Below are 115,343 nucleotides of genomic sequence, written 5' to 3'. Positions count from 1 at the left end.
GACGCGCATTTGGTTCAATTCGCTGGTCGAATAGCCGTAAAATGCCTCGGCAGCCGGGTTGGCTTCGACAATTTCGCCGGAAGCGGGATCAATCATGAGCATGACCGTATGATTGTTGGCGAACAGGCTCCGGTAACGCGCCTCGCTTTGGCGAACCTCCTCTTCCAGCAAGCGCCGGTCCGTCACATCGGTTATGATACTGACAATGCATTCACGGTCACCGAGCCGTATCCCTTTGGCAGAGATGATTCCCTGGCGGTGCGAGCCATCTTTCATCCGGAAATCGATATCCAGGTCGTTGCATACTCCATCTGCAATGATCAGTTCCTTGAGTCTTTGCCGCTGGCTAAGATCCGGCCATAACCCGATGTCCAGGGTTGTCCGCCCTTCGATCTCCTCGGCGGAGTATCCGATCTTGCTATGAAACGCCTCATTGACCTCGATGAACGCCCCGGTATGCAGGTCCGTAATCGTCTTGATCAGCGGGCTGGAATAGAAGACCCGGGAAAATTTCTCCTGGGAGGCGCGCAGCTCCTCGGTCCGCTCGCTGACCCGCTGCTCCAGCTCTTCGTTCATCTGCAGCAGAAACCGGTCGGCCTCCTTTTTCCTGATAATGCGCCACATGGCATCCATGATCAGAGTAACGAGCGCGGCATCATCCTCACCATAGTCACCGATCTTGTTGCTTACCCCTGCCAGCAGCACAATCCGCTCACCGTCCAAAAGCGGCACACTCATAAAGCGCGCTATCGGGAGATGCCCTTCGGGCAACCCCTTGCTCCCCGGCAATGGGGCTTCAAAGTCATTTACAATGTAAGGCTGCCGCCGGCGTACCCCTTCCGCCCACAAACCGGCTTCCGCCACATTGTAGACAGCTTTTGACACATCGATAGAACAAGCCGGCATGACACCCTTTGACCAAGCGTGCAGAGTAAGCAGAGTCTCGTCGCTATTCAGGAAGAATATAAACCCGATGCTGCTGCCGCTCAGGCGAACCGCCTCTTCCAGGGCAAAATTCTTGATCTCGTTTTTAGGTTCGCCGATCATCTGGGACAATCGGTACAGTGACTCGAAGACATCCTGATTATGCCGCAGCAGTTCTTCGTCGCGGCTGCGCTGTTCCGCCATCCGGTCAAAGGCTGCGGCCAGTTCGCCGATTTCGTCATTGGGAGCCGGGCCGATCCGGTATGCGAGGTCCCCGCCGGTCATGATCTCTATGCCGGTTTTCAACTTCTGCACCGGCTCGGCAAATGCCTGGTAGACAAGCCAGGCAGTTGCCGGGACGCTTAACGAGATGGCCAGCAGAAAAAGCAGTCCCAAGACATCCTGGCGCTGCGACTTTTCCGCGGCCTTCGCGTAATTCAGATCATGCAGTTTTGTCAGCAGCGGTGATACCGTCTGCAGCTCCTGGAGCAGACGGCTGGTCAGGCGGTCGGCAAACCGTTTCCAATCGGTATCCCGCTCCCGCAGGGCCGTGTCCTTGTCATGGGGGCCGTACTGCTCAAACAGATAACCAATGGTCGTGTAATGATGAGCAACCTCCCGCATGATCCGCTGATCTTCGGAGGCTTTGAATGACGTTTTGGCGGCTGCCATCTTTTTGCCAATGGCGTTGTAGGTCGACTGCCACTGCTCATGGGCCCGCAGTTCGGAATAGATGTAATGTTCGTGGGTAAGTATGGTCAGATCAGAAAAGAGCTTCTGGATCTCGTCGGCCCGGATGGCCCGGTAATTCAGGGCGTCAACCTCGCGGGAAACCAGATACTGAGCCGCTGAAGAGCAAAGGAGTATGATTATCGGCACAATGGCGATAATTATCAGTTTTGAACGGATTTTCATAAAATGAGTCCGGCTATTTCAGTTTCACTGCTGTCGGATCGACGCTCCTGAGCACGCTCTGATCCATGAAATGGAGATAGTTCGGGAGCGGCGCTCCTTTCACCATTCCGGTTTCCCGCATCCACCTGGCTTCGTCTTCCAGAGCAAGCAGCAGAACCTGATCCAGCATTACCCCGTTGTGCTGCTCCGCCAGGATCTTTTCCAGGTCGCTCTTCTTTATATCCAGCTTGCCGGCAAGCATGCTGGTAAGCTCTTCCGGATGGAGGTTAAACTCCTTTTCAGCCTTCAGGAGCGCCTTCAGCACTTTTTGCGCAGTGCCGCGATTGGCGGCAAGCCAATCCCTCCGCACCACCAGGCAGGCCGCGTGGTTGGTAAGGCCGGGCTCGGTGAATACTATCCGCTGAGCGTTGCTGATTACCCGTTTCCCCTTCAGGTAGGCGAAATCAGAGCCGGCAAAGGCGTCGATATCGCCCCGCTTCAGGGCATCGGCAATTTCAGTGTGCGAGATATCGACAATCTGCAGGTTTTCCGTTGCAATCCGGTTTTTTTTACAGGAATTGATCCAGAAAAAAGTTAGAAATCGTGCCTTTTGACACCCCAATCCGCTTGCCGGCCAGCTCTTCGAGCTTGTTGATCCCCCGGTCACGGCGCGCCATCACCTTGACCACATTGTCCGACGTGGCCAGGGTGGCAATTATTGCCAGATCATTGCGGCTAAAGCTCTGCCTTACCAGAGGGAATTCGCCGGTCAGGCTCGCATCGCATTCCCCCTGGAGAAATTTGTTCATTGCCGCCTTGCCGTCTCCGACCAGCGATATTTCCGCGGCAATCCCCTCTTCCTTGAAGTATCCCTTTTCCTTGGCAATAATGGGGAGAGTTGCCAGGATTCCCCCCTGGCAAATTTTGAAGCTCTGCACCTTTTTCGGAGATTCGTTCCGGCTGCATCCGGCAAGGAGCGTCAGCAAAAGGGGAACAAGGAGAACCCGGGCGCTCATCTTTTTGATGCAATCAGGCAGCAAATATCGCCTCCAACTGATAACTGACTCTTTCCGGCGCAATAAGCCGATTCACTTTGATATTATCAACAGATTCAGAGGTTACAAGCCGGAGCAACGAGAAATGCACAGTTCGGGCGGGAAAGTGGGGGGCTCAAAACCGGCAGCCGGCGCTGGAGAATTACGGCAGCCGGCCCGGATGATCATTCAGGGCGAAGGTAACTGAGCGCCTCAGCACCGAGAATTCGCTCAACAGCAAGAGGGAGCAGCTCTTTCGGCTCCTTGCCGGTTGCCTGCATCATCTTCAGGGCGTAACGGGCGATATTGATGCCGTCCCGCACCGAGTACAGCTCGTCCACCGCATGCGCCCGCTGGAGGAAATCGACCACATACTTGAGAATCCTGGTGCCGGCAAACGGGAGATTCTCCCTGAGGATCTGCAGCTCCTCGTCGCTGTCCGGGAAATCGATGTAGATCTGCGGCTGCAGGCGGGAATGGATATACTCCGGTATATCAAAGGTCGAGGCATCCTCGTTCATGGTGACGACAAAGCGGAAATCTTTGTGGGCGTGAATGCGCAGCCCGGTGACAATCGACTCCACGTACCGCCGGTCGTCCAATAGCGGCGCCAGCGAGGCCCAGGCCTTCTCGCTCATCCTGTTCCCTTCGTCGAGGATCAGCACGCCGCCCTTCAGCATGGCCGAAACCAGCGACGACCCGGCATACTGGATCTTTGCATCCGGCCCGACGACCGGCGACACGATCAGGTCCTCCGGCCGGGTGTCCATGGTTGCCTGGAAGAGATAAACCGGCCGGTCGAGCTCCCGGGCCGCCGCATAGGCGAGCGTTGTCTTCCCCACCCCTGGTTTCCCGATCAGCCGCGGGCTGAACGGTATGTCCTTTTCGTCGATGACCATCCAGGCGGCCAGCAGCTGTTTCAGCAGTTCGGTCTGCCCGACCCACCTCAGCGGCAATTCGACCGGATTGGCCAGTGTCAGCGCGATACCGTCTATGGTCGTCCGTTCCATATAACAACTCCGATCCTATCGGTCAATTAGATACATCATAGCCAGTTTTGCCCGATTTTCCAGGCACTGACGGCAAAGTTGGCCACTATCCCGCCAGAACTCCTCCGACAGCCATTCCCCGGCCTCGGCAAAGAGCGAGGTCTGCAACGGCTCATCGTATTCGTTCCCACAGATGCTGCATTGTTTCATGTCAGAATTTCCATTTGTTTACATATTTGCTTCGGCACGGTTTTGGTCCTATAGTGTTCCAACGGAAGCCAAAAGGAGAAGCCGATGCTGACCATGCAGGATATCAAAAAACACTATTTTTTTACCGAAGAAGATGCCGCCCTGCTCAAGGAACTGCGCTCGCTGGCAGAGGACAACCAGGAGCGGATGGCCGATGATTTCTACGATTACCTGCTCGGCATCCCGGAGACTGCCGAACTCCTCAAAGATGACCTGAACCGGCAGCACCTCCGCCAGATCCATCAGCAATGGTTTCTCAGCCTCTTCTCAGGCAGCTACGACAACCTTTACTACCACAACCTGCAGCGAATCGGCCATACCCACGTACGGATCGGACTCAATGCCCACTTCGTCAATGCCGCCATGAACGTGGTGCGGCGCTTCATCATCGAACTGCTGCAGGAGAATTACCCCAACATCGACCTGCGCCGCAAGTACCGGAACGCCGCCGAAAAGATCATCGACATCAACCTGGACATCATGAGCGCCTCCTACCAGGAGGAAGAGCTGAAAAAGGTCTTCGTCTCCCACCGTCTTGAGTCCCAGCTGATCACCGCCGCCGAGCGTTTCACCTACGGCCTCAACCTGATCCTGGTGATCGCCCTGGCCGGGGTCTCTCTCTCCGTGGTGGCCCTCTTTGCCTGGGACATCATGCACATCTTCCGCGGAGACGTGGAAAAAGGGATCCTCTCTGCGCTCGGTTCGCTGCTCATTCTCTGGATGATGATCGAGCTGATGGACAACGAGATCAAGAACCTGAAGGGGGGCCACTTCAACATCCTGGTGTTCATCGGCGTCATCATCGTTGCCCTGATCCGCGAGATCCTGATCTCCACCCTGCGCCACGACGAGCTGACCACCCAGGCCTTCCTGGCCGGCACCCTGCTGATCCTCGGCGTGGTCTATTTCCTGGTGGCCAAGAGCCAGCAAATCCGCGCCTAGAGCTTTATCCCTTTCATCACCAGGTCCGCCAGGCAGTCGATAAAGAGCGGCGAGCTGTTCAGCGATTCGGTGCGCCGGAAATCCTCGATCCCCAGGTGGTGCGCCTCGCTGCCGTATTCGATGTCGATCTCGTGCAGGGTCTCGATATGGTCGGAGACAAAAGAAAGCGGCACCATCAGCATCTTCTTGCAGCCGTGGGAAGCCAGGTGCTTCAGCATCTCGTCAGTGGACGGTTCAAGCCATTTTACCGGCCCGGCCCGGGACTGGAAAGCGAGATGGTACGAGACCCCGCTGAACCGCTCCATGACCAGCCTGACCGTCTCCTCGATATGAGAGAGATACGGATCGCCGTCATCGATGAACGACTGGGGGAGGGAATGAGCGGAGAAAAGCAGTTCCACCTGGGAGCGGTCCCCGAAACCGGCCAGCCCGCTTTCGATCTTTTCCGCCAACGCCTGGATGTAGAGCGGGTGGTTGTAAAAGCTGTCGATATAACCAACCTCGAACTGAACCCCGGCATCCTGCAGCACCCGCTTGAGTTCGTTGACGCTGGAACCGGTGGTGGCCCGGGAATAGTGGGGATACAGAGACAGGGCAATCACCTTCGTTATCCCCTCTTTCCTGATCGCAGCCAGCGCCTCCAGGGTGGAGGGGTGCCAGTAGCGCATGGCGACAAAACAGCGGTAGTCCGGCCCGAGCCTCTCCTCAAGCGCCTTTGCCTGGGCCTCGGTATACTCCCGGAGCGGCGACTTGCCGCCGATCTGGCGGTAGTTCTCCATCACCCGCGGCGCCCTGCGCTTGACGATGAACCGGGCGATCAGCGGCTGAAGAAACGCCGGACCGATCTTGATGATGTCCCGGTCGGTGAACAGGTTGAGCAGAAACGGCTCGACGGCATCGAGGGAATCGGGCCCTCCCATCTGGAGGAGGAGAATTGCGGTTTTAGGGGACATTTGGACCTCAACACTCTAAATTAATGTTTTTGCACTATACCACACGTCTTTCAGAGAATCTTTTGCTGTTTCAGCCACTCCCCTACCGTCCGCCAGAAGACATCAAGGTCAGGCGGGCAGTCGTTGTGGCTGCAGTCGAATTCGATGAACTTGACATCCCGGCCGGCCCTGGACAGCTCCTGACCGTGGCTGAATGGGATGATATCGTCACGCCTGCCGTGCGCCACCAGCATCGGCCCGGTAAAGCGCCTGACTGCGGCGAGATTGTCGAAGAGATCCCGGACCAGAAACCCGGGCAACAGGAAGCGACGGGCAAAGGGGCGGGTCGAGGTGAATGCGGATTGGAGGATCAGGGCTGCCAGGGGGCGCTGCCGGCTCAGGGCGCAGGCAGGGCCGCCGCCTACTGACCGGCCGAAGGCGATGATCCGTGCCGGATCTACGTCAGGCCGACCGCCAAGGGCGTCAAATGCGGCAACGGCAGCGGCGGTGATGCTCGCCTCGCTCGGCGCGCCGGTCGATCTGCCGTAACCGGGGTATTCTACCAGCATGACGTGAAGCCCGAGCCGGCGCAGACCCTCGACCTGGCCGGGGAGAAAATCGATCACCTCACCGTTGCCGTGGAAGAAGATCAGGGCCGGGCTCCGCCCTCCCCTTGCCGCCCTTCTGGCCGGGAGAAACCAGGTCTCGACCTTCCCGGAACCGGTGTCCAGCCTGGAGACCGACAGCCCGGGCGAACCGGGTGGAGGGGCCGGTTCAACCCTTATCCCCCTCCCCGGGTACATGATTGCCCGCTGGCCGAGATAGAGGAGCAGGGCATAGCAGCCGTAGATAACGGCGGCAATCACCACTCCCCGCAGCAGAGACAGGTTCATCTGGCCTGCAGATGGCAGATTGCCTCGTCGCTGGCCCGCTGCGCCGCGGCCACGCAATCGTTTAGCCCGATCCCCCGGTAGGAGTTGCCGGTCAGGATCAGGCCGGGGTGGGCCTTTACCTGTTCTTCCAGTCCGGCCAGCCGCTTGGCGTGCCCGACCGTGTACTGCGGTATCGCCTTCTCGTGGCGGAAGATCCTGACGAAATCGGGCGGCTCGCTGATCCCCATGATCGTCTTCAGGTCCGCCTGTACCCGCTTCTGGACCTCTTCGTCAGGCAGGGTGACATACTGCGGGAAACAGGCGCCCCCCATCATGCTCCGCAACAGGACATGCCCTTCCGGCGCCCGGTTCTCGAAGATGCTGGAATCCCAGAGGGTGCCGAGGATGCTTTTCCCTTCCTGTTTCGGGATCAGGTAACCGAAACCGTCCAGATCGCGACTGATCCGCTCCCGTTGGTAGCCGAAGCAGACCACGGTCATGGTTGCATACGGTATTTCGTGCAACAGAGAAGTCAGGCCGGGATTCAACCCCTGCAGCATCCCCGCAGTGGCGTAAGCAGGTGTTGCCAGGATCACCAGGTCGGCGTCGAGCTCGCCCCGATCGCTGCAAACGCGAAACGGCGCGCTGCACCCTTTTTCGACTCTCTCCACCTGTTCGTCCAGGGTGATCGCACCCTTGCCGATCCTTTCGGACAGGATATCGGTCAGGTCCTGAATCCCGCCGCGGAAAGAGGTGAGCACACCGCCCGGTCCGGCAGCGCTTGCCACGACCTTGCCTTCGGCAATATCCTGCTTTTTCTTCTTTGCCAGCCGGATCATCGCCTTGATCAGGCCGCCGTATTCGGCCTCCAGCTCGGCAATGCGCGGAAAGCAGGACTTGAGCGACATGGTCTCGGGATCGCCGGCAAAGATGCCGGAAACCATCGGGGCAATCAGCTTTCTCAAAGCCTCGTCGCCCAGTCTGCGGCGCCCGAAGGCCGCCAGGGACTCGTCCTCGCCGCTCCGGTATTGCGGTATCAGCGGCTCCATGGCCAGACGCAGCTTGCCCGGCCAGGAGATCAGCTTACTACTTAGGAAGGAGGGTCCATTCTCCGGCAGCTTATGCAGCACCCCTTCGGAAAAGATAAATCTCTTGCGCGCGTTGTCGTTGCTCCGCAGCAGCTTGCTGTCGGCGCCGACCCGGCGGCACAGTTCCAGGGTCTGCGGCTTGTTGTCCAGAAAGCCGTTCGGCCCCCACTCGCAGAGAAAACCTTGTTCCTTGATACTCCAGATCTTGCCGCCGGTCCGCTTCTCCTTTTCCAGCAGTATTACCTCAAGATCGATCCCGGCCTCGCCTGCCTTCTCCTGCAGAAGACAGGCAGTTGCCAGTCCGGATATCCCGCCACCAACCACAATTGCCCGTTTCATCGTATCTGCTCCTGTCAAAGCGCATATTCCGCCATGGTTAAATATCTTTCAGAAGATAGTACGGTCCGCTTCCGTTGCTGTCAAGGTATACAGCTCATTGACAGCAGACCGGTAAAAGATTAGATTTCCTCTGGATGAGAATATTGGGAGGATCTTCTTATGGCGCAAACCGATTATTACCAGGCTCTCGGTCTTCAGAAAGGGGCCACGGCCGACGAAATCAAGAAGGCGTACCGCAAGCTGGCGATTAAATTCCACCCGGACAAGAATCCGGGCGACAAATCCGCGGAAGATCGTTTCAAGGAGATCAATGAGGCGTATGCGGTCCTGTCCGATCCGCAGAAAAAGGCGCAGTACGACCAGTTCGGCTCTTCCGGCTTCCACCAGAGATACAGCCAGGAAGATATCTTCAGGGGCTTCGATGTCAGCGACCTGTTCCGGGATATGGGGCTTGGTGGCTCTGATGACGTATTTTCCCGGATATTCGGCGGCGCCGACGGCTTCCAGCAGCATCGCGGCGGCCGTGGCTTCGGTACCCGCCGCCAGCGCGGCGAAGATTTTTCCATGGAACTCAAGGTCTCGTTTCGTGACGCGTACACGGGGAGCGAAAAAAAGGTCGCCTTCTCCAAGAACGGCAAGCGTGAAGAGCTGGTGGTCAAGGTTCCGGCCGGGGTGGAGAACGGTTCGCGGCTGCGGCTGCAGGGCAAGGGTGGTGAAGGGATCGGCGGAGGGGCTCAGGGTGATATCTACCTGACCATCGTGGTGGGGAGCGATGCCCAGTTCAGTCGCGAAGGGGACGACATAATCACCGAAAGGCAGATCCGGTTCAGCGAAGCGGCCCTGGGGTGTGCGCTGGAGGTCCCCACTCTGGAAGGGGCAAAACGGATCAAGGTGCCGGCAGGGATCCAGCCCGGCACCAAGATCCGTCTCAAGGGGCTTGGTTTCCCGCACATGGGGAGCACCGGCAAAGGAGACCTGTACGTGAAGATCGAAATACAGGTCCCGGAAAATCTTTCCGTCGACCAGAGAGCACTGCTGGAAAAGCTGGCGGAAAAGGGGCTGTAACCGCAGGCGCCGCAATATTGCGGCGCCCGACCGGTTTCAGGGCCTTATCTCTACTGCAGCGCCCTTTCTAAGCTCGCTGACCCACTGGTTAAACCGCTCCTCGGATTTTTTCCGGTAAAGGCTCTCCTCGATCTCACCTTTGACGTCATCGAACGGCTTGATATCGCCCAGAAACTTCTTTTCCAGTTTGATGATGTGGAATCCGGACTTGGAACGAACCGGCGCGCTGACCTCGCCGGGGTTGAGCTTCAAGACCACTGCCTCCATCTCCGGCAGCAGATCCCCTTTCTTGAAGGTTCCCAGTTCTCCGCCATCCGTAGACACGTTCGGATCATCGGAATATTTTTTTGCCAGTTCGGTGAAATCAGCGCCACCCTGTGCCTCGGTCAACACCTTGTCGGCCTTGGCCCTGATCTTTGCCAGATCGCTGTCAGTGGCATCCTTCGGTGTGACAAAGAGAATATGCCTGGCGCGATACAGCTCCTGCTCGCCGAATTTTGCCCGGTTGGCCTGGTAGTACTCCAGCACCTCCTTGAGGGTAACCTGGACCTTGGCTTTTACCTCCTGGCTCATCAGACGCAGCCGTTCGAGCTGCTCCTTGATCTGCGCCTTGTACTGATCGAATGAGAGCCCCTGTCCGGCGAGGGCCTCCACCAGCCGCTCTTGGGACATGTTGTTCTGCTTCTTTACCTCTTCAATCGACTGCCGGACCTCCTCTTCCGAAACCTTGATATCAAGTTCCCGAATCTTCTGGTCCACCAGCCTCCGGTCAACAAGACGGTTTATGGCCGCAACCCTGAGCTTCTGCAACTCTTCAGGCGTATAAGGCTCCTTGCGGCCGGCCTCCCGCGCCATGATCCGGGATTCACCATCCAGATCGCGGGTCGTTATTATCTCTTCATTGACAATTGCCACTATGCCGGAGATCACCTCGGCCCCGGCGGTCATTACCGGCGCGGCAGAAAGCAGCAAAGACAGCAAAAGGATTATGCGGATCATCTGTCGCCTCGTTTCAAAGAAAAAAGGCCGGGAACTGTTGCCCGGCCCTTCTGTTGTCGGATATTATTTCTTTTCTGGGGCCGGAGGAGCCGTCTTGGGTTCTTCCGGCTGTTTTCCCTTGTCGGCGCCATCGCTCCCGCCATCCATCTTCTTCAGAACATCTTCCTTGATGGTGTACTTCGAGCTCTTCTTCAACTCATCCTTCAGCTTGTCGAAGACTTCCTTCTGCTTGGACGGAAGCAACGCCGCCTTGATCTGGTCCTTGACCTCGGCAAAATCCCTCTGGCCAGCGGCCCGCTTGCCGGTCAGCTTGATGATGTGATAACCGAACTTGGTCTTGACGAGGCCGGAGATCTCTCCTTCCTTGAGACCGAAGGCAACCTTTTCAAACTCCGGAAGCATTGAGCCTTTGCTGAACCAGCCGAGATCGCCACCTTTGGCGCCGGCCGAATCCATGGAATTCTTCTTGGCCAGCTCCTCGAAAGAGCCGCCCGCCTTGATCTGGGCCAGGATATCCTTGGCCAGCTTTTCGTCTTTCACCAGGATATGGCTCGCCTTGATCTGGTCACCGCTCTTGAACTTGTCCTTGTTTTCGTCATAGAACTTCTTCAGGTCGGCATCGGAGATATTGGCCTGCTCCTCAACCTTCTTCTTCAGGTAAGCCTCGACCACCAGCCGTTTTTTCAGCTCTTCGAGCTTGTCCGCCACGAGCTGGCTCTTGTCGACACCGTCCTTTTTGGCCTGCTGCAGGATCAGCTCCCGGATGACCATGGTCTCCAGCATCTCTTTCTTGCCTTCAGCTGTTTCGGTCATCGGCTTCAGGTACGGCGGGAGGTTTTCCATCTCTTTCTTGAAATCTTCTGTGGTAATGGTGGCACCGTTCACCTCGGCGAGTACTTCGCCGCCGCCTTTGGCCGGTTTCGGGCCGTCCTCGGCTTTCTTGGCGCTGCAACCGGCAATCAATGCGACGCTGGCCGCAATTACCGCTAAACTCTTCAGGATTCTAGGCACTTTAAACTCCTTGGAACAAGGTATATTGACAACTTCGGCACGCTAGCACACCTAGCCAAGGCATTTCAAGAGATTTCTGGCCTCTACGAGGATAGCGTCGAACGACCGGTCCGACAGCTCCGCAATCAGCCGGAAGTCGGGGGTAAACTGGTACTGCTTCGGCCGGCTCCGGACCAGCCCGATGATCGTGTCCGGCGATACCGGCGTTTTCGGATGGAACGACAGCAACAGCCGGCTGCCGTCAAACTCGATCTCGCGGATCAGCCGCTGCTTCAGCATGATCCGGATCTTCATGACCTCGATCAGGAAGGTGACCGCCGGCGGCAGCGGCCCGAACCGGTCGGCAAACTCCTGCGCCACATCGGCGACATCTTCCTCGCTCTGCGCCTGGGTGAGCTTCTTGTACAGGATGAGCCGCAGGTTGGGCTGCGGCACGTAATCCTCGGGGATGAAGGCCGGCACCCGCAGCTTCAGCTCCGGTTCGATCCTGACCTCGCGCTCCTCCCCTTTCATCTGGTCGACCGCCTCTTCCAGCATCTCGGTATACAGCTCAAACCCGACCGCGGCGATCTGGCCGGACTGCTTACCCCCCAGCAGGTCGCCGGCGCCCCGGATCTCCAGGTCGTGCGTAGCGATCCGGAACCCAGCCCCGAGCTCGGTGATCTCCTGCATGATCCGGAGCCGCTCCCGGGCATCCTGGGAGATCGCCCCTTCGCCCGGGATCAGGAAGTAGGCGTAGGCCCGCTGCTTCGATCGGCCCACCCGGCCGCGCAGCTGGTACAGCTGAGCCAGGCCGAAGGAGTCGGCGCGGTTGATGATCAGGGTATTGGCAGTCGGGATATCGAGTCCGGACTCGATGATGGTTGTGCAGAGGAGCAGATTGGTCTCGCCGTGCATGAAGCCGAGCATCACCTTTTCCAGCTCCTTTTCGTCCATCTGGCCATGGCCGACGGCGATCTTCGCTTCCGGCACGATCCGCTGCAGGTGCTCCTGCATCAGGCCGATCGACTGCACCCGGTTATGGACGAAAAAGACCTGGCCGCCACGCCGCAGCTCGCGCAACACCGCCTCGCGCACCAGCTCTTCGGAAAATCTCGCCACAAAGGTCTTGATTGCCAGCCGGTCCACGGGCGGGGTATCGATGATCGACAGGTCGCGGATCCCCATCATCGACATGTACAGCGTCCGCGGGATGGGGGTGGCGGTCAGGGTCATGATGTCCACCGTGGCGCGGTACTTCTTGAGCTTCTCCTTATGCGCCACGCCGAAACGTTGCTCTTCGTCCACGATGAGCAGCCCCAGGTCCTTGAACTGGACATCGGCCTGCAGCAGCCGGTGGGTGCCGATAATGACATCGACCTCCCCTTTTGCCACCCGCACCAGGGTCTCCTTCTGCTCCTTCGGCGTCCGGAACCGGGAGAGCATCTCCACCGTTACCGGGTATTCGCTGAATCGCTTGAGAAAAGTCTCCTGATGCTGCTGCGCCAGGATGGTCGTCGGCACCAGGACTGCAACCTGCTTGCCGTCCATCACCGCCTTGAAGGCGCCGCGCATGGCCACTTCGGTCTTGCCGTAACCGACATCGCCGCAGACCAGGCGATCCATCGGCCGGGATGACTGCATGTCGGCCAGCACATCCTCGATGGCCGCCATCTGGTCAGGGGTCTCATCCCAGGCAAAAGCGGCCTCGAACTCCCTGAACATCTCGTCCGGCGGCGAAAAGGGATGCCCCTCCTTCACCTGCCGCTCGGCATAGATCTTCAGCAGCTCGCCGGCCATCTCTTCCACTGCGGCTCTGGCCTTGGCCTTGGCCTTTTCCCACCCCGCGCCGCCGAGCTTGTCGAGATGCGGCTCGACCCCCTCGGCGCCCACATAGCGCTGCACCAGGTTGAGCCGGTCCACCGGCAGGTAGAGCCGGTCGCTCCCGGCGTATTCGAGGAGGAGGAAATCCCCCTCGACATCGCCGAGGGTCAGATGCTGCAGCCCCCGGTAGAGCCCCACGCCGAAATCGAGATGCACCATATGGTCGCCCGGCTTCAGCTCGGCCAGGGAGGTGAGGATCTGCTTCTTGCGCGCCTCGGTAAGCCCGCGGCGACGCGAGCGGGGGCCGAAGATCTCCTCTTCCGCCACCACCACGAGCTTCTCGTCCGGTATCCGGAACCCTCTGGAGATGTCGCCGGTAAGGATCGAGACCCGCCGGTCCCTGCGCTCCAGCAGTATCGGGAACAGGGCGTCATCGAGCGCTACCGGCAGGCCGTGGGGAGAGAGCAGGTCGTAGAGCCGCTGCGATTGCGGCTTCTGACTGCAGATCACCATGACGCGCTGCTGGTCGCCAAGCCAGCCGGAAATCTTGTCGATCAGCGGCTTGAGCACCCCTTCGCTGTCGGGTGACAGGGAAATCCGCAGATCGGAATTGTCCTGGCTTTTGATTGCGGTGGTGACCGATCCCGGGTCGAGCAGTTCAAGCATCGGCAGTGAAACCGAAGGACCGGCTGAGATAAATCCTTTGACCTCGTCACCCGTCATGAACAGGGCATGCCGCTCGCAGACGATCTCTTCGCGTTCCTGGGCCTTGGCCTCGCTAAGTTCAAGCTCGCCGCCAAACCGCTCGATGGCGGCATCTATGGCATCCGGATCGGTCAGGACCCTGATGGCGGAGCTGCCGAGATACGTAAACAGCGTCTCGAGATCGGGGTGGAAGAGCGGCTGCAGATACTCGACACCCGGAGGGTAGATGGCGCTCTGCAACTGCTCCAGAAGCTCGCGCCGCCGGGGGAGCGGTATATCCAGGGAGTCGCACAGCTTTTTCAGGCGCGGCGGCAGCTGCTGCATCACCTCATGATTGAGGATAATCTCCCTTGATGGGAGCAGGACCAGCTCTTCGAGCGGTTGCAGCGAACGCTGGGTCAGCGGATCGAATGTCCTGATGGTCTCAACGAAATCGCCGAAGAACTCGATCCTGACCGGAGCGGCGAGGTTGGGGGGGAAGATGTCCAGAATCCCGCCCCGCGCGGCAAAAGAACCGCGATCCTCAACCAGCGGCACGTGCGAATACCCGAGCCGCACCAGTTTCTCCAGCAGCGCCTCGCGGTCGGCCTCTTCGCCGGCAAGCAGGTAATCGGAGACCTTCCCCAGGTCGGACCGGGAGAGGAGCCGCTGGCAGAGAGCGGTTACCGGCGCCACCACGACCTGGGCCGTGCCGTTGGTGATGGCGAACAGGGTGTTCAGCCTGCGACCGGTAATATCGGGATGGGGCGAGGCGTGCTCAAAGGGGGCGTTCTCCCAAGCGGGAAAGAGCATGACGCTTTCCTTGAAGCCGCTGTAATAGGAGAGCTCGCGATAAATCTCGTCGCTGGAATCGGAGTCCGGGGTGATAACGAGCAGCGGTGCCGTCGTTGCCGCCATCATCCGGGAAAGCAGCCAGGCCGGAGCCGAACCGCGCAGACCGGTTATGGAGAATCGCGCCGCCGGGGACTCAACCCTCGCCATTATTTCTTTGATTATCGCATCAATGGCCATGACTGGTGAGGATAGCAGAAAAAACTGTTCTGTTCCACCGCAAGAAAAATGCGACCTCCTTTCCGGCCCGGGGCTCGGCAACTCACAATACATTTTTGCCCAAAAACGGTCTTTTAATGAAAAAGCTTGCTTTATTTGAAAAGATGCTGGTATAAGAGATATTCACATTGCCCTGGCGGGCAGTTATGTCGTCCTCTTCACGCAGGTTGCAGCTCTTCACCGCACCCCACGCAGTCATCGCAGGCCGCCTTTCTCGATCCGCCATCGCTTAAAACTCAGCATAACAATATGCGTCCACCTGAAGGAATGCGCCGTTTTCGGTCTTGCCCGGCTATGTCTGCCTGCAACCGTCAGTGCCTCACCTTGAACGGCGGGCTCAAAAACAGCTGTCCGGAAAGCTCCGGACCATCCAGAAAGAAGGAACAGTTAATGACATTTACCGAACTCAACCTCTCACCATCCATCCTCAAGGCGCTCGGCGCCTGCGGCTACAAGGAGCCGACCGGCATCCAGGCCGAAGCGATCCCCAAGGCCATGGCCGCACAGGATATCATCGCCTCGGCCCAGACGGGGACTGGCAAAACCGCTGCCTTTGTCCTCCCTGCGCTGCAGAGGCTTTCCGCCCCTCCGGTCGCACCGGGTAAAGGACCGCGGATCCTGGTTCTTACCCCGACCAGGGAACTGGCAAACCAGGTCACCGACGCAGTAAGGACCTACGGCAAGTTCATGCGGGTCCGGAGCGGCGCCATTCTCGGCGGCATGCCTTACCGTGAACAGTTGCGGATGCTCTCGGCACCGGTTGATTTTATCGTTGCCACCCCGGGCAGGCTCATCGACCATCTTGAGAACGGCAGACTCAACCTCTCCCGGCTGGAGATGCTCATCCTTGACGAGGCCGACCGGATGCTGGACATGGGATTTGTCGAGGATGTGGAAAAGATCGCCGCGGCAACCCCTTCGGCAAGGCAGACCCTTATGTTCTCGGCGACCCTCGACCATCGCATCAAAAAACTGGCCGGCGGGCTCCTGAAGAACCCGGAACTGATCCAGATCGCGCCAAACCAGGTGACCCATGCCAACATCGAACAGCGCCTGCTGGTCGCCGACAGCCTGCCGCACAAGAACCGGCTCCTGGAGCACCTTCTGGCCGAGCAGGACGTAAAAAAGGCGATTGTATTCTCCGCCACCAAGCGCGACGCCGATTCGCTCGCCAAGGACCTTGCGGCATTAGGCCACAAGGCGGCAGCCCTCCACGGCGACATGACCCAGGGGGCGCGGAACCGTACCATAACCAACATGCACCGCGGCCAGGTCAAGGTGCTGGTAGCCACCGATGTTGCCGCCCGCGGACTGGACGTAACCGGCATCAGTCACGTCATCAACTTCGATCTCCCCAAGTTTGCCGAGGACTACGTGCACCGTATTGGCCGCACCGGTCGCGCCGGGGCCTCCGGAATCGCCATCTCCTTTGTCTCCCACAACGAGATCAGCTATCTCGACCGGATCGAGAAGTTTACCGGCTCCGCATTGCCCCTGCATGTCATTCCCGGCCTGGAGCCGATGCAGCCGCTGCGCAGGCTTGCCAAAGGGAAAGGCGCCGGCGCCTCCCGCGGCCGTGCCGCAGCTGCGCCGCAGCGGAGCGGAAAGAGCAATGCCTCGACATCCACCAGCGCTGCCAACAGCAAGAGCAGGCGCTGGGGCGCGCCCAGGCGTGACCAGGCTCCGGTAGTCGTCTACCGGAACAAAAGCCAGAAAGCAAGCTAACTCTCCTTGCCCATAAGGCAATTGAAGATTTCATAAACAAAATAACGCCTCCTGACCGTTTCCCGGCAGGAGGCGTTTCAATTTCCCCTTGCTACGCTCCGGCATATCATTGTAAGTTCCATGCCATGAAATGGCTCCTGATCACCTCAGCCGCACTTTATCTGTTCGGCTCCTATTCCCGGCCTCTGTTCGTTGCCGGGCTCGTCGCAGAGCTGATCCACATGGGGATGCGCGGGCAAGCCCTAGGCCGCCTCCCGCTGATTGGCCCGCACGATACCATGGCGTTCTTTTCCACTTCCATTGCGCTGATGGGACTGCCGTTCCTGTATAGCCGCGGCGCGAAAAAGGATTCGACCCTTTCCTGGAGTATCGGCGCGTTGGCTGCCCTTTTTGCGCTGCTGGCGCTGCCGTTCCGCTCCATGAACATGCCGCTGCCGCCGGTTCTCAACACCCTCTGGTTCGAACTCCATGTGGCCCTCGCCTTCTTTGCCTACGGCCTGTTCGGCATCGGTGCGATCCTCGGCGGCCTGTACCTTGCCTGCAACGAACGAACGCTGCTCGACCTCCAGTACAAGGCCAGCCTGATCGGCTACTCGTTCTTTTCCGCCTCAATGGTCTCCGGCGGGATCTGGGGTTACTATGCCTGGGGCACCTACTGGCTCTGGACCCCGAAAGAGCTCTGGACTTCCATTCTCTGGCTCTTTTACTCGCTGTACCTGCACCTGCGGCTGAAAGGTTCCAATGCCGACCGGATCGTCGCCTGGGCCGGGATCATCGGCTTCGGCGTAACACTATTCACCTATCTGGGCGTGAGCATGCTGATGAAAAGCTCACACAGTTTTTGATTCGGGGACCTATGCGCAAACTGTATGAATTCCTCACATCCCTTGACCTCGGTATCTGGCTGGTTACCGGAGTGATGCTGTTTATCGGCATCGGCTCGTTCGTTGCCAAGGAAGGTTCGGCGATCAACGATGTCCCGCTGTTCATCTGGTTGACTCAGGCCCCGCCTGCAGAAACCTGGTGGCTCTGGGTAACGGTCGCAATCCTGGCGCTGCTGGCGCTCAATACGGTGCTATGCAGCATCGAGTCGCTCCGGGCCAAATGGCAGCGGGGGAGCTTTCTGATCAGGATTGCACCGCAGGTGATGCATCTCGGTTTTTTGCTGATCGTGCTGGCGCATCTCTTCAGCGCCTATGGCGGGTTCAAGGATGGGGGGCCGCTTCCCGAGGGAGGGGCGTTCAATTTCCCCGACGGCTCCAGACTGGAACTGGTCAGGCTTGACGCGCGGATCGGGCCGATGGGGATGCCGCTGGACTTCAGCGGCTCACTGCGGCACTTGACCCCTGGCGGGGTCATCACTGGGACTTTCAGCCCTAATCACCCCTATTTTTATCAGGGATTCGGGGTCTATCTGAAAAATGTCGAGATCATGCCGGCCAAGACCGCCCTGGTCGAGATCCACCGGGAACCCGGGGCAGGGGTTGCCCTGGCCGGTGCGCTGCTCTTCACGGTCGCAAACCTGATGCTGATCTGGCTGAGAAGAGGCAGGCGGGCCGGAAGCGCCAATGAAAAAGCCCCCGAGGAGTTACAGACCTCGGAGGCTTGACGCTGACTATGAGCTGGCATTATCGATCTAGTACCGCACCCTTACCCGGTAGGTAAGCCTCGCCTCGTTGTCCTTTTTGACCATAACGTTGAACTCCGCCGTCTGGCTGTCGCTTTTTACCGACGGCAGCGAAGAATCGACTATCTGCCAGTCACCGGTCATCGGCTCGGTCACTTTTACTATGATATCGTCCTTCTTGTGGTTTCTGATGACCACCTCCCAGGCGGCCTCATAGGTGTCATTGGCAAGCTTTTTCCAGTCCGTCTGCCGCCTGGTGGCCGTAACGTCAAAGGCGTCCCCTACCTTCACCCGCACCTTCTCATCCTTGGGGGTGTGGTCGATGGTATCCTCACCAACGAACTGCAGGGCAGCATCGGCGTCCTGCTGATAGACCCTGATGGTCCCTTTGGGAAGCGGCATTCCCAGCCCGTTTATTTCCTGGTTTTCCAGCTCGACATAAACCCCGACCTTATGTTTTGTCTCGCCCCCCCGCGCATTGCCGTACCACCCCTGATCCGCACGCATGACGAGTTCCCTCCGGACCGGAACGGAGTTGGCCGAAAGCAGGCTGATCTGCTTGGTCTGGTTATCCTTTATGGTCGACTGGCGGCCCAGAGTGTAGAGATGGTACTCGAACAACCCCTCTTCCTTGAACTGGGGCGCCGCGGCAGCCATCTCAGGCATTGCGCCTTTGTACATCCTCGGCCGCTGCAGGTCTTCGCGGACCCGGTTCACGTCACCCGCGACAAGCTTCAGCCTGGCGTCGCGATAGGTTATCCCGCTCCGGTTGTCGATGGTTACCCAGCCGGCAAGATCGGCAAGGCTGCTCTCTTTCGCCAGGGTCAACACATAATCGGCTTTCCAGCTGACACCGCTGGTCAGGTAACTCGCCTCGACCGGGCGCTTCCCGGCATCTACCCCCTCCAATAACCAGACCAGCGTCGGAGTGGCGATCAGGTCTGCCGGCACCGACGGGAATATGACCCTTCCGGGGTGATTGAAGGTGATATCTTTGCCGATTTTGTAGATCGGGGCGCCGTTGTTGGCCAGGAGCGTTGCCGTTACCTCTTCTTCCCGCTCCGAATAAGGGTTCTTCTGATACAGCCGGACCTCTTTCCCGACATATTTATCGAGCAGTTTCTGCGGGTTGAGCAGATCATATTCATAGTTTTGCTCCAGAACCTGGAACGAGTTCCCGAATGTCGTGACCTGAACGCTTGCCGGGATTATCTGGGCCGCCACATCCATGAACCGCAACTCCGAGACCCCTTTGGGCACGGCAATGTTCCGGCGGTCCCTGACCAGCCCGAGATTCGAATTATAGACCGTCAGTGATATCTCCTCACGATCGGCCTGACTGGACAGCACCGGCGCAGTGTCCGCCCACGACATTACCGGCAGCATCATGACCGTTGCCACTGCAAAATGAGCAATTCGCCTGTTCATCTGCCCCTCCTTGAAATCAAAGGGCGCCACATGGCGCCCTTTAGTTGTTCTATTTCAAGACCTTTACCGACTTGATCAGGATCGGAGTTTTCGGCACGTTCTGGAAGACGGCATTTTTTCGCTCTTGCGGCGCGGACACGATCTTATCGGCCACATCCATTCCATCGATGACCTTGCCGAAAACCGCATACCCGTAACCGTCGAAACTGGGACGATTGAGGCTGTTGTTGTTAACCACGTTTATGAAGAACTGGGAGGTGGCACTGTTCGGGTCGGACGTCCTTGCCATGGCAATGGTGCCGCGATCGTTTTTCAACCCATTATCGGCCTCGTTCTTGATCGCAGGCCTGGCACCCGGCTTAGGCTGGAGTTCGGCAGTCAGGCCGCCCCCCTGCGCCATGAACCCCGGAATGATCCGGTGAAAAACCGTTCCGGCATAGTAGCCGCTGTTGGCGTATTCGATAAAATTCTTGACCGAGATCGGCGCCTCTTTCTGGAACAGCTCGATCTTGACGTTCCCCAGGCTCGTCTCCATGAGGACCACCGGATTTTTTTCCGCTGCAAAACAGCAGGTGGCTGCAAGCAGACAGAGAGCGATTGCACCGAACAGTTTCTTGAACATGTTATCTCCTCCTGGATAGTTGATGATGTCCGTTTATACGCCAGTTGGGATGGCTGGTCAAGCTCTCCCCCTTGATCGCTTGACACTGCCGAGCAAAGCCTCTATATTCATGTCAAATCCTTAATAAGTGAGGCTCCCATGTTTGGTATCGGCATGCCTGAATTAATAATCATCCTGGTAATAGCGCTTATCGTTATCGGACCGCAGAAACTGCCCGACATTGCCCGGTCTCTGGGAAAAGGCCTGGCCGAGTTCAAGCGAGCTTCCGATGACTTCAGGCAGGGAATCAGCGAAGAAGCCAGGGCCGAAGAAGAAAAGGAGCGCCTGGCAAAAGAGGCGGCTGAGAAGGAAAAACAGATGAAAGAAGCTGAAACCGCCTACGCGAAACCCGAGGAACCGAAAAAAGAGCCGGTTGCAGAGCAGCCGAAGGCCTGAAATCGAATCCGCAGTCTGATGACTCGAAAAGAAATGGCGAGGAGCAACTCCTCGCCATTTTTTATTTCAACTCCTTCAACTTCTCCTTGGCAACTTTGACTTCATCTGCCAGCGGATAGTTTTCAATCAGTTTCTTAAACACGAACCGGGCGCTCTTGGCATCGTCAAGCTCCTTAAACGCCATGGCCTGCTTGAGGAGGGCCGCCGGGGCCTTCCCTTTGTTCGGAAACTCCTTGACCACCTTCTCGAACTCAAGAATTGCCTGATCGTAGACCTTCTCGGAATAATACGTTTCACCCAGCCAGTAATGGGCATTGGCAATCAGCTCATGTTTCGGGAACAGTTCAATGAAACGACTCAACTGTTCGCGTGATTTGGCAAAATCACCGGCCTTATAGGCGTCGATACCTTTCTGGTAGATGGCGTCGGGGGTTTTTTCCGCCTCACGGTTTCGCAACTCGGTGGCGGTTTTTTGCAGATCGTCCAGGCTTTTCTCGATCTTTTCCAGCCTCTTCTCGATTCCGGCATGCTTGCGGTCGACATCTTCACGCAGCAGCGCCAGGTCATCGACAGGTTTTTTCAGCTGCAGCGCGAAATCATCCACCTTGCCGCCCATGACCTGCACATCGACCTTGGAGGCATCAACCGCCACCTGCAGATCCGCAGTCACTTTTCGCAACGAATCGATATCCTTCTGGAACCCCTTGAGATTGGTCTCCAGCCCCTCCCGCGCTTCACTCCGAACCCCGCCCAGTTCCTTCTCCACCTTGATGGTCCGCCCCTTCATCTCATCAAGGTCCTGTTGAAGGAGTTCTATATCGCCCCTGGTTGCGCAGCCGGCTGCCATCAGCAGGCAACAGCCCAACAACCCGATTTTCACGACTTGCATAAATACCTCTCTGTCTTGACCGGTTCAGAACGAAAAAAGGAGCCGAGTTACCGGCTCCTCGATAATGTGTTGTCGCAAAGACTAGTTGGCAACCACAAACTCGGCGCGACGGTTCTTGGCCCAGGCAGCCTCGTCATGGCCGGGATCTGCCGGCTTTTCCTTGCCGTAACTGATTGTGGACAGCCTCGATGCCGGAACACCCAAAGTCATCAGGTAGTTCATGGCGGACTTGGCGCGGCGCTCGCCGAGGGCAAGGTTGTACTCTGCCGACCCGCGCTCGTCGCAGTGGCCCTCAACCTGGATTTTCAGGCCGGTCTGCTTCTTGAGCAGGACCGAGGCATTAGCGGAAAGGGTATCACGTGCCGATGACGTCAAAATGGCCGAGTCGAAATCATAATACACTGTCTTCAACAGCCCATTTGCCTGAGCTGCTGCCGCTGAAGCGGACGCCTCATCCTTTGCCACCGGCGACTCTTTTATGGCAGGTGATGCAATTTTCTCTTCCTGGACAGCCTGCTTTGCCGCCTCGGACTGCTTCAGCTGCTTCTCAGAAGAAGGGGCCGTCAACGGCTGTTCCGGAGTCACCACTTGCTCCTTAGCACATCCGTTCAGCATGAGCGCACCGCATAACATCACCAAAGACCAAAGACATATAACCTTACGCATCTCATCCTCCTCATTTGGATTTAAGCACTCAGAAAATAAATTAACAGCCTACTCTAACGAATTCCTTGCAATTATACATAAGACTGTTGCGTTTTCAATCATTCATAGCTGACAACAACAAAAATAATCAACCTACCACCGGGGTGACCAGACCGGAGAGGAATCGGACGTTCCCCCGCGGGAGATCTTTGTCTGGCCGGTGCCGTCGCTTCTCATGATATAGACCGACTCCCGACCCCCCCTTTTCGAACTGAAAGCGATGAAGCGGCCATCCGGAGACCAGCGCGGATGTTCATTGCTCCCTTCCCGGGTTAGCTGGGTGTCTCCGGTGCCGTCGGGGTTGATCGTAAAAATCTGAAAGCCGCCGCCCATCTGTCGGCAGTACGCAATTTTGTCCCCCCGCGGCGACCATCGCGGGCCAACATTGTAGGCGCCGCTGGTGGTCAGCCTCCGGACGTTCCTGCCGTCGCTATCCATGATATAGACCTGCGGCTTCCCCAACCGGTCCGACACGAAGGCAATCTGCTTGGCGTCCGGCGACCATGCCGGAGCGATCTCAATGGCATCGTTATTTGTCAGCCGGCTGAGCTGCTTCCCTTCCTTGCTCAGGAGATAGATCTCCGCATTCCCGTCCTTGCTCATGGAAAGCGCAATCCTGTTGCCGTCCGGCGCAAATGCCCCGGTAATATTGGTGCCGCGGGCAGTGGTAACCCTGGCCTCGGCGCCGCTGGCAAGCTCCCGGCGATACAGGTCCGGGTTCCCTTTTTTGTAGGAGGTGTAAATCAGCTCCCTGCCGTTCGGGGAGAAATCGGGGTAGAGGTTGATCGAGCCGTTCTTGGTGATCCGCTGGATATTCTGGCCGTCGTAATCCATCAGATATATTTCCTTGTTCCTCGTTGCCGTGGAAACAAAGGCGATCTTGCAGGTAAAAGGACCGCGAATCCCGGTCATTGCCGACATGATATCATCGGAAAAGGTGTGCACCACCCGTCTGACGTCCCGCTTGGAACCGGTGTAGCGCTTTGCGGCCAGCTCCTTCTCGGTCAGGACATCATAAAGCCGGAATTCAATGGAAACGGAATCTCCGGACACAACATAGCCGCTCTTGATGAGCAGGTCGGTACCGGCGGCCCGCCATGAAGCCATGTCGAAATCGCCGGGCCTGATGCCGCTGCGCGATTCCGTAACCTGTGGCTCCGAAACCGAGAACGGACCCGCAAGGGTCATGTCGAACTTAAATACATCGATTATTGCGCGGGCAACATCCTGATTCACGCCTCCAGACAATGCTGCCGGGGGAGCGATGGCAAGCTGCAGCTGCCGGTTGCCCGGAGCCGAGACCTCAAGATAACCCTGCTGCCCCGACAGTATCAGCGGGCTGGCACAGATAACGGCGACAAGAAGCGCCGACATGATCAGAACCCTTATTCCAGCACTGCAACGCTTCATTTTCACTGTTTCCCAACTCCCTGGGCCGTGAATATGAACCCATACTCAAAGCTTCCGCCATTGGGCGGGGGACGGAACTCCCTCTCCGCCTTTACAATGGCACGGTTAACGGCATCCTCGAAGAGCCGGTCGCCGGTCGAGCTTTCCGTGCGCCGCTTCAGCACCCTGCCGTTTTTGTCGATAGTCAGGATCACGGTCATACGCGGTGTTTTATCCTGGTAGGCAATCGTAGTCTTGAACGCATCGACCAGCCTGGAGCGGATATAGCTCGCATAATCGCTGCCCGACTCATGCCCGGTCCCACCGGGAATGCCGGCCTGGCCCTTGCCTCGCACGGCGGCCTTTTTCCGGATGGCGTCCATCGCAGCCGCTTCATGCCGGGCATCGGAAGACTGTTGCAACCGGGCAAGGCGATCCTCGAACTCCTTGGAGCTCTCCTCGGCAGTCCGGGTGGGAGTAGTGGCTGCTTTGGCAGGCTTTCCCGCCGGTTTCTGCCCGGATTCCTTTGCCGGGAGCTTCATCTCCGGCGCAGGCGGCTTTACGGCCGGAGGGGGAGAAGGCGCAGTTCCCGCAGCCGAAGGAGATCCCTGTTGCGGTGATGCGACCGGAAGATTTACCACGTCCACGTAATACACCGGGGCTTCAGTGACCGGCGCTGAAGGGAAGAAGTGGAACCAGGCAAAAAGCCCGTAAATCGCCAGGTGAAAGATAAGAGAAACGGGCAGGGTGGGCAGCAGCCCCTTATCGTTCCGCTTTACGGAAGGATTCATTGCCTTGAGGCCGGCTCCGTTACCATGCCGAGTCGTTCCACCCCGGCACCCTTGATTTCGGCCATAGTCTTGACAACTTCACCGTAAGGGACATCGCGGTCGGCCTTGAGAAACACCTCTTTCTTCGCCCGGTTCACGAACATGGCTGCCAGCTTGGTCTTCAACTCACCCTGCGGCACTTCGTTCTTATCGATGAATATCCGGCCGCTCTTCTCTATGGAGACCACAATCGCCTCTTCAGGAGACTTGAGCGCCTTTGTTTCGGCCTTGGGGAGGTTTACCTGGACCCCTTGCTGCATCATGGGAGCCGTAACCATGAATATGACCAGCAGAACCAGCATGACGTCAACCAGCGGAGTGACGTTGATCTGCGACATTGTCCCGCGGTCGGAGTTTCGATGTCCTATATCCATATTTTCCCCTTGTTACCCGGAAGCGTTGATTTTTCGCAAGGTCAAGGCGCTCAAGGGATTACGCGGAGGCGTACTCAAAAGTACGCCGCACAAATAATCCCGCCGAGCAACACAGAGATTGCGGAAAAGCAGCGTTTCCCCCTACTTTTTGGCAAAGGTTCGTTGTACGATGTTAAGAAACTCGGTGGAGAAGTTGTCCATTTCACCGATCAACACCTTGATCTTGTTCTGGAAATGGTTGTACCCCATGACCGCCGGTATGGCGGCAACAAGGCCGATGGCGGTGGCAATAAGAGCTTCGGCGATCCCCGGCGCTACCACGGCGAGGGATGCGGAGCCGGTCTCGCCGATCCCTTTGAATGCGGTCATGATCCCCCACACAGTTCCGAAAAGCCCTATGAATGGAGCTGTAGAACCTGTGGTGGCCAGGAATGTCAGGTACTTTTCCAGACGGGTAATTTCCGAAGTGGTGGCACGGCGGAGGGCACGGGCAATATTGTCTATGCCGCCGAGATCGGTACTGACCCCGCTTTCCGGCGCATGCGACGTCTCCCCCTGCTCCATCAGCTTTTTAAGCTCCGAATACCCTTCGCTGAAAAGCACTGTCAGCGGAGAATTCGCATATCGATCCAGTTGCGAGTTGATCGATTCAAACTTCTTCGTCTTCCAGAAAAAATCCATGAACCGGTTGGATTCATTGTTGGCCTTGTAAACCTGCAGCAGCTTGTAAAAAATAATGGCCCAGGATACTACGGAAAAATAGAGCAGGATGAAAAGGACCAGCTTGACCACCAGTCCGGTGCCGGCGAAAAATGCCACGATTAATACCTCCTGAATGAGTGCGAGCCGTCAAACCTGGAAAAAATAGTCCTTACTTTATGGTTAGTCAACACGATTTTAATAATATTCGGGCTTCCGGTCTTTGAAGCAAGGAATCTGCTCCCGCCATTTCCGCATCTCCCCGAAATCCAGATCCCTGACTATCTCGACCGGCTCGTACCCCCCCTCGGCCATCACCACCCCTTTCGGGTCAATGATCATGCTCATCCCGAAAAAATCGAGCTTCCCGGTCATGCCGCAGCAGTTGGCCGCGACCACGAACAGCTGATTTTCAATGGCCCGGGCGCGCAGCAGGGTCCGCCAGTGCTCCTCGCGCGGCTTCGGCCATTCGCCCGGCACAACGATGATCTCCGCCCCTTCCAGGGCCAGCCGCCGGGCAAGCTCGGGGAAACGGAGGTCGTAACAGATGAACACGCCGATCCGCCCGGCGCTGGTATCCGCCACCACCCATTGGTTGCCGCCGGTAAAGGAACGGTCTTCGCTCATCAGGGAGAAGAGGTGGATCTTCCGGTACTTGCCGGCCAGCTTTCCCTTGTCCATGATGTAGGCCGTGTTGCAGACCTTGTCGCCGTCCGGTTCCGGCAGGCTCCCGACCAGCACCATGTTGTACTCCGTGGACAATCGGCCCATCTCCTCGACCAGCTCCGGAGTCCGCTGCGCCAGTTGGTTCAGCTCCTTGTAGGCAAAGCCGCTGCTCCAGACCTCGGGCAGCACGGCGAGCTGGGCCCCCTGCCCCGCCACCCTGGCAATGGCCTCCCTGGCCGCCGCCACATTGGCGTCGATATCAGCCAGTTTAATGTTTAGCTGGATGGCCGCGGCACGAATAATTCCGGACATGCTCAAACCTCCTTCGGACCTGTTGATGACCGCTTTGCAGCGAGCATCCAAGTGTACTGACAAGCTGTTTTCATTTCAACCAGTTTTAGCCTGTACATTTCACCGAGTCATGCCATATCATTTTAGCGTGAATCTCTCTCTCTACATCCATATTCCGTTCTGCGTGCGCAAATGCCTTTACTGCGACTTCGCCTCTTCGGAACTCCCCGGAGTTACGCATGAAGAGTACGTGGCCGCGGTGGTCCGCGAGATGGAATCCCGGGCCAAAGACCTGCCGGAACCAGCAAAGACTGAAACCATGTACATCGGCGGCGGCACGCCATCATTGCTGGCGCCGCAGCTTGTCGAACAGCTGATTTCTGCCGCACAGAACCATTACCATCTTGCCGCTGATGCCGAGATTACCCTGGAGGCAAATCCGGGCACAGTGACCGCGGAATCCCTGGCAGGATACCGGTCTGCCGGGGTAAACAGGCTCTCCATCGGTGTTCAGTCCATGGATGATGCGATGCTGGCCATTCTCGGCCGGATTCACACCGCGCAACAGGCGAGAGAGGCTGTAGCCATCGCTCGGCAGGCCGGGTTTGACAACATCGGCATCGACCTGATCCACTCTCTCCCCGGTCAGACGCTCGATCATTGGGAACAGACGCTTCATGATGCGCTGGCTCTGGCGCCGGAGCATATCTCCGTCTATGGGCTTACCATAGAGGATGGGACTCCCTTTGCCGCAATGGCCGAGTCCGGGGAGATTGCCCTTCCTGCTGGCGACGACTCGGCAACCATGTTCGAGATGGCAATCGCCCTTCTGCCCGCCTCGAGTTACGAGCATTACGAGATCGCCAATTTTGCGCGCCCCGGCCGACGCTCCCGGCATAATCAGGTCTATTGGCGCCGGGGCAACTACCTCGGATTCGGCGCCAGCGCCCATTCGTTTCTGCGCGCACCCGGATTCGGGAAACGCTGGAGCAACACCCCGGACATAGGTGAGTTTTGCCGTGCCGGCTCTTCGCCGCATACCGGCGAGGACGTGGAACATCTCACCAAACAAGATGCCATGGGTGAATCCCTGTTTCTCGGGCTGCGCATGCTGGAAGGAATCGATCCGGAAGATTTCCGGAATGAGTACGGAGAATCAATCGACGAGGCATTTCCCGGTGTGCTTGATCGTCATACCGGCAATGGCCTGCTGCACAAAATAGGACCACGGATCGCCCTGACCGGGAGAGGGATACTGTTGGCAAATCTGGTGTTCGCGGACTTTGCCTGATCCTGCCCCTTTTTTCCCGAAATACCTTGACAAAGATGTTATCGGTCATTAACTTATCATCAGGTTTAGCACTCCGGGACAGAGAGTGCTATTTTTTTCGGCGGCGATATGCATAGTGATCTAAATGACAGAAGCAAGCAGATCCTCGAAGCGATTATCGAGGACTACATCCTGACGGCAGAGCCGGTCGGGAGCAGGACCATCACGCGCCGCCATCCGCTCGCCCTTTCTCCGGCAACCGTCCGCAACGTCATGTCGGACCTGGAGGAGATGGGGTATCTCACCTCTCCGCACACCTCTGCCGGGCGCGTACCGACCGACAAGGCGTACCGGCTTTACGTCGATTCGCTGCTGGCGGTCCGCAGGGTAAGCCGGAGCGAGCGGGAGGAGATCCGCCGCAGATGCAGCATCGACGGCCGGGATATCGGCTCGGTCCTGCGGGACACAAGCCGCATCCTGTCATCGGTATCCCATTACATGGGTGTCGTTGTGGCGCCCCGCTTCACAGCCGCGATCCTGCGGCAGATCGAATTTGTGAAACTCTCGGAGAACCGCCTTCTGGTGATCCTGGTGTCCCAGACCGGCTCGGTCCAGAACAAGATCATCGAATCGGATGGCAAGATCGCACCGGCGGATCTCGAAAGGATCAACAACTATCTTAACGGGATACTGCAGGGGCTTACCATCGCCCAGATCAAGACCCGCCTGATCGAGGAGATGCAGACCGAAAAGATCCGTTACGACCAGCTGATGTCGCAGGCAATTTCGCTCTCCCAGAAGACCATGGGCGATTCCGATTCGGAGATCTTCCTTGAAGGGCAGTCAAATATCATGGAGCTGCCTGAATTTGCCGATATCGGCAGGATGAAGAAGATCTTCCGCACCTTTGAGGAGAAGAACCTCCTGGTCCGACTCCTGGAACGATGCATGGATGCGGAAGGGTTCAACATATTCATTGGCGCCGAATCATCTCTCTCCCAGATGGCCGGCATCAGCGTCATCACCTCCACCTACCGGTCCGGCCGGAATTCCCTGGGAGTCCTGGGAGTCATCGGCCCGACGCGAATGGGATATGCAAATGTGATCCCGGTAGTGGATTATACGGCAAAACTCGTAAGCCGCCTGCTGGACGGCGATCGACATTGATTCAAGGAGTTTACCCACGTGGACAAGAAAAAACACAAGGAAAAGCAACCGGAAGACGCCAATGCTGCTCAGCAGTTTGCGGACGACCAGGCGCATGAGGCCGGAGACGTCAAACTGATGGAGCTGGAGAAGATTCTGGCCGAAAAAGAGGCGGAAGCTGCGGCCAACTGGGACAAATTCGTCCGGGAGCGGGCCGATCTCGAAAATTACCGGAAACGGGTCCAGAAGGAAAAGGAAGAGATCCAGAAATACGGCAACGAATCCCTTATCATGGAGATCCTTCCTGCCGTGGACAACATGGAGCGGGCACTCGCACACACCGATTCCGACAGTCAGGACCCGATCGTTACCGGGATAAGGATGACCCTCGACATGCTGCTCGGCTCGCTGCGCAAATTCGGCGTCGTCCCGCTTGAAACAGTTCCGGGTTCGCCGTTCGACTCTGCCCTGCACCAGGCGATGTCGCAGGTGGAAAAAGAAGGCCAGGAACCGAACACGATCGTCGACATCTTCCAGAAGGGTTACCTGTTGAACGAGAGACTGATCAGGCCGGCAATGGTGACCGTGGCAAAATAAATCCAGCGGGACCTTGATTTCCCGCTATCAATACCTAAGTTAAGAATAGAACAACCCTGTATGGGAATTAAGAAGGAGGATCATAATGAGCAAGGTAATAGGAATCGATCTCGGTACTACCAACTCCTGCGTCGCCATCATGGAGGGGGGAGAGCCGATTGTCATAGCTAACTCCGAAGGAAGCCGCACCACACCGTCTATGGTCGGCGTTACCGAAAGCGGCGAGCGCCTTGTGGGGCAGCAGGCAAAGCGTCAGGCGGTCACCAACCCGGAGAACACCCTTTTTGCCATCAAGCGGCTGATCGGACGGAAATTTGATTCCGAGGCGGTGCGCAAGGATATTGCCATCTCGCCGTTCAAGATCGTAAAGGCCGACAACGGTGACGCCTGGGTAGAGGCCCGCAACCAGAAGTTCTCGCCGCCGGAGATATCTGCCATTGTTCTGCAGAAGATGAAGAAGACCGCAGAAGACTACCTCGGCGAAACCGTAACCGATGCCGTCATTACCGTACCGGCATACTTTGACGACTCCCAGCGCCAGGCAACCAAGGACGCCGGAAAGATTGCCGGTCTCAATGTCTTAAGGATCATCAACGAGCCGACCGCTGCCGCCCTTGCCTATGGTTTGGATAAAAAGAAAGACGAGAAGATCGCGGTATTCGATCTGGGCGGGGGAACCTTCGATATTTCGATCCTGGAGCTCGGCGACGGCGTATTCGAGGTCAAGTCCACCAACGGCGACACCTTCCTCGGCGGCGAAGATTTCGACCAGCAGATCATTGACTGGATTGCCGATGAGTTCAAAAAGGACCAGGGATTTGACCTCAGGAACGACAAAATGGCGTTGCAGCGGCTGAAAGAGGCGGCGGAAAAGGCCAAATGCGAACTTTCCGGCTCCATGGAAACCGACATCAACCTTCCGTTCATCACCGCCGATGCCAGCGGCCCCAAGCACCTCAACCTGAAGCTGACCAGGGCAAAGCTGGAAGCGCTCTGCGCCGACCTGCTGGACAAGCTGGAAGGACCATGCCGCACCGCACTCAAAGATGCCGGGTTGTCAGCCTCAGAGATCGACGAAGTTATCCTGGTTGGCGGCATGATCCGGATGCCGGCAGTGCAGAAGCGGGTTCAGGATATTTTTGGCAAGGTCCCGAACAAAGGGGTTAACCCGGATGAGGTTGTTGCCGTCGGCGCCGCCATTCAGGGTGGCGTGCTCAAAGGGGACGTGAAAGACGTTCTGCTCCTGGACGTAACGCCGCTTTCGCTCGGGATCGAGACCCTTGGCGGAGTAATGACCCGGCTGATCGAGAAGAACACGACCATCCCCTGCCGGAAGAGCCAGGTCTTTTCCACCGCTGCGGACAACCAGCCCGCAGTAACCATCCATGTCCTGCAGGGCGAGCGCGAGATGGCTTCGGTCAACAAGACCCTGGGAAATTTCGAGCTGACCGGCATTCCGCCGGCACCCAGGGGCGTACCGCAGATCGAGGTTACCTTTGATATCGATGCCAACGGCATTGTCCATGTCTCGGCCAAAGACCTCGGGACCGGCAAGGAACAGTCGATCAGGATTACTGCCTCTTCCGGACTTTCCAAGGAAGAAATCGACAAGATGGTCAAGGACGCAGAGGCCCACTCCGCAGAGGACAAGAAGAAACGGGAGCTGATCGAGGCCCGCAACCATGCCGACAGCCTGGTCTACAGCACCGAAAAGTCCCTGAACGAACATGGCGACAAGATCGGCGCCGACGACAAGGCCAAGATCGAGGCCGGGGTAAGCGCTCTCAAGAAGGCGATGGAGGGTGACGACGCCGAGGCGATCAAGAAGGCGAGCGACGAGTTGATGCAGTCAGCCCACAAACTTGCCGAAGCGGTTTATGCCCAGGCCCAGGCTGCCCAGCAGCAGGCCGGTGGCGAGCAAGCAGGGCCGGATACGGCCTCAGGCGCGGCCCCCAAAGGGGAGAAGGTAGTTGACGCCGACTTTGAAGAGGTCAAGGACGACAAGAAATAATGGCGCACTCTGCGCTGTTTTGCAGGCGGACAAACAATCTTTTCATGCAGCAGGCAGTGGCCGGATTCCGGCCGCTGCCTCTTTGCGTTCCTGAGGGGTAAATTTTGGCTAACGGCGACAAACGAGACTATTACGAGGTACTTGAAGTCCACAAGAACGCCTCTGAAACCGAGATCAAGAAGGCGTACCGCAAGCTCGCCATCCAGTTCCACCCGGACAAGAACGCTGGCGACAAGGCGGCCGAAGACAAGTTCAAAGAGGTGAGCGAGGCGTACGAGGTCCTTTCCGACCCTGAAAAACGGGCCCAGTACGACCGGTTCGGCCATGCCGGGGTCAGTGGCGCCGGCTTTGGCGGCGCAGGCTTCGGTTTCGGCGCCGGCACTCCGTTCGGCGACATCTTTTCCGATATCTTCGGCGATGTCTTCGGCGGCGGCGGTGCCAGGCAGCGGGGGCGCGGACGCCGCGGCGACGACCTCCAGTACACCCTGGACATCAGCTTTGAGGATGCGGCCAACGGCATCGAGACCAAGATCGACGTACCGTATGCCAAACGATGCGGGACCTGCAACGGCTCCGGCGCAAAACCTGGAACCGAACCGAAGACCTGCCCGACCTGCCGTGGTGCGGGACAGGTCCGCTTTCAGCAGGGATTTTTCAGTGTCAGCCGGACCTGCAGCCATTGCAACGGTGAAGGCAAGATCCTCGACAACCCCTGCTCCACCTGCCGCGGTTCCGGGAGCGTCAAGGACACCAAGACCCTGTCCGTCAAGGTGCCGCCGGGCGTCGAGACCGGCAATCGTCTGAAGGTTACCGGCGAAGGCGGCCAGGGCACCAAGGGTGGCACCAACGGCGACCTCTACGTCCTGATCAATGTTAAAGAACACCCGATCTTTTCCCGCGAAGGAAATGACGTCATATGCGAAACCCCGATCAGTTTCGCCCAGGCAGCGCTCGGCTCTGAAATCGAAATCCCGACCCTTGACGGCAAGGTATCGCTCAAGATCCCCGAAGGTACGCAATCGGGCAAGATCTTCCGGCTCAGGGGCAAAGGCATTCCGGTACTGCAGGGTTACGGCCGGGGCGATCAGCTTGTTGTTGTCAGGGTAGAGACCCCGACCAACCTGAACCGGCAGCAGCGGGAGCTACTGGAGGAGTTTGCCAAAATCAGCAGCGAAGACGTACATCCCATGGGGAAGAGCTTTTTGAACAAGGTCATGGATATGTTCAAGTGAAAACTGTAGCTGCTGCAATCTTCATAGCCGTTCTCATCGCCTCGGTTCTGGTTACGGAACCGGCAGTTGCGGCAAGTTATACGACGCGCACGACCCTGCTCAGAAACCGCGAGTTCAGCGAGGCCCTGACGGAAGGTATCCGCTCGGCCAAGAAAAGCGTCTACCTCTCCTTTTTCCTCTTCAAGACCACCTCGGCCAGAAACAACATCCCCCGGCGGATCGCCGAGGAACTTATCCAGGCAAAGAAGCGCGGCCTTGATGTGAATGTCCTGCTTGAACGCCCTTCCAGGGATCGGCCCCAGTCGGGCGGCGATTCCCTGTATGCGGACAACCGGCAGACTGCTGACCTGCTGGCCCGCGGCGGCATCAAGGTATATTTCGACTCCCCTGGCGTAACCACGCACACCAAGGTGGCCGTGATCGACGGCCGCCTCGTGTTTATCGGGAGCCACAATCTTTCCCAGAGCGCCTTGCAGCACAACAACGAGCTATCCGTGATGCTCGACTCGCCGGAACTTGCCGCCGAGGTAAAAGCGTATCTCGATCGGCTCTGATTGCTTTCCGTGCCGGATTGAGTACAATGATCGCGCTGCGCTTACTTTGAAAGGAACCCGCACTATGCGTCTGAAAGATGAGCAGATCCACCGGCTGGCAGAGAAGGTCATCATCGACCTGACCGCAAGCGGCCTTATCAAGCTGAAGGGTGAACGAGGGGCTGCCCTCAATGCTATAAAAAGCGCCATCGCCGCCGACATCAAGGCTGAAGAGAACCTGGAACGCGATGCCGAGAACCTGCTCGATCAGACGCTCCGGTCCATGGGGAGCGGCGCGTCCGGGATCGACCGGCACAAGATGTTCCGCATGATCAAGGAAAAATTGGCCAAAGAACGGAAGATTGTCCTATGAGAGTAAGTGAAGACAGAATTTCCCATATCGCGCACCGCATTCTGGACAAACTCTGGGGAGACGACCTGGCCGACTTCCCCGAAGAAGGACGGGCCTTGTCGGCAATTAAGCAGTCGATTGCAAACTACTTTGCCATCGCGGACGAGATTGACGAGGCGGTCAGGAGTAAACTCGCCTCATACTCCCAGGCAAAGGTTCCGGGAAGCCGCGATTGGGAGGTTCTGTACAATAAATTTTTCCAGGAAGAGGCGGCCAAACGAAAATGGTGACCAAAGGTGCCAAGCTTGTCGTCAGGTTAGCATTGCCTGCCATCTTTTCCCTGATGCTCCTGCTGCTCCAGGGATGCGGTCCGGCGGTCCAGGTCTCGGTCAAGCCAGACTTCAAGCCGCCGGTCGAGCTGGATACGGTTTACGTGGTCCCGTTTTCCAGCACCCTGGTCCCGGCAGATTTCAAGGAAACGGCGTTCAACGATCTCGTCGACATTCTGAATGAGAACCGGAAAAAGGTGTCTGTCCAGCAGTTCGAGATCATCAAGGGCGAGCTGAAAAACCAGGACCCCAGGTGGCTGGCGAAACAGCTTTATATCTCCGGAGAATTCTGGAGCTACATAGAAAATGCCGGATGCTGCAGCACCGAGCTTCGCGTCCGCGCCCGGGTCGCCCTTACCGAGCCGGGTAAAGACGCCCCCACATTTGAGATAACGCTCCCGCTGGATAGTTATTTCGACCACGACCGCTCCACCCTTGAAAAGGAAAAGATCCTTCTTGCCAAGCGGCTGGCCCGGGAACTGGCAAACAGCATCATCCCCCCCCTGGCGAATCGAAGATAATTTTTTTGATTAGATACTTGATTTTTTAGGGGTGGGTGTTTATATTGAGTTCACGTTAGCACTCACCGCAGCAGAGTGCTAATTTTTTTCCTGAATAAATTATTTACTTCACTAGAGGAAAGGAGAAGCAAGCATGAAACTCAGACCGTTGCAGGACCGCATCATTGTTAAGAGACTTGAAGAGGAGAGCAAGACCGCGGGAGGGATATTCATTCCTGAAACCGCCAAGGAAAAGCCGCAGAAGGGTGAAGTAGTCGCCGTAGGCAACGGCAAGAAGACCGAAGACGGCAAGATCGTGCCGATCGATGTCAAGGCGGGCGACAAGGTACTGTTCGGCAAGTATGCCGGCACCGAAATCAAGATCGAGGGCGAAGAGTTCCTGATTATGCGGGAAGACGACATCCTGGGCATCATGGAATAATAGCGACTTCGCCAAACGGCCATCTGCGGTGTTGCGCTGCGGGTCGAACCGCTCAACGTACCTTCCGGGTACGCCTCGCGATTCATCCCTTGCGCTGCCTTGCAGCTGGAACGTTTTGCTGTGTCGCGTTTCGGCATCTACCAAAATAATTATCGAAACAAGGAGGATATAAACATGGGAGCAAAGCTTATCAAGTTTGACCAGGAAGGCCGCAATGCCATTCTCAAAGGGGTAAACACCCTTGCCAATACCGTAAAGGTGACTCTCGGACCGAAAGGCCGCAACGTCATCATCGACAAGTCGTTCGGCTCGCCCCTCATCACCAAGGACGGCGTCACCGTAGCCAAAGAGATCGAACTGGAAGACAAGTTCGAGAACATGGGCGCCCAGCTTGTCAAGGAAGTCGCATCAAAGACCTCTGACGTTGCCGGTGACGGCACCACTACTGCCACGGTTCTTGCCCAGGCGATCTACCAGCAGGGTTCCAAGCTGGTTGCTGCCGGCCACAACCCGATGGAGATCAAGCGCGGCATCGACAAGGCTGTCGAGACCATCGTCGGCGAGCTCGTCAAGATCTCCAAGCCGATCAAGGACCACAAGGAGATCGCCCAGGTAGGGACCATTTCCGCTAACAACGACAAGACCATTGGCGACATCATTGCCCAGGCAATGGAAAAAGTCGGCAAAGAAGGGGTCATTACCGTTGAGGAAGCAAAGGCAATGGAAACCTCGCTCGAGACCGTAGAAGGGATGCAGTTCGACCGCGGTTACCTTTCTCCTTACTTCGTGACCGATCCGGAGCGGATGGAAGTAAACCTGGAGAACGCCAACATCCTGATCCACGACAAGAAGATCTCCAACATGAAAGACCTGCTCCCGGTTCTTGAGCAGACCGCCAAGTCCGGCCGTCCGCTGTTGATCATTGCCGAAGATATCGAAGGCGAGGCGCTGGCCACTCTGGTTGTCAACAAGCTGCGCGGCGTGCTCAACATCTGCGCTGTCAAGGCCCCGGGATTCGGCGATCGCCGCAAGGCAATGCTCGAAGACATCGCCATCCTTACCGGCGGCACCGTGATCTCCGAAGAACTCGGCTTCAAGCTTGAGCAGACTACCTTCGACCAGCTCGGCACTGCCAAGCGGGTCACCATTGACAAGGACAACACCACCATCATCGACGGCGCCGGCAAGGAAGCCGACATCGCCGGTCGGGTCAAGCAGATCCGCGCCCAGATCGAAGAAACCACCAGCGATTACGACAAAGAGAAGCTCCAGGAGCGCCTTGCCAAGCTCGTCGGCGGCGTTGCCGTGATCAAGGTCGGTGCTGCCACCGAGACCGAGATGAAAGAGAAGAAGGCCCGCGTCGAAGACGCTCTCCACGCTACCCGCGCCGCAGTTGACGAAGGGATCGTCCCTGGCGGCGGCGTTGCTTACATCCGCGCCCTTTCCGTCCTCGACGGCCTGTCACTCGTCACCGAGCAGCAGTTCGGCGTCAACGTCATCAAGCGCTCCCTTGAGGAGCCGATCCGTCAGATCGCCCAGAACGCCGGGGTAGACGGCTCTATCGTGGTTGACAAGGTCAAGAACGGCAAAGATGCCTTCGGCTACAACGCTGCCGATGACGAGTACACCGACATGCTCAAGGCCGGCATCATCGACCCGACCAAGGTATCCCGCTGCGCCCTGCAGAATGCCGCTTCCGTGGCGGGTCTCATGCTGACCACCGAGGCAATGGTTGCCGAGAAGCCGAGGGATGAGTCCGCAATGCCGGCAATGCCGGGTGGCATGGGCGGCATGGGTGGCATGGGCGGCATGATGTAATCTGCTCACACCCAGATAAAACAATGCTCCATACAAAAGGGAGCGGATCCAGCGATCCGCTCCCTTTTTGCGTTTCCGACAATTCTGCCTTCCCGTACTTGCAAAATGATGTCTGGGGTGAATAATTTCTAAACAAGCGGCGCACTCACCCCAGGAACGGCACGACGGAGGAACGTATGGCTGGAGAGCTTACCCTTGAGCATCACCTGAAAGAGGTAAAATCGGGAAACCGGAAATTCGAAAATACCTTTCAGGGCGTAGCCCGGATGATCTTGGAACATGAAATCGAAAAGGTCGTGGTCAACGGCAGGACGACCTATGACTTCAAGATCTTCCGCACCGGGAAAAAACATCCTATCGGCATGTACGACGAGATCAACAGCTTCGTCTCGTTCGTGAAAGATGCCGCAGAAGGCGGGTCCAGCAAGGAGATGGCCTTTGTCCTTGTCGGCGAGCCGGGCAACGGCAAGACCTTTTTCGTGGAATTTCTCTGCTCCCGCTATCGCGAATTCCTCAGTCAGGACGGCAACCGCAAGTACACCTTCCGCTATGTCAACATGGACAAGCTAGGGAGTTACGGCCGGATTGCCACCATTGAATCCCAGACCTACGAAGATCCGCTGATTCTGGCAATGAATCTGTTCCCGGACCAGGATCAGACCAGGGCCTACCTGGGTAAGACCTTCGGCTTCAGCGACAAGGCCATTGAAACCTTCTTCGACAATTACCGCCCACTGGGCGCCTGCAGCGATTATATCTGGAACGACATCCGCAACTATACCGGCGGCGACATAAAGGCGATGCTGGGCCATATCGAAATCGTACCGGTGCCGCTCTCCGAAAGCCTCGGCACCATAACCGGCAAATATCCGGCCAAGGACAAGATCACCTCGTCGGCCGTGGATCTTCTGGGAGAGGAATCGATCCAGCGGCTTCTCCACATCACCGACACCAACAACCCCTACCGCTTCGACCTGCGGCGCGGCGCACTGGCCAGGGTTGCCGGTGGGGGTATCCATTTTGCCGACGAGATCTACAAAAACAAAAAGGATCTCGTCCAGGTCTATCTGGGTGTCATCCAAAACCGGGTGATTGAAATCGACGGCTACAAATGGCCCATCGACACCCTCATCATTGCAACCAGCAACAATTCGGAATTCAACCGCTTTCTGGCTGAAAAGGAAGAAGCCCCCATTATCGACCGTTGCCGTATCTGTTATGTCTCGCACAACACCAACTATCGCATGCAGGAGAGTCTTACCACCTATGCCATCGGCAGCGAGACCAAGACAACGATTACCCGCGAAGAGCTCCACCAGGACCCGAACCTTAATTACGCCGGCTCCGTGTCCATAGTCCTTTCCCGCCTTCCCCGTTCTGAGAAGCTGACCCCGGTAGAGACAATGAAGCTGGCTGCCGGAGAAATCGCCGGGGAAAAAAGCATGAAGACCCTGGCTGAGGTCATCGATACCCTTAATCAGGAACCTGATATCACCAAACGGTTCGGCCAGAAGGGGCTCGGCCAGAGAAACCTGGGGCGGGCCATCCAGCTGCTGGCGGAAAGCTCCGAGACCAACGAAGGTCGGTGCATGGTAGCACTGGACATCTTCAGGGCGATGGAGCGGATCATTCTCGATTACGTAGCGGAAGCAAGCGACCGGGCCAAATATCTCGACGACCTGAAGATCGCCAAAAGTCTCTATCGCGAACGGATCATGACCGAGATGTTCAATGCCTATATGGATGAACCGTTTGCCATTCGCAAGGACGTCATGAACTACGTCAACATGGTCATCGGCATTGATGCCGAAAACCTGGGACCGGACAAGATCTGGAAATACAAGGATCCCCAGAACGGCAAACTCAAGGCTCTCAAGATCGACGAGCGGTTCGTGCGCAACATCGAAGAGCGGCTCGGCCTCAAAACCGAGGAGCAGCGCGACACCTTCCGTACCGCCATCCGCAAGATCTATGGCCAGAAAATCACCGTGGAGCCCTCCTACGATTTCATGGATAACCTGGAACTGGTCAAGGCGGTCACCGATGTGCGGCTGAAGAGCGACATTGCCGGCGCCGGCAGTCTCATCGGCGCACTGGCCAACCGGACCAACGAGGAAAACCAGAAACTCTACGATCGAATCATCGTGACCATGCTGACCAAGCTGAATTACTGCCGGACCTGTGCGGAAAAAACCATTGAGTATTTCTGCACCCAGGATGATGAAAGCTAGCGCAGCGGATCGTGATCAGGCATCAGGACCGGCTGTGCGGTAAAACCATGAACGATAGCTTGCTGACATACCTCCAAGAGCTCAAAGAGCGCGGCTTAACGCCGGAACGGGAAGCGCAGCTGCGGAGCGAACTGCAGGGCAACCTCAGCCACACCCTCCGGACAGACCATGCCATCCCCGAGCATGACGAACTGTATGGCCGGAGCGATTTCTGCTGCCTGCAGGACAGATCGGAACCGCAAGCCTCCTACACGTCGCGGATCGGTTCTCTTGAGGAGCTGCTGGAAAGGGATCGCCTGCGCGAACAGGACGGATTCCCCCGCAAGATCCGGGTCGGCCGGCTTATAAAGCCGGGACGCGGGGACAAGACCAAATTCGTGGTGGTCCCCACCACTGTCGAGGAAAAATTCATTCATGACCGGATCCGGCCGCCGGGCGAGGAAGGCGCATCCGGAGGGAGCGGTGCCGGGGAAGAAGGGGAGGTTATCGGCGAACAGCCGATCCGCCCCGAAGGGGACCAGGGAGGAGGAGGCGCCGGACATGGCGGCGGCGAATCCCATGAACTGGAATCCAGCGCCTATGACCTGGGAAAGATACTGACCGAGAAGTTCGAGCTCCCCAACCTCAAGGAAAAGGGGAAGAAGAGTGCCCTTGCCCGCTATACCTACGAACTGACCGACAAGAACCGCGGCTTCGGCCAGATCCTGGACAAGAAAGCTACCCTGAAAAGGATCCTGGAAACCAATATTGCCCTGGGGAATGCCCCGGATCTTTATGACATCGACACCACCCGCTTTCTCATCGCTCCGCGGGACAAGGTCTATCGTATCCTCTCCAGGGAGCTGGACTACGAATCCCAGGCAATGATCTTCTTTCTCAGGGACTATTCCGGCTCCATGGCCGGCAAGGCCACGGAACTGGTCGCTTCGCAACATGTCCTGATCTACAGCTGGCTCATCTACCAGTATGAACGCCAGGTAGAGTCCCGCTTTATTCTCCACGACGACCAGGCCCGGGAAGTCCCCGACTTTTACACCTATTACAACCTGCAGGTGGCCGGTGGCACCAAGGTGGCGGCAGGATACCGTTTGGTGAACGAAATCGTGGCCAAGGAGAACTTGGCCAGGGATTACAATATCTATGTCTTTCATGGCACCGACGGCGACGATTGGGACACCGACGGCAGCGAGGCGCTTCCGGAGCTGAAGCAGATCCTCACTTATGCCAGCCGGGTCGGCATTACCATTGCCGGGCATACCTACAATTCGGGACAAACCGAGGTGCAAAAATACCTGAATGCATCAGGGCTGCTCAGTGAAAAGCCGGATCTCATCCGCCTTGATGTCATGGATGAAGACGCGGACGAGACGCGGCTGATAGAAGGGATCAGGAAGCTGATCTCCTGACGGGGCCTATATGCAGCTAATCGACCAGCATACGAAACGGATCATGGAGGGGTGCAAGGAAAGGGCACGCGCCGCGGGACTCCGTTTTCAGGATGAAACCCTGGAGTATATCGTCACCAACCGCGATCTCCTGGAACTCTCTCCCAAGATGATGATACCCACCCTTTACGACTACTGGGTCCACGAGGTGGAGGTGCTCAAGGAAAAGGGAAAGTACGAACTCTACCCCTCCAACCCCTATGAAACCGTAATCAACACCCGTCCGGCCATCTCCTTCTACAACGACAACAACCCGGACTGGCTCAATGTGATGATCTTCTACCATGTGCTGGCGCACATAGACTTTTTCCAGAACAATCTCTACTTCCGCCATACCTGGGACTTCGACCTGGCCGGTGAGGCGCTGGCCGACAAACGGCTCATCGCCCGGCTGCGTGCCGAGCACGGACGGTGGGTCGACTACGTCATCGAATTCGCCCGCGCTATCGACAACCAGGCCGGCTACTTCCAGGAACTCTCCCAGTTGCACCGGACCACGACCGACGCCATGTCACACCGCCTCAACTACTACTTCGACGTCTTTATCCAGTCGGTGAAGCAGGTAAAGGTTACCGAGTTCATCAAGGAAGTGGAACGCTACAATCACTGCATGAGAACCTTCGGCAAACAGGGTGAAAATACCTTTTTTGCCGAGGTCGCCGCGAAACACCCCGAATTCGAAGCCCTGTTCGCCAAAAGCCAGAGCAGCGGCCATCATGGCCGCCTCGATCTGCTGCAGTTTATCATGAAACATTCACCATACCTGAACAGGGACGAGAACAAATGGATGAAGTCGGTAATAGAGGTAGTCCGCAAGACCTCTATCTACTTCCAGCCGCAAATCCGCACCAAGATCATGAATGAGGGGTGGGCAAGCTACTGGCATGAAACCCTGTTCCTGCTCGACGAGCGGATCAGGGGGCATGAAGTGGAATTCGCCCGGGTTCATAGCGGTGTCACGTCTCTGCCGCGCGTCGGCCTCAATCCGTACGCCTTGGGGATGAGGCTGTTTCAGCACATCGAAGAACTGGCTGACAAGGGGAAGCTCACTTTCGACTATCAGCGGCTCCTGAATGCCGAGGCGCGCAAGAGTTTCGATACCGGAACCGGGAAAGGACGCGATTTCATCTTTACGGTCAGGGAAAACTGCGCCGATTTCCTCTTCCTCTCCACCTATGTCGACCAGGAATTCGTGGATCGCCACCGGCTGTTCGTGGCCGGCAAACGGCTCAACAAGGCGAAGATGAGTTGGGAATACTATGTGAAGAGCCGCAGCGGCCAGCAGTACCGGCAAATGCTGCTGGACACTCTCTATCACCCGCCAGCCATAACCATTGACGAGACAAGGACCGGTGAGGGGCTTTACCTGATCCACCGCTTCGAAGGGAAACCTCTCGTTGAGGAATTCATCGCCAACACCATGATGGGGATCGAGTTCTTCTGGGGGAACCCGGTCCGGCTGGAAACCAGCGAAGTCGCCTCAGCTCCCCAGCTTGCCGAAGACGTCTGGCCGGGAATGGAGGAAGCCCGGGTGACCTGGCGCAAGGTTCTTTACACCATGCAGGATCGTCATCTCACGAAATCCATACTCTAGTCAGGCAACGCCATGAACAGTATCGACAGAGCCATCAGCAATCTCAATCAGAGCATCGACGACTGGAAACAGCATACCTCCATCTCGTTTGGCGAATTTCTAGACCTCCTCACCGCGCATCCGACGCGTGTGGTCCGGAACGTCTTTCAGGTCTTCCATGACATGATAAAGACCTATATCGAAGGAGGGATCGACGAATACCCCGACGACCCTGAATCGATCCACTATGTCTATTACGACTGCCATCGCCTCTTCATCGAAGGAACCGATCACCCCTTTTTTGCCGACCGGCTATTTGCCAACCGCCTCGTGAACCTGGTCGATGCCTGGAAGCGAGGCGCCCAGCAGAACAAGATCTATATCTTTGAAGGCCCTCCCGGCAGCGGCAAGAGCACCTTCCTCAACAACCTGCTCATGAAATACGAACAGTTTGCCAATACGGAGGAGGGGATGCGCTACGAGGTGATCTGGCGGCTCGACCGCAAGATCCTGAGCAGCCACAAGAAGCAGGAGGTCAACCATTTCCTTGATGATCTTTCCAAGCTCCTCGACGAGTACGAACTTACGCAGGAGGAGATCATTGATGCCAAGGCCGCACTGCAGGAGGAGGGGGAATTCATCGATATCCCCTGCCCCTCCCATGACAATCCGCTCCTGATCATTCCGAAAGACCACCGCCGCTCCTTTTTCGACGACCTGTTCCGCAACGACGAGGCCAAATGGCGGCTTTTTACGGAAAAGGAGTACGAATGGGTCTTCAAGACCAACCCCTGCACCATCTGCAGCTCTCTCTACCAGGCGCTGCTGCATCGGCTCAAGAGTCCTGCCGAAGTCTTCAGCATGGTCTATGCCCGTCCTTACCAGTGTAACCGGCGGATGGGAGAAGGGGTCAGCGTTTTCAACCCCGGCGACCGGCCGCTCAAGCAGAACATCCTGACCAACGAAATGCTGCAAAAGCGTATCAATGCCTTGCTGCGCGACAGCAACCAGGTGAAGTACCTCTTCTCGACCTACGCCAAGACCAATAACGGTATCTACGGGCTGATGGACATCAAGGGGCACAACACGGAACGGCTTATCGAGCTGCATAATATCGTCAGCGAAGGGGTGCACAAGGTCGAAGACCTGGAAGAGAACGTCAACTCCCTCTTTTTCGCCCTCATGAACCCTGAGGACAAGAAGAACATCGCGAACATCCAGTCCTTCTCCGACCGGCTCGAATATATAAAGATGCCCTATGTCCTCGATCTCAATACCGAAGTGGAGATCTACCGCAATGTCTTCGGCAAGCAGATCGAGCTGAACTTTCTTCCCCGGGTACTACACAATTTTGGCCGGGTCATCATCTCATCCCGGCTCAAATCCCGCTCTGAAGCGATGCTGGAGTGGATCGAGGAGCCGCAGAAATACGGTCTCTATTGTGACGAAAATCTGCAGCTGTTGAAGATGGAAATCTACACCGGCCATATTCCCACCTGGCTCGAAGAAGAAGACTGGAAGCGGTTGACGGCCAAACGGCGGCGGCAGATCATTGCCGAATCGGAGACCGAAGGTGGGCAGGGATTCTCCGGCAGGGATGCCATCAAGATTTTCAACGATTTCTATTCCACCTATGCCCGCAAGGATCAGATGATCACCATGGCGATCCTCAACAACTTCTTCACCAAGGTGCATCCAGAACTAAACGAACAGATCCCCCATGGATTCCTCGACTCGCTGCTCCGGATGTACAACTACACGATCCTCCAGGAGGTAAAGGAGTCGCTCTACTACTACAATGAGGAAAGAATCTCCCGGGACCTGCAGAACTACCTGTTTGCGGTCAACTTCGAGGTCGGCACCACGCAGACCTGTAATTATACCTGGGACAAGCTGGAGATCACCGATGGGTTCTTCGAGGGAATCGAACTATGGTTGCTCGGAGAGGGGGTCGACCATGACCGGATACTGGCCTTTCGCAAGGCGACCCAGAAGGAGTATACCGCCTCGACCCTGACCCAGGAGATCATGTTCGGCAAACAGGTCACGGAAACCAAACTCTATCAGGCACTGCACGACCGGTATGTGCACAACCTGAAGTCAAAGGCACTCGACCCATTTCTCGCCAACGAGAACTTCCGGCGTGCCATCAAGGATTATGACCGGGAGGAATTCAAAACCTACGACAAGAAGATCAAGAGCGATGTTACCTTCCTGATCAAGAACCTGTGCAGCAAGTTCCGCTACACCAAGAACGGCGCACGCGAGGTCTGCATCTACGTAATCGACAACGACCTGGCCAGGCAGTTTACCTGAGTTCGCAACGACGTCTCACATCTCCACCCGCGTTACAACCCCCTGGAGCTTGCTGGCCGGCAGCTTGTTGAACTGCACGAAGTTGGGGGTAAGCCGCTTGATCACGCTGAAGACGCGCCAGGCCGGGTTCCGGGTCGCAATATCCTCGATGCCGTAGAATATGACCTTCCCCTTTATCGCGTGCGCCTGCAGCAGGGCATCGATATCGATGACCTCCATATAGCCGGCCGAAACGGTAAACCCGTCCAGCCCCTTTGCAACCCCCTCAAGAAGGATGCATTCCACCCCGAACGGTTCGTCGGTACGCACAATGGAAATGAGGATGTTCCGCTCGTAAATGATGTTGCTCCGGATGATGCAGTGGATCAGATACGGAGGGATCACGTTTACTTCGCGGGTAAAAAAGAGCGCAGTTCCGGCGATCCTCCCCTTGGCATAGATCTGGTTGTAGGAGAGGGCAAAGGTTTCCAGATCCAGCGGCCGCAGAGCGAAATAGAGCGCCTGCTGCCCCTTGGTCCAGATCATGATGGTGACGAACGGTATCGATGCCAGGATGATCGACCAGTATGCGCCATGGGGAATCTTGTAAAAGGTGGATAACAGGTAGGCGAGGTCGATCAGGAAGATCAGGACGACAATCGGGACCTTCCATTTTTTGGTGGTATGGGCATACACGATCATCATCATGATGGCGGTGATGGTCATGGAACCGGTCACTGCCATGCCGTAGGCAGCAGCCAGATTCCCGGACTTGCGGAAGATGAACATCACCATGATTACCGCCACCATCAGGGTCCAGTTGACCGCAGGGATATAGATCTGCGACTGCATATGGGTCGAGGTGTATTCCACCCGCATGAGCGGCATCAGCCGGGTCGTTATCCCCTGATAGACAATGGAAAAGACACCGCTGATGATCGCCTGGGAAGCGATGATCGTTGCCATGATGGTAAGGATCAGAAACGGGATGTACAGCATGGGCGCCTGCCCTCTGATCATGCCGAAGAGCAGGTTCTTCGTCTCGGGGTGCTGCAGCAGGAACGCCCCCTGACCGAGGTAGTTGATGATGAGCGCCATGAAAACGAAGTACCAGGCACGGATGATCGGCTTTTTCCCGAGATGCCCCATGTCGGCATAGAGCGCCTCGCCGCCGGTGGCACAGAGAATCACCTCGGAGAGCACGAAAAACCCGGAAAGACCGTTACTTTTCAGGAAGATGAAGGCGTGCATGGGGTTGATCGCACCGACGATCTCAGGCGCTGCGGAGATGGAAACAAGGCCTGACGTGAGGAGCGCGCCGAAGTACACCACCATGATCGGGCCGAAGATGCCGGCAACACGGTCGGTACCGTGGGACTGGAAATAGAAGAGAGAGAGGGCGATGGCTGCTGCGATCAGAACAAGGAGCGATTGGGACAGATCCTCAAGACCCGGGACCAGATGCACACCTTCCACTGCCGAGAGAATGGATATAGCCGGGGTAATGACACCGTCTCCCAGGAGCAGTGAGACCCCGAGAAAGGAAAGGAACCCGGCAAAGGCCAGGAGCCGCCCCTGTTTCAGCAACTTGATGAGAATCTCCCGGAGGACGATCTCGCCCCCCTGCCCCTTTTTGCCGAGACTCATAGCCAGCCAGGCATACTCGCCCGAGACCAGTATGGTCATGGTCCAGAATACCAGCGACAGGATGCCGAAGACATTGTCCCGGGTCGGCGCCGTAAGGGCAAAGATTACGGTCAGGGTATAGATCGGGCTGGTTCCGATATCGCCGAATACCAGCCCCAACGCTTTTACGATTCCGCCGAAGAATGAGTCCGGCTCGTGCCGCTCCATATGGATACCTGTCAAAGGCGATGATGAAGCGAAAAGTATACCCTATTAAGTGCTACATCTCCACCCTGGTTACAACCCCCTGCAGTTTGGAGGCCGGGAGCTTGTTGAACTGCACGAAGTTCGGGGTGACCTTCTTGATGAACGAGAATAGCCCCCAGATGACATTGCTGGTGGTGATATCCTCGACACCGTAAAAGATCACCTTCTCCTGGACCCCGTTCTCCTTCAGCATTGTCTCGATGTCGATCCGCTCCATGTACCCGGCGTGGATGTCGAACGAATCGAGCCCGACGCTTATCCCCTGGGTCATGCAGGAATAAACGCCGAAAGGCTCGTCGGTACGGACAATGGAGATGAAAATGTTCCGTTCATAGATGATATTGCTCCGGATGATGCAATGAACCACATAAGGGGGCACCACCGGGGTCTCACGGGTGAAGAACAGCGCCGTGCCCGGAATATTCTTGTCTTTGGCGTAGATCTGGTCGTAGGAAAGGAGGAAGGTCTCCAGGTCCAGCGGCTTGAGCGACCGGTAGAGCGCCCTCTGCCCCTTGGTCCAGACCATGATGACCGCAAACGGTATCGATGCCAGGATCAGGGACCAGTAGCCGCCATGCGGCAGCTTGTTCAGGTTTGACAGGAGAAATACGAGGTCGATCAGGGTCACGAAAAGGGCAATCGGCACCTTCCACTTCTTGGTGGTCCGGCTATAGATCATGGTCATCATGATCCCGGTGATGGTCATGGTGCCGGTGACTGCCAGTCCATAGGCTGCAGCCAGGTTCTCGGACTTCCGGAACACCAGCATGATCATGATGACCAGCGCCAGCAGGAACCAGTTGACCGAATTGATGTAAATCTGCGATTTCAGATGGCTCGAAGTGTAATCGACCTTGAGCAGCGGCATGATCCGGGTGGTGATCCCCTGGTAGACGATGGAAAAAACGCCGCTGATCAGCGCCTGCGACGCAATGACCGTAGCGGATACGGTAAGGAGCAGAAACGGTATGTAGAGTAGCGGCGCCTCCCACCGGATCATGCCGAACAGGATGTTCTTGGCATCCGGGTGGTGCAGGATGTAAGCCCCCTGGCCCAGGTAGTTGATGACCAGGGCAGCAAAGACAAAATACCAGGCCCGGATGATCGGCTTGCGCCCCAGATGACCCATATCGGCATAAAGCGCCTCCCCGCCGGTGGCGCAGAGGATTACCTCGGAGAGAATAAAGAAGCCGGCCATGCCGTTAGTAGACAGATAGTGAATCGCGTACCAGGGGCTGACCGCCTTGATCACCTCCGGAGCGGCGGCAATGGCCACGGCTCCTGACAGGGCGAGAGAAACGAACCAGATGATCATGATCGGGCCGAATGCCTTGGCCACCATGTCGGTACCCTTGAATTGAAAGATGAACAGGCCGACGGCTACAATGGCGGCAATAAGAATGAGAACCCCCTGCGGCGTATGCTCAAGTCCGGGAATCAACTCCAGCCCCTCGACAGCGGAGAGAATGGAAATGGCAGGGGTTATGACTCCGTCGCCAAGGAGCAGCGACACCCCCAGGAATGAGAGAAACCCGACAAAGGCAATCTGGCGTCCCGGTTTGAGGAGCTTGGAGAGGATCTCCTTCAGGACGATGGTGCCCCCCTCACCTTTGCGCCCCAGGCTCATGGCCAGCCAGGCGTATTCAACCGTGACCAGGATGATAAGGGTCCAGACAATCAGCGACAGAATGCCAAAGACATGGTCCGGGGTGGGCTTCGTCAGGGTCATTATGACTGTCAGTGTATAGATCGGACTGGTGCCGATGTCGCCGAACACCAGCCCCATGGACTTGACGATACCGCCCCAGAAGGAATCCGCTTCGTGCTGCTTCATTCTCGGTCTCCTGCAGGATATTGCTTGTCGGGGCAACCGCTGCATAAGAAAAGCCGCCGGCATGAACCGGCGGCCAATAATGCCGCAATTCTGCCCTTCCAGATGCCTACGAGGTTAGCTGACGGGCTTGAGGCTGAAAGTCCTCATTCGGCACCAATGAAGCGGTTCTTTTTTGCCATCTCTGCGTCAGACTGCGCGATTCCTTGTGCGGCGTACCTGCAAGTACGCCTCCGCGTCATCACTCGCCTTCCTTGACCTGACTAAAAATCATCCGCTTCCGATAAGTGCGTGGAATTCGCCCCTGTTTCTCGGGTCCCCCGCATCCGTTACGTTGAACGGATCTCGGCTGCATTTTCCGCCAGTTATACTCTTTCTGGCACCATAGTCAAGAAATCAGTGGCTGACGGCTTCGGCAAAAAGTCTCTTCGCCCAACCGATTATATCCCTGCATCCGGAACGTGTTACATTTTAAAGGTTCTTGACTTTTCAAAGGGTTTCCGATAGCTTAAATCGTTTTCAGCCCGACCCTAGCGGAGGAATCCTGATGGAATATAAAGACACTCTCAATCTCCCGGTTACCGAATTCCCGATGAAGGCCAACCTCAATCAGCGCGAGCCCGAGATCCTGCAGAAGTGGGCAGATACCGGGCTGTATGAGCAGATTGAGGCGTCCGGCGCCGGGAAGCCGGTTTACATGCTTCATGACGGGCCTCCGTACGCCAACGGCCATATCCATATCGGCCATGCCCTGAACAAGATCCTCAAGGATATCATCCTCAAGAGCAAGCGAATGGAAGGTTTCCACGCCCCGTACGTCCCGGGGTGGGACTGCCACGGCCTGCCGATCGAGCTGCAGGTGGAAAAGAACCTGGGGTCGAAAAAGAACGAAATCTCGAAGCTGGAGATGCGGCGCGAGTGCCGGAAATATGCCGAGAAATTCATCAACATCCAGCGCGATGAATTCAAGCGGCTCGGGGTCCTGGGTGACTGGGACAATCCGTACCTGACCATGAATTACGAATACGAAGGGCTGACCGCTCAAGAGCTGGCCAAGTTCGCCCACAATGGCGGGCTGTATCGCGGCAAGAAGCCGGTCCACTGGTGCTCCTCCTGCGTTACCGCACTGGCCGAGGCCGAAGTGGAATATGCCGACCATACCTCGCCGTCCATTTACGTGAAATTTGCGCTCAAGGACGACCTGAGCGGCGCGATCCCGGCACTGGCCGGTAAACAGGCCTTTGTGGTCATCTGGACCACCACACCATGGACGATCCCGGCCAACCTGGCCATTTCCCTGCACCCGGACTTCACCTATGTCGCCGTTGAAGTGAACGGCGAAGCGCTGATCGTTGCCGAAGGGTTGAAAGACGCATTCCTGGCCGCAAACCAGCTTGAAGGACAGGTCATTGCCACCTTCCCGTCCACGGTTCTTGAAAAAAAGCTCTGCCGCCACCCGTTCTATGACCGTGATTCGATCATCCTGCTCGGCGAGCATGTCACCCTGGAGGCCGGCACCGGCTGCGTTCACACCGCGCCGGGACATGGCCAGGACGACTACGAGATGGGGCTGAAATTCGGTCTCGATATCTACAATCCGGTGGATAACCACGGCAAGTTCATCTCCAGCCTGCCGTTCTTCGGCGGCCAGTTCGTCTTCAGCGCCAACCCCAACGTCATCGAAAAGCTGACCGAGGTCGGCGCCCTGGTCGGCGCCGGCACGGTTTCCCACTCTTACCCGCACTGCTGGCGCTGCAAGAAGCCGATCATCTTCCGCGCCACCGAGCAGTGGTTCATCGGCATGAACGCCAACGACCTGCGCCAGAAATCTCTGGCCGCAATCGACCAGGTTGCCTGGATTCCCAAGTGGGGCAAGGACCGGATCTATGGCATGATCGAAAATCGCCCGGACTGGTGCATCTCCAGACAGCGAAGCTGGGGAGTTCCGATCACCGCGTTTTCCTGCCGTTCCTGCGGAGAATACCTGGCCGACGGCAAGTTGATGGACCATGTGGCCGAGATCTTCAAAACCGAGAGCTCGGACGTCTGGTTCGACTGGGATGCTGCCAAGCTCCTCCCCGCCGGCACAGTCTGTCCCAAGTGCGGCTCCGCCGATCTCGCCAAAGAAATGGATATCCTCGACGTCTGGTTCGACTCGGGCGTGTCGCACGCCGCAGTGCTCGAACCGAATCCCAAGCTCTCCTCCCCTGCCGACATGTACCTTGAGGGGAGCGACCAGCACCGCGGCTGGTTCCACTCATCGCTGCTGGAGAGTGTCGGCACCAGGGGGGTGGCGCCTTACCGGAACGTCCTGACCCACGGTTTTGTCGTGGACGGCTCGGGCCGCAAGATGAGCAAGTCTGTGGGGAACGTGGTGGCGCCCGAAGAGGTGATCAAGAAGTTCGGCGCCGAGATCCTCCGTCTCTGGGTGGCTGCCCAGGACTACCGCGACGATATCAGGATCTCCCAGGAGATCCTCAACCGCCTGTCCGAGGCGTACCGCAGGATCCGCAACACCTGCCGCTACATCCTCGGGAACCTGAGCGATTTCGATCCGCTAACCGATTCCGTCCCCTTTGCCGACATGCCGGAACTGGACCGCTGGGCGCTGCACCAGCTCGAACTGTTGAAGGAAAAGGTCCTCAGCTCTTACGGCGAGTATGAATTCCACGTCCTGTACCACGCAGTCAACGGTTTCTGCACCGTGGAGATGAGCGCCTTTTATCTCGATATCCTGAAGGACCGGGTCTATACCAGCAGGAAGGATTCCGTCGAGCGCCGCGCTGCCCAGACGGTCATGTACGAGATCCTCGATACGCTGGTCCGGATGATCGCGCCGGTGCTCTCGTTCACCAGCGACGAGGTCTGGGGCTACCTGCCGGGCAAGCGGGAGGCGAGCGTCCATCTGGCCGGATTCCCGGCCATGCACCCGGAACGCAAGGACGATTCGCTGGTTGAGCGTTGGGACCGGATCATGAAAGTTCGAGGCGAGGTCTCCAAGGCACTGGAGCAGGCGCGAGTTGCCAAGACCATCGGCCATTCGCTGGACGCGGCCGTTCTTATCAGCGCCGAAGAAGACCTCAACGACTTCCTTGTTCCTTATGGTGCGGAACTGCCGGGGATATTCATTGTCTCGAAGGTTGAACTGGGCAAGATTTCAGAAGGAGATTATTACAGCGCCGATACCGTTCCGGGGCTCAAGATCCAGGTAGCGGCAGCTCCGGGCGTGAAATGCGAGCGTTGCTGGTGCTACAGCGAAGAGCTCGGCACCGACGCCGACCACCCGACCATCTGCCCAAAATGCCTCAAGGCGGTCAAATAAGATGTCCGGGAACAGACCGAATTACCTGATCCTGCTCCTGGTGTCGCTGGTCTCGCTGATTATTGACCAGGCGACCAAGGCCTATATCGACCGGGTCATGGACATCCACCAGTCCTTTCCGGTACTGCGCGACCTGTTCAGCATCACGTACGTGCGCAACAAAGGCGCGGCGTTCGGGTTTCTCGCCAACACCAGCTTCCGGATCCCGTTCTTTATCTTTGTCTCCGTGGTGGCGGTTTTCGTGATCCTGTTTGCCTATCGCAAGCTGCGGCCGGACCAGAAACTCGCCCAGGTATCCCTGGCCCTGATCCTTTCCGGCGCGGTGGGGAACCTGATCGACCGGGTGCGGCTCGGCGAGGTGATCGACTTCCTGGATGTATACTGGAAGACCTACCACTGGCCGGCCTTCAACATAGCAGACTCGGCCATCTGCATCGGCGTTTTCCTGCTGGCCGTCGACATGCTCCGTGAGGAGAGCCGTCAGAAAAAGGCGCTCTCCTCTAAGTAACGCAGACGAAATCCACTCCCTCAGCCAGACCACGCCCTGCAGCCCATTTCCTTATCTCCCCGCGCGCCCCGCGGGTGCCGATCGTCACCAGCATCGGGCCGCTTCCCGGCGTAACGCTATGCTCAGCCACTACCGGCGCGCCGTGCAGAACCTTCCCCACCTTGCGCGGGTCAAGATCCACCCACCTGCTGACTGCGATCCCCTGCTCTGCCAGCGCCTTGCGCCAGGCCCGCCCTTCGATCCCGGCGCCGATAAGGGTTACGGCCTTGTGTCCGTCCAGGTAGCCGTTTTTGAGATGATGCGCCTTGCACCGCCGGAACGCCTCAGCCGTGTATTCGGCCATGGTCCGGGTGGAGCGCTCGGGCCGGTCGCGCCAGAAGAACAGGACCTCAGCAAGCCGCGCAAACCGGCAACCATCCGCAGCGAGCCGCAGCCAGAGATCGTAATCCTCGGCCCACCCCGGATCGCGATACCCCCCGGCCGATTCCAGCACACTTTTCCGGGCCATCACGCCTGGGTGCACAAACGGCGATTCGACAAACAGGTCAGCCATGACCTGTTCATGGGTCAGGAGCCGGTTCTGCCACTCTTCGTAGGCGAGCATCCCGACCTTCAGGTGTTGGCGGGGAAAATGCCGGAACGAGCAGGCAACCAGCCCCACATCCGGGTTTTCCGTCAGAAACCGCTGTTGCCGGTCAAGCCGGCACGGATGACTGACATCGTCCCCGTCCATGCGGGCAACCAGTTTACCGCGACAGTTGGTGAGCCCTAAATTAAGGGCCTCTACGAGCCCTTTCCCCGGATTTGTCAATACCCGGATGCGGCTGTCGCTATGGCTGGCCTCGGCAAGGATCTCCGGGGTTGCATCGGAAGAGCCGTCATCGACGACCACCAGTTCCCAATCACCACAGGTCTGGGCATACAGGGACGCCAGGGCAGCGCGGACGTACCTGGCCTCGTTCCTCACCGGCATCAGTATGGAGATTGCAGGTAGCCGCATACTTTTCAACTGCCGCTGTCAATGGCGTTTAACAGCTCTAGCGGCAGCCTCCTGGCTTTCATTCCGGGACGGACGCACGCCAGGGTAACCGACGCCTCGACCAGAACTTTACTGTCCGCGATTTTGACAATCCGCTGCCGCAAGGTGAATGAGCTCTTCCCGGCCCGGACCACTTCTGTCTCTACCCGCAACAGGTCGTCAAGAACTGCCGGGGCGCGATAATCGATTTCAATCCTCACCACCGGGAATATGCAGCCGGCATCGGCCAGTTCCCGTACCGATACGCCCCGGTCCCGCAGAAACTCGGTGCGCCCCCGTTCCAGATACCCCAGGTAGTTGGCGTGATAGACAACCCCGCCCGCGTCGGTATCCTCATAGTAAATCCTGATTTCGGCACTCATCTAAACCCCGTGGAATTCATCAAAAAAAACCCCGCCTGTTGCGGGGTGATTTTTTATATTTAATGCCGTCAACTGGAAGGTAACAGATTGTTACTTCTTCTTGGAGGCAACTGCATCCTTGAGAGCCTTGCCCGGACGGAACTTGGGCACTTTGGCTGCGGCGATCTTGATTTCCTTGCCGGTCTGCGGATTGCGGCCGGTGCGGGCCTTGCGGGTGGAAACTTCGAAGCTGCCAAAGCCTACAAGAGTAACCCTGTCACCTTTCTTGAGAGCGGCGCTTACGGAGCTAATGAATGCGCCAACTGCCTTCTCGGCTGCTGCCTTAGTCAAACCAGCGGACTTTGCTACTGCCTCAACGAGTTCTGCTTTAGTCATGATTAACCCTCCTTGCTAAAGTTGATGTTGCGACTACTATAGACCGAAATTTCCCTAATGCAAGGGGGTATGTAAAGTTTTTTTTTGGCAGCGCTTGACCCATGCGGTTTGCCGCAGTGCTGTCCCTGTACATCTTCACTACATGGGGGATCAAGAACTAATGTGCCTCCTATCTCACCAGTACCGCAGCAATACGAGCCCACAACTCATATCACATTGAAAATACAAGAGTTTACCTCCTGGCCAGACATTAACAAGAGGTAACAAGTTACGAAAAACGCACCACCGGCACTGTGCAACCTCGCACTGCACCTATGCTTTACCCCGCCTGCTTCCCAGTCAATTATCAGAGTCGGTTGAAGAAGGTTCGGTCCCGGATACGAAACATTCCGTGACCGAACCCTCGCTCCCCTCCCGGGCGATACGGCCGGTTCGCGGGTCGATCAGGGCAAACGTGACATTGGGCGGGACCTTGAAATCCTCGACCGGCACCCCGCTAAGGGCCTTTTGCATGAATTCCGTCCAGATCGGGGCAGCTGCCTGGCCCCCCGACCCCCCGGCCCCGAGCGATTTTTCCTGATCGTATCCAACCCAGACGCCTGCCACCAGCTGCGGGACAAACCCGATAAACCAGGCGTCCTTCATATCGTTGGTTGTGCCGGTCTTGCCGGCAACGGGACGTCCCAGAGCCCTCGCCCTCTGGCCGGTACCGCTGGAGACAACGCTTTCCATCAAATTTGTCATGACATAGGCCGTTTCCGGGGACATAACCGGTACCGGATCAAGCGGATTGGCGGCAGGCGCCGTGGTCACAAGACCTGTGGAGGGAATCGTCAGATTGACTGCCGATGTGGCAGCGCCGAAAACAGGAATGCGGGGCGTTTGCACCTCCTCCAGCACCCTGCCTTCGGAATCGGTAACTTTTGTGACATAGTAGGGGGTCGGCCGATAACCGCCGGAGGCAATGGTAGCATAGGCTGTCGTGAGCTCCAGCGGCGTAATGCTCGATGAGCCGAGGGCAAGGGTCAGGTTCGCATCAAGCGGGGAGGTTATCCCCAGTTTTTTCGCGGTCTCGATGGCGGTGTTGACGCCGATCTGTTCCAGGATCTTCACGCTCACGACGTTGATGGAGTTGGTCAACGCCTCGCGCATGGTCACACTGCCTCGATAAATGTTGTCGTAATTCTTCGGCTTCCAGGCCTTTTCCTTGCCGCTTTCGTACTCGACCGGCGAATCGTCGAAAATGGTGGCCGCGGTCAACCCCTTCTCCAGGGCAGCCGAATATATGATCGGCTTAAAGGCCGACCCGGGGTTGCGCTTGGCCTGAACCGCCCGGTTAAACTGGCTCTTTTTAAAATCATACCCGCCGACAAGCGCCTTTACCCCGCCGGTTCTTGGATCGATGGCCACGATCGCAGCCTGGGCCAGAGGGGTCTGGTCAAGGGCCAGGACAGCCCCGGTCTTGTTGACATCTGAAACCAGCACGCTCACCTCGATGACTGCTCCCAGTGCCAGCCCCTTCCCTTTTTCATCCGGCTTCCCGAAGCTGTCGGCCATGGCGACTTTTCCGGCCCACCCCATGTTCTTGCGCGACAGGATTCCGGTTCGCTCGCCGACCCTTACGGTGATGTCGCCTCGCACCGCATCGATCTTGGCTACTACCCCCTGATAGGTGCTCCCCAGCCGGAGGGAGGCGCCTTCTATCCCGTCCTCCACCTGCCTGCAGAACGGATCGACCTCGCTTTCCGCAAGATACTTCAGCGGCCCGCGGAATCCCTGGCGCTTATCGACCTCTTTCAGGCCGTGCAGGACTGCTTCGTATGCCCCTTTCTGCATCTCGGCATTCATGGTCGTGTAAATCTTGAGACCTTCCTTGTAAAGCCGTTCTTCCCCGTATTTTGCCTCCAGCTGGATCCGGATCTGCTCCAGGAAATAGGCGGACTGCTCGCTGTTGACCTTCTTCAGCGGCTTGATGGCAATGGCGGTCTCCCTGGCGTGCACGGCTTCGGCCTCGGTTATGTAACCCTCCTTGACCATCCGCTCCAGGACGTAGTGCTGGCGCTCCTTGGCCTTGTCCATATGCTTTATCGGCGAATAGGAATTGGGCGCCTTGGGGAGCCCGGCCAGCATGGCGATCTCGGCCAGGTTCAACTGGTCCACACCTTTGCCGAAATAGGTCTCTGCAGCCAGCTGCACGCCGTAGGCGCCGGCGCCGAGATAAATCTGGTTGAGATAGATATACAGTATCTCGTCCTTTGAAAGCTTCTTTTCCATCCTGCTCGCCAGGATGGCTTCCTTGATCTTCCGGGAATAACTCTTTTCCGGCGTCAGCAGCATCGACTTGGCCACCTGCTGGGTAATTGTGGATGCCCCCTCTTTTTTCCGCATCGAAATGACATTCTTTACCGCAGCCCGGACAATGCCGAAATAGTCGATTCCCTTGTGCTGGAAGAAGTTTGAGTCCTCTGCGGCAACAAATGCCTGAATCAGCTTCCGGGGGATCTTGTCGACCGGCACCACGGTCCTGCGCTCCAGGAAGAATTCGCCGACCAGGCTGCCGTCATCACCAAGCACCTGGGTCACGATCGGCGGCTTGTAGTCCGCAAGCCGATCGACCTTGGGCAGCTTTGCCAGCATATAGTAGAACCACCCGGTAAAACCGAGCAGCAAGATAATCGCGACCCCTGCAACCCCAATGGCCAAAGTCTTGAAGGTGTCGCCCTTCTGCCGGCGCGACACTTTATGCTCCATCTGTTGCCTACCCTGGTACATCTTCATAAAACCCTCATAGTGCGATCAGATGACAAAGCCTTTTAAAGCGGCTCATTATCGCAGATTGGTTGCTGATTTCAAGTAGAATCAAACCGCTTCTCCGGTTGCCCGGATCTCGAATTCGGCTACAATTACCCCCATGAGATATCTATTCTGTGTATCCGCCCTGCTGTTGTCATTACTGTCAGGATCAGAACCGTCAGCCGCTGCCGATCCTCTCCCCGTCACCCCTTTGCATACTGCCGACCGAAGCCCGCTGGTGCAGATCTTCGGCCTTCCTGAGCCCGGGGCGGCACTGATCAAGGGACCAGGCAGGGGCGAGGCCGGCCTTTTTTTCGACGTTGCCAGCAATTATGCCGCAGAGGAGACGTCTCACGAGAGACTCATCCTTGACGGCGAGGCGTATCGAGTGACACTGGCCTGCCGCTACGGCCTTGGAACTCGCGCCGAAGCCGGTCTTGAACTCCCTTTTGTGGGGCACGGCGGCGGGATTTTCGACAGCTTCATCGAAGGGTGGCATGACTTCTTCGGACTCCCGCAAGGAGGGAGGAAAGAAGCCCCCCGCAACCGGCTGCTGTACAGCTACGCCGACAACGGCACGGAACGGTTGCGACTGGACGATTCCGGGTTCGGGATCGGAGACATCAGGATTAACGGGGGGTATCAACTGTATAAAAGCGGTGCTTCGGGTTCCGGGGCCGTTGCCCTGCGCGGCAGCCTGAAGCTTCCCACCGGCGACAGCCACAGGCTGCGCGGCAGCGGCAGCGTGGATACCGCTCTCTGGCTGGACCTGAGCGATGACTACCAAATACCGATCGGACATCTGACCCTGTTCGGTTCAGCAGGGGGCATGGCCATGACCAGAGGGAACGTACTCCCTGATCAGCAACGCTCCCTCGCAGCCTTCGGCACCCTCGGTGCCGGATGGGCTCCGACTAACTGGATTGCCTTTATCATGCAATTTTCCGGTCATACCCCGTTTTACCAGGGTAGCGACCTCAAAGAGCTGTCGGCAAACTCCCTGCAGCTACACAGCGGCGGCACCCTGCGCCTTCCCGGCAGCCTGCTGCTGGATATCGCCGTTTCCGAGGACATCGCGGTCAACACCGCTCCTGATGTCACCCTCCATCTGGCGTTACGCCGGCCGTTCTGAGCAGCGACCTTCCGGACAAAAAAAGGGCCGCGACATCGAGTCGCGGCCCTTTTCATTTCACTAAACTGCGTGCCCTATTTCCTTTTCTTGGCGGCCGGAGCAGGTGCAGCCGGTGCGGGCTGAGCCTTGAAGCTGTTCAGGTCGTGAGCGATGCTGTGGCAGTAACCGCATTTCGGGAACTTGGCAAGCATCGAAGCCGGGTGCGGAGTGCCGTGGCAGCTCTGGCACTGCGGGATCATCTTGTGCTTGGCCTGGTGACAGGCAACGCAGCTCAGGTTCTTATGTTTGAAGGCGCTGGCGGTGAGCAGGTTGTATGCAGCCTTGTGGCATGCGGCGCAGTCCTTGGACGGAGTCTGATTGCCGTAAGCAACTGCCTTGGGCATATGGGCCTGGTGGCACTTTTTGCAATCGGCCTGGGTCATCTCCTTGGAATGCGGCTTGTGACACAGGACGCACTCGGGGATCTTACCGTGGGTATCGTGGCAGAAGGTGCAGGCAAGCGCGGTGTGCTTGCTCTTGTTCTCCCTGAGCTTTACTATCTGCTGGGTGTGGCAGGTAAGGCAAGGATCGGTGATATTGCGCCCCATCTTGATGTTGAGCGGGGTATGCGGGTTGCTGTGACAGGTGTTGCATCCGGCCAGCTTGTAGTGCGGCTTGCCTTCATGACACTGGCTGCAGAGCGGGATGATCTTCCGCACTGTCGGCGGATGGCCGGCGTGGCAGTCCTGGCAACCGATCGCGCTCTTGTGCTTGCCGCCGTTTGCCGCGATATCCGCAGGCGCCTTGGCATGGCATTTTGCGCAGTCTTCGTTCAGCAGCTTGGGTCCCTGGGCCGGTTTCGCAGCTGCCGGGGCAGCCTTTGCCGGTGCAGCGGCCTGAGCCTTCGCTGCAGGGGCAGCGGGCGCACCGGCGGCGAAAGCCAGTCCATGCAGGGATACCATGGCAAGCCCTGCAATAGCAGCAATCCATGTTTTCGTTTTGGTATTCATTGTTTCCCTCCTCTATGTATTATGATGTAAAACACCCATTTTACCTGTTTTTTGCGCCGCAGATTGTGTCATGATTACTAAAGATAGTCAATGAGAAACTGGACAGCATTTTGACGACCGCCGGCCATTAAGAACCTTGACAGTCAACCGTTCTGTTGTTAATACCGAAGAAACTCTGATATAACAAATAATATGCTGTTTACGAGGTGATTTTGTTCTGCTTCCGGCTCATTGCAATCCTGGCACTGCTCCTGTCGGCGGGGTGCGCCCTGCCTGACCACGGACCGCTGATCATCCGCCACGAACTCATGGAAATTGCCAGCACCGATCGCCAATGGACCGGCATCGCGATCTCGCGTGAAGGACGTAAATTCGTCTCCTTCCCGCGCTGGAACGAGTCCGTGGTCATGTCTGTCGGTGAAATCCTCGCTGACGGGTCAATCATTCCGTATCCGGATTCGGAATGGAACCGCTGGTTCGGCAGTGAACCCCGGAACCGGTTAGTCTGTGCGCAGAGCGTCTACGTAGATGACGCGAACTTCCTCTGGATTCTCGACTCTGCCAATCCGCGCTTCCAAGGAGTTATCAGCGGTGGAGCCAAGCTCCTGAAGGTCGATCTCCGGAATAACAAGGTGATGCAGACCATACGGTTCGGGGCGCCTGTAATTCATGAAAACAGTTACCTGAACGATATCCGCATCGATACCCGGAGTGGACATGCCTTTATTTCCGATTCAGGCAGCCCGGGGCTGATCGTTGTTAATCTGGCCACCGGCCTTGCCTGGCGGGTGCTTGACAACGACATCTCAACTACCGCCGAGGATATAGAACTGTCAATAAACGGCATGAAATGGCTACTTCCGGACGGTGAAACCCCGCGCGTCCATATCGACGGCATCGCCATCGACCCCAGCGGCGAGTATCTCTATTTCAAGGCGCTTACCGGGCGCACCTTATACCGCATCAAGCTTCTCTGGCTGCTCGACGAGAACATTGCCGCCCGCGAACTGCCGAAAAAGGTGGAAAACCTGGGGCAGACCGTGGCAAGCGACGGCCTGGAGTTTGATCGCAGCGCCAGGCTGTATTTCACGGCAATAGAAGATAGTGCCATCAAGAGAAGGCTTCCGGACGGCACCCTGGAGACGGTGACCAAGGACAATCGCCTGCAATGGCCCGACAGCATGGCATTGGCGCCCGACGGCAGCTTTTACGTTACCACCTCCCGCATCCACCTGGGAGAGGGTCCGTACAAGATTTTCCGGTTCACTCCGTAGCTTACGACCATAAAACGAGGGGAATCCGATCATGAAGCTCCATGAAAATCTAAAGGCCCTGGGAAATGCAGGCACTGTTTATTGTTATGACAATCCGGACCCGGCCTTGCTCGAAGCCTTTCCCAGTCCGTTCAGCGTCAATGAACTGAACCCGGCCGGCGCAATCGGGACGATCCACATCGAATGCCCCGAATTCACTTGCCTCTGCCCCCTGACTGGCCAGCCCGATTTCGCCAAGATCGTCATCGACTACCGGCCCGACAAGCTCTGCGTGGAAAGCAAGAGCCTCAAGCTGTACCTGGGCTCGTTCCGGATGTTCGGGGAGTTCCACGAAGCCGGGGTCAACAGGATCTGCAACGACCTGGTCAAGCTCCTTTCCCCGATCAGCCTGACTGTCCGCGGCGAATTCACCCCGCGCGGCGGCATCCCGTTCTGGCCCACCGCCGAATATCGCTCCCCTTAACATCCGCTGTCAACCTTACGGACAGCAACGCGTTGAAAGGGTCAGGAGGTTCACATGAAAAGACTGGTTATCATCTCCGTTACAATCGCATTGACCTTGATCCCGCTCTTTGCCCATGCCTCAGCGGGAATGGCCCGCCTCACCCTGACCCAGGGCGACGTTCTCCTCTTTGATAATGAAAGCAACGACTGGGTGCCGGCCGCCGTAAACACGCCGATCGAAGAAGGGGACAGGATCTGGTGTCCGGAAGCTGCCAAAGCGGAAATCCAACTGAAAAGCGGCAGTGTCATCCGTCTCGGCTCAAAGACCAGCATTGATGTTGTCCGCCTCAGTGACGACGAACAACAGGTCTACCTCGGCTCGGGCCGCCTTTATGCCCGGACAGCGCCGGATGACCGGGAGCTGCAGATAGACACCGAAGACGCAACCGTCAGCCTCGGGAGAAAAAGCCGCGTCCATGTCGATATCCTGGGCGGCGAGAACCCGGACACCGAGGTATCGGTGCTCAAAGGCTCGGCGTATGTCGAGGGGAGTTCCGGGAAAACCCGTGTCCGATCCGGCGAGGACCTGATTTTTTCTGAAAACGGCGCCGAAATTGCCCAGCTCAATCCGCCTGACAAATGGGAGCTCTGGAATGCGGACCGGGATCGGAAGAGCTCCCGCAAAGCGGCAAATCACCATCTCCCCGAAGAACTCGTGATTTATGAAGATGAACTGGCAGCAAACGGAGAGTGGGTCCAGGTTGAGGATTACGGCTATGCCTGGCGGCCGACCATCGTTGCAGAGGCTGACTGGGTGCCTTACCAGCAGGGGCGATGGGTCTGGCGCCGGGGCGGCTATGTCTGGATTGCCTCGGAACCATGGGGATGGGCGCCCCATCACTACGGCCGCTGGTATCACAGCACGAGATACGGCTGGTGCTGGGTTCCGCCGCGCCGCGGACGTCTACTGGTCCCCGGGATACGTGGCCTGGGTGGATACGCAACGCGACCTGGCCTGGGTACCGCTGGCACCGGGCGAAACCTATTACGGTTACGGATCCTTCGGCAGTCTCAGCATCAATATAACCAGTGTTGACCGTCGCTCGGTCGTAAGGCCGATCGTAAACTACCGCAATACCCGCGTCAGGAATGCGGTAACGGTCATTGAGAGAAGCGCCTTTGCCACCGGCAGAGGTAAACCGCGGCAAGGGCGGCCAGTCGGCTTTGAACGCTACCAGGGACTGACAGCGCCGCCGCAAATACGGCCCATTGCCCGCGAGGCACGGATGCCCGAGGTGCGCAGGGTAACTGCCGGCAGCACCCCGCCCCCGGCAATCTTGCGAAGCCACCCTGCGCCGCTTAAGGATCGCTTTCCACGCCTGGAGCGGGATCGGCGCGGCATATCCCCAGACAGGCAACCGCAGGCAGTCCGGGACCGCCAGAAAGCTCCTGATAACAGGCAGCAACCGGTACAGCAGCGTGTTGCGCCCACGCCTCAGGCGCAGCCGGCAAGAGGTATCCCTGCACCACAAACACCATCCAGGGTAACACCGGCACCACAGGCACAGCAGCCGGCCAGAGTGACGCCGGCCCCTGCGCCTCCGCAAAAGCCCGATAAAGATCACGCCACCCAGGATCGACGCCAACGCGAGGCAGTGCAGCCAATAGAGCGGCCAACTCAGGCAACGCCGGAAAAGAGTGTCAGGCCCCAGGGAAAACCCGCCCCAATGGAAGGCCGTACCGAGAGTCGTCCGATCGTCCGCGAGCGACAGCCGCAGGCAGAGCAGAAGCCGGCCCCTACACCTGCCGTCCGCACCGATGCCAAGACCAAACAGCCGCGACGGGTCTGGCAGATAGCCCCGCGCGAAACGCCGAAAGAGGCGCAACCTGGCGAGAAACCGCAACGGGAGCAGAAGGAACAGAGACCGCAACGGGAAAGGGAGGGGAAATGAACAGATCCAAGATCAGGGTTGTTGCTGCCGCCTGCATCGCTTCCCTGCTGCTTGCAGGTTGCGCGACCCAGCGCCAGACTGCCGGCAGTACAGTGGGCGGCGCATACGGCGGGATAGTCGGCGCAATTCTCGACTCGAAAAACCCCTGGCGTGGCGGAGTGATCGGGGCCGCACTGGGGGCCATTGCCGGAGCGACCATTGCCGACGTGTCGGCGCAGGGCGCGCACCAGGCGGCATCCGCAGGCAGGCCGGTCGAATACCGCACCGAAGACCGGCGCGGCCACTACTATGCCGAGCCGGAGGGATATGATAATGTGCGCAAATGCCGCAGGGTGCGGGAAAAAGTTTACGTCGAGGGACAGCTGGTAAAGAGGCGGACCGTGCTTTACTGCGACCAACCCGCCCCGCCACCGCCCCCCCGCTACCGTTACGACCGCCGCAACGACCGGTACGAGAACGATGACGATTGAGCGATTCCAGCCGTAGCGATTAAAAAGGACCGCCCGTCTGTGAGCGGTCCTTTTTTATGGAATCCGAACTTCAAATAGATCCGATTGAAGTTTTACCCCTTATACCGCTCCTGCAGGCGCCGTTCCAGCAACAGCCGGAACAACAGCGGCGCCAGTACCGCCATAAATATGAGGCCGCAACCGATCCATTCCCGCGCCTCCAATCGTTCCCCGAGAAAAATGATCCCTGCCAGCAGGCTCCAGACCGGATCGAGGGTGTAGATGAGCCCGGCCCTGGTGGGGGTCGTATACCCCTGATAGTTGTTCTGCAGCGTGAAACAGAGCACCGTCGGAAAGATCGCGCAATAGACGAGCGAAAGCGCGCCGGTCGTGCCGATGACGTATGCCGGCGCGCCGGTTGCCAGCGCCGCAATCCCGGACATGGTTGCAACCGTTACGAACTGGACCAGGGAGATGAGGTAAACGTCGTCGTTACGAAGGACTTTTGAAACCGATATGATGTGGATGGCGATGAATGCCGCGCAGAGGGTCGATATGGAATCTCCCCGGTTGAACCCGGCGCCGCCCGAGGCGAGCAGCCCGATGCCGGCCACGGCCAAGGCGATTCCCGCCATGTTCACCCGCCCTACCCGGTCCCTCCAGACCAGGGCGCAGATCAGTGGGATGAACAGCACGAACATGTTGTTCAGTATTCCGGCCCGGGAGATGCTGGTACCGCTGACACCGAAGACAAACGTCAGGTTGGTCAAACCCAGAGCCACACCTACAGTCGCGCCCCGCCGGAGGATGTCCGGCGTCATCCCCTTCAGACGGTTCGCGCACAGTGCAAGCATGATGAGCGCTGCCAGCGAAAACCGGATGAAGACAAAATGGACCGGCGGGACCTCTCTGAGCCCCAGCTTGTTGAACAGGAAGCTCCCCCCCCAGAAAAAAGTGGTAAGCACCAGGAATGAATAAACCTTGAGCGGCGAAGGGGAAGCGTTCTGTGGGCTGTTAATGTTCACGGGCATCTGCAAGATACACAGGTTGACTTGCCGGTGTCAAATGGGTAGTTTGTTGGCAGGGGGAGTTTAATGCGTTTCGGCGGGATATACGAAGACGAGATCGTCGGCAAGGCCTATGACCGGGCGCTGATGGGGAGGTTCCTGGCGTATCTGCGCCCCTATCGCTGGCTGGTGCTGGTTACCCTGGCCATTCTGCCGCTGACCACTGCAGCCAAGCTTGCCCAGCCGCTGCTGATCAAGCTTGCCATTGACAATCATATCGTGACCGGCCAGATGGCCGGAGTGCCGAAGATCGCCGCGGGTTTCCTGGGGCTGATCATGGTCGAATCCCTGCTCTCGTTCACCGAAGTCTGGCTGCTGCAGTATATCGGCCAAAGGATCATGCAGGACCTTCGGCTGGAGCTGTTTGTTCATGTGCAAAGGCTGTCCACCTCCTTTTACGACCGGACCCCGACAGGAAGCCTTGTTACCCGGCTGACCAGCGACGTGGAGGTCCTGGGGGAGATGTTTGCCGCCGGCATCATTACGGTGGTGGGCGATCTGCTGCTGCTGGCAGGCATCGTCGGGGTGATGCTCTGGATGAACCTCCGGCTCTCCCTGGCCACGTTTTCGGTCCTCCCGATACTACTCTGGGTCGCCTTTGCCTTCCGCCGCAAGATGCGGGCCGCCTTCCGCCAGGTGCGGTCGCGGCTTGCCGCACTGAACAGCTCCCTGAACGAGTCCATCGGCGGCATATCGGTCATCCAGCTGTTCAACCGGCAAAAATCCGAGCAGGAGGAGTTCCGGCGCCTCAACTCGTCCTACCGCGACGCCAACCTGCCGGTGATAACCTGGGACGCCTCGCTCTACGCCGCGGTAGAAGCGCTCTCCTCCGTTGCCGTAGGCCTGTTGATTTGGTACGGCGGCGGCGAGATAATCAGCGGCGCCCTGACGTTCGGCGCCCTGGTCGCTTTCATCCAGTACATCGAGAAGTTTTTCTCGCCGATCCGGGACCTCTCGGCCAAATATTCGGTGATGCAGGGGGCAATGGCGGCACTGGAGCGGCTGTTCAACCTGCTTGATACCAGCGAGTACCTCCCGGAGCCCGCTGCAGGCGAAACAATATCACCTCCACACAATTTCAGCGCCATCGAGTTCCGCGATGTCTGGTTTGCCTACAAGGGGGAGGAGTATGTGCTGAAAAACTTCAGCCTCACGATCTCCCAGGGGGAGAAGATTGCGCTTGTGGGCGAGTCCGGCGGCGGCAAAACCACTGTAACACGGCTGTTGTCGCGGCTGTACGACGTCATCAAGGGGAGCATCGCCATTGACGGAATCGATCTGCGCCGGATGCCGGTCGCCGAGCTCAGGCAAAGGATCGGCATAGTCCTCCAGGATCCGTACCTCTTTACCGGCAGTATCGAGGACAATATCTGCCTCAATGACGATACGATCCGCCCCAGGGTTGCCAAAGCCGCCGCAGTCGTCGGTGCCGACCGCTTCATCGAGCGGCTCCCCAACGGATACCGGGAAGAGGTCCGGGAACGCGGGGTCAACTTCTCGGCCGGCGAGCGCCAGCTGATCTCGTTTGCGCGGGCAGTGGCATTCGATCCGCAGATCCTGGTCCTTGACGAGGCCACGGCCAGCGTGGACACGGCCAGCGAGAGGCTGATTCAGGAAGGTTTGCAGCGTCTTATGGCGGGCAGAACCACACTGGTCGTGGCGCACCGGCTGTCAACCATTCGCGATGCCGACCGGATCGCGGTAATCCATCGCGGCGAGAAGGTCGAAGAAGGGAGCCACTCCGAGCTGCTGGCCAGCCAGGGGCTGTATTACCGGCTCCACAGCCTGCAGTTCAAAAGCTAGTAATCTCTCCTGTCATAACCACACTGCCGGATGCAGCTCTGCTTATTTCATGATATCGTTACTATGTGTTATATTGCTAACTTATTTCCGCAAACGGGATGCTTATGTCTCACGAAAAAATTGTTATCAAGGGCGCCTGCGAACATAATTTGAAATGTATCGACGTCGAGATCCCCCGCGACCAGCTGGTCGTTATCACTGGCATCTCCGGTTCGGGGAAATCGACCCTGGCGTTCGACACCATCTACGCCGAAGGGCAACGCCGGTACGTTGAGTCCCTGTCCGCCTATGCGCGCCAGTTTCTGGAGCAGATGGAAAAACCGGACGTGGAGTCCATCGAAGGGCTGTCTCCGGCCATTTCCATCGAACAGAAGACCACCAGCCGCAATCCCAGGTCTACCGTCGGCACGGTTACCGAGATTTACGACTACCTGCGCCTCCTTTTTGCCCGGGTAGGAAGGCCTTATTGCTACAGCTGCGGCAAACTGATCGCCTCCCAGACCGTATCGCAGATGGTGGATCAGGTCATGTCCCAGCCTGAGGGGACCAAGATCCAGCTCCTGTCCCCAATGGTCCGGGGCCGCAAGGGCGAATACCGCAAGGAGCTCAACCAGCTCCGCAAGGACGGCTTCACCCGCGTCATCATCGACGGTACCCCGATCGAGCTGGCCGACGAGATCGAGCTGGACAAGAAAAAGAAGCATGACATCGACATCGTCGTTGACCGGTTGATCGTCAAACCCGGGATCGAGCGGCGGCTGGCCGATTCCTTCGAGACCGCGCTCAACCACGCCGAAGGGGTGGCAAAGGTCGCCATCGTCGGCGGTGATACAATTTTGTTCTCAGAGGCCCTGGCCTGCATAGACTGCGGCATCTCCTACCCCGAGATGACCCCGAGGATGTTTTCCTTTAACAACCCTTACGGTGCCTGCCCGGACTGCACCGGCTTGGGGACCAGGATGTATTTCGATGCGGAGCTGGTGGTGCCGAATCCTGAGCTGTCGGTCCGCGAAGGCGCCATCGCCCCCTGGGAGAAGCGGCTGTCGTCCTGGTACCACATGACCCTGGACGCCCTTGCCAAGGCGTACAAGTTTGACATCCGGACGCCGTTCAAAGACCTTCCGGAAGATGTGCGCGACATGATCCTGAACGGGTCCCGAGGTGAGAAGATCGAGTTCTGGTGGGAGGAGGACGCCGGACGCCGCCATACCTACCAGAAGGAGTTCGAAGGGGTGCTGAACAACCTGGAGCGCCGCTGGAAGGAAAGCGATTCCGATCAGGTCCGCGAGGATCTGGAAAAGTACATGAACATCATGCCCTGCCCTACCTGCAATGGTGCGCGGCTCAAGCCCGAGGCGCTGTTCATCCGCGTCGGGGAAAAGAACATCGCCGAGGTCACTGCCCTGTCGATCCGGGATTGCCTGGAGTTCTTCGCCGGGCTCAAGCTCACGGAAAAAGAGGCCGAAATTGCCCGGCGCATCCTCAAGGAGATCAGGGAGCGGCTCAACTTTCTGGTCAACGTCGGACTCGACTACCTCTCCCTGGACCGTACCGCCGGCACCCTTTCCGGCGGCGAAGGGCAGCGGATCCGCCTTGCCACCCAGATCGGGTCGTCCCTGGTCGGCGTGCTCTATATCCTCGACGAGCCGTCCATAGGGCTGCATCAACGGGATAACGTCCGGCTTCTCAATACCCTCAAGCATCTGCGGGATATCGGCAACACGGTGCTGGTGGTGGAGCATGACGAAGAGACGATCATGGAGGCGGACCATGTGATCGACATGGGACCCGGCGCCGGGGTCCACGGCGGGGAGGTCATCGCCCAGGGGACGCCGGCGGAGATCATGGCCAACCCCGCGTCTCTGACCGGAAAATACCTGTCCGGAGAACTGTCCATTCCGGTGCCGGCCAAGCGCCGTACGGCCGACAAGTTTCTGAAGATCGTCGGGGCGACCGAGAACAACCTGAAGGACCTCACCGTGGATATACCACTCGGCGTCATGACCTGCGTCACTGGCGTTTCCGGCTCCGGCAAGTCGACCCTGGTGATCGACACCCTGCACAAGGTGCTCGGCCAGAGGATCAACCGGAGCCGTGAACGCGCCGGCGCCGTCAAAGACGTGCTCGGCCTGGAATACCTGGACAAGGTGATCAATATCGACCAGTCGCCGATCGGCCGTACCCCCCGCAGCAACCCGGCCACCTACACCGGCGTCTTTTCCGATATCCGCGACCTCTTTGCCCAGCTCCCGGAGTCAAAGATCCGGGGCTACAAGCCGGGCCGCTATTCGTTCAACGTCAAGGGGGGGCGGTGCGAGGCCTGTTCCGGCGACGGCATCATCAAGATCGAGATGCATTTCCTTCCGGACGTCTACGTGCAGTGCGAGGTCTGCAAGGGAGCCAGGTACAACCGGGAAACCCTTGAAGTCCGGTACAAGGGGAAATCGATCGCCGATCTACTCGCCATGACCGTATCCGAGGCATGCGAGTTTCTTGGCGCAATCCCCAAGGTCCGCAACAAGCTCAAAACCCTGGAAGAGGTCGGCCTCGGCTACATCCAGCTCGGACAGGCCGCAACCACCCTGTCCGGCGGCGAGGCGCAGCGGGTAAAGCTCGCCAAGGAGCTTGCCCGGCGCGCTACCGGCCGTACCATCTATATCCTCGACGAGCCCACCACCGGTCTTCATTTCGCCGATATCGCCAAGCTCATGGACGTACTCCGTCAGCTCGTGGCCGGAGGCAACTCGATCGTCATAATCGAGCACAACCTGGACGTCATCAAGACAGCCGACTGGATTATCGATCTCGGCCCCGAAGGGGGCGACCGTGGGGGCGAGATCGTCGCCTCCGGCACGCCGGAAGAGCTGGCCCGGATAACCCGCTCCTACACCGGTCAGTTCCTCAGGAAGCTGCTGTAATAATATTACCTTGAAAATCCTCCTTGACGTGGTGGATTTTCAAGGCAACAGATGAAAAAATGGCACCTGCACCTGTCAGTTTTATTCAAAGGAAGTTGCTATGACGAGTGTTTTTTTGCTATGACGTGGACCAACAGGCCCGGATACTGCTGGATCGTCCTGTTTGCCGGCACCCTTGCCGTTTTTGCCGCGCTGGGCTTGGCGCGCTTCGGCTATACGGTTGTGCTGCCGGCCATGCAGACCGGCCTGGGGCTGGACAACACCCAGGCAGGCGCCCTGGCCACGGCAAACCTGGCCGGCTACCTGGCCATGGCCGCCATTGGCGGTGCGCTGGCCTCCCACCTGGGTCCAAGATCGGTTATCGCCGCCGGGCTGGCTGTTTCCGGCCTGGCCATGATCCTGACCGGAATGGCCGATTCCTTTCTTGCCGCTGCTGCCTGGCGCTGCCTGACCGGGGTCGGCAGTGGCGCGGCCAATATCGCCGTTATGGGAATGTGGGCCGCCTGGTTTCCGGCAAACCGCCGCGGTTTTGCAGCCGGGATCGCCGTCAGCGGCTCCTCCCTGGCACTGATCGCGGTCGGGCCGCTGGCGCCGGAATTAATGCAGCTCTACGGCCAGTCCGGCTGGCGATTCTGCTGGTACCTGTTCGGCGCGGCATCCCTGGCAATCGCCTTGCTCTGCCTTCTTCTGGTCCGCAACCGCGGCGCTGCATCCCTTTCCCTGGCCACCCCCTATGCCGGCGCCACCCAAACTCCTCCGGCGGTGAACCGTTCCTGGAGCTCGGTCTACCGGTCATGGCCGGTCTGGCATCTGGGATTTGTCTATGTCGCCTTCGGTTTCTCCTATATCATCTTCATGACCTTTTTTGTCAAGCACCTGATCAGCGCCGGCGGGTACAGCCGGGCCGAAGCCGGCAGCCTGTTCATGGCCATGGGATGGGCAAGTCTTATGGGAGGTTTTCTCTGGGGTGCGATCTCCGACCGGATCGGCCGCAAGCACACGCTGGTCGCAGTTTACCTGATTCACTCGGCAACCTTTGCCCTGTTCGGCCTGACCACGTCCAGGTGGGGTTTCATAGTTGCCGCGGTCTGTTACGGACTTTCGGCCTTTAGCATCCCGGCAATCATGGCCGCGGCGTGCGGCGACATTCTCGGTCACAGGATGGCGCCGGCAGCCCTCGGCTTCGTAACCCTATTTTTCGGCATCGGCCAGGCGGTCGGCCCCAGCGTTGCCGGCATGATGGCCGACAGCTCCGGATCGTTTGCTACTGCCCTGCTGCTCGCTTCCCTGGTGGCGCTGCTCGGAGCCATCGGGTCCGCCACCCTGCAGAGCAGGCCGAACCAGGACGAATCAGGATTGTGAGGGGAAAAATGGAAGAGCGGATCATCGAGCTGGAAACCAGATATATGCACCAGGAGAAGACAATTTCCGAGCTCAGCGAGATCGTCTACCGCCAGGAGCTGACCATCAAACGGCTGGAGACTGATATAGCCATGTTGCGGGACCAGTTGAGCATTGCGCTGCCGGCACTGACCAGGTTACCCGACGAGGAGGAGCCGCCTCCGCATTACTGATCCGTTACCGGGATCGCGTTGCGCACAAAAATTAGGCATGGTCGGAATCGCATTTTGTAATCCGATCTGCCCGGTAAGTCTATGCCTAACTATTAGGCATTTTACCGGCTTTCAAATTTGATCTCTGGAAGCGAAAAGCCTTGCGGGAAAGGGGTAGGCAAGCGAATATGACCCGGGACGATTACAGGCCGATTTCGGCGCAATGAAAAAGTGTCAAGCTATTTTCTCCCGATGATAACAATTCCCCGTTCATCACCGGTTATCGGCAGCCGCAGCTCTCTGGTTTCGATCACCGCCAGGCCGAGCTCATCGAGCTCTCGGCCGGCTTCAACGATTTCCTCGCGCCACCGGCTCCCCTTCATGGCGATCAATCGGCCATTCTCGGCCAGAAACGGTGCGCCCAGCCGGGCGAGTACCGCAACATCAGCAACGGCCCGCGCCACCACGAAATCAAAACGCCCCCCTTCTTTTGCCAGCGCCTCCACCCGGGTATGCAGCGCCTTGAACCGTTCCAGGCCGAGCAGTCTTGACACCTGGCGCTGAAAGTTGATCTTCTTTTGGACGGAATCGACAGAGAGCAGGTCGAGGTCATGACGAACGATCTTGAGCGGCAGACACGGAAACCCGGCACCGGAGCCGAAATCGAGCAGGCTGGCGCCAAGCGGCAGACTGGAGTTGATCGTAAGCGAATCGAGGTAATGCTTGACGATTATGTCCCGGGGATCAGTGAGCGCCGTGAGGTTCAGCTTCGCATTCCAGCGCAACAGCTCATCGGTGAAAAGTCTAAACCGGTCCAGCTCCGAATCTGACAGCTCTATCCCGAGTTCTTTGGCGCCGTCACGGAGAAGTTCCATTTCGGCTGGACTCATTTTCGCCCCCTCGACTTCAGCGCTACCGACAGGATGGCAATCGCCGCAGGCGTGACGCCGGGGATTCTGGTCGCCTGCCCAAGGGTGTCGGGCCGGAACTTCTGCAGCTTTTCCCTGACCTCGGTAGACAGCCCTGAAAGCTGGCCATAATCGAATTCCGCCGGTATCCGCACCGCTTCAACTCCCCGGGACCGCGCCACCTGATCGAGCTGACGATCGATATACCCCTGGTACTTGACCTGTATTTCCACCTGCTCCCAGACCGCGTCATCCGCTTCACTGACCGTCTGGTCGAGCGCTATCAGATCGCGCCAGGTGAAATCGGGCCTGCGCAGGAGCTGCTCGTACGTTACCGCATTCTGCATCCCGGTCAGTCCGTATCTCTCCAGAAATTGCGGATCTGCGGACGACGGCAGGATCCGTGCCTGCCTGATTCTTTCCAGCTCCGTGCCGATCAGGTCCCTTTTTTCGCTGAATTTACCGAATTCTTCTTCAGATACCAGGCCGATTGCTCGCCCCTTTTCTCGCAGGCGGATGTCGGCATTATCCTCCCTGAGCAGCAACCGGTATTCGGCCCGCGACGTGAACATCCGGTACGGCTCCTTGGTTCCGAGCGTGACCAGGTCATCGATCATCACGCCGATATAGGCCTCGTTGCGCCCCAGGACCAGCGGCTCTTTCCCCTGAACCTGCAGGGCGGCATTGATCCCGGCCATCAACCCCTGGCCGGCTGCCTCTTCATAACCAGAAGTGCCGTTGATCTGCCCGGCATGATACAGATTGCGAATGAGCTTGGTTTCCAGGGAAGCATGGACCTGAATCGGATCGACATAGTCGTACTCGATCGCATACGCCGGCCGCATGATCTCGACCCGCTCCAGCCCCTTGATGGAGCGGTAAAACGCCCATTGCACATCTATCGGCAGCGACGTGGACAGCCCCGAAGGATAATACTCCACGGTGTCGGCCCCTTCAGGCTCGATGAAGGTCTGGTGCCGGTCGCGATCAGGGAACCGGACCACCTTGTCCTCAATCGAGGGGCAGTAGCGCGGCCCGATCCCTTCTATGATCCCGGCGTACAACGGAGACCGGTCCAGCCCCGAACGGATGATATCGTGACTGAGCGGATTGGTATAGGCGATATAGCACGGCACCTGGGGACGGTCGATTCGCTCCGTGGCAAAGGAGAACGGCGCCGGTGGGTCATCGCCAGGTTGCGCCTCCAGCCGGCCGAAATCGATGGTTCTGCCATCCAGGCGTGCCGGAGTGCCGGTCTTGAGCCTGCCGACGCTGAACCCCAGTTCGCGCAGTTGGTCGGACAGCCCGATGGACGGGATATCGCCGGCCCGGCCGCCGGGGTAGTTCACCAGCCCGATATGGATCAGCCCCCGCATGAAGGTTCCGGTAGTAAGAACAACGGTCGCCCCCTGGTAACGCACCCCTGCCCTGGTGTCCACCCCCAGCACCTGGCCGTCTTCGACATGCAGCGCCGTAACCTCGCCCTGCTTCAGATCGAGCCGCTCCTGGCCTTCGAGGATCCGTTTCATCCGGAGCCGGTACTGCTGCTTGTCGGCCTGGGCCCGGGAGGCCCGGACTGCCGGGCCTTTCCGGGTATTCAACACCCTGAACTGGATTCCGGTGGCATCGATGTTCTTTGCCATCTCACCGCCCATGGCATCGATCTCCTTCACCAGATGCCCTTTGGCCAGCCCGCCGATGGCAGGATTACAAGACATGAGCGCGATCGCATCGAGGTTGATGGTCAGCATCAGCGTCCTGCACCCCATCCGTGCCGCGGCAAGGGCGGCCTCACACCCCGCGTGCCCCCCGCCAACCACAATCACGTCATATTTGTTGTCATACATGATCATTACGAGTCGCTCCATTGAGCTGCGCATGATTCATACGGCCGCACATGAGACCGTAACCGCGCCGCAAGCCCGGATTTATCGGGATACTGCATACATGTTTCACGTGAAACATGACCTCACTTGCCAATACAGAACCGGGAGAACACCAGATCCAGCACATCGTCCGGAGTGGTTTCTCCTGTTACCTCACCTATTGCACCAAGAGCTTCACGAACGTCAATCGCCACAATTTCCAGCTGACCGAAACTGAGTGCCGCCAAAGAGCCTTGCAGCAATTTCACGGAATTCGTAAGCGCCTCAAAATGACGCTCCTGGGAAATTGCCGCATATTCCCTGCTGTCAACGGCGGTCCCGGAGATGAAGGCACCATGGATTTCGCTCCTCAGTCGATCAATACCCTCGCCCGTGACGGTAGAGATATCTACGACCGGATAACCGGCAAAGAGATCGGGCATGCTGATGGCCTCAGGGAGGTCGCTCTTATTTCTGACCACCAGAATGTTGCGACAACGCGTTTCCTGATGAATCCGGAGATCGTCCGTGTCGAGCGGCCGCGAGCGGTCAAGAATAAACAACACGAGATCAGCCCGGGAAATCCTGTCAAGGGCCAGGTCGATACCGAGCTGCTCAACCAGGTCGGATGTTTCCCTGATCCCGGCCGTATCGAGCAGCCGTACCGGAAGCCCCTGGATATTTATGACCTCTTCGATGACATCCCTGGTTGTGCCCGGCAGTTCCGTAACAATAGCCCGCTCTTCCCGCAACAGGGCATTCAGAAGGCTTGATTTTCCGGCATTCGGTTTCCCGGCAATCGCCACCGAGACCCCGTCACGCAAAACCTTGCCTTCGTTGAAGCTGGTCAGCAACGTCGAAAGGCCGTCTATGGCCGTGGTGATTGACAGCTTCAGGTCCTCGACAATCGGAAGCTCGATATCTTCTTCAGGGAAATCGATATGCGCTTCGACCATTGCCGCCACGTCCCGAAGGGAATCCCTGATTTCCGTAATGCGGCCGGACAGCACACCTTCGCGCTGATGTTCGGCCATGCGCAAGGCCGCGTCGGTCTTGCTCCTGATGACATCCATAACCGCTTCTGCCTGGAGCAGATCGATTCTGCCGTTGAGAAATGCCCTTTTGGTGAATTCGCCCGGCGCCGCCAGTCGCGCCCCTGCTGCAAGGGCCTGTTCCAGAACCTTCCTGGTGACCAGGACACCGCCATGGCAGTGGATTTCGAACACGTCTTCCTTTGTATAGGAACGGGGCGCCCGCATCAGAACGCAACAACCCTCGTCAAGGATGTCGCCATCGGCAGTTACTATCGTGCCATAACAAAAACGGTGGCTTCGAAAGCCACCGTCTTGTCTTGATCTGAATATGGCAGCCCCGATACGCGCCGCATCGTTACCACTTATCCTCACAATGCCGATCCCGCCCTCTCCGACAGGGGTGCTGATGGCAGCTATTGTGTCTCTTATGTACATCGTGAACCTTCCATCCTACTTTACGGTTCGGTTGATATAGGACTGTTGCGCAATGGTCAGGATATTGTTGACCAGCCAGTAAAGGACCAGACCGGACGGGAAATTCAGGAACATGAAGGTGAAGACCACCGGCAGCATCAGCATCATCTTGGCCTGAACCGGATCCATGTTTGTCGGGGTCATCTTCTGCTGGATAAACATGGTAACGCCCATAACAAGCGGGGTCACGTAATAAGGGTCTTTTGCCGAGAGATCCTGGATCCAGAAATAAAACGGCGCATGACGCAATTCGATTGAAAACATGAGCGCCTTATACAGCGCGAAGAAAACCGGGATCTGGACGACCATTGGCAGACAGCCGCCGAGCGGATTGACCTTGTGGGCCTTATACAGCTCCATGACCGCGCGGTTCATCCCGTCCTTATCGTTCTTGAACTTCTCCTTCAGCTCCTGCATCTTTGGCTGAAGCTTCTGCATCTCCTTCATCGATTTGTAACTGGTATGCGTAAGCGGGTAAAAGAGAATCTTCAGAATAATTGTTATGATGATTATGGCCAGGCCGTAATTGCCGACATATTTCTTGAAAAACTTGATGGTTATGAGCAGAGGTTTGGCAATGGCAGAAAACCATCCGAAATCGATAACCTCTTCGAGCCTGCTCCCTTGAGCCTTCAGGACTTCCAGATCCTTTGGCCCGAAATAGATACGATAGGCCGCAGCAACCGATTCGCCGGGCTTCAGAACGATCTGCGGAGAAGAGATGACGCTTTCCACCTGGCTGGGATTCAATTGGTTTATCTTTACCGAAGCGATGGATGCGTCTTTTGCGATTACGCTATTAAGAAAATACTTGTCCGCAAAACCGGTCCAGATGATCTGCTTATCATAAGCCTTGGCCCCTTTGGCAAGGTCTGCAACCGGCACGGTTGAAACCTTGTCGTCAGCCAGGGTAACCGGTCCATATACCTCGTATCGACCTTCCTTGCTGCCGGTTATGACCTTGTTGGCAAGGGTGAGCCGCAGGGTTCCGGCCTGCTGAACAGCGCCGACTGAAGAAAGTTGCTGAACCAGCTGAATTCCATAGTCGTTACCGGAAAAAGAATAAACCTTCCTGAGAACTACTCCCTGATTCGACGTCCAGACAAACTCCAGTTCCTTCTTTTCAGCCCCTGACGCTTTAATGACTGCAGGTGCCGATGTTGCGAACTGCGCGTTCGGATCGATCAGAAATCCGTCTCCTGAAGTCGTAAGTGTCCTGTTGCTGCTCCCGTCGATCAGTGCAATCTCAGGAGAACCCGGTCGTGTCGTCTCCCGGTAAGATTTCAGGGTTAACTTTTTTATTGCCCCGCCCTTTGAGGTGAAAACGGCCCGATAAAGATCGGTCTCTACCGAAATATCGCGCTCTTCCTGCGCAACCGGAAGCGCTCCCTTTGTCAGATCCGGTTTGACAACAGTTTCGGCTTGCGTGGTAACGGTATTCCGGGAGCTGCTAGTCGAACCCTGTACTGCTGTCGTCTTGGCGACCTTGGCCGGAGGCGGGGGAAACAGAAATGAAAAACCGTACATAACTGCAATTGAGAGAAGTACGGCAATGAGGACTCTCTTTTCCATAAATAAACCTCGCAAAATCTATTTGACGGGATCAATACCGCCTGGGTGAAAGGGATGGCATTTAGCAAGACGGAGGAGGGTCATCCAAGCACCCCGGAATAAACCGTACTTTTTTAGCGATTCTATAGCATATTGGGAACAGCTGGGATAAAAACGGCAGGGGGGAATCAACAGAGGAGACAGGCACCGTTGATACAAAACGATCATATGGATAACGATCCGGTTAACCATGCTCAGCCTTAAACTGTTGCAGAATCTGCCTCAGATCGTTGCAAACACCCTGAAGATTCAGGTGAGCGGCACTACTTCGGGCAATTATGGAATAATCTGCTGATTGAAACCAACCTTTGTTCAATCTATAGCATTCCCTGACAAGTCGCTTTATATGGTTACGTACAACAGCACCGCCAACTTTGCGGCTGGCTGTTATTCCTATTCTCGCAGAGGCACTGCACGCAGGCAGTCTGATGATGATAAAATGCCTGCCCGATCTTCTGTGCCCTTCCCTGCTTACCTTGAGAAATTCTTCGCGACGGAGTAACCGCTCACCCTTATTGAACGAATAAAGAGTTGCTTCTCGATTCAATTACTTGCTTGCTATGGTTACAGAGAGTCTCTTGCGACCTTTTGCACGACGACGCTTGATTACCAACCGCCCATTTTTTGTTGCCATGCGAACCAGAAAACCATGCGTTCTTTTTCTTGAAGTATTACTCGGCTGAAATGTCCTTTTCATCTACCCACTCCTTATGTTCTCGATACGTTTTTACCCTAAATGAAATGTGTTTTATACATGCTAAGGCATTTATAAGTCAATAGAAATTTCAATAACTATTAAATAAATTAGCCTTGCAAATTAAAGTTCCCTCTGTTAGTGTTCAAAATCCAAAAAAACGGCGTCTGATGAGGTGATATGCCCGGTAACAGTTCGTCATTGATAGTAATTATCCATATGCGCGGCTGTTGACAAGCCTGTGTAAAACTTTCTCAAAAATATCGAATTCTGAAAATAGAAGCTCGAGTTTTGGCCTATAGTATTTCCATTCTCGATTTAACTCTCGGGGTTAAATTTCCAGCAGCAGGCTGCGTTGAGAGATTATTTATGTCCTAAGATGCCTCGTGCCTTACTGCGGGGATATTCAATGACCATCCTGCCAAGTTGCAGGTGTCCCGGTTGACTTCCATGGAAAAGATCTGGCAAGAGGTACAAACCAATATATCAAAGGTCATGACTCCTCAGACCTATAATGCCTGGATTAAGCCGATCAAGTTCCAGTCTGTCCAGGGCGATTATCTGATATTGGAAGTCCCGGATTCCTTTTCAAGGGAGTTCATCCGCGAGAAGTACTCCAGCATCATCTCAGAGGCGATGACTGCCCTGACAAACACGAACTATTCCCTGGAATTCGCATTACAGGAAAAAAACGAGTACCGCCGCATCTCAGCCTGATCCCAAGCCCGATGCCAGTGCAACAACAAAGGAAACCCGCAGTAAACCGGAAAAAGAGTCCGAATACCTCTCCTTTTTGAATCCAAAATACACATTTGAAAAATTTGTATGCGGCAGCAGCAACCAGTTTGCCTATGCCGCTTCCCAGGCAGTGGCAAACAACCCTGCAACAAACTATAACCCCTTATTCATATACGGCGGCGTTGGCTTGGGTAAAACCCATCTGCTTATTGCCATTGGCAACCAGATCCTGGCCACGAACAAGTCAGCCCGCATCTGCTATTACACTTCCGAAAAGTTCATGAACGAAATGATCAACTCGCTTCGTCATAAGAAGATGGACGATTTCAGAAACAAGTTTCGTAAAGCAGATGTCCTTCTGATCGATGATATCCAGTTCATGGCAAATAAGCCTGCGACCCAGGAAGAATTTTTTCACACCTTCAACTCGCTCTATGAATCGCACAAGCAAATTGTTTTGACATCCGACAAGTTTCCCAAAGAGATTCCGGAATTGGAAGAACGGCTCAGATCACGTTTCGAGTGGGGACTGATAGCGGACATACAGCCTCCGGACACTGAAACCAAGAGCGCCATTCTCAAAAAGAAGGCCGAGTTTGACGGGATACTGCTTCCTGACGATGTGGCTCTTTTTCTGTCCTCCAGCTCTGCCAGCAACGTTCGTGAACTGGAAGGGATGCTGGTAAGGCTAGGCGCCTATTCGAGCCTTACCAACAGCAAGATAACCCTGACAATGGCAAAAGAAGTGCTAAAAGATATCATCGTCGACAAATCCAAGGATATCTCCATTGAATACATTCAAAAAGCAGTGGCAGACCATTTTCAGCTCAAAATAAGTGACCTGAAATCAGACAAGAGAATTAAAACTCTTGTGGTCCCGCGCCAAATCGCAATTTTTATCTGCCGTGAACTTACCAAGGCTTCATATCCGGAAATAGGCGACAAATTTGGCGGTAAAGACCATTCGACAGTAATTCATTCGGTGAAGAAAATCGAAAAACTGCTGGGCCAGGATCACGAGATCAGAAACACCATCGAAATTATCAGGAGAAGCCTGTTAACTTGACAGTGGGTTCCTGTTGAAAACAGTTGGCAACTGTGTAAATCTTTTTGCCGGTGTGGAACAAATGAGTTTCTCACCAGACTTGTTTACAAGATATTTATGCTCTCAACAACAGGTACAGCCGTTGTTTTTTGATACGAATCAACATATCAACAGGTCTTTCTATTACTACTACCTATAAATACTTATAAGTATAAATAAGGAGCGATCATGGAATTCAAAATTCTCAAAGAACCTTTTTTAAGGGCATTGCAGCGAGTGCAGGGTATCGTTGAAAAAAAGAATACCATGCCGATCCTTTCAAATGTTCTTATTGAAGCACTTAATGATAATATCTATATCCTGGCCACAGATCTTGAAGTCGGCATCAAGACTTCCCATGCCGCTACCGTAATTGAGGAAGGCAAAATTACCGTATCTGCCAAGAAACTATATGAAATAATAAAAGAATTGTCCGATGAAGAAATTACTTTCAAAACAAAGGATAATGATTGGGTTGAGTTGAAAAGCGGCAAGGCTCAGTTCAATATTGTGGGATTATCCCCTGACGAATTTCCGTATTTCCCGAGAATACACGACGAAAATCTGATCAAGATAAGCGGCAGCATGCTTAATGATATGATCGAGAAAACCTCCTATGCGATCTGCCACGATGAAACCAAATACAACCTTAACGGAATTTTCGTTAAGGCCGTAGAAGACGGCGATCGCAAGCTGTTGCGGATGGTAGCGACTGACGGACATAGACTCTCCATCGTTGAGCGGGAATTGAGCGGATCGATCTGCCCGGAACTCAGTAACGGAGCCATATTTCCCAAGAAAGGCATTTTCGAGTTAAAGAAGATAACAGAGGATGTAGACGATGATATTGAGATGACTTTCATGGACAACAGCGCCGTTGTGAAAAAAGGGGACACCATCGTTGTCATGCGCCTGGTTGACGGCGAGTTTCCTGATTATACAAGGGTAGTTCCCGCAAACAACGACCTGCTCGTAACTGTCGATAGAGAACCATTTCTTCGCGCGCTCAAAAGGATTGCAATTCTTTCCAGTGAGAAATTCAAGGGCGTTAAATTCAATATCGATCCGGAACTCCTGGAAATATCATCCAGCAACCCTGAAATTGGCGAGGCAAAAGAAGAGATTGAAATTTCCTATACCGGAAATACAATGGTTACCCGTTTTAATGCCAAGTACATCATTGACGTACTTTCCGTGCTTGGCGATGAAACCGTTCAATTGCATATGAAGAGCGAAATGACCCCGGCGATCATTAAACCGGCATCAGATGATGGATTTCAAGCCATTATCATGCCGATGCGTCTTTAATCAATTCCGGTCGGATTGCAGAGAACCAAGGGGCCTCTCAGTTCGAGCGGCCTTTTTAGCGAAGCGGGTACAATGATTCTTAGCAGGCTGTCGGTCCAATCGTTTCGTAACCTTGCAGCCACCACGGTTGAATTCGGAACCGGGTTCAATATTTTCTGCGGTGACAATGCTCAGGGAAAGACAAATATCCTTGAATCGATTTATCTGCTCGGAACCCTTAAATCATTCCGGATGGCCAAGAATCCGGAACTTATCGGCTGGGAAAAGCAGTTTTCGCTGATAAAAGGGTTAATAAGCGATGATGGCCTAAACAGGGAAGTGGATCTGCTCCTTGATCAAGCCGGCAAAAAGGTCCGGGTTGATCAAAAAACAGTTGTCAGGGTGGCGGATTTCTTCGGCATCCTTACGGTTGTGCTTTTTTCGCCGGAAGAGTTGACGATGGTCAGGGGTGCTCCGGAGTCCAGAAGGCGGTATCTGGATCGGGCAATTTTTGCCGGCGACGTGATTTATCTGACCAGACATCACGAGTACATGAGGATTCTCAAGCAACGTAATGCCCTTCTCAGGAGTGGCGACACCAGCTCTCTGGAACCGTGGAATGAGCAGCTGGCTGTGGCCGGGGCGCAACTGGTCACCAGCCGCGTCGGTTATATCGGGAATATCGACAAACTACTGAAGGAGACTTTCCGGGAAATCACCGACACTAATGACGAGGTCGCCATTTCCTATCATTCGGGAAGCCTGGCGTATTCTGAAGATTTGAACGACAATATCGATCGCTTGGCGGCAGCGCTAAACAAACGGAGGGAACCGGAGCTGCTGCAACGGACCACTTTGACTGGTCCGCATCGCGACGATATCGTATTTACTATTAATGGTAAGCCGCTCAGGCACTCTTCTTCGCAGGGACAGCAGCGCTGCTTTGTTCTGGCGCTGAAAATGGCCGAAATAGAGCTGTTGAGAAGATGCCGTTCCGTCTCGCCGGTGCTGTTGCTGGACGACATGACCAGCGAACTCGACAGTCGCAGAATTGCCAATCTCCTGAAATTCCTTACTGATCGCAGGATGCAGGTGTTTGTGACTACAACCGGCACCAATGATTTTGAACTGTTCGAAGATAATAACTTGCGGCTGTTTCACGTGGAACAAGGAACGGTACGCCCGGCAAATAAAGCGTAATACATAGATTCAGAGGAGAAGACATGACTGACAAAACCGTGAATGAGTACGGTGCCGAGCAGATAAAGGTTCTTGAAGGACTGGAAGCAGTGCGGAAACGTCCGGCAATGTATATCGGCTCCACTTCCTCTCCAGGGCTGCATCATCTGGTCTATGAGATTGTCGATAACTCGATTGACGAAGCTCTTGCCGGTTATTGCGACGAAGTAACGGTCACTATTCATGTCGATGGTTCCGTAACCGTCGTGGACAACGGTAGGGGTATACCTACGGATATGCACGAATCCGGTCGGTCGGCGGCAGAAGTGGTATTGACGGTGCTGCATGCCGGCGGCAAATTCGACAACGCGTCTTATAAGGTTTCCGGCGGACTGCATGGTGTGGGGGTGTCGGTAGTAAACGCGCTATCCAAAAAACTCGAGCTGGAGATCAGGAGAGACGGCAAGATCTTTCGTCAGTCTTACCGGCGCGGAGAACCGTTGACAAGTCTTGAGATGACGGGCGAGACAAAAAAACGGGGAACCAAGATCAATTTTTTACCTGACGACGAGATCTTCGAGACAACCGAGTTTTCCTTTGACGTGCTGTCGCAAAGATTGCGCGAACTGGCGTTTCTCAACGCCGGGGTCCGGATCAAGATCATTGATGAACGGGTTGCGGACAAGAGCCATGAGTTTTTCTATGAAGGCGGGATCAACTCATTTGTTGAATATCTGAATCGCAACAAAACCCCTCTTCACCCCAAGCCGATCTATATCAAGGGCGAAAAGGGCGGGGTCGAAATGGAGATTTCGATTCAGTATAATGACTCATATGACGAGAAGGTGTTCACCTTTGCGAACAATATCAATACCCATGAGGGGGGCACGCATCTCTTCGGATTCCGCGCTTCCCTTACCCGCACCATGAATGCCTATGCAGCTGCGAACAATCTGCTGAAGAACGAAAAGGTCAGCGTCTCCGGTGAAGACCTGAGAGAGGGGTTGACAGCGGTCATTTCGGTAAAGATCCCGCAGCCGCAGTTTGAGGGCCAGACCAAAACAAAGCTCGGCAACTCAGAGGTAAAAGGTTATGTAGAAACCCTGATGAACGAAAAGCTTGCCGTTTTTCTCGAAGAAAATCCCAAGGTCGCCAAGGATGTCATCGGGAAGTCGATAGAAGCGGCCCGGGCCCGTGAGGCAGCCCGCAAGGCCAGGGATCTGACGAGGAGAAAAGGCGCGCTCGAAGTCGGCAATCTGCCGGGAAAGCTGGCCGACTGTCAGGAAAAAGATCCGGCACTCTGCGAACTCTACCTGGTCGAGGGTGATTCTGCCGGTGGTTCTGCCAAGCAGGGGCGGGACCGGAAGTATCAGGCGATTCTGCCGCTGAAAGGTAAAATTCTGAATGTGGAGAAGGCGCGGTTCGACAAGATGCTCTCTTCGCAGGAAATACGCACCCTCATCTCGGCTCTTGGCACCAGCATCGGCAAGGAAGACTTCGATATCGCCAAACTGCGCTATCATCGCATAATAGTCATGACCGATGCCGACGTGGACGGTTCGCACATTTTGACCCTGTTGCTGACCTTTTTCTTCCGCCAGATGGTGGAGCTGGTGGAGCGCGGTCATCTTTATATCGCCCAGCCACCGCTCTACAAGATCAAGCGCGGCAAGAAGGAGCAGTATCTGCGTAACGAGGCTGCGCTGCAAAACTACCTGCTGGAAGAGGGAACCGATGAGATGGTTCTGACCCTTGCTGGGGTGGACAAGACCTACCGCGGCAAACAGATCATCCCGATACTCAAACAGCTCATCGAAAGAAAGAACCTGTTCGATAAGGTGGTCCGCAAAGGGATCAACGAAGAGCTGCTCCGTTTGCTGCTGAACCATGGCGTCAAGGGTGGCGAGGAACTCGACGACTTGGTCCCGTCCCTGGAGAGGATCAAGTCGGCAACCGAGGAGTTCGACTTCGTGAACGCCGATGGCCGGATAATCTGCAAGCTGGGAAATGTCAGAACCGCAATCGACGCCCACACGGTCGAGATTCTCGGCTTATACGAGTACGAACTGCTGGTGGGGAGCCAGGGCAAGGTCAGGGAACTCCTCGGGGACGGGGTTGCCATTGTCGGTAATGACAACAAGAACCTGCTTGAAACCGAAAACCACGAACAGCTGCTCTCGTTTTTCCTGGAAACGGCCAAGAAGGGGCTCTATATCCAGCGCTACAAAGGTCTGGGTGAAATGAACCCGGAGCAGCTCTGGGAGACCACGATGAATCCGGAGAACCGGGTGCTGCTGCAGGTAAAGATCGAGGACGTCATCGAGGCGGAAGAGATCTTCACCGTCCTGATGGGGGACCAGGTCGAACCCCGCCGGGAGTTCATCGAACAGAATGCGCTGAACGTCTCGAACCTGGATATCTAAAGGGTTGTACGAGTACCCATAAATTGTTTTTTCGGCCCCATAAGTTGAGAAAATTCTACATTTAGACAAGAAACAGCTTCTGAAAAAACGACTCGTGTTTCACGGGTCGTTTTTTTTTGGAATGCATAAGCACCTTTCAGACCGTTGGAGATTAAAGAGCCCATTTTCCGGTAAGCAGTTGCTGGCTTTCCGGCGAATAGGGGTATCTTACAAGGGATAACAGAGAGGCAATGTTTTTTCGTAGCGTTCACTTTGTATTGATGATAAAATTTTAATAAAAATTACAAAGCGCGAGGACTACTGTGACAAAGTAGAGCAAAAGATGTGTCCACTGCAGAAGGAGGCAACTATGAAACGGTTCACTTTCTGTCATTTCGGCGCAATCTTCCTTACTCTGATCATTGTCTCATGCGGTGGTGGCGGGGGCAGTTCCAACCCCGGCGTTTCAGGCCTCGACCCACCCACAACCCTCAAGGTCCCGGCAACCGATTCTGATGGCAACTACAGCGTCAGTTGGACTCCGGTGGCTGGCAGCGGCGTCACCTATACTCTGGAGGAATCGACCACACCGGACTTCAGCGGCACCGTCCGATCAGTCTACACCGGCGAGGCCCTTTCGATCAGCATCACCAGCCAGGATCAGAACACCACCTACTACTACCGTGTCAAGGCCTTGAAGGGCGGCACGGCTGACAGCGGCTGGCGACAGGCAGGCACCGGCTGTCTGGTCAAGGCCCAGACAGCCGCTCCGGTTTACAGCATCGTCACCTTCAGCGGCAGCGGCGCCTCGGCGCACATAGACGGCAGCGCCACGACCGCGGCCTTCATCTCCCCCTATGACATCGCCACCACCAGCAACGGTGGATTTTATGTCAGCGAACAGAATGCAATCCGGCTGGTCGATGCCGCCGGCACCGTAGCGACCATCGCCGGCTCAACGACACGCGGCTTTGTCGACGCTAAGGGGACCGCAGCCCGGTTCTCCAACCCGGCCGGTATTGCTGTAACCGCCAACGGCGACATCTATGTGGTCGATATGCACAATCATGCCATCCGCAAGATCGACAGTGGCGGCAATGTCACCACTGTCGCCGGGAACGGCAGCGCCGGCAGTGCTGATGGCAGCGGCTCCGCAGCCAAGTTCAACACCCCAAATGACATAGTCCTACTAAAAGACGGAAATTTCCTCATCACCGACACCATGAACCACCGCATCAGAAAGATGACTCCGGCAGGTGTTGTCACCACCATCGCCGGCAACTCAGCCGGCTATCAGGACGGGAGCGGCACAGCAGCCCGCTTCGATCAGCCGACCCAACTTGCCCTGGACCCGGCTGATGGCAGCGTCTACGTGGCTGACGGTACCGACATCATCAGACGGGTCACCGCCGGTGGTACCGTCACCACGGTCATCGCGACCGGGCTGTTGCCGGATATCGACACCGGTGTCGATGAAACCGAACACCCACTCTACTCCGCCCTCGGCGTTGACATCAGCGGCCGGCTGCTGTTCAGCGAATACTACAGCGGCATCCTCTACCGCTGGACCGGCAGCGACGCCGTGCCGCTGCTTGGTCCGGAGGGACAAACCATTGGCCCCGGCGGCATCCGACCGGTGCTGTTGCAGCCAACATCGCTGGCAGTGAGCAGCACCAGCATCGTGGTGGTGGAAAACTCCGTAGGCAAGCTCATCAAAATCGCCCCGGCCACCACCTCTAAACTCGCGCCGCAGAAAGCGCCGCTTGCGGCAACCGTTTCGGCGGCAGCAATTCCCTGGCCGGTCTCCGGCTTCAGCTCCATTGCCGCCGGCTATGGCGAGGTCCGACCGGGCGGCAATGAGCCCCGTCATCATTTCCATGAGGGGATCGACTTCGTCGGACTGAACAGCAGCGACCTGATTGCCGTCGATGACCTGCAATACGCCCAGACCGGCTCCATGAGTGTGACATTCCAGAGCAGGACCGACGCCAGTGTGCAGTGGCGTTACACGCACACCCACCCGACCAACCCTTGCCCTACCGGCAGAAAATGCCTACCGGGCGTGAACAAGAACAACGCCGGGGCGAGTAAAGTTGAGGAGACCGTATTTGATCGGGGCAATCCACTGCCGATCAACATCTATGAACTCGGGCACACCCATTTGACCAAATTGTTCAACGACAAAATTGTCCCGGCAAAAAAACTCAACTTTGCCGCCAACGTCGGCTGGAGCGATACCGTCCCACCTACGTTCAACAAAATGGCCAACGGCGCCGACATCGGCATCCTCCGGGCCAAGGCCCACAAGAATACCCCTTCCACATCGGCCAGCGACTATTTCTACCCGTACAACGCCACCACCAATACCTACAACCTGACCATGGGGGACAAATTCGAAATCATTGTCAATGGCTATGACCAGGTTGACAGTAATAACAACGCCGGCGAACACAAGATCGGGGTAACCATGGTCGCGGTATCTATCAAACGCGCCAACGGTATAGAGAAGTATGGGAACGCCGCCCTTGATTTCTCGCTCAAGGCTGAAATCGGGCAGGTTAAAGATGTATTCGCCAACGGCTCGAACATGTCCACCTACCTGTACCATGTCAATCACGTCACCGGCGCCGATACCGATACGGTCTCCACCGCCGGCTGGGTCGGCGAATATGAGGTCTGGGTGGAGATGACCGGTACCCGGGAAGACACCACCCGCAAAATGGTGAGGATCAACGTTGCTGACGCCGACCTGCTGATCGCCTACCAGTACGACGAGGTAACCGCCGCCGGTATCGACATAAGCCATCCCGGCACCAAGGTATTCAAGATGTCGAACAGTCAGACCATCCCGGTGGGGTTAGGGATACCGATCGAGTTCAGTGCCAGCGGCAAGCTGGTGCGCACCAACCTGCTGAACATCATTGACCCGCCAGTCATGGAGATCCTGGTCAACGAGAAATACGACGACAGTGCCCCCTGGAACCTGCTCACCTGCCAGTCCTGCCGAATGCACTCACTCGGTAACAACTACTACTATTATGAAGACAGCATTGGTCTTAACAGCAATGGCCGCCTCTTCTACCCCGGTTCGTACACCTTCGCCACCACTACCACAAACGGCAGCCAGGTCAACCAGACCAACAACGGCATTGTCAGCATGCTGGCGCCGAATATCGGCTTTGACGACATCAGTTTTGACATCAATGGCAGTGGTAAAATCGACACCAGCGACAGCTTCATCCCGAGCTGGCTGGCGGTGGGTCAGGATAGCCCGACCATCGCCTTTGACAGCAGCCACCTCGGCACTACCTGGCTGGCAGTGGTCAGCGACAGCGGCACTAACCTCACCTGGCTGACACCAACCTTTTCTCAGGACCTGTCGATTAGCGACAATGGGTCGCGGGTCGCCTTCAAAATGGGACAGACCAATGATTTTCATCTGGCCGCCATGTCGACCTTTGGCGGCACGCCGGTCGATCTGGAGCAGAAAAGCGGTCTGACCCTGATCTCCAATGGCGGCGGCTTGAGTCCGAGCGGCTACACCGTCAGCGCCGTCTACGCCTCCGCCACAGAGGTGGGCATCGTGCTGCTTAACGCTATCACTGGCGCCATCGAGAAAAAGATCAACCTGTCGGCCAGCAACCTTTATCCGGACACCTACCCGCCACAGTTCTCCAAGGACGGCAATTATGTAGTGTTCCCGGCCTTTGCCCAGACCGGCGGTACCATGGCCAAGGGGGCGGATCTGTACATGATCAAGACCGACGGCACTGGGCTGCGCAACCTGACCAATACAGATACGTTGCACGAGTCACGGCCGCTGGTGAGGTAAATCCGTCAAGAATCTAAACCGGCGTGGAACTTTGACCCTAGCAAGTATGAAAATCTTAATGGGTCCAGAATGTACGATTTTAGCAATAATTGGGGCCAATAGCGGACAATTTATGTTATAACTATCTGAATTATAGTCAAAGGGTATTCCATTAAATGGGTAGCCGTACAAGGGTTGGGAAAGTTTTTTACCGGAGAAGGCCATAAAGGTGTTACAGGATGCGAATGAAACCGTTCTCCGCCGGGTTACCGGCCCGGTAACACCGGAACAGCTTCGCTATGTCGACGCATTCCCCGGAGTGCGAAGCGCCCTCTTCATGCCGGTCGCTGGGGCCTGCTTCTACGCGCTTTCCAAGGACCACGCCCATCCGGGATACATGTTCGTTGCCCCCTTTGACGACCATGGGCGGGCCGTGGTTGGCGCTGAGGAGATCTCGCTCCTCTCCGGCCATGTGTTTGCCCTTTCCCCCGAAATCCTCCACACCGAACTACCTGCCGATGGGCCGCCGCGCTATGTGGCGCTTATGATCGAACCGCAGCTCTTCGAGAAGGAATGGGACCGCTATTGCCAGGAGCCTCCGATGTTCCGGGGAGTGCAGTTCCCCAGGCCCAAAGAGCTTTTGCCGCTCGTTCGCGGCTACATGTGCGAGTCAAAGAGTGACAGTCCGGGCCGGCTCGCCGTACTTGAGGCCCTGGAGGTGGAACTGTGCCACGCTCTGATCCGCGGGGTGCTGGGAGAGCCGGCCTCGAAAGAACCGGCCTCCGAGCGGCTGAGGATCGGCGGGGCAATCGAGGCAATCCATGCCCGCCTGGCAGAGAAGCTGACAATAGACGAACTGGCCGGAGCCGCAGGTCTCTCCACCACCCATTTTCGGCGGGTTTTTGCCCGCGAAACCGGGCTTTCCCCGGTGGAATATCTCAGGCGCACCCGCCTGGAACGGGCGAAAAAACTGATCGCTGCCAGGGACCTCACTCTGACCGAGGTAGCGCTGGAGTGCGGGCTCGGGAGTTCCGCCTACCTCTGCGCCACCTTCTCCAAGCTCTTCGGGCTTTCCCCAGCCGCGTACCGCTTGCTTCTCACGGATGGCCGGAGTTCGCAAAAGAAAGGTCGAAAAACGAAAGCCTGAGGCGGCCGCACCATGGTAGGCTCTCCTGAAAACCATACCAAAGGGAGAAAGACCATGGAATACGGAAACGTCCTGGAGTTCGTCACCGCCAACCCAGTCTTCAACATCGCCACCAGCGACCAGGGGTGTCCCCGGGTGCGGGCATTCCTGACCGTACTGTTCGACGACGGCCTGATCCATTTCACCACCTCGACCAAAAAGGCGGTCGGCCGGCAGCTTGCCGCAGACCCCAGGGTCGAGCTCTGCTACTGCGCCCCCGATTTCTCGAAGATGCTCAGGATCGAGGCAGAGGTTGAGGAACTGGATGACCGGTCGAAGAAAGCGCGGCTCGTGGCGGAGCGTGACTATTTGCAAGGGGTGGATCCGGACGATCCCACCTTCAAGCTGATGCGGATCACCCACGGAACCGCCCGTTTCTGGACACTGGCCGACAATATGCGCGAAGCCGAAATTCCGGCCATCAAGTTCTAAGCAGAAAGGAATACGGCAAATGAGCGGCCTCACCCCGGAACAGAAGGCTTCAGCAGCGGTAAGGGAGACATTCGAGACCGTTGCCGCAGGGTACGACAACGATTCGCTCCGGTTTTTCCGGGACAATGCGCGAGCCATGGCAGCGTATTTCGATCCCCAGGAGAGCATCCGTCTCCTCGACGTTGCGACCGGGACCGGCAATGCGGCTCTTGCGCTCGCCGGACATCTGCCGTTGGCTCAGGTAACCGGGGTTGATTTCTCGTCGGCCATGCTGGTCCAGGCCCGCGCCAAGGGAGCGGCCGCAGGGCTCCATAACGTGCAATTCCTGGAAATGGACATGCAGTCGCTGGCGTTTCCGGATGGTTGTTTTGACGCCGCGGTCTGCGCCTTCGGGATCTTCTTTGTCGATGATATGGAGAAGCAACTGCGGCAGATAGCGGCAAAGGTGAAACCGGGCGGCAGGGTCCTCATTTCCTGCTTTTACGAGGGGAGCTTCTCCCCCTGCGTGGATCTGTTTCTGGACCGGATCGGGCAATACGGGATCGAAAGGCCGCCGCTGCGCTGGAAGCGGATTGCCACGGAAGAGAGGTGCATCGCGCTGTTTCGGGATGCCGGGTTGGCGGAGATCCGGGCGGACAGAAGAGACCTCGGTTATTATCTGGAATCGGCGGATAACTGGTGGGAGGTGGTCTGGAACGGCGGTTTCCGCGGTCTGGTCGAGCAGCTTCCGGCCGGCGACCTGCAAAGGTTCAGGGAAGAGCATCTGCAGGAGATAGATAAGCAGCGCACCAGCGAAGGAATTCGGCTGAATCTGGACGTTCTCCATGTCGTGGGCACCAGCAAAGGCTAGCAGTGAAGGCAGAGCGCCGCAGAAAGGCCGATCCCGACAAGGGTCGGCCTTTTTTTGTCGGCACGGTGATCAACGTTAGCGGCGGGTATAGGGGGCCAGTTATAAGTAAGCTTCGTAAACCAATCTGAAGACAAATTACCGATTGCAGCGTTATACTGTAACTGTAAGACAAGAAGGTAATCAGCGTGTTACAGCCGTTTCAATACACGATGATTAAAAGGTGAGAGCCATGGATAAAAATTACACCGCTACATTTATGGTAGACCAAACTCCTGAAGAAGTGTTTGCTGCCATCAATAATGTTCGTGACTGGTGGACAGGAGAAATTGAAGGCAGCACCGACAAACTCGGTGATGAGTTTACGTATCGTTACAAAGATCTCCATTATTCCAAACAGAAGGTAACCGAGCTAGTTCCCAACAAAAAGGTCGTTTGGCGTGTTTTAGACGGCTACCTTAATTTTGTCGAGGACAAAACCGAGTGGAAGGGCACGGAAATTACCTTTGATATCTCTAAAAAGGGGGATAAGACGGAGGTCCGTTTCAGCCACGTGGGGTTAGTCCCGGAAAATCAGTGTTACAATGCCTGTTCAGACGGATGGAGCTATTATATTAACGGTAGTTTGCGGGACTTGATTACGACAGGCAAGGGGTATCCCAAAGATACAGAAATTTGAACCTGGGGAACTGTCTCATATGATGCAGACGCCGCAGAAAGGCCGATCCCGACCGGGTCGGCCCTTTTTTGTCGATAAGGTTCGACTTGCGTATCAACGTTAGCGGCGTATAATGGGGCGCGGTCTCGGAGCAGAGCCGGATCACACGATATTTGTTCCATTTGGGCAGATCACCAGTTCACGCGCACGCGCGTGAACTGCTCAATAACATGTTATGCATTGAAAAGGAATGAAGATGAAAGAGCTCCTAACGCCTGCGATAGTTAGTGTCGTCATTTCAGGGATAATTGCCCCGTTAGCCTTCTACTTTTTGAAGCGTCGCGACGAAGAAATGAAACGGAACTTTGACGTCAGGTACGCAGAGTATAAGCACTATTTGAAAACACTCGACGAAATTACAGTAGCCGTCCGCGCCGATTCTGAGAAGTTCTTTGCTGAGACAGTCTCCAATGCTTTTAATAGCATTCTCTCAGACCCAGGGAACAGCAACGACGTCCTCATAAAGCTTCACGAATCTCTGGGAGAAATGCAATCGAACATCCAAAAGACATTTGCGAGGGCTGAAGGTGAGCTGCATGGGCTCAAGTTGGTATGCTCGGACAAACTGCTAGGCATGGTAAACGATTACGTAAACATACAGCGTGAGATCATGAGCGCCACGACAAAAATGATGGAGAACTGGCGAAGCATTGACATTAATAACCCAGCAACTTTTATCACTGGTGACCTTGGGGCGCTCAACAAGCGCTAGGTCTTTACAACGACATTTTGAAGCAAATGCGAGACGAGCTGAAAATATCGTGATGCATAACCATCGGCGGCAGCAGTCGAGCTGCTGCCGCCTCGGCCCCGTTTTCCCCGGGCTGAAGATGACTATGGAAAAGTGTGAGTAACTGCTGACCAATCATCGACTCAGTTTTGTTAACCTCAATTTACAGCTAATTTCAGCCTGGAAGGCAAACGAGCCGCAAAGGAGGCGCTATGAAAGCCAGTTCTGACAAGATGCACGACAAATATAATGAGTTAGATTTTACCGACGCGAAACCGGTCAGCGAAACGCCACACCTGGCAAAATTGCAGGCTGAGGCAGGCGGCAAGTCCCGCATAACCATGAGGGTTGATAACGACGTACTGGCAACATTCAAGGCTCGGGCTGAAATGATTGGCGGCAACTACCAAACGCTGATGAATGATGCTCTGAAGCAGTTCGCCCAAGGGCTGCGTTTGACGGATGTGGTTCGTGAGGCTATCCACGAAACATGGGAAACGTGCCTGACCACGCGTTCAACCGGCCGCGGGAAAAAACTCCGCGCCGATTAGCTCTCCCCCGTTCATCCCCCCTCCCCTCCCCTCCCTTGATTCAAGAGGAACCGCCTTTTCAACTGCCCCGGACCCTGAAAATGGGGAAATCATTTCCATTGCCGGCTGGAATATGGTAATAAAGACAAGTTTATAAAACAGGAAGCCCCACCTTTTCTCCCCATGATTTCAATCGCGAACAAATCTGACGCTCGAATTATTTCATGGGACAGGAATCTGTCGAATTAAGGGGCATCAGTCGCGGATTTGCGCCATTCAATAACAGTTAAATTCTAAGGGGGAAGGTGCCTGCTGATCGGGTACCGGACAGGATCACGATACATGCTCGAACAGAACAACAACAAGATAGCGGTAAACATAGAAGACGAAATGAAGCGGTCCTATATGGACTATGCCATGTCGGTCATCATCGGCAGGGCCCTTCCTGATGTGCGTGACGGTCTGAAGCCGGTGCACCGGCGCTGCCTGTTCGCCATGTACGATATGGGGAACGACTGGAACAAGCCGTACAAGAAGTCGGCCCGCGTGGTCGGTGACGTTATCGGTAAGTACCATCCCCATGGCGATACGGCGGTGTACGACACCATTGTCCGGATGGCGCAGGACTTCTCGCTGCGCTACCCGCTGGTGGACGGCCAGGGGAACTTCGGTTCCGTGGATGGCGACTCTCCGGCTGCCATGCGTTACACCGAAATCAGGATGGATCAGCTTGCCCATGAGCTCCTTGCCGACTTGGACAAGGAGACCGTGGACACCGGCCCGAACTACGACGACTCTTTGCAGGAGCCGCTGGTACTCCCGTCCAAGTTCCCCAACCTGCTGGTAAACGGTTCCGCCGGCATTGCCGTGGGGATGGCGACCAATATTCCCCCCCACAACCTCACCGAGGTCATTAACGGCATAATCGCAGTCATCCATAACCCGGAAATCGGCTTTGAGGAGCTTCTCTGCCATATTCCCGGTCCTGACTTCCCCACTGCCGGCTTTATTTACGGCCGTGAAGGGATCCGTTCGGCCTACCGGAGCGGTCGCGGCATCGTGCAGATGCGGGCCAGGGCAGTGATTGAAACGCATAAGAAGACTGAGCGCCAGTCCATTGTGGTTACCGAAATACCTTACCAGGTGAACAAAGCGAGATTGGTCGAAAAAATCGCCGAACTGGTGAAAGAGAAGAAGATCGAGGGGATCTCCGACCTGCGGGACGAATCCGACCGCGAAGGGATGCGGATCGTCATCGAACTGAAAAGGGACGAAGAGCCGCAGATCATCCTGAACCACCTCTACAAGCAGACCCAGATGCAGTCCTCCTTCGGGATCATCATGCTCGCGATCGTCAACGGCAGGCCAAGGGTGCTGGCGCTGCGCGAGATGATCGATTATTTCGTCGACCACCGGCGGGAGATCGTTACCCGGCGCACCATATTCGATCTGAAAAAGGCCGAGGCCAGGGCCCATATCCTGGAAGGTCTGAAGATCGCCCTGGACTGGCTCGATGCGGTAATCGAGCTGATCCGCTCCTCCCCTACCCCGCCGGAAGCGAAGCAGGGGCTCATGGATGGCAAGTTTGCCGACCCCGAGTTCCTGAAGCGTCTCGATCTGCCGGTGCCGGCAGGATACCTGGAGGTGAGGCTCTCCGAACTCCAGGCCCAGGCGATCCTTGAAATGCGCCTGCAAAGGCTCACCGGCCTCGAGCGGGACAAGATCGTCAATGAATACGAGGATATCCTCAGGTATATCGCCCGGCTGAAGGAGATTCTCGCTTCCGAGGAAGAGATCCTCAAGATCATCGTTGCCGAACTGGTCGAACTGAAGGAAAAATTCGGCGATGAACGCCGCACCGAGATCATCGATCAGACTGCGGAAATATCGTTGGAAGACACCATTGTCGAGGAAGACATGGTGGTTACGGTCAGCCATACCGGCTACATCAAACGGAATGCGGTTACCCTCTACCGCGCGCAGCGCCGCGGCGGCAAAGGGAAGACCGGGATGAAGACCAAGGACGAGGATTTTGTCGAACACCTGTTCATCGCCTCGTCCAAGGATTACCTGATGTTCTTCACCGATGCCGGCAGATGCTACTGGATGAAGGTCTATGAGATTCCGGAAGGGGGACGGGCAACCCGCGGCAAGGCGATTGTAAATCTGCTCAATCTCAATCCGGGTGAGAAGATTTCCGCGATCCTGTCGGTGAAGGAGTTCAGCGAAGACCGCTATATCATGATGGCAACCCGTCAAGGCGTGGTCAAGAAGAGCCCGTTGCGCGAATACTCCAATATCCGCTCGGGCGGCATCATAGCGGTTAATCTGGATGAAGGGGACAAGCTGATCACGGTTGCCATAACCGACGGCAAACAGGACGTGCTGCTGGCGTCCAGGAACGGCAAATCGATCCGCTTCAAGGAGGCGGATGCCCGGCCGATGGGACGGGTGTCGCGCGGGGTCCGGGGAATGACCCTGGAAGACGATGATATGGTTATCGGCATGGAAATACTGAATGACAGCTTTGTCGGCTCATCGCTCTTTACCGTGACCGAGAACGGCTACGGCAAGCGTACGGAGCTGAGCGAGTACCGGCTGCAATCCCGGGGCGGAAAAGGGATCATTACCATCAAGACCACTGAGCGCAACGGTTGTGTCGTTGACATAAAGCAGGTTACGGACGAAAATGATCTTATGCTGATCACCGACCAGGGGAAAATCATCCGGATGCCGGTTGCCGGATTCTCGGTGATCGGCCGCAATACACAGGGCGTTCGGTTGATGGTAACGGAAGCTGAAGAGCGGATCGTCGCCGTGGCAAAACTCGCGGAAAAGGATGAAAGCGACGATTCTGCTGTCGATGATGAGAGTCTGTCCGAGGATGACGCCACGGAAATCGAGACTGAGGATTAGGACGCTAAATTGTGACCATTGAACGCTGCAGACCGATCGACAATAGCCTCAAGGAACGCCACGACATCATTCGCCTGCTCAAACAGGTGGAAAGGGAAGAGGTGACGTTCGACGAGATCGACGATATCGGCCGATCCCTCAAACTAGCGGGCAAAAGGGCGCTCACCCCTCTGCTCAAGCGTATCCGGCAGGAAACCGACGGTGAACTCCTGTCCCGGTTTGCCTATTTGCTTGATTTTTTTGAAGAGGAGCCCTGGCTGGACCAGCTGATCCAGATCGCGCTCCGCAGGACAGACCTGGACAGTTCAGCCAAGTCCGCGCTTCTCGGGGCGTTGCAGGATTATGGCGTCGACATCAGCATCCCCCCCTTCGCCCATCTGTTCGACGACCTCGGGGGGCCGCTTGCCGAAACCCTGCCGAGATTGCTTGACCGGGGTGAAGAGGGGCTGATCGTTTTCATGGAGGATTTTCTCCAATACCCCCATGAATTGCAGATTGCCATAATCCAGGAATTGGCGCAGCTCGCCGACCACCGGGTGATGGGGCTCCTGGAGATCATGCTCGGAGTTGATTCCCCGGAACTGGTCAGGGAAGTCGTTACAACGCTGGGGAAGATAAGGAACCCTGCTGCGGCCGAGGTCCTTTCACGTTGCGCCGCGGCAAGCGAACAGCCGTTGCGGGAACATTGCCTCAGAAGTCTGCGCCGTCTGGCTTTTCTGGACATAGTCCCGTCTGCGACCGATACCCAGCCCCGGAGCACTCCGTTTCATGTGTCATGGGCCAGCCCCCTGGATGGCGCCGGCTACCGTACTCTCTGGTTTGCCCGCTGGGGAGGCCCTGGAGAACTCTCGTTCATATGCCTCCACATGCACGAGACCACCGGGGTCAGGGCTGCCTGGGGGGCAAACTCCATCTCTGTCACCGAATTCGATACGATCAGCAAGGAACGTATCGTTGAGGATGGGCTGGTACGGATCGATATCGCATACGCCCTGCAGCTGCTGCGCGATGCCCTGTTCCGGAACCGCGACACCCTGTTTCAGCTGCCGCCGGAGTATTACGTACTGAAAAGGGTTTTCAAAGGAGAAGATCTGTCCCCTACTCCGTATATCCCGGATTTCGGGGAATTCGATCTCAATGCCCTGGCCCATTCGACCAGGTTGATCATGGCCGGGGCCACGCTTTTCGAGGATGATTACTTTGCCGGTTGGTACATGGCCACCTGCCGCGTTTACGATTTCGCGGAAGAATGGGTGGCTCTGGAAAAAAAGGGCGATGGCAAATCCATTGCCAAGGGGCTGGATGCCATATTGGACCGATATTGCCGCGATCTTGTCGTTCCGGTCGTTGACCAGATCAGAAACCGCCTGCTCCTAACCGCCGATCTCCTCCTCAAGACCGGCAGGGAACGAGCGCTTGTCGAGGTAACGCTTGCCTCTGCCCTGAGTCTCGGCAGCTTCGCCATGCCATATCATCTGCACCCCTTCATCCGGCAGCTTGCCATCGAAAGCATGGATGCGGCGCGCGAGGCGATGGCTGAAGGTTATGATTTGCGGGAGCATCCGCATGAGGCGGATGATGACGAATGGCTCGACTAAATGGATTATATCTGTCAGGTGAGTTATGAATAAGAAGAACATCGGTGTGATTGGTGCTGGTAGCTGGGGCACGACCCTGGCCGACCTGCTGGCGAAAAAGGGTCATGCGGTTACCCTCTGGGCCTATGAACCGGAACTGGTTGAAGAGATGAAAACAACCAGGGTAAACGGGCTGTTCTTGCCGGGAATAACGCTGGCTGCAGGGCTACAGTTCACGAACGATCTCTTTGACGCCTCGCGGGAAAAGGATTTCCTGCTGTTCGTGGTGCCTTCTCAGCTGTTGCGGGGCGTTTTGAAAGAAGTTGTCTCCGAGATTTCTCCGGCCACATTTGTCGCCAGTGCATCCAAGGGGATCGAGGTCGGCACCCTGCTGGCAGTATCGCAATTGTTCGAGGAGTTGCTTCCGCAAGCACTTTACCAGAGGTTTTCCGTGCTTTCCGGGCCCAGTTTTGCCCGGGAGGTCGCCCAGGAGATGCCGACTGCCGTTGTTGCCGCCTCGGGTGACGAGAGTGCGGCAAGGTTTGTCCAGGATGTTTTTAACTGCAGCTACTTCAGAGTTTACACAAACAGTGACGTCATCGGGGCTGAACTGGGCGGGGCGTTGAAAAACGTTATCGCTATTGCTGCCGGAATTTCCGATGGGCTCGGTTTCGGCTGCAACACCAGGGCAGCGCTCATTACCAGGGGACTGGCCGAGATCAGCCGCCTCGGGATCGCCATGGGTGCCAGGCCGGAAACTTTCTCCGGTCTTGCCGGGATGGGAGACCTGGTGCTCACCTGCACCGGAGAGCTTTCCCGTAATCGCTCCGTTGGGATGAAGCTGGGGAGGGGGCGCCGCCTGGCAGAGATCCTGGGGGAGATGCATATGGTTGCCGAAGGGGTAAAAACAGCGGAATCGGCATGGGAACTGGCCAAGCGTTACGCTATCGATATGCCGATTACCGAGCAGGTCTATCGGGTGCTGTATGAGGATAAGCCCGCCAAATCCGCGGTTGTTGAACTGATGACCCGCAACCTGAAGGCTGAAGGTATCTAATCAACCAGTGGCCTTATTTCCTGCCTGTGCCCCGTGCGGCAGCGGGAATAATCGGCCAACCATGGGACAATGCATGGGAATACGCACCAAGTTGCTGCTCTCGGTTATTCTCCTTCTGGTGATATCATTCTCCATTCTCCTCTGTACGACCATAATCAGTGTTGAATCTTTCATTTCCAGGCAGATTGACTCGGAACTCGCCGAAACACTTCGTTACCTGCAGCACCAATTCTATGCCCGCGCCGAGACTACCAGAGATTCGCTTCTACAGCCTGTTTCCGCCTTTCCGGTTAAGCAGCGCTTTATCGAAAAGGACCGCGCCTGGCTGTCAGACGCCCTTTCCAGGTGGCATGCAAATCTTCCGTTCGTAGACTTCATTACGATTGTCGATTCAAAACAGGATGTGTTTGTCCGGCTGTACCCTAATACTGCCGGTGGCGAATTCGGGCTGACGGATCTGTTGAAAAAGGTTTTCAAAGAGAAGCGCCCCATTATAACAACCGAAATTATGTCAAGGGAGCTGCTCGAGCGCGAAATGCCCTCTTCCCGGCTTTACATGAGCCTCGGGAAAAACGGCTCCTCCGGCATGGTGATAACGGTGATAGTGCCGATCCTTGGGGAGCGCGGCGAGATGATCGGTGCCGTCATTGCAGGCGACATCCTGAACGGTGACGCTGCCCTCTCCCAGCAGTTGAGAAACCTGTTCGGCGATGAAAAGCATGTGACGGTTATCCAGAATCTGACAAACATCGTCAGTAACCGCCATGCGCAAGGATATCAACTGAATATCAGCCAGGAGGCAATGGAGCGGCTGGCATCTGGGCAGTCATATGCAGGAGAAATAAGCATTGAAGGGTCTCCGCACCGGACTTCATTCCTGCCGATCCTGAATGGGAAAGGGAGCCTTATCGGTTCCCTCTGTGTTGCCGTTGATATGGCGTCCTATCGCAACATCAGGGAGGAAAGTGACCGCAACATATTGGCGTCGGCAATTGTCGCCCTGATTCTGTCGTTCGGGATCGCTTATTTTGTTTCGCGACGGTTGGCGGAGCCGCTGCGAAGCCTTGCCAAAGGTGTCGGCATGATTGAAGCCGGGGATCTCAATCAGCAGGTAGAGGTTGATTCTGCAGATGAGGTTGGCCAGCTTTCCCGGTCATTCAACAGCATGGCCAGGGCCCTTGCCGAACGCGATGCGACAATTGTCGCAAAAACCGAGGCCTTGCAGCAACTGAACGAACAGCTGGAAAAGAGGGTCGAGGAGAGGACCAAAAGGCTGCAGCTGGAAATGGGGATGCTGGAGACCATCCTTACCTGCATGGCTGAAGGGATGGTGGTGACCGACCGCGAGAATCGCGTGATTCAGTTCAATCCGGCGGCGCAGAAGTTTTTGGACACGGTTCCGCACCGAGTCATCGGACGGCGGCTATCTGAACTTACTGCCATCGACGGTTTCGCGCAGATGGAAGAAATCACCATTGGCGCAATTGCTCTTGACCCCGAAAAGCCCCAGCCGGAAACCGTGCTTGATGTCAATAACAGAAGGCTCCGGGTTTCCGTGTCACAGCTTATCGACAGTGATGACAGCATTGCCGGGCTTATCATGTCCATCCGTGAGGTGACTCCTGAAGAAGCGGTGGATCGGATGAAAGCCGATTTCATTTCTACGGTTTCCCATGAATTGAAGACCCCGCTGACCTCAATCAAGGGCGCGCTCCAGTTTATCATGAGCAAAAGCAAATGGCTGACCTCGACAGAGAGAGAGTTGATGACAGTATGTCAGCGTAATACGGACCGGTTGATCCGGCTGATTACCGACATCCTCGACATATCCAAGATCGAAGCAGGCAAAGGTGAATTTGTTTACCAGCCGTTATCCGCCGTCGAACTGATCAATTCGGCAATTGACGAAATCAAGGGGTTTGCCATCGGCAGAAGCATAACGGTCATCAATAGCGCCCCTGCCGACCTGCCCCAACTGTTTGGCGACTACGAAAGGCTTGCCCAGGTTCTGAGCAATCTGCTTTCCAATGCGGTCAAATTTTCCCCGGAACACAAGGTTGTCATGGTTAATGGCGCAATATCCGGGAGTTATGTCATTATTTCCGTGACGGACAGCGGCAGGCAAATTCAATGGGCTGATCGGGAGAAGCTGTTCAGGAAGTTTCAACAACTGGAACGGGACGACATGGGCTCCCGTGGTGGAACCGGGCTGGGGCTTGCCATCTGCAAAGAGATTGTGGAAAGGCATCACGGAAAGATATTTTATGAAACCGGCCCCACTGGGGGGAATGTATTCTCTTTCACAGTGCCGGTCTGCGAGGGGTATCATGAAAGGTGACAAGATACTGGTTGTGGACGATGAGGCCGATATCAGCCTTATTCTAAAACTTCAACTTGAGGATGCCGGGTATTCGTCCGTAAGGGCGCATGATGGGATTGACGCCCTGGAATGCCTTTCCCGGGAGCGGTTTGACCTGATGCTGCTCGACATTAAAATGCCCAGGATGAACGGAATCCAGGTCTTGGAGAGGGTGCGGACGGAATTCCCGGATCTGGCGGTGATAATGATGACTGCCCACGGCAATGAGTCGATTGCCGTCGAAGCGATGAAAAAAGGGGCAACCGATTATATTGCCAAGCCGTTTTCCAGTGATGACGCAGTGAAAAAGGTGGAGCGAGCGATAGCGTTCAACAGGACACAGATAGAGAACCGGAAATTGCAGGAAGAACTCGCCCGGGAACAGCAAAAAGTTGCCGCCATACTGGAGGGGATGACTGACCTTCTGATCGCAGTGGATGCCGGCGGCCGGGTGATGATGGTAAACCGGAAGGCTGAAGAGGAATTGGCCCTGCCGCGGGGGGAAATAATCGGCCGGACGCTGCCGGAACTCCTGAAAGCAGATATTCAACCCGATCTCTTGCCGGCAATGGTAGCCTTGAAGACGGCTACCCCTTGTCATGATGTGACTTACAACCTCCACCTTCAGGACCGGATCATCAACACCCTTTCAAGCGCAGCCCCGTTGAAAGACAAGAACGACGAGCTCCTGGGGAGCGTCGAAATCATACGGGATATCTCGACCCTCAGAGCCCTGGAACAGGAAAAAGAGGATTTTGTCAGCATGCTCTCTCATGACCTGAAATCCCCGATCACCTCAATAGTCGGATCTCTCGATCTTGTGCGCGAAGGCCGTCTTGGGCCGGTGACAAAGGATCAACAGGAGTTTCTGGAGTCAGCTGTGGACAGCTGCGCTGAAATGACGGAAATGATCGATACCCTGCTGGATGTCCATAAGTTTGAGGCCGGCAAGATGAAAATGGCCATCAAGGCGGACGATCCGAACGTCCTGCTGCAAAAGGCCCTTTCCCGGTATCAGCCGATAGCTTCCAGGTCGCAAATTTCGCTGACCCTCGATTTTCCAGGCCAACTTCCCCAGGTACCCTTTGACCGGGTGACAATGACCCGGTTGCTGGCGAATCTGCTCTCAAATGCGTTCAAGTTCACTCCTGAGGGGGGAAGGATCGGCATAACGTGTAAGACGCTGACATCGCCGGCAACGGTTGTCGGCAGGATCACGAAAGGGCTTTACCGCGAAGATGAGCTGCCGAAAGAAGGAAGCTTCATGATGATCACGGTTGAAGACAGCGGTGTCGGCATTCCTGCGGATGCCCTTGCCAGCATTTTTGACCGCTTTGCTCAGGCGCAAAACAGACGAAAAGGGAAGACCCGCGGTACCGGGCTCGGACTTGCATTCTGCAGGAAGGTTATGGATGCTCATCGCGGCTATATTTGGGCTGAAAGCGAGGAAGGCCGGGGGAGTACCTTCGGCATGCTCGTGCCGATATCGTAATGGGATTGATTGAGGGGGGTAAATGTCCCAGGAATTAAAGATTTTGTTCGTAGAGGATTCTGAAGAAGACATGCTGCTCCTGCTGCACCATCTGCAGAAAGCCGGGTTCGGGATCAAGTACAGCCGCGTTCAGGCTGAAGGCGAGTTGAAGGAGGCTTTGGCCGGTGAGTCTTGGGATATAATCATCTCCGATTTCCGGATGCCGGATTTCAGTGCCAATAGGGCATTGGAGTTGCTGAAGGAGAGCGGCGGCGATCTCCCGTTCCTGATCGTGTCCGGAAAAATCGGCGAGGATCAGGCAGTAGCTGCCATGAAGGCCGGGGCAACGGATTATCTCATGAAGGACAACCTCTCCCGCCTGGTCCCGGCCGTCGAAAGAGCGCTCAGGGAAGCTGAGGAGCGGCGCAGGCGTCATAAAGCCGAGTTGGCAATACTGACCGGCAAGGTCGAATGGGAGGCAGTGTTTGATGCCGTGTCCGACCTGATACTGGTGACCGATTATTCCGGCATCGTAACCAGGTGCAACAGGAGGGTCATAGAGTATTTTCAGTCTGATTACCCGGACATAATCGGCAGGAAGATCAGCAGCCTGTTCTACGGCGATAACGGGTGCGAAGACGACATATTTCTCTCCTCGGCCCGCTCTCAGACCGGTATGGAGGATATCCGGTTCCCTTCGCTGAGCGGATGGTTCACTGTTACCAGTTGCCCCATGGTAAGCATGGATGCCGGTGAAACCGCTCGACGGGGAGTGGTGCACATTGTCAAGGATGTGAGCCGGCGGAAACGGATGGAAGAGGAAAAACGGGTCAGTGACCGGGAACTCCTTACCTTGTATGCCGTTGCTTTCCGGCTGAATTCGGAACGCGACTCCAAAGAGCTTCTTAACGACATGCTCTTCCAGATCCATAATATGTTGAGGATCGACTTTTCCAGCATTCATCTGCTTGAAAAAGGCGGCCTCAAGCTCAAGGCATCTCTGGGATTTTCAGCGGATTTCGAACCGGCGGTAAAAAGGCTGCTGAACTATGCCCCTTGGGTCGGCGAGGTTCTTGCCGGCAAGCCATACAAGGCAAGGGCACTGGCAAGCAAGGAAATGCCGCAGGAGGTCATCGAGGCGGCGAAAAACATCGGGATTCACGCCTGGTGTGCCGTGCCGCTCAAGATCGGTTCTGAAATAGTGGGTGTGCTCATGGTGGCCCACAAGTCGGAAAAGAATTTCTCCGACCGGGAGGTGTTTCTCTTGACCTCAATCGGCAGCCAGCTTGCGGTTCTGATAGAAAACCATCAGCTGTACGAGCGGATGAAGGAAAAGGCGGCTGAACTGCAGCGGAGCAGAAAGGCGCTGCGCGAAAACCTCCATGAGGTAAAGCTTGCCAACATTGAACTGGACCGGTTGAACAGGGCGAAGAACAGCTTTATCGGGATGGCGTCACACGAACTCAAAACCCCGATCACATCAATCCTCGGCGGGGTCGAATTTCTGCTCAAGTACAGCAACATAGCCCTTACAACCGAGCAGGGCGAGATCTTCTCATCAGTCCATGAAAGTGTCGTTCAGCTGAAAAACCTTGTGGAAGACCTGCTTTCCATTTCCCGGATCGAGGCAAAGGGGATTGTCCTCCAGAAACGTCCGTTGAGTCTCATCTCCATCAGCAGAGAGGTTTTTGACGGGTTCGCGCTTCCTCTTTCCAGACGGAATGTCAATGTCCAGATAATGGGTGATGAGCGGCCGATCCCTGCGGATGAAGGTTTTGCCCGGCTCGTGATCAGGAACCTGATGGAAAACGCCATCAAGTTCACCCCTGACGGCGGTGAAATAATTATAATTTGCCGTCAACTCCCGAGAGAAGAGGTTCTTGCCGAGCGTAGCGTCCTGAAAGAGTTTTACCCCATATTCCCCAAGGGGTTTCCGGAGGTTGCACAGTATTGCCGGATGGATTTCTGCGACAACGGAATCGGGATTCCTTCGGAAGAGCGGTTGCGGGTATTTGAAAAGTTTTACGGCGTTGGTGACATTGCTTATCATTCTTCCGGCAAGACGGAATTCATGTCCAAGGGGTCGGGATTGGGGCTCTCGATCGTCAAGGGGATCATGGATGCGCATAATGGCTATGTATGGGTAACGGACGGGCCGACCGGCCGGGGAAGCATGTTTTCCATACTGTTCCCGGCAGAAGAGCAATTGCCCTCGGCACTGGAATGCTCTTAATTCCCTTGTATTTCAGGGCGCACTCATAGTAAAGTTTCCGGATTACATTACAAGCGGAGAAATCGATGGCCGAAGAGTTTATTCCGAAATGGGTTGCCTGGGAAACCACTCAGAAATGCAACCTCAAGTGCGTTCATTGCCGCTGTTCATCAGACATGACCTCTTCAGAAGGGGATTTTACCACTGACGAGGGGAAGAAACTGCTCAAGGAAATCGCCGACTTTTCCAAGCCGGTGGTGGTGCTTTCCGGCGGTGAGCCGTTGCTTCGTCCGGATATCTTCGAGCTGGCTGAATATGGTACGTCATTGGGGCTGCGGATGTGCATGGCCACAAATGGCGCCCTGGTAACCGACGAAGTGTGCGAAAAGATGAAGAAGGCCGAAATAAAGATGGTTTCGCTCTCGCTGGACGGTTCTACCGCGGCGGTACATGACGATTTTCGCCAGTGCCCCGGAGCGTTTCAGGGAGTGGTTAATGCAGCGGAGCATTTTCGCCGGCACGGCCAGAAATTTCTCATAAACTCTTCATTTACCAAGCGCAATCAGTCGGATATCGCCAACACCTTCAAAGTGGCCAAATCTTTGGGTGCCACCGCTTGGTACATGTTTATGATCGTTCCGACCGGCCGCGGCGAAGAAATCATGGGCGAGCTGATTTCCAAGGAAGACTATGAGGAGATTCTCGACTGGCATTACCAGCAGGAGAAGCTCGAGGACGATATCCTGATGCGTCCGACCTGCGCTCCCCACTATTACCGGATTGTGCCCCAGAAGGCCAAGGCCGAAGGGGTGAAGTTTGAGCGTCGTTCCCTCACCTTCTCCACCGGCGGCGGCAAAGGGTGCATCGCGGCCCAGACCATCTGCCTGATCGACTGTTTCGGCAACGTCAAGCCATGCTCGTATTTCCACCGCACTGCCGGTAATGTCAAGACCACCCCGTTCCGGGAGATCTGGGAGAACGCGGAGATTTTCAAAGACCTACGCAACTTCAAGGCATACAAGGGGAAGTGCGGGGAATGCGAATTCATCAATGTCTGCGGCGGGTGCAGGGCGCGGGCCGATGCGGTATATGGCGACTACATGGCAGAAGAGCCGTTCTGCAACTACGTCCCTATACGCCTTCAGAAGAAGGCGTAAGGAACGCGATCTTCCGTCCATCTTGCCGCCGTCCTCGTCGCTTCCTTGTGCGACGTGGCGTTGCCACGCCTCCGCGGGCGCTCCTGCGGGTGCGACAATCTGGATGAAATCTCGCGTTCCTGGTTAACAATCCCGTTTCAAAAAATTACTCTGAGGAGGGTTTTCCATGAATACTCGTTTTCTCGATGCCTGCTGGGGCAAGCCAGTTGATCGGACCCCGGTATGGCTGATGCGCCAGGCGGGCCGATATCTTCCTGATTACATGCGTGTCCGCTCAAAATGCACCTTTCTGGAGCTCTGCAAGACTCCGGATCTCGCTGCAGAGGTCAGCATCCAGCCGGTTGACATTCTCGGCGTTGACGCCGCGATCCTCTTTTCCGACATTCTTACTCCGGTCGAGCCGATGGGTATGAAACTGGACTTTGTTCCCGGCCCGGTATTCGAGCATCCGATCCGTACCATGGCAGACGTGGACGCGCTTCGGATTCCCGATCCTGAGGCAGACGTCCCTTACGTGCTGGAGACGGTTCGTATTTTGCGCCGGGAACTGGAGCGCAAGGTGCCGCTGATCGGCTTCGGCGGCGCGCCGTTTACCCTCGCCTGCTATATGATCGAGGGAAAAGGGTCCAAGGACTGGGCCAACGTAAAGCGGATGATGTACGAGGCACCGCAAGTTTTCAATGCCTTGATGGAAAAGGTTACAATGATGGACATGGAATACCTGAACGCCCAGATCAAGGCCGGCGCTCAGGCAATCCAGATTTTCGACACTTGGGGCGGGGTGCTTTCCCCGTCTGATTACGAAAAGTATGTTCTGCCGTACACAACCAAGCTGATCAACGGTCTGAACCGCACCGAGACCCCGGTGATCCACTTTGTAAAAGGCGCCGGCACCATGCTGGATTCGGTGCAAAAGGCCGGTGGCAATGTCATGGGGCTTGACTGGCATATAAATCTCGGCAAGGCTCGCGATATCCTCGGTCCGCAGATGGCTGTGCAGGGGAACTTGGACCCCACCGTACTCTACGCCCCGAAAGATGTCATCGAAAAAGAGGTTAAGCGGGTTCTTGACGAAAATGCCGGTCGTCCCGGTCATATCTTCAACCTCGGGCACGGGATACTCCCCACCGTCCCGCCCGAGAACGCGATCCACATGGTCGAGTGCGTGCACCGGCTTTCGCAGAAGTAGCAGAGGATAAACGCAAAAGGCTCGCCATGTTCGGCGAGCCTTTTTTTAACTTGTTTCCCTTTTTCGGGTATTTCCGGCCTTAGTTTACAGCCGGTTGTCACCTTCATCAGTTTTACATCTATCTAAGCCGGGTGGAGTATCTTCCAACATCATGCTCTCCTTTTGGAACGAACAATTTGTTTACCTCCTGATTCAAATATAGGCCATTGACGTAAAAATAACAGGCTGCAAAAATAAAATTTATTCGGGTATACTGATTCAGTTGACACGAGGCAGCGGGCGACCGCTGCCTCGTGTCGTTTCGCGACGCATGGTCAGCAAAGCCCCTTGGCCGCCGAGATGACAGCGGCATAATCCGGTTCATGAGTGACTTCCGGCACGATCTGGATGTAGCGGATGATATTCTGGGCATCAAGAACAAACACCGACCTGGTCAGAAGTTTCAGTTCCTTGATAAGCACACCGTAAGCAAGGCCGAACGAGCGCTCCTGATAGTCCGACAGCGTTATTACCCTGTCAATGCCGGCAGCACCGCACCATCGTTTTTGGGCAAATGGGAGATCGAGGCTGATGGTCAATACCACCACATTTGCCGGCAGTGCGGTTGCCTCGCTGTTGAAGCGACGGGTTTCGGTATCGCATACCGGAGTGTCCAACGAAGGAACGGCACTGATAATTTTGATTGTGCCTGCGTAGTCCGCGATACTGCGCGGTGTCAGAGTCGCGTCGACGACCCGGAAGTCGGGAGCGGCGGCTCCGATCTTTAATTCCGGTCCGATCAGGGTCATTGGGTTTCCCTTAAAGGTTATAATGCCGGTTCTTTCCTGCATGACTGGCCTCCTGTCTTAATTTGATGCACTATCTCTATTCAAGTCTATCCTTTTTATCCGGAAGGTAAAGAAGCGAACGTTTGATCAAGAGAGAGCGATTCGTGGAGGGATGATAGGTGCGAGTCAGCGTACGGTCACGGTCATTTTTTGCCGTAGCGCCAGGGAAAGCTGAGGGTTTTGACGCCGGGAACCGCCTTTTGCAGGGCTTGGAGCCCTGATTCGGTTACCATGGTGCCGCTGCAGGTAAATTGCGAGAGCTTCTTAAGGCCATAAAGCGAAACCAGTCCGGAGTCCGTGATATTGATATGGTAGAGATAGATCCTCGACAGGTTGATTAGCGAGGAGAGTTTAGCGATGCCGTTATCGGAGAAGGTGGAATCGGACAGGTAAATTTCTTCGAGACCGGACAAATGGGTGATGTACCCAAGCGCAGTATCGGTTACTTCGTACATGAATAGAGACTGGAGGTCATCAGGCCGCAACTCTTTGAGAAACCGGAGATCTGGGGTAAGGTCGCCGCGCACGTCCAGTCTTACGGCCATGTTGACCGGTATTGCCCGGACCCCCTTGGCATTGCAGATCTTTTGCCAGTCACAATAATTGATGGAGTCCCGTTTCCGGGTGTACAGAACCCCGCAGGAGAGATCGGCGGGAAACCTGATGAGACGGTTATTGATCTGCGACAGTACGGGATCTATCGGTAACGGTTCACCGCGCATGGCCGAAAGGCGCTTGCGGGCGTTTGCGATATTGAGGTCGATGGTCGCTGCCATCTCGGCGAGAAGGTCTATGCCATTGGCCAGGGAGTCATCCACCCGCTGTTTGAAGATGTAGGAATCGGTGGACTTGAGTTTATCGATCTGCTCTTCAAGTTCTAGTATGCATTCCCGCTCTTTTGAAATAAACCTGATAACACGTATCAGCGCGGCACCGATATTCCCTCCGCTGATCTTCTCCGCAGAATGCTCCCATTCTTTGAGAATGTTGAGAAGAGCCTCTTTGTTCTCATCTGCATATGCCCGGTTGGCAAACGACATCAGTTTTTCGCGGCGCGCCCGGTCCCGATCGTCTTGCGCAAGGTCGGGATGGATCGTTTTGGCAACTTCCCGGTACAGGGCTTTTAAGCTCTTTTGGGCAGTGTTTTCCGCCGGGTCCCGGTCGTCATTCAGGAGATCAGAGGCGTGCAGATGCCCGCTCCATTCCGCGTCAGCCGAAGTGTGGATTTCATCCGACATGTTGCAGCATTCATCCGCAGTGCCGCAAATCTGGGCCTCAAGTGCGTCCAATTCGGCAATCCTGACCCCGATCACAAGGTGATAGACTCTTTCAAATGCGCGGAGTTCGCTTTTGAGCTTGACGAGGTTTTCCCTGCTCGCCTTGTGTGCCAATTTCAGGCGCGCAAGTTCGGCCTCTTTGCTCTCAAGTTCGATTTCTTCAGGAAATTTAAGACGATAGTTGGTTCGCATACGATATATCTGCTGGTACCCTTTCGTCAGGAGAAAAGCTATAATCCGGCCAGGTCGCGGCCTGCAGAGAGCAGCTCTTCAACTCGGTCAGGGGAAGAAGCCTCACTATACAGTCTTAATACGGGCTCTGTTCCGGAAGGGCGGACCAACAGCCATGAGCCGTCGCTGAAAATAAACTTGAAGCCGTCACGGAAGTTCGTCGTTTCCACAGGGCTATTCGCAATGGTCTTGGGAGGAGCGGTCTGCAGCCCGGCGATAAGCTTTGCCTTGGCGCCTGCTTCGATAGGGAGATCGATCCGCCGGTAAAAAAAGTGGCCGATTTCATCCATGGTCTCGTTGAGCAGTTGGCGCAGTCCCTTGCCGGTCATGGCCATTGCTTCGAGCAACAACAGTCCCATCAGAATGCCGTCGCGTTCGGGGATATGCCCCTTGACCCCGAGTCCGCCTGACTCCTCGCCACCCATCAGAATGTCGTTTTCCAGCATCAGCTCGCAAATATGCTTGAATCCGATCGGGGTTTCCAGGAGCGGCAATCCATATTTCGCTGCAAGTAAATCGATCATGCGCGTTGTGGAGACGGTCTTTACGACCCCGCCGCGGACCCCTTTTCGTTCGTACAGATGACGCAATAGGATCGTGAAGATCATATGCGAGGAGAAAAAGGCGCCGGTCTCGTCTACGGCCCCGATCCGGTCCGCATCGCCATCCAGCGCCAGGCCGACACGGAATCCGCCCGATTTTACCAGCCCTGCCAGTTCATCCAGATTTTCCTCGGTAGGCTCTGGAGGACGACCTTCGAATCCGGGATTGTGCACGGCATGGATCTCGGCCGCTTCCGGCAGCAACTTAGGGATGAAGCCGCAGCCTGCGCCGAACATCGGGTCAACGACAACCGGGATCGATGAGCGGCGGATAGCGGCAAGATCGACATATTCGCCGAGTTGGGCGAGGTAAGGGGTAGCCGCATCGAAAAGCTCGACTCTGCCCTCTGAAAGGGCATCAGCAAAGGGGGTCTGCTCTATTGCCCGTGAACCGGCGATATTTTTGGCGACAATCTCTTCGATTTGTTTTGTTGTTGCCGGCCTGGCCGACCCGCCGAAAGATTCCTTCACCTTGAAACCGTTATATACAGGCGGGTTGTGGCTTGCCGTAATCATGACCCCAGCGCCGGCCTTCTTTTCGTGCACCGCCCAGGAAACCGCCGGCGTCGGCGCATAGCTGCCGGTAAGCCAGACCTTGATCCGGTTGCCTGCCGCTATCTCCGCAACTCTCTCCGCGAATTCCCTGGAAAGAAAGCGGCGGTCGTACCCGATCACCAGACCGCTATCGGACAGCCCTTCCCGCTTCAGGTAATCCATTGTCGCCTGGGCGACAATGGCGATGTTGTCAAAAGTGAAATCGCGGGCAATTACCCCGCGCCAGCCGTCAGTCCCGAAGAGTATCTGCACATCAGTCTCCTTGAACAGTTTGTTAGCGTAATTTACCGGACCCAGATTTTCGCCGGTAGCCAATGGAATGTCAACCGTCTTTTCCCTGCTAAGAGTTTGACATCACAAAAAACATTTACTACTATCATCGGCAGCCAAATATCAGATCTGAGGGGAATTATGGAAGAGAGGCTTAAGCAGCAGATCAGAGAGCTGCTTCGTGATAGGAATGCCGTTCTGCTGGCCCATAATTACATGCGGGATGAAGTCCAGGAAATCGCGGATCTTACCGGTGATTCCCTGGGGCTGTCGATTGAAGCGGCGAAGACCGAAGCCGAAGTCATTGTGTTCTGCGGTGTCCACTTTATGGCCGAATCGGCCGCCATTCTTTCTCCGGGTAAAAAGGTGCTTTTGCCGCGACTGGATGCGGGATGCCCGATGGCGGACATGGTGACATCTGAGGCGTTGACTGCCCTGAAGACGCAGCACCCCGGAGTGCCGGTGGTCACTTACGTCAATTCCTCGGCAGTGGTCAAGGCGGCAAGCGACATCTGCTGTACCTCTGCCAATGCTGTAAAGGTAGTAAACTCGCTCCCCGACAAGGAGATCATCTTTGTGCCGGACAGGAATCTGGGCCGCTTTGTCGCCGCCAAGTCGGACAAAACCTTTCATTACTGGGATGGGTACTGTCCTACCCATGAAAGACTCAGGCCCGAAGCGGTACAGCAGCTGAAGGCCGCGTACCCGGATGCGCTGTTTGTCTGCCACCCGGAATGCAATCCAGCGGTTGTTGCGCTCGCTGATCACGCCTGCTCCACATCGGGTATGTACGAATGGTGCCGGAAAAGCAGTGCCAAGCGATTCATAATCGGCACCGAAGCCGGCATTCTTTACAAACTGAGGCTGGATAACCCTGACAAGGAGTTTATTCTCGCCTCCCCTGCCCTTGTCTGCCCAAACATGAAACTCACTTCCCTTGAGGATATCCGTGATGCCCTGCTAACCATGAAGCCTGTGGTAAGCGTGCCTGAAGAGGTCAGGATACCGGCAAAACAGGCCCTTGACAGGATGCTGGCAATACCCAGAGACTGACACCGGAGAAATTCATGATCAAACCGTTTCAAGGCATGACGCCGGCAATAGATGCTTCCGCTTTTATTGCCGAAACAGCGGTAATAATCGGCGATGTGACGATCGGGCCCCAGAGCAGCATCTGGTATAACGTTGTTGCCCGGGGCGATGTTAACTTCATCAAAATCGGGGCCAGAAGCAACATTCAGGATCTGACGATGCTGCATGTCACGCACAAAAAACATGCCGACGATCCGGGCGCGCCTCTCGTGATCGGCGATGATGTCACGGTCGGCCACAGCGTTACCTTGCACGGCTGTACCCTGGAAAACGGTTGTTTCATTGGCATGCAGGCAATGGTCATGGACAAGGCGGTTGTCGGTGAAGGTGCACTGGTGGGCGCTCGTGCGCTGGTAACAGAGGGGACGGTCATACCGCCGCATACCCTCTGGGTGGGCGCTCCGGCAAAGTATAAACGGGATCTGTCGCAAGACGAAATTGCCTGGCTCGGGAAATCGCCGCGAAACTATGTCAAGTACGCGCTCCAGTTCATAGAAGACGGGCTGAATGCGCTCCCCGCGTGCCTGCCATGAAATATTTCGTCTACCTATGCGTGGCGCTGACGTTCTTCTGCGCTACAGCGGGCAACTCCCTGGCGGCGCAAAAGAGTGAAACCGCAACCTTTGCCGGCGGTTGTTTCTGGTGCATGCAATCGCCGTTTGATGTGATGGACGGCGTTATTTCAACAACCGTTGGCTATACTGGAGGCTTTACCCCGAATCCGACCTATGAACAGGTTTCGTCCGGAACGACCGGGCATATGGAGGCTGTTCAGGTTCTCTACGATCCGGACCGGGTTTCTTACCAGCAGCTTCTGGACAAATTCTGGCGGAATATCGACCCGCTTAACAATGGAGGGCAGTTTTGTGACAACGGCCCGCAGTATCGTGCGGCGATCTTCTATCAGAACGAGACCCAGAAAAAACAGGCAGAGACTTCCAAGGACTGGATCGAAAAAGAGCGGGGATGGCAGGTTGTTACCGACATAAGGCCAAGCGTTACCTTCTATCCTGCCGAAGAATACCATCAGAACTTCTACCGGAAAAATCCGCTTCGCTACAAGTTTTATCGTTCCAACTGTGGGAGGGATGCGCGGCTGAAGGAGCTTTGGAAAGGCGGTTTACCCCGCTGAGCTTTGCAGTACACTTTGAAAAACGTCAACAGTAAGAGGCTTTGGGAGAAAGGCGATCACCCCCAGATTTTTGCAGACCTCTTTGTCGTGAGGATCTTCCGATGAGGTCAATACATATACCGGCACACCACTGGTCCGGCCAGATGATCTAAGCTTTCTGAGCACCTCCAGCCCGTCCAGTTTTGGCAGCCGCAGGTCCAACAGCATGAATGATGGCGGATCTATCTGCGGGGGTAAACCTGCAGATTCATCCCCCAGAAGCATATTTATTGCTTCACGGCCATCCCTGGCAACCTTTACGTCGAAAAATCCCATTTTTTTCAAGGTTCGCAACGCCAGGAACTCATCGTCGCTGTTGTCCTCAATTAGCAGCACCTTGACTATGGACACCGAAATCCTCCAGATGCGGACAAACCGGAACGGTACATGGCTTTAATGATGCCAGCTGTTCTGTCGATGTCAAATGAAATCTCGCTTGGCAAGTGTAAAACGGAAGGTCGCACCTACACCCTCAGCTCCCTGTCCCACATAAAACTAAAGCCCGGCATAACCGGGCTTTTTGGTGAAAACAGCTTATCAACAACGAAAGTTCCTCAGAACTCCTGCGGCATCTCCTTGACCTGTTTGGCGGTAAAGACCGGACCGTCCTTACAGACATAGACATTGCCGACATTGCAGCGGCCGCACTTGCCCAGGCCGCACTTCATCCGGTTCTCCAGGGTGGTGATGATGTTCTCGTCGCTGAACCCCAGCTTCTCCAGCACCGGCAGGGTGAACTTGATCATGATCGGCGGCCCGCACACCAGCGCCACGCAGTTGTCGCTCTTGGGCGCCGCCTCCTCCAGGATCGTCGGCACGAACCCGACCCTGCCGTCCCAGGTGTCGCTGTTGCCGCCCGGATCCACGGTCTTGACCAGGTTGACGTCGCTTCTTTCCTGCCACTCCTTGAGCTCGTGCTTGTAGACCAGGTCATCTTCCGTCCGGGCACCGTAGACAATGGTGATCTCCCCGAACTTGTCCCGCTGGTCAAGGCAGTTCCAGATCAGAGTCCGAAGCGGCGGCAGTGCAATGCCGCCGGCCACGAAGACCAGGTTCCGGCCATAGAGCGCCTCGATCGGAAACGAATTGCCGTACGGCCCGCGCACCCCGAGGGTATCGCCAATTTCCAGCCGCCGCAGCGCCTCGGTCACCCGCCCCACACTCCGGAAGCAGCATTCGATATACCCCTTGCGGGTCGGCGACGAAGCGATGCAGAAGGTCGACTCCCCATAGCCAAAGGCCGAGTACTCGGCAAACTGCCCCGAACGGAAACTGAAACTGTCGCGCACCGCTTCATCCTGGAACACCAGGCGGAAGGTCCGGACATCCGGGGTCTCGTCGATGATGTTCTCAATGGTGGCCAGATACGGCTTGTAGATGTTCTTGTCAGGAATGCACATAAGAGGAACCTTTTTAGTCAGATACTTGAAACCGTGAACCGCCCGTTCGCTGCGCTCACTCAAGACGCAAAGAACGCAAAGTAAACCGGAAGTCGGTTTTAACTTTTAAAAGTCTTTTTGTCTTTCTTTGCGCCCTTTGCGTCTTTGCGGTGAAGGATTTTCTATTTCTTACTGATTTCTTCGATAAGCGCCGCGATATCGATCCCTACCGGGCAGGCGCGGATACAGCGGCCGCATCCTGTGCAGAGCGTCTTGCCGAACTTGTCGTCGTAATACTTGAACTTGTGCATGATCCGGTTGCGATAGCGCTGCGGCTGCACATCCCGCGGGTTGTGGCCCGAGGCGTGGTTGGTGAACTTGGCAAAGCCGCAGGCATCCCAGTGCTTGCGGCGGCACCCCTTGGCTTCTGTCCCCTCGTCATTGATATCGAAGCAGTGGCAGGCCGGGCAGATAAAGGCACAGGCCCCGCAGCCCACGCAGCGGACCGCGATCTCCTTCCAGAAATCGCTCTCAAAGTTGTGGTCCAGCCACCCCTTGATCCTGGCGAGATCCAGCTTCGCCATCGTCGGTGTTGCCACCGGCAGCGGGCTGACTGCAGCCTGGTCCTGAAACAACCCGCCATACCTGGCGAGCAGTGCCGTACCTTTGTCCGTCACCGCCTCGACGCTGAAACCGCCACCCTCGACCGGCGCCAGGAACAGGTCGCTCCCCTGCTTCGTGTCCGGGGCATACCCCACGGCCGTGCAGAAACAGGCATCGTCACCCCTGGTGCAGGCCAGGCCGATGATTACGGTCTTCTTCCGTCTCTCCAGGTAAAACTCATCATTGTAGTCCCAGGAGAAGACCGCATCCAGGATGCCCGGCGCCGCAGAGTCGCACGGCCGGGCGCCGATCAGCACCGTCTCCGGCAGCTTGTCCAGGTCGATGTCGGTCACGCTGGTCTTGCCGTCCTTCTTCTCATAAGAGAGGATCTCCTCGCAGAGCGGAAAGAAGGTCTCTTTGGCGGACCGGCGGGGCAGCTCGATCAGGTCCAGCTCCGCTCCATTCGTGAGCGGGGCGTAGAGCACCATGGTATCGGCCCGCTTCGGGCCGACGACACGGGTGCCTTCCTTCACCAGGAGGTCGATGAGCGCCTGCAGATTCTGTTCGGTTATGGTTTTGGGCATAGTATAAACCTTTAATAACTTTGCACCGCAAAGACGCAAAGTACGCAAAGAAAAGCAAATTCTTTATTCACCAATACACGATTAAACTTTGCGTTCTTTGCGCCTTGAGTGAGCGAAGCGAACGGGCGGTTCAAGAATTTGTCATCATTTAATAAAGCTCTGGTCGTCGTCTTCCTTATACTCGTTAAGCGGCCCCTTCTCCTGGGGGGTAAGGCCGGCCTCAAAGTCGTACAGCTCCTTCATCTCCTGCGCCATCTTCCGGTTGAGGAGATTGAGCGGGATATCCATGGGGCAGGCCCGCTCGCATTCGGCGCAGCCGCCGCACCTGCCGGTCAGGTGCATGGCGCGGACGATATGCCAGGCCATATTGCCGGCCGGCCGCGGGGTGGACTCGATCCCCTGGGGCCGGTTCCGGTCGCACAGGCACTGCTCGCAGAAACAGAAGGGGCAGACCTGGCGGCAGGCCAGGCACCTGATGCACCGGGAGAACTGCTCTTTCCAGAATGCCCACCGCTCCTCGGGCGTCATTGCCTCCAGCCTGGCCAGTTCTGCGGCCTCGATAGGGGTCAGCTGTGGCAGCTGCGGCAGGTCGCCGGCAATGAAGTCGGCCCCTTCCGGCAGATGTACTTTGCACTCCCGGCATTTGCGGGCAATAGAAGCTTCTGAGAGCGGTTTTGCCTGGTCGCTGTTGGCGCTGTACACCCCGGCGCAGGCCACACCGATGATATGGAGGTTCTCCCTTTTGAGCTGGTTCTCGCCGATCAGGCCGGCCAGGGCGCGCATGTCGCACCCCTTGGCCACGATCGCCACCTTGCCGCTCTTTGGCACCTCTTTCTTCGCCTTGGTCAGGTAGAGCGAGAGGTTGTTCCGGCAGCCCGGGGAGAAGATCAGATCATTGGCCCGGTCCGGGTCGGTGATCACTGCCGGCATGGCGGTGCCCGGTCTTCTGCCGGCAACATAGCCGATCACTTCGCTGACGGTCCCTTCGCTCAGCAGTTTCGTTGCTTCGCTACGGATCGCCGCCGTAACGGCGGCGTAGTAGGCGTCGTCAAACAGTGGGGATGTACTTATGTCTTTATTCATGACAAACCTTTTTAATCATTGAACCGCCCGTTCGCTTCGCTCACTCAAGGCGCAAAGATCGCAAGGTTAACCCTTTAACTTTTAAAAGGTATTTGCCTTTCTTTGCGCCCTTTGCGTCTTTGCGGTTCAGGTTTTGATTAGATTGCC

The 115,343-nt window shown here is 56.4% G+C and carries 99 protein-coding genes and 1 riboswitch (1 of these 100 running past the window's edge); of the genes, 56 read left to right on the top strand and 43 right to left on the bottom strand.

Annotation, left to right across the window (positions count from 1 at the left end):
* The 5 genes from OR1_RS20570 to OR1_RS22450 form a co-directional block, all read right to left on the bottom strand.
* Positions 1 to 1,839 carry the start of a PAS domain S-box protein gene (locus tag OR1_RS20570; RefSeq protein WP_052440244.1) on the bottom strand. It extends 2,841 nt beyond the left edge of the window, so only the first 1,839 of its 4,680 coding nucleotides appear in the window; its start codon is at positions 1,837 to 1,839; its stop codon lies off the left edge, out of view.
* A 13-nt stretch (positions 1,840 to 1,852) separates the two neighbouring features.
* Complete coding sequence (locus OR1_RS04095) at positions 1,853 to 2,440, bottom strand: ABC transporter substrate-binding protein (protein WP_041970171.1); 588 nt, start codon at positions 2,438 to 2,440, stop codon at positions 1,853 to 1,855.
* A complete protein-coding gene (locus OR1_RS04090) occupies positions 2,388 to 2,858 on the bottom strand; it encodes an ABC transporter substrate-binding protein (protein WP_152609802.1) in 471 nt (156 codons plus the stop codon). Before OR1_RS04090 ends, OR1_RS04095 begins: the two co-directional genes overlap by 53 nt.
* A 179-nt stretch (positions 2,859 to 3,037) precedes the next feature.
* Positions 3,038 to 3,862: an AAA family ATPase gene (locus tag OR1_RS04080; protein WP_041970167.1), complete on the bottom strand. Its 825-nt coding sequence runs from the start codon at positions 3,860 to 3,862 to the stop codon at positions 3,038 to 3,040.
* Positions 3,863 to 3,877: 15 nt separating this feature from the next.
* Positions 3,878 to 4,051, bottom strand: coding sequence for a hypothetical protein (locus tag OR1_RS22450; RefSeq protein WP_193377085.1), 174 nt, complete (start codon positions 4,049 to 4,051; stop codon positions 3,878 to 3,880).
* A gap of 84 nt (positions 4,052 to 4,135) precedes the next feature.
* Between OR1_RS22450 and OR1_RS04075 the strand changes: the two genes are divergently transcribed.
* Complete coding sequence (locus OR1_RS04075; RefSeq protein ID WP_041970166.1) at positions 4,136 to 5,032, top strand: protoglobin domain-containing protein; 897 nt, start codon at positions 4,136 to 4,138, stop codon at positions 5,030 to 5,032.
* Here the strand turns inward: OR1_RS04075 and hemH are convergent.
* Genes hemH through hemG form a run of 3 tightly spaced genes read right to left on the bottom strand, consistent with a single transcriptional unit; the run spans position 5,029 to position 8,263 of the window.
* Positions 5,029 to 5,985 carry a ferrochelatase gene (gene hemH, locus OR1_RS04070; RefSeq protein WP_041970164.1) on the bottom strand — a complete coding sequence of 319 codons (957 nt, stop codon included), beginning with the start codon at positions 5,983 to 5,985 and terminating at the stop codon, positions 5,029 to 5,031. The two genes, OR1_RS04075 and hemH, sit on opposite strands and share 4 nt — an antisense overlap.
* A 50-nt stretch (positions 5,986 to 6,035) precedes the next feature.
* Positions 6,036 to 6,857 (bottom strand): alpha/beta hydrolase, encoded by an 822-nt coding sequence (locus tag OR1_RS04065; protein WP_041970162.1) that lies wholly within the window; start codon positions 6,855 to 6,857, stop codon positions 6,036 to 6,038.
* The gene (gene hemG, locus OR1_RS04060; protein WP_041970161.1) at positions 6,854 to 8,263 is read right to left on the bottom strand and encodes a protoporphyrinogen oxidase; all 1,410 of its coding nucleotides are present in this window, start codon (positions 8,261 to 8,263) and stop codon (positions 6,854 to 6,856) included. Before hemG ends, OR1_RS04065 begins: the two co-directional genes overlap by 4 nt.
* A 159-nt stretch (positions 8,264 to 8,422) precedes the next feature.
* Here hemG and OR1_RS04055 point away from each other — a divergent pair, with 159 nt between their 5' ends.
* Positions 8,423 to 9,328 carry a DnaJ C-terminal domain-containing protein gene (locus OR1_RS04055; RefSeq protein WP_041970160.1) on the top strand — a complete coding sequence of 302 codons (906 nt, stop codon included), beginning with the start codon at positions 8,423 to 8,425 and terminating at the stop codon, positions 9,326 to 9,328.
* A gap of 36 nt (positions 9,329 to 9,364) precedes the next feature.
* Here the strand turns inward: OR1_RS04055 and OR1_RS04050 are convergent, their stop codons facing one another.
* The 4 genes from OR1_RS04050 to OR1_RS22245 all read right to left on the bottom strand — a co-directional run bounded on the left by OR1_RS04050 (position 9,365) and on the right by OR1_RS22245 (position 15,122).
* Positions 9,365 to 10,327 (bottom strand): peptidylprolyl isomerase, encoded by a 963-nt coding sequence (locus OR1_RS04050; RefSeq protein WP_041970159.1) that lies wholly within the window; start codon positions 10,325 to 10,327, stop codon positions 9,365 to 9,367.
* 63 nt (positions 10,328 to 10,390) lie between these two features.
* The gene (locus tag OR1_RS04045) at positions 10,391 to 11,338 is read right to left on the bottom strand and encodes a peptidylprolyl isomerase (protein ID WP_152609801.1); all 948 of its coding nucleotides are present in this window, start codon (positions 11,336 to 11,338) and stop codon (positions 10,391 to 10,393) included.
* Positions 11,339 to 11,389: 51 nt separating this feature from the next.
* Positions 11,390 to 14,827, bottom strand: coding sequence for a transcription-repair coupling factor (gene mfd, locus OR1_RS04040; protein ID WP_237754222.1), 3,438 nt, complete (start codon positions 14,825 to 14,827; stop codon positions 11,390 to 11,392).
* A 112-nt stretch (positions 14,828 to 14,939) separates the two neighbouring features.
* Positions 14,940 to 15,122 (bottom strand): hypothetical protein, encoded by a 183-nt coding sequence (locus OR1_RS22245; RefSeq protein WP_160295209.1) that lies wholly within the window; start codon positions 15,120 to 15,122, stop codon positions 14,940 to 14,942.
* A gap of 164 nt (positions 15,123 to 15,286) precedes the next feature.
* On the opposite strand from OR1_RS22245, the gene OR1_RS04035 reads away from it, so the two are divergent.
* From OR1_RS04035 to OR1_RS04025, 3 genes are all read left to right on the top strand, one after another.
* Positions 15,287 to 16,621 carry a DEAD/DEAH box helicase gene (locus OR1_RS04035; protein ID WP_041970429.1) on the top strand — a complete coding sequence of 445 codons (1,335 nt, stop codon included), beginning with the start codon at positions 15,287 to 15,289 and terminating at the stop codon, positions 16,619 to 16,621.
* Between the two features lie 125 nt (positions 16,622 to 16,746).
* Positions 16,747 to 17,466 carry a cytochrome c biogenesis protein gene (locus OR1_RS04030; protein ID WP_041970157.1) on the top strand — a complete coding sequence of 240 codons (720 nt, stop codon included), beginning with the start codon at positions 16,747 to 16,749 and terminating at the stop codon, positions 17,464 to 17,466.
* An 11-nt stretch (positions 17,467 to 17,477) separates the two neighbouring features.
* Positions 17,478 to 18,230, top strand: a complete 753-nt coding sequence (locus OR1_RS04025; protein WP_041970156.1) for a cytochrome c biogenesis protein ResB — start codon at positions 17,478 to 17,480, stop codon at positions 18,228 to 18,230.
* Between the two features lie 27 nt (positions 18,231 to 18,257).
* Here OR1_RS04025 and OR1_RS04020 read toward each other — a convergent pair whose 3' ends face one another.
* Together OR1_RS04020 and OR1_RS04015 are read right to left on the bottom strand one after the other, a co-directional pair.
* Positions 18,258 to 19,676, bottom strand: a complete 1,419-nt coding sequence (locus tag OR1_RS04020) for a DUF4139 domain-containing protein (protein ID WP_052440243.1) — start codon at positions 19,674 to 19,676, stop codon at positions 18,258 to 18,260.
* A 49-nt stretch (positions 19,677 to 19,725) separates the two neighbouring features.
* Entirely contained in the window at positions 19,726 to 20,298 is a 573-nt protein-coding gene (locus OR1_RS04015; protein ID WP_041970155.1) for a peptidylprolyl isomerase, read from the bottom strand.
* A gap of 138 nt (positions 20,299 to 20,436) precedes the next feature.
* On the opposite strand from OR1_RS04015, the gene OR1_RS04010 reads away from it, so the two are divergent.
* Positions 20,437 to 20,733 carry a TatA/E family twin arginine-targeting protein translocase gene (locus OR1_RS04010; protein ID WP_041970154.1) on the top strand — a complete coding sequence of 99 codons (297 nt, stop codon included), beginning with the start codon at positions 20,437 to 20,439 and terminating at the stop codon, positions 20,731 to 20,733.
* A 61-nt stretch (positions 20,734 to 20,794) separates the two neighbouring features.
* On the opposite strand, the gene ybgF is transcribed toward OR1_RS04010, so the two are convergent.
* From ybgF to OR1_RS03975, 7 genes are all read right to left on the bottom strand, one after another.
* On the bottom strand, positions 20,795 to 21,622 hold the full coding sequence (gene ybgF, locus OR1_RS04005; protein WP_041970153.1) for a tol-pal system protein YbgF: 828 nt from the start codon (positions 21,620 to 21,622) through the stop codon (positions 20,795 to 20,797).
* An 81-nt stretch (positions 21,623 to 21,703) separates the two neighbouring features.
* On the bottom strand, positions 21,704 to 22,288 hold the full coding sequence (gene pal, locus OR1_RS04000) for a peptidoglycan-associated lipoprotein Pal (protein WP_041970152.1): 585 nt from the start codon (positions 22,286 to 22,288) through the stop codon (positions 21,704 to 21,706).
* A 132-nt stretch (positions 22,289 to 22,420) separates the two neighbouring features.
* A complete protein-coding gene (gene tolB, locus OR1_RS03995; protein ID WP_041970151.1) occupies positions 22,421 to 23,737 on the bottom strand; it encodes a Tol-Pal system beta propeller repeat protein TolB in 1,317 nt (438 codons plus the stop codon).
* Between the two features lie 2 nt (positions 23,738 to 23,739).
* Complete coding sequence (locus tag OR1_RS03990; RefSeq protein ID WP_041970150.1) at positions 23,740 to 24,507, bottom strand: TonB family protein; 768 nt, start codon at positions 24,505 to 24,507, stop codon at positions 23,740 to 23,742.
* Positions 24,504 to 24,920 carry a protein TolR gene (tolR, locus tag OR1_RS03985; protein ID WP_041970149.1) on the bottom strand — a complete coding sequence of 139 codons (417 nt, stop codon included), beginning with the start codon at positions 24,918 to 24,920 and terminating at the stop codon, positions 24,504 to 24,506. The genes OR1_RS03990 and tolR overlap by 4 nt, the downstream gene beginning before the upstream one ends.
* 141 nt (positions 24,921 to 25,061) lie before the next feature.
* The gene (tolQ, locus tag OR1_RS03980) at positions 25,062 to 25,739 is read right to left on the bottom strand and encodes a protein TolQ (protein ID WP_041970147.1); all 678 of its coding nucleotides are present in this window, start codon (positions 25,737 to 25,739) and stop codon (positions 25,062 to 25,064) included.
* A 78-nt stretch (positions 25,740 to 25,817) separates the two neighbouring features.
* On the bottom strand, positions 25,818 to 26,597 hold the full coding sequence (locus OR1_RS03975) for a carbon-nitrogen family hydrolase (RefSeq protein WP_041970146.1): 780 nt from the start codon (positions 26,595 to 26,597) through the stop codon (positions 25,818 to 25,820).
* 109 nt (positions 26,598 to 26,706) lie between these two features.
* Here OR1_RS03975 and hemW point away from each other — a divergent pair, with 109 nt between their 5' ends.
* The 15 genes from hemW to OR1_RS03900 all read left to right on the top strand — a co-directional run bounded on the left by hemW (position 26,707) and on the right by OR1_RS03900 (position 44,371).
* Positions 26,707 to 27,867 carry a radical SAM family heme chaperone HemW gene (hemW, locus tag OR1_RS03970; RefSeq protein WP_041970144.1) on the top strand — a complete coding sequence of 387 codons (1,161 nt, stop codon included), beginning with the start codon at positions 26,707 to 26,709 and terminating at the stop codon, positions 27,865 to 27,867.
* A 108-nt stretch (positions 27,868 to 27,975) separates the two neighbouring features.
* Positions 27,976 to 29,013: a heat-inducible transcriptional repressor HrcA gene (gene hrcA, locus OR1_RS03965; protein WP_041970143.1), complete on the top strand. Its 1,038-nt coding sequence runs from the start codon at positions 27,976 to 27,978 to the stop codon at positions 29,011 to 29,013.
* Positions 29,014 to 29,031: 18 nt separating this feature from the next.
* Entirely contained in the window at positions 29,032 to 29,589 is a 558-nt protein-coding gene (gene grpE, locus OR1_RS03960) for a nucleotide exchange factor GrpE (RefSeq protein WP_041970142.1), read from the top strand.
* An 85-nt stretch (positions 29,590 to 29,674) separates the two neighbouring features.
* Positions 29,675 to 31,600 carry a molecular chaperone DnaK gene (gene dnaK / locus OR1_RS03955; protein WP_041970141.1) on the top strand — a complete coding sequence of 642 codons (1,926 nt, stop codon included), beginning with the start codon at positions 29,675 to 29,677 and terminating at the stop codon, positions 31,598 to 31,600.
* Positions 31,601 to 31,704: 104 nt separating this feature from the next.
* The gene (gene dnaJ / locus OR1_RS03950; protein WP_041970140.1) at positions 31,705 to 32,832 is read left to right on the top strand and encodes a molecular chaperone DnaJ; all 1,128 of its coding nucleotides are present in this window, start codon (positions 31,705 to 31,707) and stop codon (positions 32,830 to 32,832) included.
* The gene (locus tag OR1_RS03945; RefSeq protein WP_237754221.1) at positions 32,829 to 33,386 is read left to right on the top strand and encodes a phospholipase D-like domain-containing protein; all 558 of its coding nucleotides are present in this window, start codon (positions 32,829 to 32,831) and stop codon (positions 33,384 to 33,386) included. Before dnaJ ends, OR1_RS03945 begins: the two co-directional genes overlap by 4 nt.
* A 64-nt stretch (positions 33,387 to 33,450) precedes the next feature.
* Positions 33,451 to 33,738, top strand: coding sequence for a DUF507 family protein (locus OR1_RS22995; protein ID WP_041970139.1), 288 nt, complete (start codon positions 33,451 to 33,453; stop codon positions 33,736 to 33,738).
* Positions 33,735 to 34,007 carry a DUF507 family protein gene (locus tag OR1_RS22990; RefSeq protein ID WP_041970138.1) on the top strand — a complete coding sequence of 91 codons (273 nt, stop codon included), beginning with the start codon at positions 33,735 to 33,737 and terminating at the stop codon, positions 34,005 to 34,007. The genes OR1_RS22995 and OR1_RS22990 overlap by 4 nt, the downstream gene beginning before the upstream one ends.
* Positions 34,001 to 34,567: a hypothetical protein gene (locus tag OR1_RS03930; RefSeq protein WP_041970137.1), complete on the top strand. Its 567-nt coding sequence runs from the start codon at positions 34,001 to 34,003 to the stop codon at positions 34,565 to 34,567. Before OR1_RS22990 ends, OR1_RS03930 begins: the two co-directional genes overlap by 7 nt.
* Before the next feature lie 133 nt (positions 34,568 to 34,700).
* Positions 34,701 to 34,988, top strand: a complete 288-nt coding sequence (groES, locus tag OR1_RS03925) for a co-chaperone GroES (RefSeq protein WP_041970136.1) — start codon at positions 34,701 to 34,703, stop codon at positions 34,986 to 34,988.
* A 174-nt stretch (positions 34,989 to 35,162) separates the two neighbouring features.
* Positions 35,163 to 36,806: a chaperonin GroEL gene (gene groL / locus OR1_RS03920; protein ID WP_041970133.1), complete on the top strand. Its 1,644-nt coding sequence runs from the start codon at positions 35,163 to 35,165 to the stop codon at positions 36,804 to 36,806.
* 176 nt (positions 36,807 to 36,982) lie between these two features.
* The gene (locus OR1_RS03915) at positions 36,983 to 39,037 is read left to right on the top strand and encodes a serine protein kinase (protein WP_041970132.1); all 2,055 of its coding nucleotides are present in this window, start codon (positions 36,983 to 36,985) and stop codon (positions 39,035 to 39,037) included.
* A gap of 47 nt (positions 39,038 to 39,084) precedes the next feature.
* Entirely contained in the window at positions 39,085 to 40,443 is a 1,359-nt protein-coding gene (locus OR1_RS03910; RefSeq protein WP_041970426.1) for a DUF444 family protein, read from the top strand.
* 10 nt (positions 40,444 to 40,453) lie between these two features.
* Positions 40,454 to 42,076: a SpoVR family protein gene (locus tag OR1_RS03905; protein ID WP_041970130.1), complete on the top strand. Its 1,623-nt coding sequence runs from the start codon at positions 40,454 to 40,456 to the stop codon at positions 42,074 to 42,076.
* A gap of 12 nt (positions 42,077 to 42,088) precedes the next feature.
* Positions 42,089 to 44,371, top strand: a complete 2,283-nt coding sequence (locus tag OR1_RS03900; protein ID WP_041970129.1) for a serine protein kinase PrkA — start codon at positions 42,089 to 42,091, stop codon at positions 44,369 to 44,371.
* 15 nt (positions 44,372 to 44,386) lie between these two features.
* On the opposite strand, the gene OR1_RS03895 is transcribed toward OR1_RS03900, so the two are convergent.
* A complete protein-coding gene (locus tag OR1_RS03895) occupies positions 44,387 to 46,204 on the bottom strand; it encodes a KUP/HAK/KT family potassium transporter (protein WP_041970128.1) in 1,818 nt (605 codons plus the stop codon).
* 52 nt (positions 46,205 to 46,256) lie between these two features.
* Positions 46,257 to 48,077, bottom strand: a complete 1,821-nt coding sequence (locus OR1_RS03890; RefSeq protein WP_041970127.1) for a KUP/HAK/KT family potassium transporter — start codon at positions 48,075 to 48,077, stop codon at positions 46,257 to 46,259.
* A gap of 88 nt (positions 48,078 to 48,165) precedes the next feature.
* Positions 48,166 to 48,435: riboswitch (cyclic di-AMP (ydaO/yuaA leader) on the bottom strand.
* Between the two features lie 186 nt (positions 48,436 to 48,621).
* Between OR1_RS03890 and ileS the strand changes: the two genes are divergently transcribed.
* Together ileS and lspA are read left to right on the top strand one after the other, a co-directional pair.
* The gene (ileS, locus tag OR1_RS03885) at positions 48,622 to 51,396 is read left to right on the top strand and encodes an isoleucine--tRNA ligase (protein WP_041970126.1); all 2,775 of its coding nucleotides are present in this window, start codon (positions 48,622 to 48,624) and stop codon (positions 51,394 to 51,396) included.
* 1 nt (position 51,397) lies between these two features.
* Positions 51,398 to 51,904 carry a signal peptidase II gene (gene lspA, locus OR1_RS03880; protein ID WP_041970125.1) on the top strand — a complete coding sequence of 169 codons (507 nt, stop codon included), beginning with the start codon at positions 51,398 to 51,400 and terminating at the stop codon, positions 51,902 to 51,904.
* Here lspA and OR1_RS03875 read toward each other — a convergent pair.
* From OR1_RS03875 to OR1_RS03860, 4 genes are all read right to left on the bottom strand, one after another.
* Positions 51,897 to 52,904 (bottom strand): glycosyltransferase, encoded by a 1,008-nt coding sequence (locus OR1_RS03875; protein WP_041970124.1) that lies wholly within the window; start codon positions 52,902 to 52,904, stop codon positions 51,897 to 51,899. The two genes, lspA and OR1_RS03875, sit on opposite strands and share 8 nt — an antisense overlap.
* Positions 52,905 to 52,909: 5 nt before the next feature.
* Positions 52,910 to 53,305, bottom strand: coding sequence for a tol-pal system-associated acyl-CoA thioesterase (gene ybgC, locus OR1_RS03870; protein ID WP_041970123.1), 396 nt, complete (start codon positions 53,303 to 53,305; stop codon positions 52,910 to 52,912).
* Between the two features lie 90 nt (positions 53,306 to 53,395).
* Complete coding sequence (locus OR1_RS03865; protein ID WP_041970121.1) at positions 53,396 to 53,680, bottom strand: HU family DNA-binding protein; 285 nt, start codon at positions 53,678 to 53,680, stop codon at positions 53,396 to 53,398.
* A gap of 339 nt (positions 53,681 to 54,019) precedes the next feature.
* Positions 54,020 to 56,458: a penicillin-binding protein 1A gene (locus OR1_RS03860; RefSeq protein WP_041970119.1), complete on the bottom strand. Its 2,439-nt coding sequence runs from the start codon at positions 56,456 to 56,458 to the stop codon at positions 54,020 to 54,022.
* 133 nt (positions 56,459 to 56,591) lie between these two features.
* Here OR1_RS03860 and OR1_RS03855 point away from each other — a divergent pair, with 133 nt between their 5' ends.
* Entirely contained in the window at positions 56,592 to 57,605 is a 1,014-nt protein-coding gene (locus OR1_RS03855) for a DUF3187 family protein (RefSeq protein WP_041970118.1), read from the top strand.
* A gap of 74 nt (positions 57,606 to 57,679) precedes the next feature.
* Here the strand turns inward: OR1_RS03855 and OR1_RS03850 are convergent, their stop codons facing one another.
* Positions 57,680 to 58,594: a cytochrome c gene (locus OR1_RS03850; RefSeq protein WP_041970117.1), complete on the bottom strand. Its 915-nt coding sequence runs from the start codon at positions 58,592 to 58,594 to the stop codon at positions 57,680 to 57,682.
* Between the two features lie 212 nt (positions 58,595 to 58,806).
* Here OR1_RS03850 and OR1_RS03845 point away from each other — a divergent pair, with 212 nt between their 5' ends.
* Genes OR1_RS03845 through OR1_RS03830 form a run of 5 tightly spaced genes read left to right on the top strand, consistent with a single transcriptional unit; the run spans position 58,807 to position 62,734 of the window.
* Positions 58,807 to 59,868 carry an L-dopachrome tautomerase-related protein gene (locus tag OR1_RS03845; protein WP_052440242.1) on the top strand — a complete coding sequence of 354 codons (1,062 nt, stop codon included), beginning with the start codon at positions 58,807 to 58,809 and terminating at the stop codon, positions 59,866 to 59,868.
* Between the two features lie 31 nt (positions 59,869 to 59,899).
* The gene (queF, locus tag OR1_RS03840) at positions 59,900 to 60,331 is read left to right on the top strand and encodes a preQ(1) synthase (RefSeq protein ID WP_041970116.1); all 432 of its coding nucleotides are present in this window, start codon (positions 59,900 to 59,902) and stop codon (positions 60,329 to 60,331) included.
* A gap of 54 nt (positions 60,332 to 60,385) precedes the next feature.
* Complete coding sequence (locus OR1_RS20565; RefSeq protein ID WP_052440241.1) at positions 60,386 to 61,408, top strand: FecR family protein; 1,023 nt, start codon at positions 60,386 to 60,388, stop codon at positions 61,406 to 61,408.
* Positions 61,305 to 62,264: a hypothetical protein gene (locus tag OR1_RS20560; RefSeq protein ID WP_152609800.1), complete on the top strand. Its 960-nt coding sequence runs from the start codon at positions 61,305 to 61,307 to the stop codon at positions 62,262 to 62,264. Before OR1_RS20565 ends, OR1_RS20560 begins: the two co-directional genes overlap by 104 nt.
* Positions 62,261 to 62,734 carry a glycine zipper 2TM domain-containing protein gene (locus OR1_RS03830; protein ID WP_052440239.1) on the top strand — a complete coding sequence of 158 codons (474 nt, stop codon included), beginning with the start codon at positions 62,261 to 62,263 and terminating at the stop codon, positions 62,732 to 62,734. Before OR1_RS20560 ends, OR1_RS03830 begins: the two co-directional genes overlap by 4 nt.
* Before the next feature lie 92 nt (positions 62,735 to 62,826).
* Here OR1_RS03830 and OR1_RS03825 read toward each other — a convergent pair whose 3' ends face one another.
* A complete protein-coding gene (locus OR1_RS03825) occupies positions 62,827 to 63,732 on the bottom strand; it encodes a DMT family transporter (protein ID WP_162483603.1) in 906 nt (301 codons plus the stop codon).
* Positions 63,733 to 63,807: 75 nt separating this feature from the next.
* Between OR1_RS03825 and OR1_RS03820 the strand changes: the two genes are divergently transcribed.
* The 4 genes from OR1_RS03820 (at position 63,808) to OR1_RS03805 (ending at position 70,075) form a co-directional block, all read left to right on the top strand.
* Positions 63,808 to 65,583, top strand: a complete 1,776-nt coding sequence (locus OR1_RS03820) for an ABC transporter ATP-binding protein (protein ID WP_041970113.1) — start codon at positions 63,808 to 63,810, stop codon at positions 65,581 to 65,583.
* Between the two features lie 104 nt (positions 65,584 to 65,687).
* Positions 65,688 to 68,501: an excinuclease ABC subunit UvrA gene (uvrA, locus tag OR1_RS03815; protein ID WP_041970112.1), complete on the top strand. Its 2,814-nt coding sequence runs from the start codon at positions 65,688 to 65,690 to the stop codon at positions 68,499 to 68,501.
* 120 nt (positions 68,502 to 68,621) lie between these two features.
* A complete protein-coding gene (locus OR1_RS03810) occupies positions 68,622 to 69,863 on the top strand; it encodes an MFS transporter (RefSeq protein WP_041970111.1) in 1,242 nt (413 codons plus the stop codon).
* A gap of 8 nt (positions 69,864 to 69,871) precedes the next feature.
* The gene (locus OR1_RS03805) at positions 69,872 to 70,075 is read left to right on the top strand and encodes a SlyX family protein (protein ID WP_041970110.1); all 204 of its coding nucleotides are present in this window, start codon (positions 69,872 to 69,874) and stop codon (positions 70,073 to 70,075) included.
* Between the two features lie 218 nt (positions 70,076 to 70,293).
* Here OR1_RS03805 and rsmG read toward each other — a convergent pair whose 3' ends face one another.
* From rsmG to rpmH, 7 genes are all read right to left on the bottom strand, one after another.
* On the bottom strand, positions 70,294 to 70,944 hold the full coding sequence (gene rsmG / locus OR1_RS03800) for a 16S rRNA (guanine(527)-N(7))-methyltransferase RsmG (RefSeq protein ID WP_041970108.1): 651 nt from the start codon (positions 70,942 to 70,944) through the stop codon (positions 70,294 to 70,296).
* On the bottom strand, positions 70,941 to 72,815 hold the full coding sequence (mnmG, locus tag OR1_RS03795) for a tRNA uridine-5-carboxymethylaminomethyl(34) synthesis enzyme MnmG (protein WP_041970107.1): 1,875 nt from the start codon (positions 72,813 to 72,815) through the stop codon (positions 70,941 to 70,943). Before mnmG ends, rsmG begins: the two co-directional genes overlap by 4 nt.
* Positions 72,816 to 72,931: 116 nt before the next feature.
* The gene (gene mnmE / locus OR1_RS03790) at positions 72,932 to 74,296 is read right to left on the bottom strand and encodes a tRNA uridine-5-carboxymethylaminomethyl(34) synthesis GTPase MnmE (protein ID WP_041970106.1); all 1,365 of its coding nucleotides are present in this window, start codon (positions 74,294 to 74,296) and stop codon (positions 72,932 to 72,934) included.
* Between the two features lie 15 nt (positions 74,297 to 74,311).
* The gene (gene yidC, locus OR1_RS03785) at positions 74,312 to 75,907 is read right to left on the bottom strand and encodes a membrane protein insertase YidC (protein WP_041970104.1); all 1,596 of its coding nucleotides are present in this window, start codon (positions 75,905 to 75,907) and stop codon (positions 74,312 to 74,314) included.
* Positions 75,908 to 75,925: 18 nt separating this feature from the next.
* A complete protein-coding gene (gene yidD, locus OR1_RS21375; protein ID WP_082002792.1) occupies positions 75,926 to 76,138 on the bottom strand; it encodes a membrane protein insertion efficiency factor YidD in 213 nt (70 codons plus the stop codon).
* Positions 76,131 to 76,493 carry a ribonuclease P protein component gene (rnpA, locus tag OR1_RS21370; protein ID WP_082002791.1) on the bottom strand — a complete coding sequence of 121 codons (363 nt, stop codon included), beginning with the start codon at positions 76,491 to 76,493 and terminating at the stop codon, positions 76,131 to 76,133. The genes yidD and rnpA overlap by 8 nt, the downstream gene beginning before the upstream one ends.
* Complete coding sequence (rpmH, locus tag OR1_RS21365; protein WP_082002790.1) at positions 76,494 to 76,643, bottom strand: 50S ribosomal protein L34; 150 nt, start codon at positions 76,641 to 76,643, stop codon at positions 76,494 to 76,496. It abuts the gene before it with no gap.
* A gap of 447 nt (positions 76,644 to 77,090) precedes the next feature.
* Between rpmH and OR1_RS23205 the strand changes: the two genes are divergently transcribed.
* The 20 genes from OR1_RS23205 to hemE all read left to right on the top strand — a co-directional run bounded on the left by OR1_RS23205 (position 77,091) and on the right by hemE (position 105,522).
* Entirely contained in the window at positions 77,091 to 77,357 is a 267-nt protein-coding gene (locus OR1_RS23205; RefSeq protein WP_041970103.1) for a DnaA N-terminal domain-containing protein, read from the top strand.
* Complete coding sequence (gene dnaA / locus OR1_RS03775) at positions 77,302 to 78,444, top strand: chromosomal replication initiator protein DnaA (RefSeq protein ID WP_370543329.1); 1,143 nt, start codon at positions 77,302 to 77,304, stop codon at positions 78,442 to 78,444. Before OR1_RS23205 ends, dnaA begins: the two co-directional genes overlap by 56 nt.
* A 207-nt stretch (positions 78,445 to 78,651) precedes the next feature.
* On the top strand, positions 78,652 to 79,770 hold the full coding sequence (gene dnaN, locus OR1_RS03770) for a DNA polymerase III subunit beta (RefSeq protein ID WP_041970102.1): 1,119 nt from the start codon (positions 78,652 to 78,654) through the stop codon (positions 79,768 to 79,770).
* Between the two features lie 72 nt (positions 79,771 to 79,842).
* A complete protein-coding gene (gene recF / locus OR1_RS03765) occupies positions 79,843 to 80,949 on the top strand; it encodes a DNA replication/repair protein RecF (RefSeq protein WP_041970101.1) in 1,107 nt (368 codons plus the stop codon).
* Positions 80,950 to 80,972: 23 nt separating this feature from the next.
* Positions 80,973 to 83,351: a DNA topoisomerase (ATP-hydrolyzing) subunit B gene (gene gyrB / locus OR1_RS03760; protein ID WP_041970100.1), complete on the top strand. Its 2,379-nt coding sequence runs from the start codon at positions 80,973 to 80,975 to the stop codon at positions 83,349 to 83,351.
* Between the two features lie 349 nt (positions 83,352 to 83,700).
* Positions 83,701 to 87,162: a hypothetical protein gene (locus OR1_RS20555; RefSeq protein WP_052440238.1), complete on the top strand. Its 3,462-nt coding sequence runs from the start codon at positions 83,701 to 83,703 to the stop codon at positions 87,160 to 87,162.
* A gap of 208 nt (positions 87,163 to 87,370) precedes the next feature.
* The gene (locus tag OR1_RS20550; protein ID WP_052440237.1) at positions 87,371 to 88,288 is read left to right on the top strand and encodes an AraC family transcriptional regulator; all 918 of its coding nucleotides are present in this window, start codon (positions 87,371 to 87,373) and stop codon (positions 88,286 to 88,288) included.
* Positions 88,289 to 88,300: 12 nt separating this feature from the next.
* Positions 88,301 to 88,759, top strand: coding sequence for a pyridoxamine 5'-phosphate oxidase family protein (locus OR1_RS03745; RefSeq protein ID WP_082002788.1), 459 nt, complete (start codon positions 88,301 to 88,303; stop codon positions 88,757 to 88,759).
* 19 nt (positions 88,760 to 88,778) lie between these two features.
* The gene (locus tag OR1_RS03740; RefSeq protein ID WP_041970097.1) at positions 88,779 to 89,609 is read left to right on the top strand and encodes a class I SAM-dependent methyltransferase; all 831 of its coding nucleotides are present in this window, start codon (positions 88,779 to 88,781) and stop codon (positions 89,607 to 89,609) included.
* A gap of 229 nt (positions 89,610 to 89,838) precedes the next feature.
* Complete coding sequence (locus OR1_RS03735; protein WP_041970096.1) at positions 89,839 to 90,285, top strand: SRPBCC domain-containing protein; 447 nt, start codon at positions 89,839 to 89,841, stop codon at positions 90,283 to 90,285.
* A gap of 235 nt (positions 90,286 to 90,520) precedes the next feature.
* A complete protein-coding gene (locus tag OR1_RS03730) occupies positions 90,521 to 91,036 on the top strand; it encodes a hypothetical protein (RefSeq protein ID WP_041970095.1) in 516 nt (171 codons plus the stop codon).
* A 230-nt stretch (positions 91,037 to 91,266) separates the two neighbouring features.
* Complete coding sequence (locus OR1_RS20545) at positions 91,267 to 91,605, top strand: BrnA antitoxin family protein (RefSeq protein ID WP_052440236.1); 339 nt, start codon at positions 91,267 to 91,269, stop codon at positions 91,603 to 91,605.
* Positions 91,606 to 91,926: 321 nt separating this feature from the next.
* Entirely contained in the window at positions 91,927 to 94,500 is a 2,574-nt protein-coding gene (gyrA, locus tag OR1_RS03720; RefSeq protein WP_041970094.1) for a DNA gyrase subunit A, read from the top strand.
* Between the two features lie 11 nt (positions 94,501 to 94,511).
* The gene (locus OR1_RS03715; protein ID WP_052440235.1) at positions 94,512 to 96,098 is read left to right on the top strand and encodes a HEAT repeat domain-containing protein; all 1,587 of its coding nucleotides are present in this window, start codon (positions 94,512 to 94,514) and stop codon (positions 96,096 to 96,098) included.
* Positions 96,099 to 96,123: 25 nt separating this feature from the next.
* The gene (locus OR1_RS03710; RefSeq protein WP_041970093.1) at positions 96,124 to 97,134 is read left to right on the top strand and encodes an NAD(P)H-dependent glycerol-3-phosphate dehydrogenase; all 1,011 of its coding nucleotides are present in this window, start codon (positions 96,124 to 96,126) and stop codon (positions 97,132 to 97,134) included.
* 73 nt (positions 97,135 to 97,207) lie between these two features.
* Entirely contained in the window at positions 97,208 to 99,472 is a 2,265-nt protein-coding gene (locus OR1_RS03705) for an ATP-binding protein (RefSeq protein WP_237754219.1), read from the top strand.
* Complete coding sequence (locus OR1_RS03700; protein WP_041970089.1) at positions 99,462 to 100,985, top strand: response regulator; 1,524 nt, start codon at positions 99,462 to 99,464, stop codon at positions 100,983 to 100,985. Before OR1_RS03705 ends, OR1_RS03700 begins: the two co-directional genes overlap by 11 nt.
* A 22-nt stretch (positions 100,986 to 101,007) precedes the next feature.
* A complete protein-coding gene (locus OR1_RS03695; RefSeq protein WP_041970088.1) occupies positions 101,008 to 103,197 on the top strand; it encodes an ATP-binding protein in 2,190 nt (729 codons plus the stop codon).
* Positions 103,198 to 103,262: 65 nt separating this feature from the next.
* Positions 103,263 to 104,333 carry a radical SAM/SPASM domain-containing protein gene (locus OR1_RS03690; RefSeq protein WP_041970086.1) on the top strand — a complete coding sequence of 357 codons (1,071 nt, stop codon included), beginning with the start codon at positions 103,263 to 103,265 and terminating at the stop codon, positions 104,331 to 104,333.
* Between the two features lie 166 nt (positions 104,334 to 104,499).
* Positions 104,500 to 105,522: a uroporphyrinogen decarboxylase gene (gene hemE, locus OR1_RS03685; protein ID WP_041970085.1), complete on the top strand. Its 1,023-nt coding sequence runs from the start codon at positions 104,500 to 104,502 to the stop codon at positions 105,520 to 105,522.
* A gap of 314 nt (positions 105,523 to 105,836) precedes the next feature.
* Here hemE and tpx read toward each other — a convergent pair whose 3' ends face one another.
* From tpx to OR1_RS03670, 3 genes are all read right to left on the bottom strand, one after another.
* Positions 105,837 to 106,352, bottom strand: a complete 516-nt coding sequence (gene tpx, locus OR1_RS03680) for a thiol peroxidase (protein WP_041970084.1) — start codon at positions 106,350 to 106,352, stop codon at positions 105,837 to 105,839.
* Between the two features lie 140 nt (positions 106,353 to 106,492).
* Positions 106,493 to 107,818 carry a hypothetical protein gene (locus tag OR1_RS03675; protein WP_041970082.1) on the bottom strand — a complete coding sequence of 442 codons (1,326 nt, stop codon included), beginning with the start codon at positions 107,816 to 107,818 and terminating at the stop codon, positions 106,493 to 106,495.
* A 38-nt stretch (positions 107,819 to 107,856) separates the two neighbouring features.
* Positions 107,857 to 109,266, bottom strand: a complete 1,410-nt coding sequence (locus tag OR1_RS03670) for a phosphoglucomutase/phosphomannomutase family protein (RefSeq protein WP_041970418.1) — start codon at positions 109,264 to 109,266, stop codon at positions 107,857 to 107,859.
* 159 nt (positions 109,267 to 109,425) lie between these two features.
* On the opposite strand from OR1_RS03670, the gene nadA reads away from it, so the two are divergent.
* Genes nadA through msrA form a run of 3 tightly spaced genes read left to right on the top strand, consistent with a single transcriptional unit; the run spans position 109,426 to position 111,508 of the window.
* Complete coding sequence (gene nadA, locus OR1_RS03665; RefSeq protein ID WP_152609799.1) at positions 109,426 to 110,337, top strand: quinolinate synthase NadA; 912 nt, start codon at positions 109,426 to 109,428, stop codon at positions 110,335 to 110,337.
* Positions 110,338 to 110,351: 14 nt separating this feature from the next.
* Positions 110,352 to 110,909, top strand: coding sequence for a gamma carbonic anhydrase family protein (locus OR1_RS03660; RefSeq protein ID WP_041970081.1), 558 nt, complete (start codon positions 110,352 to 110,354; stop codon positions 110,907 to 110,909).
* Positions 110,906 to 111,508, top strand: a complete 603-nt coding sequence (msrA, locus tag OR1_RS03655; RefSeq protein WP_052440234.1) for a peptide-methionine (S)-S-oxide reductase MsrA — start codon at positions 110,906 to 110,908, stop codon at positions 111,506 to 111,508. Before OR1_RS03660 ends, msrA begins: the two co-directional genes overlap by 4 nt.
* Here msrA and OR1_RS03650 read toward each other — a convergent pair.
* From OR1_RS03650 to OR1_RS03635, 4 genes are all read right to left on the bottom strand, one after another.
* Positions 111,497 to 111,898, bottom strand: a complete 402-nt coding sequence (locus OR1_RS03650; RefSeq protein WP_041970080.1) for a response regulator — start codon at positions 111,896 to 111,898, stop codon at positions 111,497 to 111,499. The genes msrA and OR1_RS03650 overlap by 12 nt on opposite strands.
* Positions 111,899 to 112,101: 203 nt before the next feature.
* Positions 112,102 to 112,947: an FAD/NAD(P)-binding protein gene (locus OR1_RS03645; RefSeq protein WP_041969183.1), complete on the bottom strand. Its 846-nt coding sequence runs from the start codon at positions 112,945 to 112,947 to the stop codon at positions 112,102 to 112,104.
* A 161-nt stretch (positions 112,948 to 113,108) separates the two neighbouring features.
* The gene (locus tag OR1_RS03640) at positions 113,109 to 114,113 is read right to left on the bottom strand and encodes a 4Fe-4S dicluster domain-containing protein (protein WP_041970079.1); all 1,005 of its coding nucleotides are present in this window, start codon (positions 114,111 to 114,113) and stop codon (positions 113,109 to 113,111) included.
* Positions 114,114 to 114,257: 144 nt separating this feature from the next.
* Positions 114,258 to 115,196: a 4Fe-4S dicluster domain-containing protein gene (locus tag OR1_RS03635; RefSeq protein ID WP_041970078.1), complete on the bottom strand. Its 939-nt coding sequence runs from the start codon at positions 115,194 to 115,196 to the stop codon at positions 114,258 to 114,260.
* Positions 115,197 to 115,343 lie beyond the last annotated feature (147 nt).

The sequence above is a fragment of the Geobacter sp. OR-1 genome (genome assembly GCF_000813145.1).
Classification (GTDB): domain Bacteria; phylum Desulfobacterota; class Desulfuromonadia; order Geobacterales; family DSM-12255; genus Geoanaerobacter.
This window is presented reverse-complemented; position numbering and strand designations above follow the sequence as displayed.

Bases quoted from the DNA above. Each gene is read 5' to 3' on its own strand.
- OR1_RS04080 (WP_041970167.1), bottom strand. From the start codon at position 3,862: ATGGAACGGACGACCATAGACGGTATCGCGCTGACACTGGCCAATCCG.
- OR1_RS22450 (WP_193377085.1), bottom strand. From the start codon at position 4,051: ATGAAACAATGCAGCATCTGTGGGAACGAATACGATGAGCCGTTGCAG.
- OR1_RS04075 (WP_041970166.1), top strand. From the start codon at position 4,136: ATGCTGACCATGCAGGATATCAAAAAACACTATTTTTTTACCGAAGAA.
- hemH (WP_041970164.1), bottom strand. From the start codon at position 5,985: ATGTCCCCTAAAACCGCAATTCTCCTCCTCCAGATGGGAGGGCCCGAT.
- OR1_RS04065 (WP_041970162.1), bottom strand. From the start codon at position 6,857: ATGAACCTGTCTCTGCTGCGGGGAGTGGTGATTGCCGCCGTTATCTAC.
- hemG (WP_041970161.1), bottom strand. From the start codon at position 8,263: ATGAAACGGGCAATTGTGGTTGGTGGCGGGATATCCGGACTGGCAACT.
- OR1_RS04055 (WP_041970160.1), top strand. From the start codon at position 8,423: ATGGCGCAAACCGATTATTACCAGGCTCTCGGTCTTCAGAAAGGGGCC.
- OR1_RS04050 (WP_041970159.1), bottom strand. From the start codon at position 10,327: ATGATCCGCATAATCCTTTTGCTGTCTTTGCTGCTTTCTGCCGCGCCG.
- mfd (WP_237754222.1), bottom strand. From the start codon at position 14,827: ATGGCGAGGGTTGAGTCCCCGGCGGCGCGATTCTCCATAACCGGTCTG.
- OR1_RS22245 (WP_160295209.1), bottom strand. From the start codon at position 15,122: ATGGCGGATCGAGAAAGGCGGCCTGCGATGACTGCGTGGGGTGCGGTG.
- OR1_RS04035 (WP_041970429.1), top strand. From the start codon at position 15,287: ATGACATTTACCGAACTCAACCTCTCACCATCCATCCTCAAGGCGCTC.
- OR1_RS04030 (WP_041970157.1), top strand. From the start codon at position 16,747: ATGAAATGGCTCCTGATCACCTCAGCCGCACTTTATCTGTTCGGCTCC.
- OR1_RS04025 (WP_041970156.1), top strand. From the start codon at position 17,478: ATGCGCAAACTGTATGAATTCCTCACATCCCTTGACCTCGGTATCTGG.
- OR1_RS04020 (WP_052440243.1), bottom strand. From the start codon at position 19,676: ATGAACAGGCGAATTGCTCATTTTGCAGTGGCAACGGTCATGATGCTG.
- OR1_RS04015 (WP_041970155.1), bottom strand. From the start codon at position 20,298: ATGTTCAAGAAACTGTTCGGTGCAATCGCTCTCTGTCTGCTTGCAGCC.
- OR1_RS04010 (WP_041970154.1), top strand. From the start codon at position 20,437: ATGTTTGGTATCGGCATGCCTGAATTAATAATCATCCTGGTAATAGCG.
- ybgF (WP_041970153.1), bottom strand. From the start codon at position 21,622: ATGCAAGTCGTGAAAATCGGGTTGTTGGGCTGTTGCCTGCTGATGGCA.
- pal (WP_041970152.1), bottom strand. From the start codon at position 22,288: ATGCGTAAGGTTATATGTCTTTGGTCTTTGGTGATGTTATGCGGTGCG.
- tolB (WP_041970151.1), bottom strand. From the start codon at position 23,737: ATGAAGCGTTGCAGTGCTGGAATAAGGGTTCTGATCATGTCGGCGCTT.
- OR1_RS03990 (WP_041970150.1), bottom strand. From the start codon at position 24,507: ATGAATCCTTCCGTAAAGCGGAACGATAAGGGGCTGCTGCCCACCCTG.
- tolR (WP_041970149.1), bottom strand. From the start codon at position 24,920: ATGGATATAGGACATCGAAACTCCGACCGCGGGACAATGTCGCAGATC.
- OR1_RS03975 (WP_041970146.1), bottom strand. From the start codon at position 26,597: ATGTCCGGAATTATTCGTGCCGCGGCCATCCAGCTAAACATTAAACTG.
- hemW (WP_041970144.1), top strand. From the start codon at position 26,707: ATGCCATATCATTTTAGCGTGAATCTCTCTCTCTACATCCATATTCCG.
- hrcA (WP_041970143.1), top strand. From the start codon at position 27,976: ATGCATAGTGATCTAAATGACAGAAGCAAGCAGATCCTCGAAGCGATT.
- dnaK (WP_041970141.1), top strand. From the start codon at position 29,675: ATGAGCAAGGTAATAGGAATCGATCTCGGTACTACCAACTCCTGCGTC.
- OR1_RS22995 (WP_041970139.1), top strand. From the start codon at position 33,451: ATGCGTCTGAAAGATGAGCAGATCCACCGGCTGGCAGAGAAGGTCATC.
- OR1_RS22990 (WP_041970138.1), top strand. From the start codon at position 33,735: ATGAGAGTAAGTGAAGACAGAATTTCCCATATCGCGCACCGCATTCTG.
- OR1_RS03930 (WP_041970137.1), top strand. From the start codon at position 34,001: ATGGTGACCAAAGGTGCCAAGCTTGTCGTCAGGTTAGCATTGCCTGCC.
- groES (WP_041970136.1), top strand. From the start codon at position 34,701: ATGAAACTCAGACCGTTGCAGGACCGCATCATTGTTAAGAGACTTGAA.
- groL (WP_041970133.1), top strand. From the start codon at position 35,163: ATGGGAGCAAAGCTTATCAAGTTTGACCAGGAAGGCCGCAATGCCATT.
- OR1_RS03915 (WP_041970132.1), top strand. From the start codon at position 36,983: ATGGCTGGAGAGCTTACCCTTGAGCATCACCTGAAAGAGGTAAAATCG.
- OR1_RS03910 (WP_041970426.1), top strand. From the start codon at position 39,085: ATGAACGATAGCTTGCTGACATACCTCCAAGAGCTCAAAGAGCGCGGC.
- OR1_RS03905 (WP_041970130.1), top strand. From the start codon at position 40,454: ATGCAGCTAATCGACCAGCATACGAAACGGATCATGGAGGGGTGCAAG.
- OR1_RS03900 (WP_041970129.1), top strand. From the start codon at position 42,089: ATGAACAGTATCGACAGAGCCATCAGCAATCTCAATCAGAGCATCGAC.
- OR1_RS03895 (WP_041970128.1), bottom strand. From the start codon at position 46,204: ATGGAGCGGCACGAGCCGGACTCATTCTTCGGCGGAATCGTAAAAGCG.
- OR1_RS03890 (WP_041970127.1), bottom strand. From the start codon at position 48,077: ATGAAGCAGCACGAAGCGGATTCCTTCTGGGGCGGTATCGTCAAGTCC.
- ileS (WP_041970126.1), top strand. From the start codon at position 48,622: ATGGAATATAAAGACACTCTCAATCTCCCGGTTACCGAATTCCCGATG.
- lspA (WP_041970125.1), top strand. From the start codon at position 51,398: ATGTCCGGGAACAGACCGAATTACCTGATCCTGCTCCTGGTGTCGCTG.
- OR1_RS03875 (WP_041970124.1), bottom strand. From the start codon at position 52,904: ATGCGGCTACCTGCAATCTCCATACTGATGCCGGTGAGGAACGAGGCC.
- ybgC (WP_041970123.1), bottom strand. From the start codon at position 53,305: ATGAGTGCCGAAATCAGGATTTACTATGAGGATACCGACGCGGGCGGG.
- OR1_RS03865 (WP_041970121.1), bottom strand. From the start codon at position 53,680: ATGACTAAAGCAGAACTCGTTGAGGCAGTAGCAAAGTCCGCTGGTTTG.
- OR1_RS03860 (WP_041970119.1), bottom strand. From the start codon at position 56,458: ATGAAGATGTACCAGGGTAGGCAACAGATGGAGCATAAAGTGTCGCGC.
- OR1_RS03855 (WP_041970118.1), top strand. From the start codon at position 56,592: ATGAGATATCTATTCTGTGTATCCGCCCTGCTGTTGTCATTACTGTCA.
- OR1_RS03850 (WP_041970117.1), bottom strand. From the start codon at position 58,594: ATGAATACCAAAACGAAAACATGGATTGCTGCTATTGCAGGGCTTGCC.
- queF (WP_041970116.1), top strand. From the start codon at position 59,900: ATGAAGCTCCATGAAAATCTAAAGGCCCTGGGAAATGCAGGCACTGTT.
- OR1_RS20565 (WP_052440241.1), top strand. From the start codon at position 60,386: ATGAAAAGACTGGTTATCATCTCCGTTACAATCGCATTGACCTTGATC.
- OR1_RS03830 (WP_052440239.1), top strand. From the start codon at position 62,261: ATGAACAGATCCAAGATCAGGGTTGTTGCTGCCGCCTGCATCGCTTCC.
- OR1_RS03820 (WP_041970113.1), top strand. From the start codon at position 63,808: ATGCGTTTCGGCGGGATATACGAAGACGAGATCGTCGGCAAGGCCTAT.
- uvrA (WP_041970112.1), top strand. From the start codon at position 65,688: ATGTCTCACGAAAAAATTGTTATCAAGGGCGCCTGCGAACATAATTTG.
- OR1_RS03810 (WP_041970111.1), top strand. From the start codon at position 68,622: ATGACGTGGACCAACAGGCCCGGATACTGCTGGATCGTCCTGTTTGCC.
- OR1_RS03805 (WP_041970110.1), top strand. From the start codon at position 69,872: ATGGAAGAGCGGATCATCGAGCTGGAAACCAGATATATGCACCAGGAG.
- rsmG (WP_041970108.1), bottom strand. From the start codon at position 70,944: ATGAGTCCAGCCGAAATGGAACTTCTCCGTGACGGCGCCAAAGAACTC.
- mnmG (WP_041970107.1), bottom strand. From the start codon at position 72,815: ATGATCATGTATGACAACAAATATGACGTGATTGTGGTTGGCGGGGGG.
- mnmE (WP_041970106.1), bottom strand. From the start codon at position 74,296: ATGTACATAAGAGACACAATAGCTGCCATCAGCACCCCTGTCGGAGAG.
- yidC (WP_041970104.1), bottom strand. From the start codon at position 75,907: ATGGAAAAGAGAGTCCTCATTGCCGTACTTCTCTCAATTGCAGTTATG.
- yidD (WP_082002792.1), bottom strand. From the start codon at position 76,138: ATGGTTAACCGGATCGTTATCCATATGATCGTTTTGTATCAACGGTGC.
- rpmH (WP_082002790.1), bottom strand. From the start codon at position 76,643: ATGAAAAGGACATTTCAGCCGAGTAATACTTCAAGAAAAAGAACGCAT.
- OR1_RS23205 (WP_041970103.1), top strand. From the start codon at position 77,091: ATGGAAAAGATCTGGCAAGAGGTACAAACCAATATATCAAAGGTCATG.
- dnaN (WP_041970102.1), top strand. From the start codon at position 78,652: ATGGAATTCAAAATTCTCAAAGAACCTTTTTTAAGGGCATTGCAGCGA.
- recF (WP_041970101.1), top strand. From the start codon at position 79,843: ATGATTCTTAGCAGGCTGTCGGTCCAATCGTTTCGTAACCTTGCAGCC.
- gyrB (WP_041970100.1), top strand. From the start codon at position 80,973: ATGACTGACAAAACCGTGAATGAGTACGGTGCCGAGCAGATAAAGGTT.
- OR1_RS20555 (WP_052440238.1), top strand. From the start codon at position 83,701: ATGAAACGGTTCACTTTCTGTCATTTCGGCGCAATCTTCCTTACTCTG.
- OR1_RS03745 (WP_082002788.1), top strand. From the start codon at position 88,301: ATGGTAGGCTCTCCTGAAAACCATACCAAAGGGAGAAAGACCATGGAA.
- OR1_RS03740 (WP_041970097.1), top strand. From the start codon at position 88,779: ATGAGCGGCCTCACCCCGGAACAGAAGGCTTCAGCAGCGGTAAGGGAG.
- OR1_RS03735 (WP_041970096.1), top strand. From the start codon at position 89,839: ATGGATAAAAATTACACCGCTACATTTATGGTAGACCAAACTCCTGAA.
- OR1_RS03730 (WP_041970095.1), top strand. From the start codon at position 90,521: ATGAAAGAGCTCCTAACGCCTGCGATAGTTAGTGTCGTCATTTCAGGG.
- OR1_RS20545 (WP_052440236.1), top strand. From the start codon at position 91,267: ATGAAAGCCAGTTCTGACAAGATGCACGACAAATATAATGAGTTAGAT.
- gyrA (WP_041970094.1), top strand. From the start codon at position 91,927: ATGCTCGAACAGAACAACAACAAGATAGCGGTAAACATAGAAGACGAA.
- OR1_RS03710 (WP_041970093.1), top strand. From the start codon at position 96,124: ATGAATAAGAAGAACATCGGTGTGATTGGTGCTGGTAGCTGGGGCACG.
- OR1_RS03705 (WP_237754219.1), top strand. From the start codon at position 97,208: ATGGGAATACGCACCAAGTTGCTGCTCTCGGTTATTCTCCTTCTGGTG.
- OR1_RS03700 (WP_041970089.1), top strand. From the start codon at position 99,462: ATGAAAGGTGACAAGATACTGGTTGTGGACGATGAGGCCGATATCAGC.
- OR1_RS03695 (WP_041970088.1), top strand. From the start codon at position 101,008: ATGTCCCAGGAATTAAAGATTTTGTTCGTAGAGGATTCTGAAGAAGAC.
- OR1_RS03690 (WP_041970086.1), top strand. From the start codon at position 103,263: ATGGCCGAAGAGTTTATTCCGAAATGGGTTGCCTGGGAAACCACTCAG.
- hemE (WP_041970085.1), top strand. From the start codon at position 104,500: ATGAATACTCGTTTTCTCGATGCCTGCTGGGGCAAGCCAGTTGATCGG.
- tpx (WP_041970084.1), bottom strand. From the start codon at position 106,352: ATGCAGGAAAGAACCGGCATTATAACCTTTAAGGGAAACCCAATGACC.
- OR1_RS03675 (WP_041970082.1), bottom strand. From the start codon at position 107,818: ATGCGAACCAACTATCGTCTTAAATTTCCTGAAGAAATCGAACTTGAG.
- nadA (WP_152609799.1), top strand. From the start codon at position 109,426: ATGGAAGAGAGGCTTAAGCAGCAGATCAGAGAGCTGCTTCGTGATAGG.
- OR1_RS03660 (WP_041970081.1), top strand. From the start codon at position 110,352: ATGATCAAACCGTTTCAAGGCATGACGCCGGCAATAGATGCTTCCGCT.
- msrA (WP_052440234.1), top strand. From the start codon at position 110,906: ATGAAATATTTCGTCTACCTATGCGTGGCGCTGACGTTCTTCTGCGCT.
- OR1_RS03645 (WP_041969183.1), bottom strand. From the start codon at position 112,947: ATGTGCATTCCTGACAAGAACATCTACAAGCCGTATCTGGCCACCATT.
- OR1_RS03640 (WP_041970079.1), bottom strand. From the start codon at position 114,113: ATGCCCAAAACCATAACCGAACAGAATCTGCAGGCGCTCATCGACCTC.
- OR1_RS03635 (WP_041970078.1), bottom strand. From the start codon at position 115,196: ATGAATAAAGACATAAGTACATCCCCACTGTTTGACGACGCCTACTAC.